General features: G+C 66.1%; 99 protein-coding genes (1 of these 99 only partly in view). 47 read left to right on the forward strand and 52 right to left on the reverse strand.

Annotation, left to right across the window (positions count from 1 at the left end):
* The 4 genes from ODR01_RS14565 to ODR01_RS14580 all read left to right on the forward strand — a co-directional run.
* Positions 1 to 168, forward strand: the 3' portion of a protein-coding gene (locus tag ODR01_RS14565; protein WP_316978404.1) for a dienelactone hydrolase family protein. Its footprint begins 693 nt before the window's first position; 168 of the gene's 861 nt are visible here — the last part of the coding sequence; the start codon falls outside the window, past its left edge; the stop codon is at positions 166 to 168.
* Positions 169 to 450: 282 nt separating this feature from the next.
* Positions 451 to 1,455, forward strand: a complete 1,005-nt coding sequence (gene dctP, locus ODR01_RS14570; RefSeq protein WP_316978405.1) for a TRAP transporter substrate-binding protein DctP — start codon at positions 451 to 453, stop codon at positions 1,453 to 1,455.
* A gap of 67 nt (positions 1,456 to 1,522) precedes the next feature.
* Positions 1,523 to 2,029, forward strand: a complete 507-nt coding sequence (locus tag ODR01_RS14575) for a TRAP transporter small permease (protein ID WP_316978406.1) — start codon at positions 1,523 to 1,525, stop codon at positions 2,027 to 2,029.
* Positions 2,026 to 3,327 carry a TRAP transporter large permease gene (locus ODR01_RS14580; protein WP_316978407.1) on the forward strand — a complete coding sequence of 434 codons (1,302 nt, stop codon included), beginning with the start codon at positions 2,026 to 2,028 and terminating at the stop codon, positions 3,325 to 3,327. Before ODR01_RS14575 ends, ODR01_RS14580 begins: the two co-directional genes overlap by 4 nt.
* A gap of 97 nt (positions 3,328 to 3,424) precedes the next feature.
* Here the strand turns inward: ODR01_RS14580 and ODR01_RS14585 are convergent, their stop codons facing one another.
* Together ODR01_RS14585 and purD are read right to left on the reverse strand one after the other, a co-directional pair.
* A complete protein-coding gene (locus tag ODR01_RS14585; RefSeq protein WP_316978408.1) occupies positions 3,425 to 3,742 on the reverse strand; it encodes a DUF1244 domain-containing protein in 318 nt (105 codons plus the stop codon).
* A gap of 70 nt (positions 3,743 to 3,812) precedes the next feature.
* Positions 3,813 to 5,084 (reverse strand): phosphoribosylamine--glycine ligase, encoded by a 1,272-nt coding sequence (gene purD / locus ODR01_RS14590; protein ID WP_316978409.1) that lies wholly within the window; start codon positions 5,082 to 5,084, stop codon positions 3,813 to 3,815.
* A gap of 61 nt (positions 5,085 to 5,145) precedes the next feature.
* Here purD and xseA point away from each other — a divergent pair, with 61 nt between their 5' ends.
* The 3 genes from xseA (at position 5,146) to ODR01_RS14605 (ending at position 7,651) form a co-directional block, all read left to right on the forward strand.
* Positions 5,146 to 6,588: an exodeoxyribonuclease VII large subunit gene (gene xseA / locus ODR01_RS14595; protein WP_316978410.1), complete on the forward strand. Its 1,443-nt coding sequence runs from the start codon at positions 5,146 to 5,148 to the stop codon at positions 6,586 to 6,588.
* Entirely contained in the window at positions 6,585 to 7,412 is an 828-nt protein-coding gene (locus tag ODR01_RS14600) for a M23 family metallopeptidase (RefSeq protein WP_316978411.1), read from the forward strand. Before xseA ends, ODR01_RS14600 begins: the two co-directional genes overlap by 4 nt.
* 80 nt (positions 7,413 to 7,492) lie before the next feature.
* Positions 7,493 to 7,651 (forward strand): hypothetical protein, encoded by a 159-nt coding sequence (locus tag ODR01_RS14605; protein WP_316978412.1) that lies wholly within the window; start codon positions 7,493 to 7,495, stop codon positions 7,649 to 7,651.
* A gap of 188 nt (positions 7,652 to 7,839) precedes the next feature.
* Here ODR01_RS14605 and ODR01_RS14610 read toward each other — a convergent pair whose 3' ends face one another.
* From ODR01_RS14610 to ODR01_RS14660, 11 genes are all read right to left on the reverse strand, one after another.
* Positions 7,840 to 8,772 carry a lysophospholipid acyltransferase family protein gene (locus ODR01_RS14610; RefSeq protein WP_316978413.1) on the reverse strand — a complete coding sequence of 311 codons (933 nt, stop codon included), beginning with the start codon at positions 8,770 to 8,772 and terminating at the stop codon, positions 7,840 to 7,842.
* Positions 8,736 to 9,731: a tetraacyldisaccharide 4'-kinase gene (lpxK, locus tag ODR01_RS14615; RefSeq protein ID WP_316978414.1), complete on the reverse strand. Its 996-nt coding sequence runs from the start codon at positions 9,729 to 9,731 to the stop codon at positions 8,736 to 8,738. Before lpxK ends, ODR01_RS14610 begins: the two co-directional genes overlap by 37 nt.
* Positions 9,718 to 11,013: a 3-deoxy-D-manno-octulosonic acid transferase gene (locus ODR01_RS14620; protein ID WP_316978415.1), complete on the reverse strand. Its 1,296-nt coding sequence runs from the start codon at positions 11,011 to 11,013 to the stop codon at positions 9,718 to 9,720. The genes lpxK and ODR01_RS14620 overlap by 14 nt, the downstream gene beginning before the upstream one ends.
* Positions 11,010 to 11,729: a lysophospholipid acyltransferase family protein gene (locus ODR01_RS14625; protein ID WP_316978416.1), complete on the reverse strand. Its 720-nt coding sequence runs from the start codon at positions 11,727 to 11,729 to the stop codon at positions 11,010 to 11,012. Before ODR01_RS14625 ends, ODR01_RS14620 begins: the two co-directional genes overlap by 4 nt.
* 25 nt (positions 11,730 to 11,754) lie before the next feature.
* Positions 11,755 to 13,554, reverse strand: coding sequence for a lipid A export permease/ATP-binding protein MsbA (gene msbA, locus ODR01_RS14630; RefSeq protein WP_316978417.1), 1,800 nt, complete (start codon positions 13,552 to 13,554; stop codon positions 11,755 to 11,757).
* Between the two features lie 86 nt (positions 13,555 to 13,640).
* Positions 13,641 to 14,984, reverse strand: a complete 1,344-nt coding sequence (locus tag ODR01_RS14635) for a M16 family metallopeptidase (RefSeq protein ID WP_316978418.1) — start codon at positions 14,982 to 14,984, stop codon at positions 13,641 to 13,643.
* 2 nt (positions 14,985 to 14,986) lie between these two features.
* Positions 14,987 to 16,363 carry a M16 family metallopeptidase gene (locus tag ODR01_RS14640; RefSeq protein ID WP_316978419.1) on the reverse strand — a complete coding sequence of 459 codons (1,377 nt, stop codon included), beginning with the start codon at positions 16,361 to 16,363 and terminating at the stop codon, positions 14,987 to 14,989.
* A gap of 198 nt (positions 16,364 to 16,561) precedes the next feature.
* Entirely contained in the window at positions 16,562 to 17,128 is a 567-nt protein-coding gene (locus tag ODR01_RS14645; protein WP_316978420.1) for a DUF3035 domain-containing protein, read from the reverse strand.
* Positions 17,125 to 17,640 (reverse strand): signal peptidase II, encoded by a 516-nt coding sequence (gene lspA / locus ODR01_RS14650; protein ID WP_316978421.1) that lies wholly within the window; start codon positions 17,638 to 17,640, stop codon positions 17,125 to 17,127. The genes ODR01_RS14645 and lspA overlap by 4 nt, the downstream gene beginning before the upstream one ends.
* Before the next feature lie 28 nt (positions 17,641 to 17,668).
* Positions 17,669 to 20,488 (reverse strand): isoleucine--tRNA ligase, encoded by a 2,820-nt coding sequence (gene ileS / locus ODR01_RS14655; protein WP_316978422.1) that lies wholly within the window; start codon positions 20,486 to 20,488, stop codon positions 17,669 to 17,671.
* A 62-nt stretch (positions 20,489 to 20,550) separates the two neighbouring features.
* Positions 20,551 to 21,492: a bifunctional riboflavin kinase/FAD synthetase gene (locus tag ODR01_RS14660; protein ID WP_316978423.1), complete on the reverse strand. Its 942-nt coding sequence runs from the start codon at positions 21,490 to 21,492 to the stop codon at positions 20,551 to 20,553.
* Between the two features lie 105 nt (positions 21,493 to 21,597).
* Between ODR01_RS14660 and ODR01_RS14665 the strand changes: the two genes are divergently transcribed.
* Complete coding sequence (locus ODR01_RS14665; protein WP_316978424.1) at positions 21,598 to 22,647, forward strand: M23 family metallopeptidase; 1,050 nt, start codon at positions 21,598 to 21,600, stop codon at positions 22,645 to 22,647.
* Positions 22,648 to 22,655: 8 nt separating this feature from the next.
* Here the strand turns inward: ODR01_RS14665 and ODR01_RS14670 are convergent, their stop codons facing one another.
* A complete protein-coding gene (locus ODR01_RS14670; RefSeq protein ID WP_316978425.1) occupies positions 22,656 to 23,057 on the reverse strand; it encodes a hypothetical protein in 402 nt (133 codons plus the stop codon).
* A 348-nt stretch (positions 23,058 to 23,405) separates the two neighbouring features.
* Here ODR01_RS14670 and ODR01_RS14675 point away from each other — a divergent pair, with 348 nt between their 5' ends.
* Positions 23,406 to 23,768 (forward strand): TraR/DksA family transcriptional regulator, encoded by a 363-nt coding sequence (locus tag ODR01_RS14675; protein ID WP_316978426.1) that lies wholly within the window; start codon positions 23,406 to 23,408, stop codon positions 23,766 to 23,768.
* 24 nt (positions 23,769 to 23,792) lie between these two features.
* Here ODR01_RS14675 and ODR01_RS14680 read toward each other — a convergent pair whose 3' ends face one another.
* Positions 23,793 to 25,031 carry a YeeE/YedE family protein gene (locus tag ODR01_RS14680; protein WP_316978427.1) on the reverse strand — a complete coding sequence of 413 codons (1,239 nt, stop codon included), beginning with the start codon at positions 25,029 to 25,031 and terminating at the stop codon, positions 23,793 to 23,795.
* Positions 25,032 to 25,146: 115 nt separating this feature from the next.
* Positions 25,147 to 26,067: a sulfurtransferase gene (locus tag ODR01_RS14685; RefSeq protein ID WP_316978428.1), complete on the reverse strand. Its 921-nt coding sequence runs from the start codon at positions 26,065 to 26,067 to the stop codon at positions 25,147 to 25,149.
* A gap of 266 nt (positions 26,068 to 26,333) precedes the next feature.
* Here ODR01_RS14685 and ODR01_RS14690 point away from each other — a divergent pair, with 266 nt between their 5' ends.
* Together ODR01_RS14690 and ODR01_RS14695 are read left to right on the forward strand one after the other, a co-directional pair.
* Positions 26,334 to 26,615: a hypothetical protein gene (locus ODR01_RS14690; protein WP_316978429.1), complete on the forward strand. Its 282-nt coding sequence runs from the start codon at positions 26,334 to 26,336 to the stop codon at positions 26,613 to 26,615.
* A gap of 149 nt (positions 26,616 to 26,764) precedes the next feature.
* Positions 26,765 to 27,475: a DUF6969 family protein gene (locus ODR01_RS14695; protein ID WP_316978430.1), complete on the forward strand. Its 711-nt coding sequence runs from the start codon at positions 26,765 to 26,767 to the stop codon at positions 27,473 to 27,475.
* A gap of 7 nt (positions 27,476 to 27,482) precedes the next feature.
* On the opposite strand, the gene ODR01_RS14700 is transcribed toward ODR01_RS14695, so the two are convergent.
* From ODR01_RS14700 to cydP, 5 genes are read right to left on the reverse strand one after another with little or no spacing between them, the layout of a single operon-like run.
* On the reverse strand, positions 27,483 to 28,295 hold the full coding sequence (locus tag ODR01_RS14700; protein WP_316978431.1) for a thermonuclease family protein: 813 nt from the start codon (positions 28,293 to 28,295) through the stop codon (positions 27,483 to 27,485).
* 7 nt (positions 28,296 to 28,302) lie between these two features.
* Positions 28,303 to 28,407 carry a cytochrome bd-I oxidase subunit CydX gene (gene cydX / locus ODR01_RS14705; protein ID WP_316978432.1) on the reverse strand — a complete coding sequence of 35 codons (105 nt, stop codon included), beginning with the start codon at positions 28,405 to 28,407 and terminating at the stop codon, positions 28,303 to 28,305.
* Between the two features lie 13 nt (positions 28,408 to 28,420).
* Entirely contained in the window at positions 28,421 to 29,566 is a 1,146-nt protein-coding gene (gene cydB, locus ODR01_RS14710; RefSeq protein WP_316978433.1) for a cytochrome d ubiquinol oxidase subunit II, read from the reverse strand.
* 15 nt (positions 29,567 to 29,581) lie between these two features.
* A complete protein-coding gene (locus ODR01_RS14715; protein WP_316978434.1) occupies positions 29,582 to 31,132 on the reverse strand; it encodes a cytochrome ubiquinol oxidase subunit I in 1,551 nt (516 codons plus the stop codon).
* Positions 31,125 to 31,358 (reverse strand): cytochrome oxidase putative small subunit CydP, encoded by a 234-nt coding sequence (cydP, locus tag ODR01_RS14720; protein ID WP_316978435.1) that lies wholly within the window; start codon positions 31,356 to 31,358, stop codon positions 31,125 to 31,127. Before cydP ends, ODR01_RS14715 begins: the two co-directional genes overlap by 8 nt.
* A 212-nt stretch (positions 31,359 to 31,570) precedes the next feature.
* On the opposite strand from cydP, the gene ODR01_RS14725 reads away from it, so the two are divergent.
* Positions 31,571 to 33,058, forward strand: a complete 1,488-nt coding sequence (locus tag ODR01_RS14725) for an FAD-linked oxidase C-terminal domain-containing protein (protein ID WP_316978436.1) — start codon at positions 31,571 to 31,573, stop codon at positions 33,056 to 33,058.
* A gap of 244 nt (positions 33,059 to 33,302) precedes the next feature.
* Here the strand turns inward: ODR01_RS14725 and ODR01_RS14730 are convergent, their stop codons facing one another.
* A complete protein-coding gene (locus ODR01_RS14730) occupies positions 33,303 to 33,647 on the reverse strand; it encodes a hypothetical protein (RefSeq protein ID WP_316978437.1) in 345 nt (114 codons plus the stop codon).
* 391 nt (positions 33,648 to 34,038) lie between these two features.
* On the opposite strand from ODR01_RS14730, the gene ODR01_RS14735 reads away from it, so the two are divergent.
* The gene (locus ODR01_RS14735) at positions 34,039 to 35,004 is read left to right on the forward strand and encodes a tripartite tricarboxylate transporter substrate binding protein (protein WP_316978438.1); all 966 of its coding nucleotides are present in this window, start codon (positions 34,039 to 34,041) and stop codon (positions 35,002 to 35,004) included.
* A 181-nt stretch (positions 35,005 to 35,185) separates the two neighbouring features.
* The gene (locus ODR01_RS14740) at positions 35,186 to 35,800 is read left to right on the forward strand and encodes an EF-hand domain-containing protein (protein WP_316978439.1); all 615 of its coding nucleotides are present in this window, start codon (positions 35,186 to 35,188) and stop codon (positions 35,798 to 35,800) included.
* Positions 35,801 to 35,929: 129 nt separating this feature from the next.
* Here the strand turns inward: ODR01_RS14740 and ODR01_RS14745 are convergent, their stop codons facing one another.
* Positions 35,930 to 36,946 carry an adenosine deaminase gene (locus ODR01_RS14745; protein WP_316978440.1) on the reverse strand — a complete coding sequence of 339 codons (1,017 nt, stop codon included), beginning with the start codon at positions 36,944 to 36,946 and terminating at the stop codon, positions 35,930 to 35,932.
* 153 nt (positions 36,947 to 37,099) lie between these two features.
* Here ODR01_RS14745 and hpt point away from each other — a divergent pair, with 153 nt between their 5' ends.
* Together hpt and ODR01_RS14755 are read left to right on the forward strand one after the other, a co-directional pair.
* Entirely contained in the window at positions 37,100 to 37,657 is a 558-nt protein-coding gene (hpt, locus tag ODR01_RS14750) for a hypoxanthine phosphoribosyltransferase (protein WP_316978441.1), read from the forward strand.
* A gap of 2 nt (positions 37,658 to 37,659) precedes the next feature.
* Entirely contained in the window at positions 37,660 to 38,547 is an 888-nt protein-coding gene (locus tag ODR01_RS14755; protein WP_316978442.1) for a sugar phosphate isomerase/epimerase family protein, read from the forward strand.
* Here ODR01_RS14755 and ODR01_RS14760 read toward each other — a convergent pair.
* Positions 38,544 to 38,750: a DUF2934 domain-containing protein gene (locus tag ODR01_RS14760; protein ID WP_316978443.1), complete on the reverse strand. Its 207-nt coding sequence runs from the start codon at positions 38,748 to 38,750 to the stop codon at positions 38,544 to 38,546. The two genes, ODR01_RS14755 and ODR01_RS14760, sit on opposite strands and share 4 nt — an antisense overlap.
* 181 nt (positions 38,751 to 38,931) lie before the next feature.
* On the opposite strand from ODR01_RS14760, the gene dapB reads away from it, so the two are divergent.
* Positions 38,932 to 39,750, forward strand: coding sequence for a 4-hydroxy-tetrahydrodipicolinate reductase (dapB, locus tag ODR01_RS14765; RefSeq protein WP_316978444.1), 819 nt, complete (start codon positions 38,932 to 38,934; stop codon positions 39,748 to 39,750).
* 92 nt (positions 39,751 to 39,842) lie between these two features.
* Positions 39,843 to 40,709 carry an aldo/keto reductase gene (locus tag ODR01_RS14770; RefSeq protein WP_316978445.1) on the forward strand — a complete coding sequence of 289 codons (867 nt, stop codon included), beginning with the start codon at positions 39,843 to 39,845 and terminating at the stop codon, positions 40,707 to 40,709.
* A 21-nt stretch (positions 40,710 to 40,730) separates the two neighbouring features.
* On the opposite strand, the gene ODR01_RS14775 is transcribed toward ODR01_RS14770, so the two are convergent.
* Entirely contained in the window at positions 40,731 to 41,246 is a 516-nt protein-coding gene (locus tag ODR01_RS14775; protein ID WP_316978446.1) for a MaoC/PaaZ C-terminal domain-containing protein, read from the reverse strand.
* A 682-nt stretch (positions 41,247 to 41,928) separates the two neighbouring features.
* On the opposite strand from ODR01_RS14775, the gene ODR01_RS14780 reads away from it, so the two are divergent.
* The gene (locus ODR01_RS14780) at positions 41,929 to 42,735 is read left to right on the forward strand and encodes a helix-turn-helix transcriptional regulator (RefSeq protein WP_316978447.1); all 807 of its coding nucleotides are present in this window, start codon (positions 41,929 to 41,931) and stop codon (positions 42,733 to 42,735) included.
* A 245-nt stretch (positions 42,736 to 42,980) separates the two neighbouring features.
* Complete coding sequence (locus ODR01_RS14785; RefSeq protein WP_316978448.1) at positions 42,981 to 43,922, forward strand: helix-turn-helix transcriptional regulator; 942 nt, start codon at positions 42,981 to 42,983, stop codon at positions 43,920 to 43,922.
* A 28-nt stretch (positions 43,923 to 43,950) separates the two neighbouring features.
* Here the strand turns inward: ODR01_RS14785 and ODR01_RS14790 are convergent, their stop codons facing one another.
* Both ODR01_RS14790 and ODR01_RS14795 read right to left on the reverse strand, forming a co-directional pair.
* Positions 43,951 to 45,480, reverse strand: a complete 1,530-nt coding sequence (locus ODR01_RS14790) for a UxaA family hydrolase (RefSeq protein WP_316978449.1) — start codon at positions 45,478 to 45,480, stop codon at positions 43,951 to 43,953.
* Between the two features lie 82 nt (positions 45,481 to 45,562).
* Complete coding sequence (locus ODR01_RS14795; RefSeq protein WP_316978450.1) at positions 45,563 to 46,042, reverse strand: Lrp/AsnC family transcriptional regulator; 480 nt, start codon at positions 46,040 to 46,042, stop codon at positions 45,563 to 45,565.
* Positions 46,043 to 46,178: 136 nt separating this feature from the next.
* On the opposite strand from ODR01_RS14795, the gene ODR01_RS14800 reads away from it, so the two are divergent.
* The 7 genes from ODR01_RS14800 to ODR01_RS14830 all read left to right on the forward strand — a co-directional run bounded on the left by ODR01_RS14800 (position 46,179) and on the right by ODR01_RS14830 (position 54,959).
* On the forward strand, positions 46,179 to 48,596 hold the full coding sequence (locus tag ODR01_RS14800; protein WP_316978451.1) for a transketolase: 2,418 nt from the start codon (positions 46,179 to 46,181) through the stop codon (positions 48,594 to 48,596).
* 117 nt (positions 48,597 to 48,713) lie between these two features.
* A complete protein-coding gene (locus tag ODR01_RS14805) occupies positions 48,714 to 49,673 on the forward strand; it encodes a 2-hydroxyacid dehydrogenase (RefSeq protein ID WP_316978452.1) in 960 nt (319 codons plus the stop codon).
* A 421-nt stretch (positions 49,674 to 50,094) separates the two neighbouring features.
* The gene (locus ODR01_RS14810) at positions 50,095 to 51,219 is read left to right on the forward strand and encodes a TRAP transporter substrate-binding protein (RefSeq protein ID WP_316978453.1); all 1,125 of its coding nucleotides are present in this window, start codon (positions 50,095 to 50,097) and stop codon (positions 51,217 to 51,219) included.
* A 105-nt stretch (positions 51,220 to 51,324) separates the two neighbouring features.
* A complete protein-coding gene (locus ODR01_RS14815) occupies positions 51,325 to 51,999 on the forward strand; it encodes a TRAP transporter small permease subunit (protein ID WP_316978454.1) in 675 nt (224 codons plus the stop codon).
* Entirely contained in the window at positions 51,996 to 53,354 is a 1,359-nt protein-coding gene (locus ODR01_RS14820; protein WP_316978455.1) for a TRAP transporter large permease, read from the forward strand. The genes ODR01_RS14815 and ODR01_RS14820 overlap by 4 nt, the downstream gene beginning before the upstream one ends.
* A gap of 31 nt (positions 53,355 to 53,385) precedes the next feature.
* Positions 53,386 to 54,711 carry an amidase gene (locus ODR01_RS14825; RefSeq protein WP_316978456.1) on the forward strand — a complete coding sequence of 442 codons (1,326 nt, stop codon included), beginning with the start codon at positions 53,386 to 53,388 and terminating at the stop codon, positions 54,709 to 54,711.
* Between the two features lie 17 nt (positions 54,712 to 54,728).
* The gene (locus ODR01_RS14830; protein WP_316978457.1) at positions 54,729 to 54,959 is read left to right on the forward strand and encodes a hypothetical protein; all 231 of its coding nucleotides are present in this window, start codon (positions 54,729 to 54,731) and stop codon (positions 54,957 to 54,959) included.
* 65 nt (positions 54,960 to 55,024) lie between these two features.
* Here ODR01_RS14830 and ODR01_RS14835 read toward each other — a convergent pair whose 3' ends face one another.
* Positions 55,025 to 55,843, reverse strand: a complete 819-nt coding sequence (locus ODR01_RS14835; RefSeq protein WP_316978458.1) for an IclR family transcriptional regulator — start codon at positions 55,841 to 55,843, stop codon at positions 55,025 to 55,027.
* A gap of 278 nt (positions 55,844 to 56,121) precedes the next feature.
* Between ODR01_RS14835 and gcl the strand changes: the two genes are divergently transcribed.
* From gcl to ODR01_RS14850, 3 genes are all read left to right on the forward strand, one after another.
* A complete protein-coding gene (gcl, locus tag ODR01_RS14840) occupies positions 56,122 to 57,903 on the forward strand; it encodes a glyoxylate carboligase (protein WP_316978459.1) in 1,782 nt (593 codons plus the stop codon).
* A 218-nt stretch (positions 57,904 to 58,121) separates the two neighbouring features.
* Positions 58,122 to 59,495 (forward strand): cation:proton antiporter, encoded by a 1,374-nt coding sequence (locus ODR01_RS14845; protein WP_316978460.1) that lies wholly within the window; start codon positions 58,122 to 58,124, stop codon positions 59,493 to 59,495.
* A gap of 52 nt (positions 59,496 to 59,547) precedes the next feature.
* On the forward strand, positions 59,548 to 60,279 hold the full coding sequence (locus tag ODR01_RS14850) for a TerC family protein (RefSeq protein WP_316978461.1): 732 nt from the start codon (positions 59,548 to 59,550) through the stop codon (positions 60,277 to 60,279).
* Positions 60,280 to 60,369: 90 nt separating this feature from the next.
* On the opposite strand, the gene ODR01_RS14855 is transcribed toward ODR01_RS14850, so the two are convergent.
* Entirely contained in the window at positions 60,370 to 61,623 is a 1,254-nt protein-coding gene (locus ODR01_RS14855; protein ID WP_316978462.1) for a DEAD/DEAH box helicase, read from the reverse strand.
* A 362-nt stretch (positions 61,624 to 61,985) separates the two neighbouring features.
* Here ODR01_RS14855 and egtB point away from each other — a divergent pair, with 362 nt between their 5' ends.
* The 3 genes from egtB to ODR01_RS14870 all read left to right on the forward strand — a co-directional run bounded on the left by egtB (position 61,986) and on the right by ODR01_RS14870 (position 65,726).
* Positions 61,986 to 63,251: an ergothioneine biosynthesis protein EgtB gene (gene egtB, locus ODR01_RS14860; protein ID WP_316978463.1), complete on the forward strand. Its 1,266-nt coding sequence runs from the start codon at positions 61,986 to 61,988 to the stop codon at positions 63,249 to 63,251.
* Positions 63,251 to 64,225, forward strand: a complete 975-nt coding sequence (egtD, locus tag ODR01_RS14865; RefSeq protein WP_316978464.1) for an L-histidine N(alpha)-methyltransferase — start codon at positions 63,251 to 63,253, stop codon at positions 64,223 to 64,225. The genes egtB and egtD overlap by 1 nt, the downstream gene beginning before the upstream one ends.
* Before the next feature lie 103 nt (positions 64,226 to 64,328).
* Positions 64,329 to 65,726, forward strand: coding sequence for an FkbM family methyltransferase (locus ODR01_RS14870; RefSeq protein WP_316978465.1), 1,398 nt, complete (start codon positions 64,329 to 64,331; stop codon positions 65,724 to 65,726).
* Between the two features lie 15 nt (positions 65,727 to 65,741).
* Here the strand turns inward: ODR01_RS14870 and ODR01_RS14875 are convergent, their stop codons facing one another.
* A complete protein-coding gene (locus tag ODR01_RS14875) occupies positions 65,742 to 66,797 on the reverse strand; it encodes an HTH-type transcriptional regulator GntR (RefSeq protein ID WP_316978466.1) in 1,056 nt (351 codons plus the stop codon).
* Between the two features lie 143 nt (positions 66,798 to 66,940).
* Between ODR01_RS14875 and larA the strand changes: the two genes are divergently transcribed.
* The gene (gene larA, locus ODR01_RS14880; protein ID WP_316978467.1) at positions 66,941 to 68,209 is read left to right on the forward strand and encodes a nickel-dependent lactate racemase; all 1,269 of its coding nucleotides are present in this window, start codon (positions 66,941 to 66,943) and stop codon (positions 68,207 to 68,209) included.
* A 69-nt stretch (positions 68,210 to 68,278) separates the two neighbouring features.
* Here the strand turns inward: larA and ODR01_RS14885 are convergent, their stop codons facing one another.
* Together ODR01_RS14885 and ODR01_RS14890 are read right to left on the reverse strand one after the other, a co-directional pair.
* Positions 68,279 to 68,878, reverse strand: coding sequence for a 2-hydroxychromene-2-carboxylate isomerase (locus tag ODR01_RS14885; protein WP_316978468.1), 600 nt, complete (start codon positions 68,876 to 68,878; stop codon positions 68,279 to 68,281).
* 49 nt (positions 68,879 to 68,927) lie between these two features.
* On the reverse strand, positions 68,928 to 70,331 hold the full coding sequence (locus tag ODR01_RS14890; RefSeq protein WP_316978469.1) for an aspartate aminotransferase family protein: 1,404 nt from the start codon (positions 70,329 to 70,331) through the stop codon (positions 68,928 to 68,930).
* Between the two features lie 141 nt (positions 70,332 to 70,472).
* Between ODR01_RS14890 and ODR01_RS14895 the strand changes: the two genes are divergently transcribed.
* Positions 70,473 to 71,222 carry an SDR family NAD(P)-dependent oxidoreductase gene (locus ODR01_RS14895; RefSeq protein ID WP_316978470.1) on the forward strand — a complete coding sequence of 250 codons (750 nt, stop codon included), beginning with the start codon at positions 70,473 to 70,475 and terminating at the stop codon, positions 71,220 to 71,222.
* 38 nt (positions 71,223 to 71,260) lie between these two features.
* On the opposite strand, the gene ODR01_RS14900 is transcribed toward ODR01_RS14895, so the two are convergent.
* From ODR01_RS14900 to ODR01_RS14915, 4 genes are all read right to left on the reverse strand, one after another.
* Positions 71,261 to 72,748: a tripartite tricarboxylate transporter permease gene (locus tag ODR01_RS14900; RefSeq protein ID WP_316978471.1), complete on the reverse strand. Its 1,488-nt coding sequence runs from the start codon at positions 72,746 to 72,748 to the stop codon at positions 71,261 to 71,263.
* A gap of 52 nt (positions 72,749 to 72,800) precedes the next feature.
* The gene (locus ODR01_RS14905) at positions 72,801 to 73,262 is read right to left on the reverse strand and encodes a tripartite tricarboxylate transporter TctB family protein (protein WP_316978472.1); all 462 of its coding nucleotides are present in this window, start codon (positions 73,260 to 73,262) and stop codon (positions 72,801 to 72,803) included.
* A gap of 85 nt (positions 73,263 to 73,347) precedes the next feature.
* Positions 73,348 to 74,319 (reverse strand): Bug family tripartite tricarboxylate transporter substrate binding protein, encoded by a 972-nt coding sequence (locus tag ODR01_RS14910; protein ID WP_316978473.1) that lies wholly within the window; start codon positions 74,317 to 74,319, stop codon positions 73,348 to 73,350.
* Positions 74,320 to 74,371: 52 nt separating this feature from the next.
* Positions 74,372 to 75,511 (reverse strand): mandelate racemase/muconate lactonizing enzyme family protein, encoded by a 1,140-nt coding sequence (locus ODR01_RS14915; RefSeq protein WP_316978474.1) that lies wholly within the window; start codon positions 75,509 to 75,511, stop codon positions 74,372 to 74,374.
* A 235-nt stretch (positions 75,512 to 75,746) separates the two neighbouring features.
* On the opposite strand from ODR01_RS14915, the gene ODR01_RS14920 reads away from it, so the two are divergent.
* Positions 75,747 to 76,433 carry a GntR family transcriptional regulator gene (locus tag ODR01_RS14920; RefSeq protein ID WP_316978475.1) on the forward strand — a complete coding sequence of 229 codons (687 nt, stop codon included), beginning with the start codon at positions 75,747 to 75,749 and terminating at the stop codon, positions 76,431 to 76,433.
* Positions 76,434 to 76,565: 132 nt separating this feature from the next.
* Here ODR01_RS14920 and groL read toward each other — a convergent pair whose 3' ends face one another.
* Together groL and ODR01_RS14930 are read right to left on the reverse strand one after the other, a co-directional pair.
* The gene (gene groL, locus ODR01_RS14925; RefSeq protein WP_316978476.1) at positions 76,566 to 78,203 is read right to left on the reverse strand and encodes a chaperonin GroEL; all 1,638 of its coding nucleotides are present in this window, start codon (positions 78,201 to 78,203) and stop codon (positions 76,566 to 76,568) included.
* Between the two features lie 20 nt (positions 78,204 to 78,223).
* Positions 78,224 to 78,538, reverse strand: a complete 315-nt coding sequence (locus ODR01_RS14930) for a co-chaperone GroES (protein ID WP_316978477.1) — start codon at positions 78,536 to 78,538, stop codon at positions 78,224 to 78,226.
* A 256-nt stretch (positions 78,539 to 78,794) separates the two neighbouring features.
* Between ODR01_RS14930 and ODR01_RS14935 the strand changes: the two genes are divergently transcribed.
* Positions 78,795 to 79,082, forward strand: a complete 288-nt coding sequence (locus ODR01_RS14935; RefSeq protein ID WP_394356836.1) for a Usg family protein — start codon at positions 78,795 to 78,797, stop codon at positions 79,080 to 79,082.
* Between the two features lie 11 nt (positions 79,083 to 79,093).
* Here ODR01_RS14935 and ODR01_RS14940 read toward each other — a convergent pair whose 3' ends face one another.
* On the reverse strand, positions 79,094 to 79,843 hold the full coding sequence (locus tag ODR01_RS14940; protein WP_316978478.1) for an SDR family oxidoreductase: 750 nt from the start codon (positions 79,841 to 79,843) through the stop codon (positions 79,094 to 79,096).
* 363 nt (positions 79,844 to 80,206) lie between these two features.
* On the opposite strand from ODR01_RS14940, the gene ODR01_RS14945 reads away from it, so the two are divergent.
* Positions 80,207 to 81,301 (forward strand): TRAP transporter substrate-binding protein, encoded by a 1,095-nt coding sequence (locus ODR01_RS14945; RefSeq protein WP_316978479.1) that lies wholly within the window; start codon positions 80,207 to 80,209, stop codon positions 81,299 to 81,301.
* A gap of 162 nt (positions 81,302 to 81,463) precedes the next feature.
* Here ODR01_RS14945 and ODR01_RS14950 read toward each other — a convergent pair whose 3' ends face one another.
* From ODR01_RS14950 to ODR01_RS14975, 6 genes are read right to left on the reverse strand one after another with little or no spacing between them, the layout of a single operon-like run.
* Positions 81,464 to 81,949, reverse strand: a complete 486-nt coding sequence (locus tag ODR01_RS14950) for a hydrogenase maturation protease (RefSeq protein WP_316978480.1) — start codon at positions 81,947 to 81,949, stop codon at positions 81,464 to 81,466.
* Positions 81,946 to 83,376 (reverse strand): Ni/Fe hydrogenase subunit alpha, encoded by a 1,431-nt coding sequence (locus tag ODR01_RS14955; RefSeq protein ID WP_316978481.1) that lies wholly within the window; start codon positions 83,374 to 83,376, stop codon positions 81,946 to 81,948. Before ODR01_RS14955 ends, ODR01_RS14950 begins: the two co-directional genes overlap by 4 nt.
* 12 nt (positions 83,377 to 83,388) lie before the next feature.
* A complete protein-coding gene (locus ODR01_RS14960; RefSeq protein ID WP_316978482.1) occupies positions 83,389 to 83,919 on the reverse strand; it encodes an NADH-quinone oxidoreductase subunit B family protein in 531 nt (176 codons plus the stop codon).
* Positions 83,916 to 84,626 carry a bidirectional hydrogenase complex protein HoxU gene (gene hoxU / locus ODR01_RS14965; RefSeq protein WP_316978483.1) on the reverse strand — a complete coding sequence of 237 codons (711 nt, stop codon included), beginning with the start codon at positions 84,624 to 84,626 and terminating at the stop codon, positions 83,916 to 83,918. The genes ODR01_RS14960 and hoxU overlap by 4 nt, the downstream gene beginning before the upstream one ends.
* A 51-nt stretch (positions 84,627 to 84,677) precedes the next feature.
* On the reverse strand, positions 84,678 to 87,848 hold the full coding sequence (locus tag ODR01_RS14970) for an FAD-dependent oxidoreductase (RefSeq protein WP_316978484.1): 3,171 nt from the start codon (positions 87,846 to 87,848) through the stop codon (positions 84,678 to 84,680).
* Positions 87,845 to 88,381, reverse strand: a complete 537-nt coding sequence (locus ODR01_RS14975) for an NADH-quinone oxidoreductase subunit NuoE family protein (protein ID WP_316978485.1) — start codon at positions 88,379 to 88,381, stop codon at positions 87,845 to 87,847. Before ODR01_RS14975 ends, ODR01_RS14970 begins: the two co-directional genes overlap by 4 nt.
* Positions 88,382 to 88,980: 599 nt before the next feature.
* On the opposite strand from ODR01_RS14975, the gene ODR01_RS14980 reads away from it, so the two are divergent.
* Together ODR01_RS14980 and ODR01_RS14985 are read left to right on the forward strand one after the other, a co-directional pair.
* Positions 88,981 to 89,613: a LysE family translocator gene (locus tag ODR01_RS14980; RefSeq protein WP_316978486.1), complete on the forward strand. Its 633-nt coding sequence runs from the start codon at positions 88,981 to 88,983 to the stop codon at positions 89,611 to 89,613.
* A gap of 4 nt (positions 89,614 to 89,617) precedes the next feature.
* The gene (locus ODR01_RS14985) at positions 89,618 to 90,307 is read left to right on the forward strand and encodes a DUF2238 domain-containing protein (RefSeq protein ID WP_316978487.1); all 690 of its coding nucleotides are present in this window, start codon (positions 89,618 to 89,620) and stop codon (positions 90,305 to 90,307) included.
* A gap of 79 nt (positions 90,308 to 90,386) precedes the next feature.
* Here ODR01_RS14985 and ODR01_RS14990 read toward each other — a convergent pair whose 3' ends face one another.
* Entirely contained in the window at positions 90,387 to 91,370 is a 984-nt protein-coding gene (locus tag ODR01_RS14990; protein ID WP_316978488.1) for a phosphoribosylaminoimidazolesuccinocarboxamide synthase, read from the reverse strand.
* 552 nt (positions 91,371 to 91,922) lie between these two features.
* Positions 91,923 to 92,222 carry a hypothetical protein gene (locus tag ODR01_RS14995; RefSeq protein WP_316978489.1) on the reverse strand — a complete coding sequence of 100 codons (300 nt, stop codon included), beginning with the start codon at positions 92,220 to 92,222 and terminating at the stop codon, positions 91,923 to 91,925.
* Positions 92,223 to 92,450: 228 nt separating this feature from the next.
* On the opposite strand from ODR01_RS14995, the gene ODR01_RS15000 reads away from it, so the two are divergent.
* From ODR01_RS15000 to ODR01_RS15015, 4 genes are read left to right on the forward strand one after another with little or no spacing between them, the layout of a single operon-like run.
* Entirely contained in the window at positions 92,451 to 93,560 is a 1,110-nt protein-coding gene (locus tag ODR01_RS15000) for an iron ABC transporter substrate-binding protein (RefSeq protein ID WP_316978490.1), read from the forward strand.
* Between the two features lies 1 nt (position 93,561).
* Positions 93,562 to 94,629, forward strand: coding sequence for a FecCD family ABC transporter permease (locus ODR01_RS15005; RefSeq protein ID WP_316978491.1), 1,068 nt, complete (start codon positions 93,562 to 93,564; stop codon positions 94,627 to 94,629).
* Positions 94,626 to 95,381: an ABC transporter ATP-binding protein gene (locus ODR01_RS15010; RefSeq protein WP_316978492.1), complete on the forward strand. Its 756-nt coding sequence runs from the start codon at positions 94,626 to 94,628 to the stop codon at positions 95,379 to 95,381. Before ODR01_RS15005 ends, ODR01_RS15010 begins: the two co-directional genes overlap by 4 nt.
* A 28-nt stretch (positions 95,382 to 95,409) precedes the next feature.
* On the forward strand, positions 95,410 to 96,024 hold the full coding sequence (locus ODR01_RS15015; RefSeq protein ID WP_316978493.1) for an FmdE family protein: 615 nt from the start codon (positions 95,410 to 95,412) through the stop codon (positions 96,022 to 96,024).
* A gap of 50 nt (positions 96,025 to 96,074) precedes the next feature.
* On the opposite strand, the gene aprA is transcribed toward ODR01_RS15015, so the two are convergent.
* Genes aprA through ODR01_RS15030 form a run of 3 tightly spaced genes read right to left on the reverse strand, consistent with a single transcriptional unit; the run spans position 96,075 to position 99,199 of the window.
* Entirely contained in the window at positions 96,075 to 97,910 is a 1,836-nt protein-coding gene (aprA, locus tag ODR01_RS15020) for an adenylyl-sulfate reductase subunit alpha (protein ID WP_316978494.1), read from the reverse strand.
* Entirely contained in the window at positions 97,910 to 98,371 is a 462-nt protein-coding gene (gene aprB / locus ODR01_RS15025) for an adenylyl-sulfate reductase subunit beta (protein ID WP_316978495.1), read from the reverse strand. Before aprB ends, aprA begins: the two co-directional genes overlap by 1 nt.
* A 42-nt stretch (positions 98,372 to 98,413) precedes the next feature.
* Entirely contained in the window at positions 98,414 to 99,199 is a 786-nt protein-coding gene (locus ODR01_RS15030) for a hypothetical protein (RefSeq protein ID WP_316978496.1), read from the reverse strand.
* 383 nt (positions 99,200 to 99,582) lie between these two features.
* On the opposite strand from ODR01_RS15030, the gene sat reads away from it, so the two are divergent.
* The 3 genes from sat (at position 99,583) to ODR01_RS15045 (ending at position 102,657) form a co-directional block, all read left to right on the forward strand.
* Positions 99,583 to 100,755, forward strand: coding sequence for a sulfate adenylyltransferase (gene sat / locus ODR01_RS15035; RefSeq protein WP_316978497.1), 1,173 nt, complete (start codon positions 99,583 to 99,585; stop codon positions 100,753 to 100,755).
* A gap of 29 nt (positions 100,756 to 100,784) precedes the next feature.
* Positions 100,785 to 101,540 carry a metallophosphoesterase gene (locus ODR01_RS15040; RefSeq protein ID WP_316978498.1) on the forward strand — a complete coding sequence of 252 codons (756 nt, stop codon included), beginning with the start codon at positions 100,785 to 100,787 and terminating at the stop codon, positions 101,538 to 101,540.
* A 130-nt stretch (positions 101,541 to 101,670) separates the two neighbouring features.
* The gene (locus ODR01_RS15045) at positions 101,671 to 102,657 is read left to right on the forward strand and encodes an alpha/beta hydrolase (protein ID WP_316978499.1); all 987 of its coding nucleotides are present in this window, start codon (positions 101,671 to 101,673) and stop codon (positions 102,655 to 102,657) included.
* 15 nt (positions 102,658 to 102,672) lie between these two features.
* Here ODR01_RS15045 and ODR01_RS15050 read toward each other — a convergent pair whose 3' ends face one another.
* Both ODR01_RS15050 and ODR01_RS15055 read right to left on the reverse strand, forming a co-directional pair.
* Positions 102,673 to 103,128, reverse strand: a complete 456-nt coding sequence (locus ODR01_RS15050; RefSeq protein WP_316978500.1) for a hypothetical protein — start codon at positions 103,126 to 103,128, stop codon at positions 102,673 to 102,675.
* A gap of 165 nt (positions 103,129 to 103,293) precedes the next feature.
* The gene (locus ODR01_RS15055) at positions 103,294 to 103,950 is read right to left on the reverse strand and encodes an aspartate/glutamate racemase family protein (protein WP_316978501.1); all 657 of its coding nucleotides are present in this window, start codon (positions 103,948 to 103,950) and stop codon (positions 103,294 to 103,296) included.
* Between the last annotated feature and the right edge of the window lie 148 nt (positions 103,951 to 104,098).

Consider the following 104,098-nt stretch of genomic DNA (forward strand, 5'->3'; position numbering starts at 1 on the left):
TACGAGGAGGCGCTGAAGAAGGCCGGTGTCAATTACCAGGTGTTCGTCTATGACGGCGTCAACCACGCCTTCAACAACGACACCAACACCGCCCGCTACGACGCCGCGGCGGCCAAGCTGGCCTGGGAAAGGACCGTCGGCTTCCTCAAGCAAAGCCTGGTGGCCTAGGCTCGGCGCGTCCTCGGCCCGTTGAAGTCGTGGATGCCCGGAACCCGTCCGGGCAGGACGGTTATTTTTTGTCGTCATGGCCGCACTTGTTGCGGCCACCCATGCCTTTCGCGCAAAAAATGCAATTTTCTATCGCCATATGGCGGAAAAGGCATTGATTCTTTCCCCTGCGTCGGACAAAACCACAGACTTGAAAAAGGACGCGACCCCCGGACGTCCGGCTCTCCCGACGTCGAAGGCCCGCCCGCCGAGTAACGCGCCCGCAACCCGGAGGAAAGATCGATGCGTATTCTGAAGTCCCTCGCCGTCACCGTAACGGCCATCACCGTCGCGGCATCCGCGTGGGCGGCCGACTACAAGCCGGAATACACCGTCTCCACGGTGCTGCCGGCGCCGTTCCCGTGGGGCATCGCCGCCGAGAAGTGGGTCGAGTTGGTCAAGGAGCGCACCCAGGGCCGCATCAACCTCAAGATCTACTCCAACAGCCAACTGGTGCAGGGCGACCAGACCAAGGAATTCACCGCCCTTCGTCAGGGCATCATCGACATGGCGCTGGGCTCGACCATCAACTGGTCGCCGCAGGTCAAGGAACTCAACCTCTTCTCGCTGCCTTTCCTGATGCCCGACACCAAGGCGCTCGACGCGCTGACCCGGGGCGCGGTGGCCGACAGGATTTTCGCGGCGATCCGCGACAAGGGCGCCGAGCCCATCGGCTGGGCCGAGAACGGCTTCCGCCAGGTGACCAATTCCAAGCACGAGATCCGCACGCCGGCCGACCTCAAGGGCTTGAAGATCCGCGTCGTCGGCTCGCCGCTCTATAACGACATTTTCTCGGCGCTCGGCGCCAACCCCACCCAGATGAGCTGGGCCGACGCCAAGCCGGCGCTGACCACCAAGGCGGTGGACGGCCAGGAAAACCCGATCACGGTGTTCAAAATCGCTAAGATCGAGACCGTCGGCCAGTTGTTCATGACCCGCTGGGACTACGTCGCCGATCCGCTGATCTTCGCGGTTAACCCGCGCGTCTGGAAGGAATTCTCGGCCGCCGACCAGAAGATCCTCAAGGACGCCGCCGCCGAGGCCGGCAAGGTCGGCATCGCCGCCTCGCGCGAGGGTGACGACGTCGCCGCCAAGGAAGCCATCGCCTCGGGCGTCAAGATCACCACCCTGACCGCGGCCGAGCGCAAGGCCTTCGTAGACGCCACCCGCGGCGTCTACGCCGACTGGTCGAAGAAGATCGGCGAGGACCTCGTCAAGCTGGCCGAGCAGGCCGTCGCCAAACGCTGACCGTCGGCCGGCCGCCGTCCCGCGCGGGGGCGGCGGCCGGACCGGCTGCCGAAACCAAGAGAAGCCCGTGACCGACCTTCAAGATACCGGCAGCCCGGATCGCCCGGCTGCCCGTCCGCGCCCACCCAAGATCGATGAGATCCTCGGTGCCACCGCCATGGCGATCATCTGCGTCATCAGCATCGCCAATGTCGTCGTGCGTTATGCCACCGACATCTCCTTCGCCTTCACCGAAGAGTTCTCGGTCTTCCTGCTGGTCTTCATGACGATGATCGGTACCGCGCTGGCATTTGCCACCGACGATCACATCCGCATCACCTTCTTTGTTCAGCGCATGGGCCCGAAGGCGCGCCGGATCGCCGGCCTGCTGTCGCTGGCGGCGACGGTGCTGGTCTTCTCGCTCGTCCTGTGGTTCGGGGCGCTGTTCGCCTTCGATCAGTGGGAATTCGAGGAAACCTCGGCTGGCCTCGGTTACCCGACCTGGATCTACAGCGTGTGGCTGCCGATCCTGGCCGGCGTCGTCATCCTGCGCGTCATCCAGCGGGCCGTGCGGATGCGAAAGGACCGGCCATGATCGCCGCCAACCTGGCCCTGCTAGGCTCCTTCGCCGCCCTTCTCTGTCTGGGCACGCCCATCGCCGTGGCCCTGGGTCTGGCCGGCGTCGTCGGCATCCTGACCGGGCTCGACGCCTATGCCTTGGCCACCATCGGCACCAACACCTACAACGGTATCGCCAAGTATCCGCTGATCGCGGTGCCGCTGTTCATCCTGACCGGCATGATCTTCGAGCGCTCGGGCGTGGCGGCCAAGCTGGTGCGCTTCGCCGGCGCCATCGTCGGGCCGCGGCGCGGTGGGCTCGCCGTCGTCGCCGTGCTGGTGTGCATGCTGATGGGCGGCATGTCGGGGTCGGGGCCGGCCGACGCCGCGGCCGTCGCCACCGTGATGATCCCCAGCATGGCCAAGGCCGGCTATCCACGCGCCTTCTCGGCCAGCGTTATCGCCGCCTCGGCCTCGACCGCCATCCTGATCCCGCCGTCCATCGCGCTGATCATCTATTCGATCATGGTACCGGGGATGGACCTGCGTGCCCTCTTCGCGGCCGGCCTGGTGCCGGGACTGCTGGCCGGCCTGGCGATTGCCGTGCCCACCGTCTGGCTGTCGCGCCGCCACGACTTCGGGGCGCGCGAGGAAAAGAGCCGGCCGGACTTCTGGCCCAGCTTCATGGGCGCCGTGCCCGGCCTGCTGGCTCCGGTCATCATCCTGGGCGGCCTGCGTAGCGGGCTGTTTACCCCGACCGAGGCGGCGGTGGTCGCCGTCTTCTACGGCCTCATCGTCGGCGTCTTCATTTACCGCACCATGGGCTGGCGGGACATTTACGCCACCATGGCCGATGCCGCCAAGACCTCGGCGGTGATCATGATCATCGTCTCGCTGGCCGGCATCTTCGCCTGGGCCGGCAGCACGCTGGGCGCCTTCGACATGGCGGCCAAGGCGCTGTTCGCGCTATCGGACAACGGCTACGTCATCATGGCCATCGTCATGGTCGTGCTGCTGCTGGCAGGCATGGTGTTGGACGGCATCTCGATCTACCTGATCTTCCTGCCGCTGCTTATCCCCCTGATGAAGACCTTCGCCTGGAACCCCACTTGGTTCGGCGTCCTGATGGCCATGAACATCGCCATCGGCCAGTTCACGCCCCCCGTTGCCGTCAACCTGATGGTCAGCACCCAGATCGGCGGCGTCACCATGGAATCCTCGATCCGCTGGGCGATCTGGTTCGTCGCCTCGATGGCCCTGGCGATGGTGTTCGTCATCATGGTGCCGGGGATCGCGCTGTGGCTGCCCGAGGCGCTCGGCTACGCCACCAACTGAAACCATCCTTCGACACGCCGGCTTCGCCGGCTGCTCAGAATGAGGACCGATAGAGAACCTCACCCTGAGCCGGGCCCACAGGGCCCGAGTCGAAGGGTCAGCGGTGGCCGCTGATGTCGGCGTGCAACGGCTTGGTTTCCTCGAAGCGGCGCTTCTGATCGGCCGTCGCTTCCTTCTGATGCTTGGCCTGCCACTCGGCATAGGGCATGCCATAGACGATCTCGCGCGCCTCGCCCTCGGTCATGGCCAGCCCCCGCTCCTCGGCCGCCGCCCGGTACCATTTGGACAGGCAATTGCGGCAGAAGCCGGCCAGGTTCATCAGGTCGATATTCTGAACGTCGGTGCGCTTCCTTAAGTGCGCGACCAAGCCGCGAAAGGCGGCGGCCTCAAGCTCGGTGCGGGTCTTATCGTCCATCGCCTTCCTCCTCGCGGTGATGCCCCTCATATGGGGTGCGGCCACGGAACCGGAAGACGCAAGAGCGGTCTCAGCGCTTGAGCGCGCGCCAGCCGATGTCGCGCCGGCAGAAGCCGTCCGGCCAGTCGATCGCATCCACCGCCTTGTAGGCCCGCTTCTGGGCCTCGGCCACCGTCTTGCCCCGCGCGGTGACGTTGAGCACCCGTCCGCCGTTGGCGATGATGGTGTCGTCGGCCGCCTTGGTACCGGCGTGAAAGACGGTGACGCCCTCCACGGCATTGGCCGCCGCCAGCCCCCGGATTTCCGAGCCTTTTTCATAGACCCCCGGGTATCCCTTGGCCGCCATCACCACGGTCAGGGCGGCATCGGAATGCCAGTCGAGAGTCACCTTGTCCAGGCTGCCATCCGCACAGGCCAACAGCGCCTCCAGCAGGTCCGACTTGAGGCGCAGCATCAGTGGCTGGCATTCGGGATCGCCGAAGCGGACGTTGTATTCGAGAAGCTTGGGGACCCCCTTGTCGATCATCAGCCCGGCGAACAGCACGCCCTTGTAGGCGCACCCTTCCGCCGCCATGCCTTCGATGGTCGGCGTGATGATGGTGTTCATGACGGTTTTGGCGATGGCCGCCGTCACCACCGGGGCCGGCGAATAGGCGCCCATGCCCCCGGTGTTCGGCCCCTCGTCGCCGTCGTAGGCCGCCTTGTGGTCCTGGGCGGAGACCAACGGCACGGCGCGCACGCCATCGACCAGGGCGAAGAAGCTGGCCTCCTCGCCGGTCAGGAATTCCTCGACGATGACCTCGTCACCGGCCCCGCCGAAGGCCCGCTCGACCATGATGTGGTCGACCGCCGCATAGGCTTCCAGCTCGTTGCGGCACAGGATGACGCCCTTGCCGGCGGCCAGCCCGTCGGCCTTGACCACGATCGGCGCCCCCTTGCGGCGGATGTATTCCTTGGCCGCGGCCGGCTCGTCGAAGCGCTGGAATTCCGCCGTCGGGATGGCGTACTTCTCGCACAGGTCCTTCATGAAGCCCTTGGAGCCTTCCAACGCGGCCGCGTTGGCGCGCGGCCCGAAGGCCCTGATCCCGGCCGCTTCCAGGCGGTCGACCAGTCCGGCCACCAGGGGGCCTTCGGGTCCGACCACCACCAGGCTGATCTTGTTCTCGGCGGCGAAACGCACGATGCCGTCGATGTCCATGGCATCCAAGGGGACGCACTTGGCGATCGCCGCGATGCCCGCGTTGCCCGGCGCGCAGTAAAGCTTCCCGCAGCGTGGCGATTTGGCGATGGCCCAGCACAAAGCATGTTCGCGGCCACCCGAGCCGACCACCAGGATTTTCATGGGCCGTCCCTCCGGTTTCGGTGTTATTGCCGCTTCGGCGGCGATCATGGATACTGCCGCCATGAGTGAAACCCTACCTGACGCCGGGGCCGACCACAACCTGCCGATTTTCACGGTGAGCGAGATTTCGCAGGCCCTGAAAACGGTGGTTGAGGAAACCTTCTCGTGGGTGCGCGTGAGGGGCGAAATCTCGGGCTTCAAGCGGGCCACTTCCGGGCATCTCTATCTCTGCCTCAAGGATGCCGAGGCGGTGATCGACGCGGTGTGCTGGAAGGGCACGGCGGGCCGCCTCGGCCTCAGTCCCGAGGACGGCATGGAGGTGATCGCGGTGGGCCGGCTCACCACCTATCCCGGCCGCTCGAAGTACCAGCTCGTCATCGAGGGCCTGGAGCTGGCCGGCGAGGGCGCACTCCTGAAGCTGCTGGAGGATCGCAAGCGGCGGCTGGCCGCCGAGGGCTTGTTCGACCCGGCGCGCAAGCGGCCGCTGCCCTTCCTGCCTTCCGTGATCGGCGTCGTCACGTCGCCGACCGGCGCCGTCATCCGTGACATTCTGCATCGCCTGGCCGACCGCTTCCCGCGCCGCGTCATCGTCTGGCCGGTGCGGGTGCAGGGCGATGGCGCGGCGGCCGAGATCGCCGCCGCCATCGCCGGCTTCAACGCGCTGCCCGAAGGCGGCCCGGTGCCCCGTCCCGACTTGCTGATCGTGGCGCGCGGCGGCGGCAGCCTGGAGGACCTGTGGGCCTTCAACGAGGAAATCGTCGCCCGTGTCGCGGCGGAAAGCGCCATTCCGCTAATCTCGGCGGTGGGGCATGAGACCGACTTCACGCTGATCGACTTGGCCGCCGATCTGCGCGCCCCCACTCCGACGGCGGCGGCCGAGATGGCGGTGCCCGTGCGCCTGGAGCTGATGGCCCAGGTGGGCGACGACGGCACCCGCCTGATCGGCGCCGTCGGCCGCCTGCTGGCCGATCGCCGGCAGCGCCTCGAAGGGCTGGCCCGCGGCCTTCCCAACCTGCGCCGCGTGCTGGAGAGCGCCTCGCAGCGCCTGGACGACTGGGCCGAGCGGCTGGGCAACAGCCTCAGGGCCGGCCTAGAGCGGCGGCGCACGCGCCTCGAGCACGTCGCGGCGCGCATCCCTTCCCCGCAGCGCGAGATCGCGGTGGCCGGCCAGCGGCTGACCCGCGAAGCCCAGACCCTGGCACGACTTGCCGCCACCTTCACCCGCGAGCGCCAAACCCGCCTCGCCCACGCGACCGCCCTGCTCGAAAGCTTCTCCTATGCCCGCGTGCTGGAGCGCGGCTTCGCGCTGGTCCTCACCGCCGATGGAGCCGCGGTTTCCTCGGTGACGGCGCTCTCGGCGGGCATGGACCTGACGCTGCGCCTGCATGACGGCGCCGCCGGGGTCACCGTCAGCAAGGCGCCGGCCGGCGGCCAGGGACGGACGGCCACCAGGACCCGGCGCAGCACCGCCGCCAACGACGATCGCCAGAGAAAACTTCTATGATCCGCCCCACCTTTCTTTTCGCCGCCGCCCTCCTGCTGGCCGTCCCCGGGCTTTCCGCCGCCGCCGAGGTGCGCTTCGACGGCAACCTCGCCCAGGGCGGGCTCGCCATCGGCCACGCCGATCCCGGATCGTCCGTCACCGTCAACGGGCGGGCGGTCCGCGTCTCGGCGGATGGCGAATTCCTGCTGGGGTTCGATCGCGACGCGCCGGCCAGCGTCGAGATTTCCATTATCGATGCGGCCGGCGCCCGCCAAGCCCGCACCCTTGCCGTGGCCCGCCGCGACTTCCCGGTGCAGCGCATCGACGGCCTGCCCCCCGAGCAGGTGACCCCCGATCCGAAAACCCTCAAGCGCATCAACGAGGAGGCGGCCCTGGTCGCCGCCGCCAAGGCCCGGGATTCGGCTACTCCCTTCTTCCGCTCGGGCTTCGTCTGGCCGGTCGCCGGCCGCGTTTCCGGCGTCTACGGCAGCCAGCGTATCCTCAATGGAGAGCCGCGCGCCCCGCACGGCGGCGTCGACATCGCCGCGCCGAAGGGTGCCCCGGTGATGGCGACCGCCGACGGCACCGTGTCGCTGGTCCAAAACAACCTCTTCTTCACCGGCAAAACGGTGATGATCGACCACGGCTTCGGGCTCGCCTCGGTCTATGCCCACCTCGATACCGTTTCGGTGCACCCGGGCCAGACCGTCGCCAAGGGCGCCCCCATCGGCACGGTCGGCGCCAGCGGGCGGGCCACCGGTCCCCATCTGCACTGGGGCGTCAGCCTGTTCGAGGTGCGCCTCGACCCCGCCCTGCTGGCAACGCCCGTCCTGGCCGGGCAATGAGGGGGAATCCGCTTGCTTGAAATGGCCCGGCCGGGTCCCCATGATAATAAGATGCATTCTTATATCATGGGAGTGATGTCATGCTGAGCTTTCGGAAACTGATTCTCCCATTGGCCGCCGTGGCGGCGTTCTCGCTTCCCGGCATCGCCGCCGCGGAATGTTCGTCCAGCCACGGCAAGACCGTATCGATCGAACAGCCGACCCCAACCCCTCCCGCCACCCAGAGCGGCAAGGGCTGAGGAAAAGTTCTTCTCATTCCTTCAAGGGAAAACGGCCGGAGCCCCTCCGGCCGTTTTTCTTTTGCGCTGACGCATCCTTCGACTCGCACCGCTTACGCGGCGCGGCTCAGGATGAGAAAGTTACATATTCGACCTCATCCTGAGCAGGGCCCAAAGGGCCCGTGTCGAAGGATGGCCATTTACGCCCGTCAGTCCGGCCAGCGGTTGTGCAGCCACAGCCATTGTTCGGGGGTTTCCCTGACCCACGCCTCGACGATCTCATTCACCCGGGTCATGGTGGCCAGGATGTCGGCATGGCGATCGCCGGTGTCGGGCAGATCAAGTGGAGGCAGGACCTCGACCTGGAAACGTGCCCCCTTGAGCCGCCGGACACGTCCCGGCACCACCGGACAGCCGAACCTGAGGGCCAATTCGGCCAGCGCCGGGGCGGTCATGGCGGGACGCCCCATGAAGGGGACGGCAATGCCGTTGTTCATCTTCTGGTCGACCATGATGGCAAGGTGATTGCCGTCCTTCAGCGACTTCAGGAGCATCCTCACCCCCGCCATTCCTTTGGGAATCAGGGCGCCTTTCGCCGCCGAGCGGCCCTGCCGGTACAGCCATTCGACCAAGCGGTTGTTGGCCGCCCGGTAGACGCGATCGAGCGGCATGCCGCGCTGCGTGACCCCCAGCGAGATGATTTCCCAGTTGCCGATGTGCGCCGAGAAGAAGATGCCGGGAAGCCCGTCGTCGCGCAGTTGATCGACGTGCTCGACGCCGATCACCTCGACGCGGCCGCCCTTCTCGTATAAACGGAACTCCTCCAGGTGGGGGAACTCGGCGGCAAGCCGCCCCAGGTTGTCCCACATGCCGCGCACGATGGCGCCTATCTCGGCTTGCGGCTTGTCAGGATAGACACGCGAAAGATTGCGCACCGCGCGGTCCGACAGCGACAGCCGAGGCCCCACCGTCCGACCCAGCCAGCCACCGATGGCGGAGGCCACGTCCAGCGGCAGAACGCGGAAGAATGCATAGACCAGGAAGGTGCCGAACGCCTCGATCGGATGGACGACGAAACGGCGAATGAGGGGCATCAGGGTGGGCGTCATCGAGCGGAATTGGCTATCATCGGTTCGAGACATGTTTCCAGAACCGCCTCGTCCTCCCATTCGACCCCGATTGTCAAGACCCGAACGTCCGCCGCCGCCCCGGCGGGCAGGCGCGCTGCATCCTTGGCGGTGGTCACCAGCAGGCCGGCCGTCACCCGGGCGCGCTCGCGAAGAGACACGAGATCGGCCGCCGAATAGGGGTGATGGTCGGCAAAGGCAACCTCGCCCTGCATCCGGCAACCGGCGGCCCTGAGCGTGCCGAAGAACTTCCCGGGATCGCCGATGCCGGCGAAGGCGACCACCGGCTTGCCAGCCAGTTCGGCCAGTTCCGGGCCGGGCACGGCGCGGGCACGCAGGATCGGCAGCGCACGCCTGACGGCCGCGATGGCCTGGGCGGCCCCGCTCTCGTCCACCCCCATCAACACCACTGCGTCGGCGCGGGCCAGCCCGGAGGCCAGGCTTTCGCGCAGCGGCCCGGCCGGCAGGCAGCGCCCGTTGCCGAAGCCCCGCCTTCCGTCGACGACGACGAAGGAGACGTCCTTGGCTACCGACGGGTTCTGGAAGCCGTCGTCCATGACGATGGCCCCGGCCCCGGCGGCAACGGCGGCCCGCGCCCCGGCCGCGCGGTCGCACGAGACCCATGTCGGTGCCTGGCGGGCCAGCAGCAGCGGCTCGTCGCCGACCTCGGCATAGCCGTGACGGTTGGGTTCGACCCGAACCGGGCCGGCCAGGCGGCCGCCATAGCCCCGCGACAGGAAATGCGGGGCGACACCGCGTGCCGCCAGCCGGGTCGCCACATCAATGGCCACCGGTGTCTTTCCGGCGCCGCCGACCACCAGGTTGCCGACGCACAGCACCGGCACCCCGGCCCGCCATGGCCGCACGGTGCCAGCACGGAGCGCCGCGATAGCCTGATAGGCCCGGGCCGCCGGCTCCAGCAACGCAGTCGCAATGCCGCCTTGCGGCTGCCACCAGAAATCAGGCGCGCGCATGGCCATCCTTTCCTGCGGGCAGCCCCTCCAGGAAGGGCGCCAACTCACCGACGATGCGCTCCAGCACTCGGGCTTCGGCCTTGGCGAATGCCGAAGCGGCGGCCCCCTGGCCGCGCCGCGCCTCGCCGTCAGTCAAAAGCCGCCCCAGCACGGCCACCAGCGCCGCCTCGTCGGCCACCTCCTCGGCGCCGCCGCTTTCCTTCAAGCGGGCCGCGATCTCGCGGAAGTTGCCCATGTGCGGGCCGAACAGCACCGCGCAATCGAGGCACGCCGCCTCCAGCGGGTTCTGGCCGCCGAGGGGCACCAACGACTTGCCGATGAAGGCGACCCCGGCCAGCCGATAGAACAGCCCCAGTTCGCCGATGGTGTCGGCGACGTAGACGTCGGTGGCGGCGGTGATCGCGCCGCCGGCCGAGCGCCTGGCAACGACGAGCCCCTCGGCGGCGAGCTCCTGGGCGATGCCCGGCCCACGATCGGGATGGCGCGGCACGATGAGGGTCAAAAGCCCGGGGTGGCTCAGCGCCAACTGCCGGTGCACGCGGCCACACAGCGCTTCTTCGCCGGCATGCGTGCTGGCCGCCACCCACACCGGGCGGCCGGCGACCTGGGCCTTAAGATCGGCCAGCGTCGCCGGATCGGCCGGCAGTGGCGGTGCCGCCAGCTTGAGATTGCCTGGAGCGGCCACCGCGGGGGCCCCCAGTTCGCCCAGCCGCTCGGCGTCCATCTGCGACTGGCCCAGGCACAACTTGAAGCCGCCCAGAATCTTCCCGATGGTCTTGCGATGGCGCCGCCAGCGGACGAACGAGCGATCCGACACCCGGCCGTTGACCAGCACGATGGGAACCCCCCGCTTGGCGGTCTCGCCGATCAGGTTGGGCCAGAATTCCGATTCCGCCCACAGGGCGAGGTCCGGCTGCCAATGGTCGAGAAAGGCGCGAACGTAGGCGACGCGATCGACGGGTACGAACTGATGCAGCGCACCTTCCGGCAGCCGCTTGGCCATCAGTCGGGCCGAGGTGACGGTACCGGTGGTCAGCAGAACTGCGCTGTCCGGGCGCATTGCCCGCACCCGCTCGATCAACGGCAGCACGGAAATCGCTTCGCCGACGCTGGCTGCGTGCATCCATACCACCGGCCCGGCAGGACGCGGCCGCCCCGCCCGGCCCAGACGCTCGCCGAAACGCTCGGGATCTTCCTTGCCCCGCGCCATGCGCCGGTCGAGATAGAAACGGATGGCCGGCCCGCCCAGCGTCGTTGCCCAACGGTAGAGCGAAAGCATCATGGCGCCGCCTCTTCGGTCCCCGTCGGCGCCGGCTCGATGGGGGAGGCGCCGACCAGGCCGTCGGCTTCCGCCGTAATGGCGTTGAGCGCCGTCTCGACGCGGGCGCGTGCCGCCTCGATTGCGGCATCGTCGGCGTCGCGTTCGACCGTGATCGGCTCGCCCCACACCAGAACGCCGCGGGCGAACGGCCAGGCGACGACAAAGCGGTCCCAGCTTCCCAGAACCTTGCGCCGGTCGACCGCGAAGGTCGCCGGAACGACGGGAACGCCGGCCAGCCTGGCCACCGAGACAATGCCGTCGCTGGCCCGCATGCGCGGGCCGCGCGGGCCGTCCGGCGTGATGCCGACGCATTCGCCCGCCTGCAAGGCCTTGAGCATGGCCCGCAGGGCCCCGGCGCCGCCCCGCTTGCTCGATCCGGCGATGGCGTGGATGCCGAAGTGGCCGACGGTGCGCGCAATGATCTGGCCGTCGCGGTGCTGGGAAATCAGCATGTGGATGGCCACCCGGCGGTTCCAGCAATAGGGCATCATCAGAAGCCGCCCATGCCAGAAGCAGAGGATGAAAGGCTCGCCCCGTTCCCATAAGGCCTGGGGGACGTCGCCCCTCACCACCGACCACCGGCCGGTCGCGTGGACGAAACGGATGTATTGGGCGCCCAGCCAGCACAGCATCCGGCGGACGGCGTCGCTTCCGAGTATGCGCTTGTGGCCCTGCACCCCGCCCGCCTTTCCGCGCCGGCCGCTACGCCGACGCGGCGACGGCGGCGTCCTCGCCGTTCTGGTCGGCGAACTGCAGCGCATAGAGCCGGGCGTACATGCCTTCGCGCGCCAGCAGTTCGGCGTGCGAGCCGGCCTCGATGATGCGCCCATCGTCGATCACGTAAATCAGGTCGGCGTCGACCACGGTGGACAATCGGTGCGCGATGACCAGCGTCGTGCGGCCGCGCATCAGAAGGCCCAGGGCCGCCTGCACCTGGCGCTCCGATTCGGTGTCCAGCGCCGAGGTCGCCTCGTCGAGCAGCAGGATGGGCGCGTTCTTCAGCATGGCTCGGGCGATGGCCAGGCGCTGGCGCTGGCCGCCCGACAGTTTGACGCCCTGCTCGCCGACCATCGTGTCGTAGCCTTCGGGCAGCGCCGTGATGAAATCGTGCGCGGCGGCGTGGCGCGCCGCTTGCACAATGTCTTCCTCGCTGGCGCCGGCCCGGCCATAGGCGATGTTGGCGCGCACCGTATCGTCGAACAGCATGACCTCCTGGCTGACCAGGGCGATGGCGGCGTGCAGCGAGGCAAAGGTGACGTCGCGCACGTCGACGCCGTCGATCATAACTCGGCCGTCGTTGACGTCGTAGAAGCGGGGGATGAGGTTGAGAATGGTCGACTTGCCCGCCCCCGACGGCCCGACCAGGGCCACCGTCTTGCCGGCTGGCACCTCGATGGAAACGCCGTTCAGCGCCGGCGAGCGGGGGCCATAGGAAAACCGCACGCCCTCCAGGCGAATACCACCGCCGGCCATGGCCAACAGCTTGGCGTCGGGCCTCTCGCGAATCTCGGGCTCGATATCCAGAAGGTCGAACAGGCGCTGGGCGCCGGCCAGGCCCTGCTGGATGCTCATGTTGACGTTGGCCAGCCGCTTCATCGGTTCATAGGCCATGACCAGCGCGGCGACGAACGAGAAGAAGGAGCCGGGGTCCTTGCCCTCGTCGATCACCTGCTGGCCGCCGTAAACGATGACGACGGCGATGGCGAGCCCGCCCAGCGTTTCCATGATCGGGCTGGAGAACGCGCGGATGCGTTCAGCCCGCACCTGGAGGCCGCGGATAGTTTCGACGATGCGGCCGATCCGCGACTTCTCGTAATCCTCCATGCCATAGGCCTTGACCACGCGGATGCCCTGGAAGGTCTGTTCCAGCAACGTCATGAACAGGCCGGTCTCCTCCTGGGTGTTGGCGGTCACCTTGCGGATGCGCCGGCCCAGGCGGGCGATGGGATAGATGGCCACCGGGAAGGCAAAGAAGGAAATGAGGGCCAGTTCCCAGTTCTGATAGAACATGACAAAGACCAGCCCGATCAATGTCAGGACGTCCTTGCCGACGCTGGTGATGGCGTTCGAGACCGCCGTGCGCATCTGGTTGATGTCGTTGGTGAAACGCGAGATGAGCGCGCCGGTCTGGTTGGCGTGAAAGAACGCCAGGTCCATGCACGCCAAGTGGGCGTAAAGCCGGTTCTGCAGGTCGGCGATGATGGAAAGGCCGACGCCGGCCATGATCGCCGCCTGCACGTAAGTGGCGATGCCCTTGACCAGGAAGGCCCCCACCACGGCGCCAGCCACCAGCCACAGGACGTTGGCATTGCGCGCGACGAACACCTCGTTGACCATCGGTTGCATCAGCCACGCCTGAAAGGCGGTCGATGCCGACATCACGGCCATGAACACCACGGCCAGCGCGAAGCGGCCGAGATAGGGCCGCATGTGCTCGCGGGCCAGCCGGCGCATGAGCGCGTAGGTCGACTGATGTCGCGGGTTTTCGACGGCTGTGTTCAAGGTCCCGGAATCCATCGTGGAAAGCGGCGGGACCATAGCACGACGCGGCTGGCCGGGCCAACGACTACCCGTCGCCGGGAAAGGACTCAGCCGCCGGTCCCGATGCCGGCCGGCTGGCCCACCACCACGAAGCGCAGGCCGGCGGGATCGAGCAGGCTGCGGGCCAGCCGTCGGGCGTCCTCCAGCGTGACCGCCTCGATCATCGCGTTGCGCTTGTCCAGGTAGTCGATGCCCAGGTCGTCGAGCTGGATGGCGGTCAGGATGCCGCTGATGCGATCGCTCGAGGAAAACTGCAACGGGAATGAGCCGGTCAGGTACAGCTTGGCGTCGTCCAGTTCCTTGGCCGTCGGCCCCTCGGTGGCCATCCGCCGCCATTCGTCCTGGATCACCTTGACGGTGTCGGCGGCGCGGTCGTTGCGCGTGCCCGCCCCGCCCATCACCAGTCCCGCGAAGTCCATCGGCACCAGGGCCGAGTAGACCGAATAGGCGAGGCCCCGCTTGTCGCGCACCTCGGTATACAGACGCGACGTGAAGCCGCCGCCGCCGAGAATGTGGTTGAGCACATAGGCCACGTAATAATCCGGGTCGTCGCGCATCAGCCCTCGCTGGGCGAAGACGATGGTGCTTTGCGGGAAGGCCTTCTTGACGACCGAGACCGTGCCGCTGGCGCGGGGCGTCGCCGCCGCCACCTGCCATGGCGCCGCGCGTTCGGGAAGCTTCCCGAACGCCTGATCGAGCGCCGAGGCCAGTTCCCGGGGCGAGATGTCGCCGACGGCGCCGATCACCAGATTGTCGCGGGCCAGCCGGCCGACGCTGAAGCCACGCAGATCCGCCGCCGTGATGGCGTTGATACTGTCCTCGGTGCCCTCCGACGGCCGGCCGTAGGGATGGCCGGGAAACAGCTCGGCGAAAAGGGCCTTGTAGGCGAGGCTGTTGGGATCTTCGGTCTGGTGGCGCAGGTTGGAAAGAATCTGGCCGCGGATGCGCTCCACCGGCTCGGTATCGAATCGCGGCTCGGTCAGCGCCAGACGCAGCAGGTCGAAGGCGGCGTCACGGTTCTCGGTCAGGGTCGCCAGGCGCCCGCCGAAGGTGTCGCGCCCGGCTTCGAAGCGCAGCGTGATGGCCAGATCCTCGAGCTTGGTCTGGAAGGCCATGCTGTCCAGGGGGCCGGCCCCCTCGTCGAGTAGGCCGGAAACCATGTCGGCCAACCCCTCCTTGCCGGCCGGATCGAGCGCCGAGCCGCCGCGGAAGGCGAAATTGACCGAGATGATGGGATTGGTGTGATCCTCGATCAGCCACGCCTCGATGCCGCCCGCGCTGGTCACCCGCTGGATGTCGATGGCCGAAGCCGGCCGCGGCCCGACGGCCAGCAGGCCGACGATGAGGAAAAGCAGCCGGCCGATCCGGCGGATATGCCTTGCGCCCGTCATGATCAGACCTTTCCGTCCGCGGCATTGGCCGGCAGCAGTTCGGACGTCACCGAACGGCCGGGATCGAGCACGGCCCGCAACGCGGCGTTGACCTCTTCGGTGGTCACCGCACGGATGCGCTCCGGCCATTCCTCGACGTCCTCGACCTTGAGCCCGATGGCCAGCGCCGCCCCCAGCACCCTGGCGCCGCCACCCAGCGAATCGCGGGCATAGATGGCGCCGGCGATGATGCGATCCTTGGCCCGCTGCACCTCCTCGGCGGTGATCCCCGTCTTCACGGCCTCGGCCAGCAGGGCGTCGACCGCCGTTTCGGTTTCGGCCAGGGTCACCCCCGGCCGCGGGCTGACGTACAGGCCGAAACGGCCCGGGCCGACGGCGCGCCCGCTGTAGGACACGCCGGCCGAAACGGCCTTCTGTCCTTCGACCACGAAGTGCCGGTAGAAGCGGCTGGTGGCGCCGCTGCCCAGAACGTCGGCCAGCACCTCCAGGGCGTAGATCTGTCTGGCGTCGCCGAAGAAATAGCTGGGCGCCAGGTAGACGCGGCTCCATTCCGGCTGGCGGACGCGGTCATCCTTGAAGACGACACGGCGCGGCGCCCGCTGTTCGGGCTCCTGCGGGCGCAGCCGCTGGATGTCGGGACCGCGCGGGATGACGCCATAATACTTCTCGGCCAACGGCTTGAGTTCGGCGGCAGTGATGTCGCCGGCCACCACCAGGATCGCATTGTTCGGCGCGTACCATTTCCGATAGAAGGCCATGATGCCGCCGACCGACAGGGAGCGGATCTCTTGTTCCCAGCCGATGACCGGCCGCCGGTACGGATAATTGAGGAACAGCGAGGCATCGACGTATTCGCCGAGCAGGGCGCCGGGGTCGCTCTCGGTGCGCATGCGCCGCTCCTCGAGGATCACTTGGCGCTCCGGTTCCACCTGCTCGGGGTTGAGGATCAGGTGGGTCATGCGGTCGGCTTCCATGCGCATGACCAGTTCGAGCCGGTCCTTCGCTACCGTCTGGTGATAGGCGGTGTAGTCCGACGCCGTGAAGGCGTTCTCGCGGCCCCCGTTGCGCGCCACGGTCTGCGAGAAAACGCCGGCGGGAAGGGTCTCGGTCCCCTTGAACATCAGGTGTTCCAGGAAGTGGGCGCTGCCCGATTCGCCGTCCGCCTCGTCGGCCGCGCCCACCCTGTACCAGACCATGTGGGTGACGACCGGCATCCGATGGTTGGGGACGACCACCACCTGCATGCCGTTGGCGAGCGTGAAGGTTTCGGGATTGAAGACGGCGGCCCCGGCGAACGGCCCGGCCAGCCCCGTGGCCACGAAGGCCGCCGCAGCCAGCGCGGCACGCAGTCCCGATCCCAGGCGCGAAAACGGCTTCATCGAATTCCTTTCGTGCGGCGTTGACGGCAATGGCTTGGATATGGGGTCTGATCCCCCGACGGCAAGCGCCCGGCCATCCTTCCTGCCTTCGCCGAAGCGAAGCCGCTTCGGCTTCGCGCAGGCAGGCGACACGGCCTCCTTATCCCGACCCGCGCCGCTTGAGCGGCGCGGGTCGAAAGATGGGCCGTGGCCGTCGCCTCAGAAAATACCTTCGAGAAGGCTGCGCTTCTTGCGGGAAATAATCGGCACGTCGCCCTTGTTGAGAGGCTGGCCCAGGGCCTTGGCCTCCTGGATGCGCTTGGTTTCCTTGCCGGGATCGACCGCCTCCCCGTAAGGCTCGGGGTCGCGCCAGAAGATCAGCTTATCGGTAAACGTGCGGCTCTCGGCGGCCAGCACCGAGGTCTCGCGGTCGACCTCGACGCGAATGTTGGGATCGGCTTCGTTGGCCCGAAGGTCGCGCAGCAAGGCCATCACGGCGACCTCGTCGGGTCCGACCCGCGAAACCGGCTGCCTGGGCGCCGCCCGGGTACCGGTCAACGCGCTCTGCGCCTCGTCGCGCGGCATCACCAGATTCGGGCGGTCGCTGCCCGGTTCGGGGGGCCTGAGGCCATAATTGGGCGGCAGGCTCAGCGGCGCGCGCGAATAGACGGCAAACTCGTCGGGCGACCTCTTGTTGAGGCCGAGCATGCCCCGCGTCTGCTCGCAGCCCCCCAACCCAATGGCCGCACAAACGGCAACAATTGTCCACAGTGTTCGGCTCATCATGGTTCGCTCGCTTGGTTCGTCGCCTTATTTTTAGGCTTTTCCGGCCGGCTAAACAAGGCATCCGCCAGCAATAGAACGGCGCCGATGGTAATGCCCGAGTCGGCGACGTTGAAGGCCGGCCAATGGTAACCGGCGACGTGGAAATCCAGAAAGTCGGCAACCGCGCCGAAACGCACGCGATCGACCGCATTGCCGAGCGCGCCGCCGACGATGAGGCCGATGGCGATGCCGACGAGCCGGCTCTCGGCCCGCCACATCCAGACCACCAGCACGGCGGCGATCACCAGCGCCAAGCCCGTGAAGATCCAGGCATTGTAGGCACTGTCCTGATTGAACATGCCGAAGCTGACACCGCGATTCCACCCCATCACCAGGTTGAAGAAGGGGGTCACCGGCAGAACGCGGGGCGGCCGCATGACGGATTCGAGAATCCACCACTTGGTCGCCTGATCGAGCCCAAAGACCAGAAGCACCATGCCAATCCCCAGCCGGACTACGCTCTTGGATCGCATGGCGTCCTCCCGTTTCCGCTTTCGCCGGTCAGGTCAGCGGCTCCGGATGCTTGTGCACGGCGTCGGCACAGCGGCCGCAGACGTCAGGGTAGGTGGAATCGGCACCCACGTCGTCCAGGACCTTCCAGCAGCGCGCGCATTTCTTGCCATCGGCCGGGCCCGGGACCACACCGACGCCGGCGACGTCGCTCAACCGGAAGGCTTCCGCCGGCGCCTCGCCTTCACGCAATGCGGCGCTCGACGTGATGGCGATCTCGGCGAGATCGACGCCGGCCATGGCCTGAACGTGCGCCGCCGTCGCGAAGACATCGACGTGGGCTTCGAGGCTGGAGCCGATGCGCTTGGCGGCGCGTTCCAGTTCCAGCGCGCCGGTCACCACGCGCCTCAAGTCGCGCACCGTCGTCCACTTGGCGGCCAGCGCATCGTCGCGCCACACCGCTGGGATGGTGGGGAACTGGCGCAGATGGACGCTCTCGTCCGTGCCGGGATGGCGCATCAGCCAGGCTTCTTCTGCGGTGAAGCAGATGAAGGGGGCCAGCCACGCGGTCAGGCAGTTGAACAGTTCGTCCAGCACGGTGCGCGCCGCCCGCCGGGTCACCGAATCGGCGGCGTCGCAATAAAGCGAGTCCTTGCGGACGTCGAAATAGAAGGCCGACAGGTCTACGGCGCAGAAGTTGTGCAATTCGCCGAAGAACGGATGGTACTGGAAGTCGGCGCACGCTTGGCGCAGTTGACCGTCCATTTCCCACAGGCGGTGCAGGATCCAGCGCTCCAGCTCGGGCATCTGATCGACCGGCAGGCGCTCGGCCTCGGTAAAGCCGTTCAGGTTGCCCAAGAGATAGCGCAGCGTATTGCGCAGCCGCCGGTAGATGTCGGCATTGCGTTTCAGGATCTCGGGGCCGATGCGCAGGTCTTCGGAATAGTCCGACCCCACCACCCACAGGCGCAGGATGTCGGCACCGTGTTCCTTCATCACGTCCTGCGGCAGAATGGTGTTGCCGAGCGATTTCGACATCTTCTGGCCGTCCTCGGCCATGACGAAGCCGTGGGTCAACACCGCCTCGTAGGGCGCCTGGCCGGTGGTGCCGCAGGATTCCAAAAGCGAGGAATGGAACCAGCCGCGATGCTGGTCGGAACCTTCCAGATAGAGGGACGCCGGCCATTTGAGGTCGGGCCGCGCCTTCAGCACGAAGGCGTGGGTACAGCCGGAATCGAACCACACGTCCAGGATGTCGGTCACCTGCTCGTAGTCCCTGGCGTCGTACTCGGGAGCCAGGAAACGGGCCGGGTCGGCCGTGAACCAGGCGTCCACGCCCTCCTTCTCGACGGCGGCGACGATACGGTCCAGGACCTTCTGGTCGCGCAGCGGCTCGCCGGTGATGCGATTGACGAATACCGTCAACGGCACGCCCCAGGCGCGCTGGCGCGACACGCACCAGTCGGGCCGCGAATCGATCATGCCGTAAAGCCGCGTCTTGCCGGCCGCCGGCACGAAACGGGTCGTCTCGATGGCCTTGAGCGCGGTATCCCGAAGCCCGGTGTTCTCCATGCTGATGAACCACTGGGCGGTGTTGCGGAAGATCAGCGGCGCCTTGGAACGCCAGGAATGCGGATAGCTGTGCACCAGCGTGCCCGAGGCCAGCAGCGCGCCCATCCCTTTCAGCACCTCGACGACCTCGGCATTCACGTCGAACACATGCTTGCCGGCGAACATCGGCACGTGGGCGAAGAAGCGGCCGTCGCCGTCCACCGTCTCGGGCACCGGCACGCCGTTCTTCATGCCCAGTTCCCAGTCGTCGGCGCCATGGCCGGGCGCGATATGCACGAAGCCGGTGCCGGTGTCGATCTCGACGAAATGGGCGGGCAGCGCCGGCACCTCGAACTCGTAGCCGTGACCATGCAATGGGTGATGGCAGACGGTGCCGGCCAGCTCGCCCCCCTTGAGCCTACGCACGATGGCATGCTCGGCGATGCCGGCCGCCTTGGCGATCTCGGGCACCAGCGCCTCGGCGAAGATCATGCGCTCGCCGACCTTGGCCAAGCTCTTTTCCGTCACCGCCTTGACCTCGACCACCACGTAGTCGATGCCTTCCCCATAGGCGACCGCGCGGTTGCCGGGGATGGTCCACGGCGTGGTGGTCCAGATCACGATGGCGGCGCCGTCCAGTCCCTGGGCGGCGGTTTTCGCGATGGGGAAGCGCACATAGATGGTGGTCGACGTGTGGTCGTAGTACTCGACCTCGGCCTCGGCCAGCGCGGTCTTCTCCTCGACCGACCACAACACCGGCTTGGCACCTTTGTAAAGCGCCCCGCTCATCAGGAACTTGCCGAACTCGCGCACGATGGTGGCCTCGGCGTCGAAGGCCATGGTGGTGTAGGGATGATCCCAGTCGCCGACCCCGCCCAGGCGCTTGAACTCCTCCTTCTGGACCTCGATCCAGCGGGCGGCGAATTCGCGGCATTCCTGGCGGAACTTGACCACCGGCACCTGGTCCTTGTCCTGGCCGGCCGCCCGGTACTTCTCCTCGATCTTCCATTCGATGGGCAGGCCATGGCAGTCCCAGCCGGGGACGTAATTGGCGTCGTAGCCCAGCATCTGGCGCGAGCGCACAATCACGTCCTTGAGGATCTTGTTGAGCGCCGTTCCCATGTGGATGTTGCCGTTGGCGTAGGGCGGGCCGTCGTGCAGCACAAACTTTTCGCGGTCCTTGCCCTGCTCGCGATGGCGGCCGTAAATGTCCATCTTCTCCCAGCGGGCCAGAAACTCGGGCTCGTGCTCGGGCAGCCCCGCTTTCATCGGGAAGTCGGTCTTCGGCAGAAAGATGGTCGGCTTGTAATTCACGCTCATGGGATGGCTCGCTGATTGCCGCGCCCCGACGGGGGCCGCGTTACGTGGCGTTATAAAGCATTTTACGGCCGCGCCAAGATCCTGCGGGCCCGTTCGCTGTCCTCGGCGATCTGCTTCTTCAGTTGCTCAAGGCCGTCGAACTTCTGTTCCGGCCGCAAAAAGTCGACGAGGGCGACCCGCACACGCCGCCCGTAAAGATCGCCGGAAAAATCGAAGATATGCGCCTCAAGGCCGATGTCGGCGCCGGCGAAAGTCGGCCGGTAGCCGAGGTTGGCGACGCCGTCGTGCCAGACCGTCCTGCCGTTGTCCTCGATACCGATGCGGGTCGCATAGACGCCGGTGGCCGGGCGCAGGAATTCGCCGAGCCTGATGTTGATCGTGGGGTAGCCCAGCGTGCGCCCCCGGCGGTCGCCGACCACCACCCGCCCCTCGATCTCGAACGGCCGCCCCAGCACATGGGTGGCACCGCTGGGATCGCCGTTAATCAGGCATTCGCGGGCCCGGGTCGAGGAAAAGCCCTCGCCCTCGCCGTCCTTCAACTGCGGCACGCAGGTGAAGCCGAACCCTTCGCTCTTGCCCATGTGGAGCAGGAACTCGGGCGTCCCGGTGCGGCCATGCCCGAAAGCGAAATCGTAACCGCACACCACATGATGGGCCGCCAATCCATCGACGATCACGTCATGGACGAACGCCTCGGCCGGCATCTGCGAAAAGGCGCGGTTGAAGCGCAGCACGACCAGATGATCGACACCCAGGGCCGCGATCTCGCGCGCCTTGGCGCGCAGGGGCGTCAGGCGGAAGGGCGGTGTGTCCGGCTTGAACACGGTGCGCGGGTGCGGCTCGAAGGTCATGACCGCCCACGGCCGGCCCGCCGTGTGGGCGATGCGGCCGGCCTCGCCGATCACCGCCTGATGGCCGCGGTGCACGCCGTCGAAGTTGCCGACGGCGATGACGGCGCCCCGGGCCTGCTCGGGCAAGCGGTCGAAATGGCGAAAGATGCGCATGGCCGCTGAAAGTGTCAGCGCCCCCCGCCCGGGTCAAGGGGGAAGCACCGGGAAGGCAGCTTCATCCCATTTCCAGGGGCGACCGATCCGGGCTAGTCTCCGGCGATGCGCGACCGCACACCCCCTTTCCGGCGCCAAGTCCTCGGCGGGTTGATCCTGCTGGCGACGGCCTTCGGCGCCGGACCGTCGGCGGCGGCAGACCCGGCGCTGGCGCTTGCCCTGCCGATCGATTGCGTTCCCGGCGAAACCTGCTGGATCGTCAACTACGTCGATCACGACCCCGGCCCCGGGGTTCGCGACTACGCCTGCGGCCAGGCCACTTATAATGGCGCCGGGGGCAACGCCCACAACGGCACCGATTTCGCCATCCGAGACGGCCGGGCGATGCGCGAAGGCGTCGCCGTGCTGGCGGCGGCCGACGGCGTCGTCACTGCGGCGCGCGACGGCGAGGCCGATGCCGACCTCAAGGCCTCCGCGCCGCCCGTTTCGGGCGGCAAGGAATGCGGCAACGGCGTCGTCCTCGACCACGGCAACGGCTGGGAAACCCAATACTGCCACCTGCGCCGGGGAAGCGTGGCGGTGGCGCCGCGCCGAAAGGTGCGGGCCGGCGAGCGGCTGGGCCTGGTCGGCCTTTCCGGCTTCACCCAGTTCCCCCACCTGCACATGACGGTCCGGCACGCCGGCAAGACCATCGATCCCTTCGTCGGGACCATCCGTTCATCAGGGTGCGGCCTGGGCGAGGCCCCGCTGTGGAGGCCGCCGACACTGGCCGCGCTGCCTTACACCCTCAACGTCGTCTACCACGCCGGATTCGCAGATGAAAAACCGGCGGCTGCTAAGGCCCGCGACGGCGGCTATGCGGACTCCGCGTTGGCCCGCAGCATTCCCGCCCTCGTGTTGTGGGCCGATCTGTTCAACGTACGGACCGGCCATCGCATCGTGCTGAGCATCCGCGGGCCGGACGGGCAGACGGTCAGCGAATCCACATACCCCGTGGAGAAGGACCAGGCCCGCCTGTTCATCTTCGCCGGCAAGCCTTTGAAAGGCAGCCAATGGCCGGCCGGCGACTATGAAGGGGTAATTCGTTTGGAGGGGGGCGACGGCGCTCCCGCCGCCCGACCCTCCGAGATGACGGTGCGCGCGACCTTGCGCTGAGGGCATTGTCACGCCCGCGGCGGGCGGCGCGACGTCAGTTTCGGGCGGCTCGGCATGACCAGGCGGCCGCGCCGCGGCGCTTCGGCGACGGCGGACCGTCGTTTCGGGGGCGGGGTGTCGGAGGGGATGAAGTCCTCGGCGCGGAACAGCGCCGCGCCGGCCTGGCGGGCTTCGATGGCGCGCAGCGTGCGGCGCACCGTCGGGTGGCGGTCGGGTACCGGGTGGCCGGCCAGCAGGTGGACGCGCGCGATAGCCTTGAGGTTGCGCGCGATCTGGACGGCCGGCAGGCGCGGCTCGCACCAGCGGGCGAACACCGCGACCGTCCACGGATGGGCCGGCAGGGCCTTCAGGCCCCGGCCGCGGCACCATTCCGCGAAGTCCGTCCAGGCACGTTCGGCACGCCGAAACATGCCGCTCCTCCTCTCCGCTCGCCCACCGCTACCGCCCCCGGGCGGTTGCTATTCGCGCACGAACAGTTCAGACTAAAGCCTGCGTGCCTTTGGATGCACCTGAAATGGTCATGGCACACCCGGTATCGCCGAAGCCGGGTGGAAAATGTGTGGTTCGGGGAATGGTACGGGTGGTCCCGAAAATGGCCGCCTCCACAGCCGGAACAAGGGTGGCTGCACGCGATTGATCGCATGGCCTCCTGACATTCCCCTCGTCCGACCCTCTTTGATGCGAGTGACCGATGGTCCCGTCGGGGAGATGGTGCGGCGAGTTGGCCGACAAACAGCGAGGATAATACTGGGAAGACCATGAGCGACAGAACCGACATCGACATCAAGAAGCTGAAGGCCTGGATGCAGGCGCGCCGGCGCGAGTTGGTCAAGCGAAGCGCCGCCGACCAGGATTCCCTGAAACCGGTCGAGGTCGATCAGACCACCACCGGCCGGCTGTCGCGCATGGACGCCCTCCAATCCCAGGCCATGGACATCGAGATCGAGCGGCGCCGCCAACGGGAGCTCCAGCGCATCGACGCGGCGCTGCAGCGGATCAATGAGGGAACGTACGGCGACTGCGTCGCCTGCGGGGAAGAGATCGCCGCCAAGCGCCTGGAAAACGACCCGACGACGCCGGTTTGCATCAATTGCGCCCAGGATCTCCCCGCCAACGGCTGACCCGCCGGCGGGGATGGGCGAGGATCAGCAGCCGGTCAGGCGGGCCCGTTCGACGGCAAGCCCGAATAGGGGCCGAAGCCGGGTGCCCAGCACCGATCCCGCCATCGCCGCCACGAACCACACCCAGCCGTGCAGGCTGGCCGAGGCGATGCCGCTGAAATAGGCGCCGATGTTGCACCCGAAGGCGAGCCTCGCCCCATAGCCCATCAGCAGGCCGCCGATGATGGCGGCCAATACCGAGCGTACGGGCAGCCGCCACGGGGCCGAGGGCGCGAAGCGTCCGGCCAGGCCGGCCGCCAGCAGGGCGCCGGCGACGATCCCGAAGTTCATCACCGAAGTGGTGTTGGCAAATACGCTGCCGGCCAGGGCGTTCTTGTGGAACGGCCAGGTCCAGAATTCCCATGCGGCGACGTCGACACCCAGCCCCGAGGCAATCTTGGCGCCCCACAGGGTCAGCCCGTAGGTGATGCCCCACGGATGGCCGGCCACACCCAGGGTCAGGAAATTGAGCCCGGCCAGGGCAAGCGCCCCCCACACCAGGGGCCACGGCCCAGCGATCAGGCGTGCCAGGCCGCGGCGATCCGTCTGCCCCTCGGGGAGAAGCCGCCCGTGACGGCGGCGCTCCAATACCACGGTCAGCCCGGCGATGGCGGCGAAGGCCGCCAGCTGCAGGGCGATGGCACCTTCGAGCCCAAAGGTGTCCAGCAGCGAGATCGTCGGCAGCGCCGGCTGTTCGAACCACCACGGCACGTGCGCGGTGGCGATCACCGAGCCGGCGATGAAGGCGGCGAGCGTGATCCACATGCGGGTGTTGCCGCCGCCGGCCGTGAAGAGCGTGCCCGAAGCGCAGCCGCCACCCAGTTGCATGCCGGCGCCGAACATAAAGGCGCCGACCAGCAGCGACACCCCGACCGGGGCCACGGCGCCGGCCACCGGCTGGCCGAACAGGCTGCCGGTCGCCAGGACCGGCAGGAACAATAGGGTGGCCACCGCCAGCATCAGCATCTGGGCCCTGAGGCCGGCGCCCTGGCGGTCGGCGATGAAGACGCGCCACGCCGAAGTGAAGCCGAAGGCGGCATGATAGAGAACGAGGCCGAGCGCGCCGCCGATCAGAAGGAGGGCGGCCATTTGCCCGGAAACGCCCCGCAGTAAGAGAAGAGCCCCCACCAGCAGGCCGCCGGCGGCGACCGCCACCGTCCGCGCGTCGGCGCCGACGCCGATCGCCGACGGGCGCAACCTCAAGGCCTGAACAAGCGTGTTCATGAACGTAACTCCTGGAATATCAACCTGTCAGATGGTCCGGGGCGACGGGGAAAAACAGGGACGCACGCCATTGTGATGAAGGCGGGCGTCCCCGTCGGGTGAACGGGCGTCGGGGTCACGAGCCCGACCCCTTCTCGACCGGCAGGTCGGCCTGTCCGGCCCACTCGCTCATCGAACCGTCGTAAAGGCGCGTCTTGGTGTTGCCCAGCAGCTCGTGCGAGGCGAACCAGCCGAGTGACGCCCAATGGCCGGTATTGCAGAAGGTGATCTGCTCGGTCTCGCCGCTGACCTTCTTGGTCTTCCACAGCTCGGCCAAGCGGCCGAGCCCGGCAAAGCGGCCGCTGGGCGAGTCGAAGAACTCGTCCTGCGGAATGCTGACGGCGCCGGGGATGGTGCCGGCCCGCGCCACGACGTCGGTCTTGGCCTGGCCCGCGAACTGCTCGGCCGGGCGGTTGTCGACCAGGGCAGCCGAGCCATCGAGGGCCTTCTTGACGTCGTCCTTGCTGGCCAGCAGCTCGGGCCTGAAATCGGCTTTGAATGCCACCGCCCGGGGCGAGGCGGCACCCTTTTCCACGGGACGCGCCGGATCGGCGGTCCAGCCCTTGTACCCGCCGTCGAGAATGGAGACGGCGTCGTGACCCAGCACCTTGAAGGTCCAGTAGACCCGGGTGGCGCTGCCGTAATCGAGCGCGCTGACCCCGCCCGGCACGATGACGACGTGCGAGCCGTTGCCGATGCCCAGCCCGCCGATCAGCTTTTCCAGATCGGGCAGAGGTGGCAGCATGCCGGGCACGCCGTTTTGCGCGGTGCGCCAGCCGCCCGTGCCGTAATCGCTGTAGACGGCGCCGGGGATGTGGCCGGCCTCGAAAACCTCGCGCGAGCCGCCGTCGATCTTGTTGCGGATGTCGAGGACCACCAGGTTGGGGGTCTTGAGGCTGGCCTGCAGCCACGCCGCATCGACCAGCGGCGCGGCCGACGCCGCCGACACTCCAAGAACCACCCACGCCAAAAACGCACCGATCAATCGCCTGTCCATGTCCACACCTTATTTACATTATAATCATGTTGTTTAATTATTTTATACATGTTGATAATGGATATCAATATAAAAATACGCGCTCAGATGCTCCGTGGGGCTTGCCTTATGGCAGCATCACACCAGCTACCCAGCAGACCGGCCGCCATCACGCCGTTTTGAAGGGGCGTGATTGGCCGGTCCTCCGGAAATCTGCGACTGTCATTCATTCGCAATGAACCGAACGATCCCCGAAACAACCGATCCACCCACAGGAGAGACTCATCATGTTCAGGAAATCCGTTGCCGCCCTTGGTGTCGCCGCCCTGACCGGAGCCGGAACCCTCGTCGCCCTGCCGCAGGCACAGGCGAAAGTTTTGCCGCAGGCGCAGGCGAAGTCGTCGACCCCGGTGGCCGGCGTTCAGCTGGCCGCCTGCGGCCCGGCCAATCCCTGCGCGGCCAAGGCCAACCCGTGCGCGGCCAAGGCCGGCACCAACCCCTGCGCCGCCAAGAACGCCGCCAATCCCTGTGCGGCCAAGCCGGCCAACCCGTGCGCCGCCAAGAAATAGGGAGAGTCCGGCCCCCGACTCGACCTGCTTGAAGCACGGAGACCGCGGGCGGCAGCGTCGCCCGCGGTTTCCGCTGGCAAAGGGTGGCACGGCGCCGTGCCACCCCCGACATAAGGACAAGGAACAGGCGCCGCGAAAGGACAGCGACGATGCGCGATGTGACCGACCATCCCCGCGACCGGCTTGAACGGATGGCCGAAGCCGGCCTTGATATCCTCGAATGCTATCGGGTGCTGGGCAAGTCCGACGCCAACGTGGTGGGCGAGATCCTGCGCGGCCAGGACACCTTCTACGAATGGGACCACTACCCGAAGGGCGACGTCTACGACTGGGAAACCCACGCCCAGTACTACTATCACGCCCACCCTGTCGAAGAGCGGGAGGGCGAGCACGGCCATTTTCACTGCTTCCTGCGCCCCAAGGGCATGCCGGCGGGGATGAAGCCGGCCGCCGGCGCCGCGCCGTCCGGCGACCCCGACGACTCGCCTTGCCATCTGGTGGCGATTTCCATGGACCGGGCCGGCTATCCCGTCCGGCTGTTCACAACCAACCGCTGGGTCACCGGCGAAACCTGGTACGCCGCCCCCGACGTCGCCCGCCTGCTCGACCGCTTCCGCATGGACCTCGCCTATCCGTCGTGGCCGGTCAACATCTGGATCACCGCCATGGTGCAACTGTTCCTGCCGCAGATCGAGACGCTGCTCGTCCAGCGCGACGCCGCCATCGCCGACTGGCAGGACCGCCACCCCGGCACCGACGTCTTCGAGCACCGGGCACTGGAAGTCACCTCGATGATCGATATCTCGGTCGAGGACCAGATCGCGGCGGTGAACGCCGCCCTCAAGGCCGCCGCCGCCTGATTTCCCGTCACCGCCCCGACAGCACCTCGATCTGCTCGGGGTGGGTCGCCTCGATCAGCGGGCCGTTCCAGGTCTTGATCCAGCCGCGCACGCGGATTTGCGTCCCCTCCAGCGCCAGCGGATCGAGCCCGGCGGCGACGAAGGACGCCAGGATGTCGGCATCGATCGTCACCGTGAAATCGTCGCGCCAGTCCTGGGCGAAGTTGAGGAACACGCGGTCGCGCACGCGCGCCGCCCGCAGCACGCCGGCCTCGACGATCTGAAAGGTTCCCTCGTCGCGCTTGACCGTTTCGGCGGTACGCAGCCGATAGAAAGGATGGCCCCAGATTCCCCGCCCTTGGCGGCGCGCCACCTCTTCGCGGGCGTACATCTCGGCGGCCAGCGCCCGGTTGTCGGGGAAGGTGTAGACCCGGGCCAAGCCACGGCTCAGCATCTCGCCCTGCACCCAGGTGTCGGCGCCGACGAACAGATGGGCCAGTGCGCGGCGGTAGCGGTCCATGCGGGCGCCGCCATAGGCGAGGCGCACGGTACGCCCCCGGGTCAGTTCGGCAAGTGCCTGGCGGGCGGTTTCGGCCAGCGGCCATTCGACGAAGCCGGGGCGGCCCAAGGGTAATTTTGGCGCCTGGAGGCCGACCAGACGGACCTGGCGGCCGTCACCCAGCCGCAGCGTGTCGCCGTCGATCACCTCGATGACGGCGGCCGAACCTCCCGCTTCCAGCCGCCCCTCGATGTCGGCGGCGCCAGTCCCGCCGGCCACCATCGTCCATCCCGGCGCGACGGCCAGGAACAGGACCAGGCGCAGCCGGGGCAGGCACGGCATCGGCCGGTTATTTGCCGCCGGTGTCGTCGGCGTCGAGTTCCATCCACATGGCGTTGAGGATGGCCAGCACGACGATGAACCCCAGTCCCAGAACCCACGCGAAATACCACATAGCCTTGGCCTCCTCAGTAGGTTCCGCTCGGGTTGCCTTCGACGTATTCGGCCGTCACCTTGCCCCGCAACACCCGGAATACCCACGACGTGTAGGCAAGGATGATCGGCATGAAAACGAGCGTCGCGACCAGCATGATAAATAGGGTGAGGTGACTGGAAGACGAGTCCCACACCGTCAGGCTGCTGCCCGGGTCGGTACTGGACGGAAGCAGGAACGGGAACATGCTGACGCCCACCGTGCCGACGACGCCGGCAACGCCGGCAGCACTGGCCACGAACGCCGCCCCCGGGCGGCGCATTTTCAGCAGCAGCACGGCGCCGACGGCGCCAACGATGCCGAGGCCCGGCACCACCATCGTCAACGGCCACGCGGCGTAGTTGGCGAGCCAGCCGCCGGTCCTGACCACCACCTCCTTGCCCAGGGGGTTGGAGGGCCCGTCGTTGATCGAGGCCGCCGCGAAGGCGTAGCCGTCGATGCCATAGGCGATCCACGCCCCGGCGGCGACGAAGAGGGCCACCATGAGCGGTGCCGCCAGCATCGCCGCAAACGCCCCGCGCGCCGCGATGACCCCTTCGGTCTTGAGCGCGATGAAAATGCCGCCGTGCATGACGAGCATGGCGACGCTGATCACCCCGCAAAGCAGGGCGAACGGGTTGAGCAAGTCGAAGAAGCCGCCGGTGTAGGTGACCCTGAGCGTCTCGTCGAAGGCGAACGGCACCCCCTGCAGTACGTTGCCCACCGCCACCCCGAAGATGAGAGATGGCACGAAGCCCCCGACGGTGAGCGCGCCGTCCCAGGCGTTGCGCCAGCGGGGCGACGGCAGCTTGCCCCGGAATTTGAAGCCGACGGGGCGCAGGATGAGGGCCACCAGCACCAGGAACATGGCAATGTAGAAGCCCGAAAAGCTGACCGCGTAGAGCGGCGGCCAGGCGGCGAAGATGGCGCCGCCACCCAGGATGAACCACACCTGGTTTCCCTCCCACACCGGGCCCAGGCAGTTGATGAGCACGCGCCGTTCGGTGTCGGTGCGCCCGACCACCGGCAGCAGCGCCGCCACGCCGAGGTCGAAGCCGTCCATGATGGCAAAGCCGATCAAGAGCACGCCCAGCAGCACCCACCAGATGACGCGCAGCGTTTCGTAATCGAGGAACGTCATAGCTGCCTCCCTTCCCTATGCCGCCAACTCGGGCTTGGACGTCGGATGCTCGCCGTAGGGCCCGATGCGCGCGTACTTGACCATCAGGAAGACGTCGACGACGGCCAGCGCCGAATAGAACACGATGAAGCCGACGAGGCTCAGCGACACCATGCCGGCCGATACCCCGGAAACCCCGGCGAAGGTCGGCAGCACGCCCTCGATCGCCCACGGCTGGCGCCCGTACTCGGCGACGATCCAGCCGAGTTCCGAGGAAATCCACGGCAGCGGCAGGCTGAGGACGGCGAGCTTGAGGTACCAGCGGTAACGGTCGAGCCGCCGCCGCGCCGACAGGTAAAAGGCGAAGGCGAAGAAGGCGATGAAGTAGAAGCCCAAGCCCACCATGATCCGGAACGACCAGAACAGCGGCGCCACATTGGGCACCGTGTCCCACGCCGCCGCCCGGATCTGTTCGTCGGTGGCCTTCGCCGGGTCTTCGGCGTGGCGCTTGAGCAGCAGGCCGTATCCCAGGGTATCCGAAGTAGCTTCGAGAAGGTCGCGAGCCTGAGTGTTGTTCGGATCGGCCCTGAGTTCGCGCAGGGCGGTATAGGCCATGATGCCGGTGCGCACCTTGCCTTCGGCCCTCTGCACCAGTTCGTTGATGCCGGGAACCTCCTTGCTGATCGAGCGCGTCGCAATCAGCCCCAGCATCCAGGGGATCTTGACCTCGTAATGGGTGGTGCGGGCCTCGCGGTCGGGCAGGCCGAAGACGGTGAAGGCCGCCGGCGCCTCCTCGGTTTCCCACATGCCCTCGATGGCGGCGATCTTCATCTTCTGGTGCTCGGTCGCTGTGTAGCCGCTCTCGTCGCCCAGGACGACGACGGAAAGCGCCGAGGCCAGGCCGAAGCTGGCGGCCACCGTCATCGAGCGCTTGGCGAAGGCCAGGTCGCGCCCGCGCAGGACGTAGAAGGCGCTGATCGCCATCACGAAGATGGCGCCCGTCACGTAGCCGGCACCCACCGTGTGGACGAATTTCGACTGCGCCACCGGGTTGAAGAAGACGTCGTAGAAGTCGGTCAGCTCCATGCGCATGGTCTGGTAGTTGAAATGCGCCCCCACCGGATTCTGCATCCAGGCGTTGGCGATGAGAATCCACAGCGCCGAGAGGTTGGAGCCGATAGCGACCAGCCAGGTCACGGTCAGGTGCCCAAGCTTCGAGAGTTTGTCCCAGCCGAAGAAGAAAAGCCCGACGAAGGTGGCCTCCAGGAAAAACGCCATCAGCCCCTCGACGGCCAGCGGCACGCCGAAGATGTCGCCGACGTACTGCGAGTAGTAGGCCCAGTTGGTGCCGAACTGGAATTCCATGGTGATGCCGGTGGCCACCCCCATGGCGAAATTGATGCCGAACAGCAGGCCCCAGAACTTGGTCATGTCGCGCCAGACGGGGCGCCCGGTCATCACATAGACGCTTTCCATGATGGCGACGATGAGGCTGAGCCCCAGCGTCAGCGGCACGAACAGGAAGTGGTAAAGGGCGGTCAGCGCGAACTGCAGGCGCGACAACTCGACCACGTCGAGGTCAAACATGATGGACGGTCCTCCGCGAATCGGTCGAATGGCAGAACAGGGTCGGCGACGGGCCGGCGGGGACGACGGGGGAAGCGGCACCGAGGATGGCCCGCTCCATCGTTTCGGGAGTCACCTCTGGGCGATGGGCCGGGCCGAAAAAGGCAATGTAGAGGGCAGCCAGCGCCAGCACCTTGACGACCAGCACGACCGCAATCTCGCGCGCCAGCGGGTGGCGCAACCGCATCCTTCGATGGACCATTTCCTCGACGGCCCCCTAAGCAGTGGGGCTCCCGTGTTCTCCCCCGGCCCATGGCGGGCCGGCCTCCCCCAGCATAATCCTTTGGATCGCCAATTCCAGCCCTTTGGGATGCAAATAATCGCCACCCGCAGGATGACCGCCGCCGCCCAGTCGTGCTATGCTGGCCGTCTCCGCCTGTTCGCAAGGAACGCCCGATCATGAAGATGCCCATCCCCGATTCCACCGTCATCGCCAAGCGCGACGAGATCATCGCGGCGATCAAGGCGATCGTGCCGGGCGATGGCGTGATCGTGGATGAGGACGCGCTGCGCGTCTATGAATGCGACGGGCTGACCGCGTATCACCAGTTGCCCCTCATCGTGGTACTGCCCGAGACCGTCGGCCAAGTCTCGAAGATCCTCAAATACTGCCACGATGCCGGGGTCAAGGTGGTGCCGCGCGGGGCTGGCACCTCGCTTTCCGGCGGCGCCCTGCCGGTGGCCGACGGCATCACGCTGGCCATGGGCAAGTTCAACAAGATCCTCGAGATCGACTGGGACAACCGCTGCGTCGTCACCCAGCCCGGCGTCACCAACCTGGCCCTGACCGGCGCCGTGCAGCACAAGGGCTTCTACTACGCGCCCGATCCGTCCAGCCAGATTGCCTGTTCGATCGGCGGCAACGTCGCCGAGAATGCCGGCGGCGTGCATTGCCTGAAGTACGGGTTGACCACCAACAACCTGCTCGGCGTCGAGATGGTGCTGATGAACGGCGAAGTGGTCCGCCTGGGCGGCCGCCACATGGACTCCGAGGCGTACGACCTGCTGGGCATCGCTACCGGCTCGGAGGGCCTCCTGGGCGTCATCACCGAAGTCACGGTGCGCATCCTCCAGAAGCCGGAAATCGCCCGCGCGCTGCTCATCGGCTTTCCCTCCAACGAATCGGCCGGCGACTGCGTCGCCGCCATCATCTCGGCCGGCATCATCCCTGGCGGCATGGAGATGATGGACCGCCTGGCCACCAAGGCCAGTGAGGATTTCGTCCATGCCGGCTATCCGCTCGACGTCGAGGCCATTCTGATCGTCGAACTGGACGGCCCGGGGGCCGAGGTCGCCCACCTGATCGAGCGCGTGCGCTCCATCGCCGAGGACTGCGGCGCCGTCTCCGTCAGGGTCAGCGAGAGCGAGGCCGAGCGGCTGAAATTCTGGGCCGGCCGCAAGGCGGCCTTCCCGGCGGTGGGCCGCCTGGCCCCCGACTACTACTGTATGGATGGCACCATCCCGCGCCACCGGCTGGCCGAGGTGCTGTCCGCCATCCGCCAGATGACCGGCCGCTATGGGCTCGACGTCGCCAATGTCTTTCACGCCGGTGACGGCAACCTGCACCCGCTGATTCTCTACGACGCCAACAATCCCGGCGAGTTGGAGAAAGCCGAAGCCTTCGGCGCCGACATCCTGACCTTGTGCGTCGAGGTGGGCGGCGTCCTGACCGGTGAGCACGGGGTGGGGGTCGAGAAGCGCGACCTGATGGGCACCATGTTCGACGAGGCCGACCTCGCCCACCAGGAACGCTTGAAGTGCGCCTTCGACCCGGGCGGCCTGCTCAATCCTGGCAAGGTCTTCCCGACGCTGCACAACTGCGCCGAGTTGGGCCGCGTCCACGTCAAGGGCGGCCAGACCCGATTCCCGGACATCCCGAGGTTCTAGGGCCCCCTCTCCCCTTCCTCCCGTCACGCCCGATCACCGCATCTTTTTGCTGGCACCTGCCTGCGCGAAACCGAAGCGGCTTCGCTTCGGCGAAGGCAGGCCCACGTCTTCATAAACGCCGGAAGCAAAGACGTAGATGGCCGAATCAAGCCCGGCCATAACGACTTAAGGGAGCGTAAGGAGACAGGCGCCCGCCCCAAGTACGGGTATGCCGATGAATGGGAACCGGACGGAGTATCGCCCGTTATTCGTCGAACTCGGATTCGCCCCCTTCCTCGAAATGAGGCTCGCCGATCTCGCGCTCGCCTTCGGCATCGGCCTCCGCATCCTCTTCCTCGACGACGGGCTCGCTGCGGCCTGCCTTGGTTTTCTTCGGCGGCTTGACGCCAGCGGCCACGGCTTTTTCGGCGACCTCGCGGTCGGCCGCTTCCTTTTCCAGACGGAGCGCCCTGAGGCGCACCGTCTTGGCCGCCGTCACCCGCTTGGCTTTCTCGTAGTCGCTGAGCCCCTTGGCTTCCCCCGCCTTCGGCTTGGCGAACTGCGCGTGGGCGCGGCGGCGGGCTTCTTCGGCCTTGTGTCCCGATTTCATGTGGCGGTCCTCCGGTTCAGGCAGGATGACGGGGCGCGATGGCGCGCCGATGACGGTGAAACAGCGGCGGGCGCCCCTAGGGGTCGTCCTGCCGCCGAAAGCGGTTCTGCCGCCGGCACACCGGCTAGCAAGGCAGACGGGAACTGGCGGCACCGGGCTCCCGGAACCGGCCCCTGCCGGTTCGGCCCCAGCCGATCGCCACTCGATTGTAGCCGATCACGGACGGCGGAGATACCGGGAATGACGAATCGCCCGTTCGCCCCCGCGACCGCCGGCCCGCTTAAGGGTATTTGCCGATACCCGACGGCGCCGGGCCGGCCCTATAGTCGAAGGTGTCGACGCCCTCCGCGGGATCGCGGGGTGCCAAAGACATAATCCAATGGGAGGAACTATGACGTCTTTCAAGAAAATCACAATAACGGCGGCGGCCGCGGTACTCGCCGCAACTTTCGCGCTGGCAGTTCCCGCTGCGGCGGAATTCCCGGACAAGCCGGTGAGCTACATCATCCCCTTCAAGCCTGGTGGCGAATCCGACGTCACGGCCCGCTTCCAGCAGCCATTCTTCAAAAAGATGTTCGGCCAGGACCTGGTGATTTCCTACAAGGACGGCGGCGGCGGCGCGGTGGCCTGGGCCCAGATCAACGGCATGGCCGGCAATGGCTACGTCGTCATGGGCACCAATCTGCCCCACATCGTCCTGCAGCCGGCGCAGAAGGATGTCGGATACAAGACCGAGGAGTTGGTCAACATCCACATGTTCCACTACACGCCGAGCGCCATCGTGGTGAAGGACGACAGCGAGTTCAAGACGCTCAAGGACTTCATCGACTACGCCAAGGCCAATCCCGGCAAGATCACCATGTCGGGCACCGGCAAGGGCACCACCTCCCATCTCGTCTCCGTCACCTTCGACAAGATGGCAGGCGTCAAGACCACTTATGTGGCGTTCTCCGGCACTGCACCGGCGGCAACCGCGCTGCTCGGCGGACAGGTCTCGGCCCAGTGGGGATACCCCACTGTCCCCGCCCAGTATCCCGGCACCCGCATGCTGGCGGTGGCCATGGACAAGCGCCATTCCGGCTTCCCCAACGTGCCGACCTTCAAGGAACTGGGTTTCGACCTGGTCGACGGCACCTATCGCGGCATCGCCGTGCCGAAATCGACGCCCGAGCCCGTCCGCAAGAAGCTGGGTGAGATGTTCGAGGCCATCAACCATGATCCGGCCTTTATCAAGCAGATGGAAGACGCCGGCTTCGCCATGCTCAACGCCCCCTACGGCCCCGAGCTGGACAAGTTCATGGCCAAGGCCAGGAAGGACATCCTGACCTCGGCCAAGGAGGCCGGCATCCTTCAGTAGACGCCGTCCCTTCCTCGGTAAGCTTCAGACGCCCGCGCCGGCCTTCGGCGCGGGCGTTCGCTTTTCCGGGGCAAGGCAAATTTGGAGCGCCAGGTTTCGGCGCCCCCGCCGTGTAACCTTCCTGGATGGCGGTTTTGCCGGGCGTACGGGATCGCGCCCAGCGTCCAAGGAGGTTTCAACAATGATTTCCGGTACCAGTTCCTACTTCGATGGCTCGGCGGCTTCGTTGCTGGCGCAGCTTTTCCAACGGATGGACACCGACGGCGACGCCGCCGTGACCGAAAGCGAATTCCTGTCGGCGATGGACGGGGCGTCGAGCGCCTCGACGACGGCGGCGGAGGTGTTCGCCGGCCTCGACACCGACGGCGACGGCACCTTGAGTCAACTGGAATTCGTGTCGGCCGCGCAACAGCTCGACCCGGCGGACATGGCGGTGCTGCTGTCCGCCCAGGAGGATCGCTTCACACCGCCGGAAGACCTGTTCGCCAAAATGGATGCCAATGGTGACGGCGCCATCGACGAAGAGGAATTCCTGGCCGCCGCCGAGGAAGCGGGCAGCGGCATCTCGGACGACCAGCTGAAAGAAGTGTTTACCGAACTCGACGCCAACGGCGACGGGTCGGTCGACGAGGAGGAATTCGCAGCGGCCGCGAGCGAGGCCGCCCCGCCGCCCCAGGCCGGCGGCGCCTCGTCGGAAGAGGAGGACGAGGATTACGATTCGCTGGATACCAACCAGGACGGCGTCGTTTCCCTGGCCGAACTTCTGGCGGCAGGCATCGGTACGGAGGGGGCCTGAGCACCGAGACGTCAGGTGTGACGGGCAGTGGGGCCGTTCCCGACACCACCCATCCCCGTTGGGGAACGGCCCATCCGGCCGCGCCGCCACCCCCCGGTGGGCGCGGCCGGTTTTTTGGCCGCTAAAGCCTCACCCCGCCGCGGCGTAGGCCTCGACCTCGGCGATACGCTTCGCCTTGGCCCCGGCATCCAGCCATGAGGCAGCAAACGAGGCCCGGGCCAGCCCGGCCAATTCGGCACGGCTCAAGTCGAAGGCCTTCTGCACCGCCCGGTAGTTGGCGTTCACGTAGCCGCCGAAATAGGCGGGATCGTCGGAATTGATCGTCACCAGGACGCCGGCCGCCATCAGTTCGCGCAGCGGGTGGCGGGAAAGGTCGGGGGTGACCCTGAGATACTGGTTGGACAGCGGGCAGACGGTGAGCGGCACCTGTGATCGGGCGAGACGTTCCACCAGGGCGGCATCGTCGATCGAGCGCACCCCATGGTCGATGCGCAGGGCGCCGAGATCGTCCAGCGCCGCCGTGACGTAAGCGGCCGGCCCTTCTTCGCCGGCGTGCGCCACCCCCTTGAAGCCGAGCGCGCGGGCGCGCTGGAAAACCTCGGCGAACTTGGCGGGCGGATTGCCGGCCTCGGCCGAATCCAGCCCGACGCCGGCAATATGCCGGCGGAACGGCAGCGCGGCATCGAGCGTCGCCATGGCGTCGGCGGCATCGAGATCACGCAGGAAGCAAAGGATGAGCCGCGAGGTCAGGCCCCGCTCGCGTTCCGCCTCGGCCAGCGCCGCTACGATGCCATCGACGACAGCCGCCATCGGCACCCCCCGTTTGGTGTGGGTCTGCGGATCGAAGAAGATCTCGGCATGGCGCACGCCGTCGGCGGCGGCGCGCGCCAGATAGGCGCGGGTCAGATCGAAGAAGTCCCGCTCGGTCACCAGCACCTGCGCGGCCTGGTAATAGAGGTTGAGGAAGTCCTGAAGGTCTTTGAAGCGATAGGCGGCGCGCAACGCCTCGATGGAGGCGTAGGGCAGTTTCAGCCCATTTCGTTCGGCCAAGGCGAAGACCATCTCGGGCTCCAGCGTGCCCTCGATATGCAGATGAAGCTCGGCCTTCGGCAGGCCGTCGATGAAGTGCTCGATGGTGCCTGACACGGTTCTCTCCCTTTTCGGCGGGAGCCGCGGTGCGGCAAAATCCGACTGCGGCTGGTCAAGCTCCTTTTCTTATGCCATTCAAGGGGCCGGGTCGAGGGCCGGGTTGCGCTGGCAGGTCTTTCGGCCCGTGTCCATGAAAGGAAGAAGGCAGGAATGACCATGGCCGATATGCCCGTGCTGTTCGATGAAGCCGCCATTGCCCAACGAGTCGACGAACTGGCCGCCGACATCGCCCGGCGTCTGCCCAAGGATTTGCTGATCGTCGGCCTGCTCAAGGGCAGCTTCGTCTTCGTCGCCGACCTGGTACGGGCGCTGCATCGACGGGGCTTGGCACCGCAAGTGGAATTCATGCGACTCAGCAGCTATGGCCTGGGCACGACCAGCGGCGGTGAGGTCCATCTGCTGGGCGACGTGCCCGGCGACGTTTCCGGGCGCGCCGTCCTTCTGGTCGACGACATCGTCGATACCGGCCAGTCGCTGACCTACGCCATGGCGCTGCTCGACCAGCGGGAGGTTGGGCGGATTTCGACCTGCGCGCTGATCGACAAGCCGAGCCGGCGGCGGGTCACGGTGCGCCTCGATTTCAAGGGATTCACCATCGGCGACCTGTTCATCGCCGGCTATGGAATCGATTATGCCGAGCGCTACCGCGAGTTGCCCTTTATCGTGACGGTATCCACGCCCGCCACCGCGCCGGACAAGGAGGCATGACCATGGCGGCCAATCCGCTCGGCACACACGTGCAGGTGTGGGAAGGCGGCTGGACGCCCGAGGCGGTGCGCCGCGCCGCCGCCGGCGCCGCCGCCGCCGGTTACGCGTTCCTGGAATTGCCGGTGCGCGCCCCGCAAACGGTGGACGCCGACGCCATCGCCCGCATTCTCGCCGCCGCCGAACTTACCTGCACGGCGTCCTTCATCCATACGCCCGCCACCGACATCGCCGGCGACGACGCCGACGTCGCGGCCAAGGGCGAGGCCCTGATGATCGAGGCGCTGGCCAAGGCGCGCGACCTCGGTTCGAGCCGTCTGGTCGGCGCCTGGCATTCGTCGCTGGCCAAGCACGACAGGCCGCGCGGCGCCGCCGGCCGGCAGCGGGCCATCGACATCCTGGCCCGTGTCGCCGGCCGCGCCAGGGACATGGGCCTTGTCATGTGCTGCGAGGCGCTCAACCGCTACGAGAGCAATTTCGTCAACACCGCCGCCCAGGCCTTGGCCCTGATCGAGGCCATCGGGGCGGACAACCTCACCGTCCACCTCGACACCTTTCACATGAACATCGAGGAGGCCGACCCGGCAGCGGCCATTCGCGCCTGCGGGCGGCGCCTCGGCTACCTGCACGTGGCGGAAAACGACCGCGGCTATCTCGGCACCGGCAGCATCGATTTCGGCGCCATCTTCCGGGCCCTGGCCGATATCGGCTACGGCGGGCCGATCGCGCTCGAGGTCTTCTCTTCGGCGGTAGTCAACGCCGAGCATTCAGCGCGTCTCGCCATCTGGCGCCAGACATGGTCCGACAGCGTCGACATGGCCAGCCACGCCCACGCCTTCCTCACCAATCAGTTGGAAACGGCGGCGCGCCGGTCGCCGGGATCGGTGCCCTAATGCTTTCTGGCCTGGGTCCGCTTGGCCGGCGCCCGTTTGGCCTCCCCCCCTTTCTTCGCCGCGGCGGTGCCCGCCAACTCGGCTTCGGCGCGTAGCCAGTGATCGAAATCCTTGCCCGCCGGTTTGCCCTCGGCTTCCCAGATGTGGTACGCGCGCAGACCGATTTCGGCTTCGCTGACAGTCAGCTTAGTGCTCTTGGCCATGGCCATATCTCCTAAAAAAAGCCCTGTTGGGACGAGCTCCGCCACCCCGCCGTCGGGATCGGACGCGCGAAGTGGATCGCCTTATGAGATAGTACCGCTTCCTCGCGGTTGCATCCCCGGAATCGAATGATCAGAATGAGGGGACCGGGAAAGCGGCGAACGGCGAGAAAAGGCATCGGCAATGGGTGAAATCAGGGTGTGTCTGGCGGGCGCGACCGGTCAGATCGGGCGGCGGCTGGTCCCGGCCATCCTTGAGGCCGCGGACCTCAAGCTGGTCTCGGCGGTGGCGCGGCGGGCGGCGGGGAACGACCTTGGCGAGGCGCTCGGCGGTCCCTCCCTGGGCATCGCCCTCCAGGGCAGCGTTGAAGAGGCGCTGGCCCGCACCCCTGCCGACGTGCTGATCGATTACACCCATCCGACGGCGGTGCTGGCCCACGTGCGGGCGGCGCTCGCCGGCGGCGTAGCCGTCGTCGTCGGCACGTCGGGGCTCAAGGCCGCCGACTACCCCGAAATTGCCGTCGCCGCGGCGACCGCCGGCGTCGGCGTCGCCACCGGCAACTTCTCGCTCACCGCGGCGCTGCTCCAGCACCTGGCCAAAATCGCCGCCCGCCACGTGCCCCAGTGGGAGATCGTCGAATACAACAAGGCCGTCAAGCCCGACGTGCCGAGCGGCACCGCCGGAGAACTGGCCGAAATGCTGGGTGCGATCCGCCATCCGCAAGCGGCCGTGGCCGATACCCATCCCATCGGCCCCCATGACGAGGCCCGCGGCGCCGTCATCGCCGGAACCCGCGTGCACTCGGTACGGCTCGCCGGCTTCGCCTCGGCCTGCGAGGTCGTCTTCGGCATGCCTGGCGAACGCCTGAGCCTTCGCCAGGACTGCGCCGAAAGCGCCGAGCCCTTCGTCTTCGGAACCCTTTTCGCAGCCCGGCGGGTGGCCACTCAACCGGGGCTGCACCGCGGACTGGATTCCCTGTTGTTCGAGCCGCAAAGGGCCTGAACAACCTGCCGACCGCCGCGGCGACGATGCGGGATGGGCCGCGGACACCTATCTATGACGCCAGAGCCAGGATCTTGGTACAGGAGGCGGACATGACAATCGGGATGCGCGCATTCGGATCCACCGGGTACCTGAGTTCGGAGGTGATCTTCGGGGGAGCGGCCTTGTGGTCGGAAAGCCAAAGCACCGCCGACCGGGTGCTCGACCTGTTGCTGGAGTACGGCATCAACCACATCGACACCGCGCCTCGCTATGGCGACGCCGAGTTGCGCATCGGGCCGTGGATGGCGCGTCACCGTAAAAACTTCTTTCTCGCCACCAAGACCGGCGAGCGCGATTACGCCGGCGCGCGCGACGATATCCATCGTTCTCTCGAGCGCCTGCAAACCGATCATGTAGACCTGTTGCAACTCCACTCCCTCACCCATCCCGACGAGTGGGAACAGGCGCTCTCGCCGGGCGGCGCGCTGGAGGCGGCGATCGAGGCCCGCGAACAGGGGCTGACCCGCTTCATCGGCGTGACCGGCCATGGTTGGACGGTGGCGGCGATGCATCGCCGGGCGCTCGAACGCTTCGCCTTCGATTCGGTCCTGATGCCGTGGAACTGGTTCGCCGCGAACCACCCCACGTACGGCCGCGACTTCGAAGCGACGGCGGCGCTGTGCGCCGAGCGGGGCGTCGCCGTGCAGACCATCAAGTCGTGCGCGCGGGGCGCCTGGGCAGCCGGCCAGTCGCGGACCCGCACCACCTGGTACCAGCCCCTCGACCAGGAAGCCGACATTCGCACCGCCGTCGCCTGGGTGCTGGGCAGGCCCGACATCTTCCTGATTTCCACCGGGGATACGCATGTCCTGCCCATGATCCTCAAGGCGGCGGCGGAACGGCCGCCGGTCCCCGACGCGGCAGCCATGGAGGCCTTCGGCGCCAACGCCGGTCTGACGTCGATCTTCGGGCTTTAAGCGGCGCCTCGCCGCCCGAGCCTAGATGTCGTAGGCCGGGCCGCGGCCACGGCGATAGACCAGCACGGTGCGCTTGAAGCTCATCACCGTCTCGCCCTTCTGGTTGAGGCCTTCCGTCAGCACGGTGACGATGCCTTGGTCGGGGCGGGAGCGCGACTCGCGCTTGGCCAGCACGCGGGTGGTGGCATAAAGCGTGTCGCCGGCGAACACCGGCCGGGTCAGCTTGACCTCGTCCCAGCCGAGGTTGGCCACCACGTGCTTGCTGATCGAGTTGACCGTCATTCCGGTCACCACCGCAAAGGTCAGCGTACTGTCGACCAGCGGCTTGCCCCATTCCGTCTGCGCCGAGTAGTGGGCGTCGAAATGCAGCGGCGCCGTGTTCATCGTCAGCAGCGTGAACCAGTAGTTGTCGGTTTCGGTGATGGTCCGGCCCGGCCGGTGCTCGATCTCCGTCCCCTCGACGAAGTCCTCGTAATAGAGCCCGAAATCCTCGCGAAATGCCTTGTCGCCGACCTTGCGATAGACATTGACATCCATGGCAGACTCCCCTCGTCCGGTGATGGAAGGTTCGCCCTCATCATAGCTGGACGGACGGACGGTGCGCGCCGCATCCCGGCCAAGCCCGACCTGTCAAATCTGCCACTCCGTCACTCCTGCCAGTTATTGTGCCTCCGTAAAAATCACAAATGATAATCATCCGCAATATCCAATCGGGAACACCGGGGGGCGGCGACAGATAAATCAGGGAATTGCTTGCGGGGGGGTGTTTTTATGTGGCTCTACATGAGTTTAGGGATTGGCTTGCGTGAGACGCCGGGGAGCGTCGGCTTTCGTGCTTCCGTCCATCCCGTGGCTGGCGGTGCACCTTTGCAACTGGTCCACCAGTCCACCGATCGCGACGATGGAACGCGCGGAGGCATCCGTAGTCTCGGTATCGTGGCCTCGTCCCGCCAGCGGCCACCGGCCAAACCGAGCCGCGAGGTCCCGTCACCCCAGTGGACGGGTCCGGTGATCGACCTTACCGCGGAACCGGCGCCAGTCCAGCGCGGGCAGCTGATCGATATCCTGGTCTAGCGACCCCCATTGGCCCCCTCGCCCCGCAACGATGTCCGCGAATTCGGCGGCCGGTGCCATGGTTGACAGCTTTTCCGCCATGGGCGACCCTGGACGGCGAAGTTGGCCTTGAGTCTCGCCGGGCTGGCGGGGGGTGTTGGCGGCCATGCAGCTATCCCTTCTCTCGCAAGTCATCCAGGCTGAAAACCTGGAGGCGGCCTGGAGCGCCGTCGTCGAGTTGGCCCGAGGCGTCGGCGTCGCCGCCATCGTCAAGACGAAATACCGGCCGATCGGACAAACGAACGCCAACGGCGGGGCCCGGTTGGAACTGGCGCGGCTTTATCTCGATCCCGAGCTGACTTCGCGGTGCGCCGACATCCCGGCGGTTTCGACGTCTTCCCCGCCGCCGGCCGTCCTTTGGCTGGTCGCGCCGGCCGCGGGCGAAGTCGTGGCCCCGCCCCGCGACCTCAACGGACTTCCGGTGACGGTGCATGATTCGGCGGACGCCAGCGACCCTTTTGTCGAACGGTTCGCCCGCGCGCTGCAGGACCATCACGGCATCCTCTTCAAGACGATCCTGACCGTGCCGGGAACCCCGACCGAGGCGGACACCGTTGCCGAATTCCTGAATTTCTTCGCCACCGAACCGCTGAGCCCGGACGTCGTCTCGCTGCTGGGTAGCGTCGCCGGCGCCTACGCCGGGCGGGCCGCCGTTCTGGCGTCCAAGGAGGAGAACGGCCGAGCCGTCAGCCTGCGCCCGCAGGAGATCGAATGCATCCGCTGGGCCGTCGCCGGAAAATCCATCCAGGACATCGCCGACATCACCGGTCTTTCCTACCGCAGCGTCCGCTATCAAATCGATCAGGCGCGCGAACGGTATGGGTATACGAGCAACCTCCAGACGTATGTCCGCGCCTCCGTCGATTACGGGCTCGACCCGCTCATCTGCCCGCCGCCCAAAAGCCGGGCCTGACGGAGCGAGCGGTCCCGCAGGGCCTTTGATCACGATTGCGGCATATCTGCCAGTAAAGGCTCGCCGTAGCGGCGCCGACGGTGTAGAATGACTATGTTTACGATGAAGCGGTTTTCTTTGCAGGTGCGCTGTTTCCGGTGATTGAGTCCGCCACAAAGACACGAATCTACGACCGCTTCATGCGGACGAACGCTCCCGCCGCCCTGTTTCAGACATGGGCCGACGTCAGGATGCGACTTGGGCTCATGGCCATCGGGTCCGTCGTCGTGAGCACCGCAGACCCCCTTACATGCCAGACGGAGCCGACGGATGGCTCGTGGCTCGACATCGCGCCGCAGGCGTCGTCGGGAACGGCGGCCGCCATCAAGGACTTCGTCGAAAGCTTCACCTCGCTCTGCCCCGGCTTGGCCGGGCCGGGCGCCGACTTCCCGTGCGCGGGCGGGATGCACTCGGGAATTCCGTTCCGGATGTCGCGCCACGACAGGGCTGGAAGCGGCTGCGATGGCTGTGCGCGCATTTTTGGCGCTGATGGCGCCAACGGGATCAACGATCTCCTCGTCATTCCCCGGTTGTCGGGAAGCTCTGCCCCGGGTCGCGCCTTGATCTTCCTGTCGGGGACCGTCCTCGATGCCGACGAGGTCCGCTTCCTTCATGCCTCGGCCGGCCTCTATTTCACGCAGCAGGCCCTTTGGGAAAGCGGACGGCGCCACGAGCCAGACGTCGCGCTCAAGTCGCGCGAGATCGAGTGCATTCGTTGGGCGGTGACCGGCCGCACGCTTTCAGAAATCGCCGCCGTCATGGGGCTTTCCTATCGCACGGTACGTTTCCACCTCGATTCGGCGCGCTCTCGTTACGGCTTCTCCACCAACCAGCAACTTTTCGTGCAGGCCGCCAAAGACTATGGCCTCGATCCCAACGGTACGCCGCAAACGATCCGGCAGGAGAGCCCCGTCGTCGCGGTCCCGCAGCTCCGCCGCATGCAGCCGCTGTGGGAAGACCGGCGGGGCGCCTTCGACCGGCGGAGCGGCGACCGCCGACAGGCCGATGTCGCGCCGCTGCCGTTCGCCGACCGACGCGCCGCCAAGGACCGCCGGGCCAGTGACGAACGCCGGGCCGTCGCCGAATCATCGCAATCGTCCACCGAGGCGATATTGACCCCGGAAGAAATTCGCGCCCTTCTGAACTGAAAAGATCGGCTTTAAGCGCGCAGATGTTTTACATGCCGGGGCCGTACTGCCACGGTGAAAACTCGCTGTCGCCGAGGCCCAATTCCTCGCTCTTCGACTTCTTGCCGGAGGCGACGGCCAGGATCTCCCGGAAAATGCGCTCGCCCATCTCGGCCACCGTTGCCTCGCCGTCGGCGATGACCCCGCAGTTGATGTCCATGTCGCCGGTGAGCCGCGTGAACATCGGCGTGTTGGTGGCCAGCTTGATGACCGGCGAGGGCTTGCACCCCCAGCCCGAGCCGCGGCCGGTGGTGAAGCAGTTGATGGTGGCGCCACCGGCGTTGATACCGGTGACCGAGTGGGGATCGTAGCCGGGTGTATCCATGAAGACGAACCCCTTGGACGTGACCGGCTCGGCGTATTCGACCACCTCGACCATGTTGGTGGTACCGCCCTTCGACACCGCGCCCAGGGATTTTTCGAGGATGGTGGTAAGCCCGCCTTCCTTGTTGCCGGGCGAGGGGTTGTTGTCCATCTCGCCGCCCCGCTTGGCGGTGTAGTCTTCCCACCAGTGGATGCGCTCGACCAGCTTTTCACCGACGGTGCGCGACACGGCGCGGCGCGTCAGCAGATGTTCGGCGCCGTAAACCTCGGGCGTCTCGCCCAGCACGGCGGTGCCGCCGTGGCGCACCAGAAGATCGGCCGCCGCCCCCAAGGCCGGGTTGGCGGTGATGCCGGAATAGCCGTCGGAGCCGCCGCACTGCAGCCCCAGCATCAGGCGGTCGGCCGACACCGTCTGCCGCCGGGCCTTGTCGGCCTCGGGCAGCATCTCGCGCACCAGCTCGACGCCGCGGCGGATGGTTTCCATCGAGCCGCCGGCATCCTGGATGTTGATGAAGCGGCTCATCCGGGTGTCCTTGAGCCCGTAGCGCTCGACGATGCTGTCCACCAGGTTGCTCTCGCAGCCCAGCCCGACCAGCACGAAACCGGCGACGTTGGGATTGGTGGCGTAACCGATGGTGCAGCGTTGCAGGATGTGGACGTCCTCGGTATCGACGCCGCGCCCGCAGCCGCCGCCGTGGGTCACCGGAAAGACGCCGTCGACGTGAGGAAAGGCCGAGAGCGCGTCGCCGCGGAAGGCGTCGGCGATGCGGTTGGTCACCGTGGCCGAGCAGTTGACCGTGCTGATCACCGCGATGTAGTTGCGCGTGCCCACCCGGCCGTCGGCCCGCACATAGCCTTCGAAGGTGGCACGCTCGGCCGGCGGAACCATCCCGGGGTCGCGGCAGTCGGACCCGAAGGCGTAGTCGCGATCGAAGCTGCCCATGCCGAGGTTGTGCAGATGGACGTGCTCGCCGGGCTTGATGGCGGCGGTGGCGAACCCGATGATCTGGCCGTACTTGCGGACCGGCTCGCCCTTGGCGATGGCCGCTGTCGCCACCTTGTGGCCGGCCCCCACCGGCTGGACAAGGGTCACACCCTCGCTCTCCAGGACGGAACCGGCGGCCAACGCCTCGCGGGCCACCACCACGTTGTCCGTGGGGGCCAGGCGGATGATCGGGGTCTTATGAGCGCTCATGGTCTTTTTTCCTTCGGCCGAATGTGAGCGAAAGATAAGCGCGGGGGCGGCCCTGCGCCAATGGTTTAGTGCGGCGCCGTCGTCACGGGTTGCCGGGCAACGGCAGGGCGGTGCGGTACTTCACCTGGTTCAGCGCGAAGCTGGATCGGATGTTGGCGACGCCGGCGATGCGCGTCAGGTGGTCGAGCAGAAAGCGCCGGAAAGTCGCCACGTCGGCCGCCACCACCCGCAGCAGATAGTCGGAGTCCCCCGTCATCAGATAGCACTCCATGACTTCCGGCAGGGCCCGTACCGCGCGTTCGAAGGCCTCCAGCCCCGTCTCCACCTGCTTTTCCAGGGTGACGCTGACGAACACGCTGACCGGCATGCCGGCGACGACCGGGTCGAGCAGGGTGGCGTAGCGCGCGATCACTCCCGATTCCTCCAGCTCGCGGACGCGGCGCAGGCAGGCCGAGGCGGACAATCCGACGGTCCGCGCCAGATCGGCGTTGGAGATGCGGGCATCCTCCTGGAGACGCTCCAGGATGCGGCGGTCGATTGCGTCTAGATGACGATTTTGCAACGATTGCGCCTTTCTATCGGGATTATTAGACAAGATATTGCGAGCATATGCCACTTTCCGGCAATCTTCGCAACCATCGGCGTTACCGGCCGTGCTATCATCCGCCGATCGATCACTGCCGCCACGGAAGACGCCTATGACTGTCGGAACCGCTCCTGCCCTCACCGCCATCGCCGGCGGCAAGCCGCTACGCCGTCCCGCCGACGCGACGCCGGCAGTCGGCCCCGATACCCTCGCCGTGCTGCGGGAGATGGAGCGCAAGGCCCTGTGGCTGTCGTGCTGGATGATCCATCACGCCAACCATGTGCGTCCCTCGCGGGACGGCCTCAAGGTCGGCGGCCATCAGGCCTCCTGCGCCTCGTCGGCCACCGCGCTCACCGCCCTTTACCTCAACGTGCTGAGGCCCGAGGACCGGGTGGCGGTCAAGCCCCACGCGGCGCCGGTGTTCCACGCCCTGCAATATCTGTTGGGCCGCGAGCCGCTGGATCATCTGGTCAATTTCCGGGCCCTCGGCGGCGCCCAGTCCTATCCGTCGCGCACCAAGGACGCCGACGACGTCGACTTCTCGACCGGCTCGGTCGGCCTTGGCGTCGGGGCGACGCTGTTCGCCGCGCTGGTGCAGGATTACGTCCGCCTGCACGGCTGGCTTCCCGCCGCACGGCCGGACGGCCGGATGATCGCCGTCATGGGCGACGCCGAACTCGACGAGGGCAACGTCTTCGAGGCGCTTCTCGAAGGCTGGAAGCACGATGTCCGGAACCTGTGGTGGATCATCGACTACAACCGCCAGAGCCTGGACGGCGTGACCAACGATTTCCTGTTCAGGAAGATCCGGGACTTCTTCCGCACCGTCGGCTGGAAGGTGATCATCCTGAAGTATGGCAAGCGGCTGGAGGCCGCCTTCGAGGGGCCGGCCGGAGAGGCGCTGAAGAAATGGATCGACGACTGCCCCAACCCGCTCTACTCGGCGCTCTGCTTCAAGGGCGGCGCCGCGTGGCGCCAGCATCTGGCCCACGACTTGGGCGGCACCAGCGGATTTCGAACCTTCCTCGATGGCCATGACGACGCCTCGCTCCACGCGCTCATGACCAATCTGGCCGGCCACGACATGGAATCGATGCTGGAGGCCTTCCACGCGGTCAAATCCGACGCCCCCCATTGTTTCGTCGCCTATACCATCAAGGGCATGGGCCTGCCGCTGGCCGGCCACAAGGACAACCATTCGGGACTGATGACGCCCGACCAGATGGAAGCCTTCCGGGCCGCCATGGGCATCGAGCCCGGCCGCGAATGGGACCGCTTCGCCGGGCTCTCCTACGACGAGGCGGCCCTGCGGACCTTCCTGGAAGACACGCCCCTGGCCCGCACCAAGCCGGCCGCGCTGCCGCCCGCCATCGCCGTCGCCCCCATCTCCGCGCCGGCGGCCGAGACGATGTCGACCCAGGAAGCCTTCGGGCGCATCATGACCGATCTCGGCAAGCGCGACGACGAGTTGGGCCGGCGCGTCGTCACCACGTCGCCCGACGTCACGGTGTCGACGAACCTGGGTGGCTGGGTGAACCACAAGCGCCTGTTCAGCCGCGAGCGCCAGCAGGACGTCTTCCGCCTGGAGGGCGTGCCCTCGCCGCAGCGCTGGGGCAAGCGGCCGGAAGGCCAGCACATCGAGTTGGGCATCGCCGAGAACAACCTGTTCCTGCTGCTTTCCGCCCTGGGACTTTCCGACCGCTTGTTCGGCGAGCGGCTGCTGCCGGTGGGCGCGCTCTACGATCCCTTCATCGCCCGCGGCCTCGATGCGCTCACCTACGGCTGCTACGCCGATGCCCGCTTCATGGTGGTCGGCACGCCGTCGGGCATCTCGCTGGCCCCCGAGGGGGGCGCGCACCAGTCCGTCACCACGCCGCTGATCGGCCTCGGCCAGCCGGGACTGACCGCCTTCGAACCGGCCTTCGCCGACGAACTGGCCGCCGTCATGGAATGGGGCTTCGCCCACATGCAGGCGGAAAAGGGCGGCTCGGTCTACCTGCGCCTCAGTACCCGGCCCGTCCATCAGCCGGCGCGCCCGATGACGGAGGATCTTCGCGACGCCGTGCTGTCGGGCGGCTACTGGCTCCGCGAACCCGCCCCCGGCGCCGAACTGGCCGTCGTCTATACCGGCGTCGTGGCGCCCGAGGCGCTGGCAGCCTTCGAACAGATCCAGGAGGACATTCCCGGTGCCGGGCTGCTGGCCGTCACCTCGGCCGACCGCCTGCATGCCGGCTGGCGGGCCGCTCAGCGCGCCCGTGCCCAGGGGATGGGCGGCGATCCGGCCCGCGTCGAGACCCTGCTCGGCCGACTGGCTTCCGACGCCGCGCTGATTTCCGTGATCGACGGCCATCCGGCGACGCTGGCCTGGATCGGCGGCGTCGGCCGTTACCGCGCCTATCCGTTGGGGGTCGAGCGTTTCGGGCAGTCCGGCGACATCCCCGACCTCTATCGGACGCACGGTATCGATGCCGCCGCCATCCTGGATGCCGCCGCCGCAGCCTGCCTGGAGCGCCTGCGCGGTTCCGCCTGAAGGCATCGACCGCTATTTTGTGAATTAAACGGATTCCAGATTGCTCCGCCGGCCGTTATTGGGTGAAATGGCGACCGGCACGCGTGTGCGGTGGCAGTCTTCCCGGGGGGTCCGATCATGAAACCTGTCGTTCTCGTCACCCGCAAGTTGCCCGATGCCGTCGAGGCGCGGCTTCGCCGCGATTACGAGGCCCGCCTCAACCCCACCGACACCCTCTATTCGGCCGAGCAGATCATCGAACGGGCCCAAGGCGCCGACGCCATCCTGCCCTGTCACACCGAGAAGTTCACCGCCGAGGTGATCGCCCGCCTGCCCAAGAGCGTGCGCGCCATCGCCAACTTCTCGGTCGGCTATGACCACGTCGATGTCGCGGCCGCCAAGGCGCGCGGCCTCGTCGTCACCAACACCCCCGACGTGCTGTCCGACGCCACCGCCGAACTGACCCTGATGTTGATGCTGGGCGCCGCGCGCCGCGCCAGCGAGGGCGAACGGCTGGTGCGCACCCGCCAGTGGAAGGACTGGAGCCCCAGCTTCATGGTCGGCACCCAGATGACCGGCAAGCGGTTGGGCATCCTGGGCATGGGCCGGGTCGGGCGGGTCACCGCCAGACGGGCCCGCGGCTTCGAGATGGAAATCCATTACAACGACCTCCACCGGCTTCCCGCGGAGCTCGAAGAGGGGGCCATCTTCCATCCCGCGCCTGAGGACCTGATGCCCCATTGCGATTTCCTGGCCATTCATTGCGTGGCCAGCCCTGAGACCCACAAGCTGGTCAACGCCAAGCTGATTTCGCGGCTGCCGAAAGGCGCCATCGTGGTCAACGCCAGCCGCGGCAGCGTCGTCGACGACGACGCCCTGATCGCCGCGCTGAAATCCGGCCATCTGGCGGCGGCTGGCCTCGACGTCTACAACGACGAGCCCGACATCAAGCCAGGTTATCGCGAGCTGACCAATGCCTTCCTGATGCCGCACATCGGCAGCGCCACCCGCGAGACCCGGGACGCCATGGGCTTCAGGGCGCTCGACAATCTGGACGCCATCTTCGCCGGCCGCCAACCCAAGGACCGGGTGGCTTAAGAAGGGTCGCAAGCCCGCCTGTCGAGTCGCGCCGCCGGTCGTTATGTGCGCTATGGTTGTTTTTCATTGCATAGAATACCGCCGGCCGGTTTCGCCATGCCCGCCCCGTACGCGCCTTGCGGTGTAAATTCCTGAGGCACATTGCCCTCAGAAAGATTGTGATAATGCTGCGCTCTCTCAAATTACGAAAATCTTATAAAATCGGTTGAAGAACGCCGAAAAATACCGGACTGTAGGGTGTGTTGAATGATCGTACGACGCATTCTCGCAATCGTCGATTGTCCAACATCCGGTCCCGGAGGATGGAAAATCGGAGGCAACGGACAGGCCGCAAGGCGAAATCAACAAATCAAAAAACCACTCTCAGGGCGCGGTTTTCCCAATGGCTTCACGCAACTCTCACAGACGGGGAGGTGAGACGATGGAAAAGACCAAAGAGAACGTAACGCGCCGTAAGTTTCTGAAAGCGGGCGCCGTCGTGGCGGGCGGCGCCGCGGCGACGGTTGCGATGCCGAACGTGTCCCGTGCCCAGACGGTCACCCTCAAGATGCAGGGTGCCTGGGGCGCGAACGACATTTTCAACGAGATGGCCGCCGATTACGTCAAGCGGGTCAACGACCTGGCGGGCGGTCGCATGAAGATCGACTATCTGGTCGAAGGCGCGGTCGTCAAGGCGTTCCAGGTCATGGACGCCGTGCATCGCGGCGTGCTCGACGCCGGCCATCAGGTGACGGTGTACTGGTACGGCAAGAACAAGGTCGCCTCGCTGTTCGGCACCGGCCCCGTGTGGGGCCAGAACGCCCACCACATCCTGGGTTGGATCCACTATGGCGGCGGCAAGGAACTCTATGCCGAAGTCATCAAAACCCTCGGCCTCAACGTGGTCGGCTTCTTCGCCATGCCGATGCCGACCCAGCCCCTCGGCTGGTTCAAAAAGGCGGTGACGACCGGTGCCGACATGAACGGCCTCAAGTACCGCACGGTGGGCTTGGCCGCCGACGTCTTCCAGGAAATGGGCGTCCGAGTGACCCAGCTTCCCGGCGGCGAAATCGTGCCGGCCCTGGAAAAGGGCGTCATTGACGCCTTCGAGTACAACAACCCCACCTCGGACATGCGCTTCGGCGCCGCCGACGTCGCCAAGAACTACATGATGGGCAGCTACCATCAGGCGGCGGAGTTCTTCGAGATCCTGTTCAACAAGGACAAGTTCGACGCGCTGGCGCCCGAGCAGCAGAAGATCCTCGAGTACGCGGCCGAGGCGGCCTCGACCAACAACTTCTCGAAGGCGCTCGACAACTACTCGCGTGACCTTCAGGAGCTGAAGAAGAAGGGTGTCGCGATCAAGCGGACACCGAAGGGCGTCTTCGAGGACCAGCTCAAGGCCTGGGATAAGGTAACGGCCAAGCTGATGGAAGATCCGCTGTTCAAGAAGGTGGCGGAATCCCAGAAGGCATGGTCGCACCGGGTCGCCTACTACGAACTGTTGAACGCGGCGGACTACAAAGCCGCCTTCGACCACCACTTCCCCGGCGAGCTTGGCTTCTAGAAGCCAAGGGTTCGCCGGTGTCCAAAGCTGGCAATGGGATGGAGGGTGACGCCGCCCGGCGTCACCCCACCCTTGTCATCGGAACCCCCCATCAAGAGCCATTCCATGAAACACATCCTTGATTTCATCGAGGGCATCAGCGTGTGGACCGGCAAGAGCTTCGCCTGGTGCATCCTGATCCTCGCCCTGGCCACCACCTACGAGGTGTTCGTGCGCTATGTGCTGCGCGACCCCACGGCGTGGGCCTTCGATATTAGTTATATGATGTACGGCGCGCTGTTCATGATGGCCGGCGCCTATACCCTTTCCCGCGACGCCCACGTCCGGGGCGACGTCATTTTCCGCCTGTGGCCGCCGCGCATGCAGGCGGCCATCGAAATAACCCTGCTCTTCCTCTTCCTGTTTCCCGGCATGGCCGCGCTGGTCTATGCCGGCACCGACTACGCCATGGATTCCTGGCGCTGGAAGGAAGCCAGCATCAACAGCCCGATCGGCATTCCCGTCTATCCGCTGAAGACTCTGCTGCCGATCGCCGCGGCGGCGGTGTTCCTGCAGGGCATCGTCGAGGTGGGGCGCTGCATCCGGTGCCTTAGGACCGGGCAGTGGCCGCCACGCGCCCACGACGTCGAGGAAACGGAAACGGCGATCCTCCAGCAGGTCGAGCACGAACGCAAGCGCATGGCCGAAATGGCGGCATTGCGGGGGATTTCGGTGGAGGAACTGGAAGCCGAACTGGCCAGCCAGGAGGTCGTCGCCCACAAGGAGGGAGACCCCCGATGACCGATCCCCAGGTCGCCATTTTCATGCTGGGGATTTTCGTCCTCGTCATCCTGTTGGGCTTCCCCATCGCCTTCACCCTGCTGGCCATGGGCTTCGGCTTCGGCTACTTCGCCTACGCCACCCCCGATCAGTGGGACCACATCTTCCGCAACCGAATTTTCGACCTGATGGTCAATCAGACCTATTCGGTCATGATCAACGACGTGCTGGTGGCGGTGCCGTTGTTCCTGTTCATGGGCTACGTGGTCGAACGGGCCAACATCGTGGACCGACTGTTCTACAGCCTGAACATCGCCACCCGGCACATCCCGGCCTCGATGGCGGTGGCTGCGCTGTTGACCTGCGCCATCTTCGCCACGGCGACAGGCATCGTCGGCGCCGTCGTCACCCTGATGGGCCTGCTGGCATTCCCGGCCCTGCTCAAGGCCGGCTACGACGAACGCTTTTCGGCGGGCATCATCTGCGCCGGCGGCTGCCTGGGCATCCTCATCCCGCCCAGCATCATGCTGATCGTCTATGGGGCGACGGCCGCCGTTTCGGTGGTCAAGCTCTACGCCGCGGCCATGGCGCCTGGATTCATGCTGGCCGGACTCTACGTCCTTTACGCGATCGGCCGGGCGCTGATCAATCCGAGCCTCGCCCCCAAGCCACCCAAGGAAGAGACCGAGATGCCGATGGGTCAGCTGATCACCATGCTGCTGACCTCGTTCGTGCCGCTGGCCATCCTCATCCTGGCGGTGCTGGGCGCCATCCTGTTCGGGCTGGCCACGCCGACCGAGGCGGCGGCCGTCGGGGCCACGGGCAGCCTGGTGCTGGCCCTCGCCTATGGCGCGCTGAACTGGAAGATGCTGAAGGAATCGGTCTATCTCACCATGCGCACGTCGGCCATGGTGTGCTGGCTGTTCGTCGGCTCGTGGACCTTCTCGTCGGTGTTCTCGTACCTCGGCGGCCACGACGTCATCCAGCAGTTCGTCATCGGGCTCGATCTGTCGCCGCTGATGTTCCTGATTCTCGCCCAGGTAATCATCTTCCTGCTGGGCTGGCCGCTGGAATGGAGCGAGATCATCATCATCTTCGTTCCGATCTTCCTGCCGATGCTGGGGCACTTCAACGTCGACCCGCTGTTCTTCGGCATCCTGGTGGCGCTCAACCTGCAGACCTCGTTCCTGACGCCGCCGATGGCGATGGCCGCCTATTACCTGAAGGGCGTGGCGCCGCCGCACGTGCAGCTCATGAGCATCTTCCGCGGCTGCATGCCTTTCCTGTTCATGGTGTTGCTCGCCATGATCATCCTATACAACTTCCCGCAGATCGCGACCGGCCTGCCGGATTACCTGTACGGACCAGGCCGGTAGCGGGATCGAACCAAGCGGGAGAAGACATGGAATGACGCTCACCCAAATGACCGCCATCCAGGCAGCAGCCGCCATCCGCAACGGCGAGCTGACGTCCGAGGATCTGGTCCGCGCCTGCCTGGCGCGGATCGACGAGGTCGAGAAAACCGTCGGCGCCTGGACCTACCTCGACCCTGACCACGCGATCCGCCAGGCCCAGGCGGCCGACCTCGCCCGCAAGGAAGGCAGGGCATTGGGGCCGCTGCACGGGGTTCCGGTCGGCGTCAAGGACATCTTCGACACCGACGACATGCCGACCGAGGATGGCACCGTGCTGCACGCCGGCCGCCAGCCGCTGGAGGACAGCGCGGTGGTCGCCCTGCTGCGCGAAGCCGGCGCCGTCGTCATGGGCAAGACGGTGACCACCGAACTCGCCGTCTATTCGCCCGGCAAGACCCGCAACCCGCACAACCCCGAGCACACGCCCGGCGGCTCGTCCAGCGGATCGGCCGCCGCCGTCGCCGCCCACATGGTGCCGCTGGCCGTCGGTAGCCAGACCAACGGCTCGGTCATCCGCCCGGCATCGTTCTGCGGCGTCGTCGGCTACAAGCCCAGCTTTGGGCTGATCTCGCGCCACCGGGTGCTGCGCCAGTCGCCGCCGCTCGATTCCGTCGGCGTCTTCGCCCGCACGGTGGAGGACGCGGCGCTGCTGGCCGAACCGCTGATGGCCTACGATCCCCGCGATCCCGCCATGCGTCCGCGCGCCCGTCCCACCCTGGCGGCGACGGCCAGCTCCGAACCGCCGGTCGAGCCGGACATCGCCTTCGTCAAATCGCCGGTCTGGAACAAGGCCGACGACGACACACGGGAAGCCTTCGAGGAGCTGTGCGGGCATCTGGGCGAGCGGGTCCGCGAAGTCGATCTGCCGGATGTCTTCGCGCGCGCCCACGATTGGCACCGCGACATCATGGAGGCGGACCTCGCCAAGAACTTCCGCATCGACGAGGACAAGGGCCGGGACAGGATCAGCCCCGTCCTGCGCGAGATGATGGACCGCGGCAAGACGGTGAGCGCGGTGGCCTACAACGAGGCCATCGAACATAGGGCCGTGCTCGAAGGTCTGCTCGAGCCCATTTTCAAGCAGTACGACGCCATCCTGACGCCAGCCACCGTCGGCACCGCGCCGAAGGGCCTGGACAGCACGGGAAGCCCGATGTTTTGCACGCTGTGGACCTATTGCGGCCTGCCCGCCGTCAGTCTGCCGCTGCTCAGCGGATCGAACGGCATGCCGATGGGCGTGCAACTGGTCGGCCCGAAGGGCGACGACGCCCGGCTCCTGAGGACAGCCCGCTGGCTGGCCGAAAGCCTGGGCGAGTAAAGGAAGGAGTTCAGTTCATGCCAAGAAAAGCCCTGTTCGTGGTGGCCGCCGCCCTGGCGGTAGGCCTGGCCATCGCCTTCCTCGGCAACCTCGCCATTCGGATCGCCGAGATCCCCCTGATGATCATCATCTTCGGGGTCCTGGCGATGATGGTGTGGGATTTCATCGACACCGTGCGGACCAACCTTCGCGCCAGCGACGCGGCCAGCAAGGCCAATGGCCGGACCAACGGGTCGTCCAGGAACTGAGCGGAGACGACGAAGCCGGCCGGAAATTCCGGCCGGCTTTCCTTCGAAACAACCGTCAGGAGGGATCAGGCAGAAACCGGCGCCGCCATCAGGCCGCCCAGTTCGCTGGTGATCAGGCGCGCGGCGCGGCGCACCCGCGCCCCCAGTTCGCCCGCCCGCTCCTCGGAAATGCGGGGCGTCGGCCCGAGCAGCGAAATGGCCGCCACCGCCTCGCCCCGCTCGTCGAAGATGGGGGCGGCGACGCAGCGCACGCCGAAGGCATGTTCCTCGTTATCGAAGGCGTATCCGCGCTCGCGCACCTCGACCAGCGCCACCCGCAACTCGGACGGCGAAACGATGGTGTTGGGCGTGAGACGGCGCAGGCCGTGCTTGTGCAGGATGCGGGTCACCTCGCGCTCCGACATGGTGGACAGCAGCGCCTTGCCGACCCCCGAGCCATGCAACGGCACCCGCGACCCGGGCCGCGAGGAGGCGCGCATCATCTCGTGGCTTTCGACGTGCGCCAGGAACACCGCCTCGCCGTTCGATTCGACGGCCAGGTTGACCGTCTCTCCCGATTCCTCCATGAGCTGGCGCATGAACGGCAGCGCCGAACGGATGAGGTCGCGCCGGGGCAGGAAGGCGCTGCCGACCGTGAACGCCTGCACCCCGATGCACCACCGGCGATTGGAGTTGTCGAACTGCACGAAACGGCGCCGCTCCAGGGTCGTCAACAGGCGGTGCGCCGTCGACGGCGGCAGCCCGGCCCGCTGGGCCAGGTCGGAAAGCTGCAGGCCGTCGTCCATCTCGCCGATGTACTCCAGCAACGCCAGCGCCTTGTCGAGAGACTTGACGTACCCGGCGCTGGGTTGGCCGTTCGTCCGCCCGCTACTCTTCCTTGCCATGATCCACGATTCCTCTTTGCAACGCCGGAAGGCGTCCGTCCCTCGAATCTGCTGCGGAAGACCTGGCCGAACCCCTGCCGAATTCGCTCATTCCGCCGTTTCCGAAAAAATTTGGAAACCATTTTGAAAAAAGTGTTACCATATAGATTGCTGTTTTTCAACGGCTTTTTTGCATACGTACCATATTACGAAATCAAATCCAATTTCGATTGCGCCAAACGGAAGTGCAATCCAATATCTCTCGCAGTTCACTTCTCGCCCCCGCCGGAGGCCCGACAATGCCCAAGATGACCGCCATGGAAGCCGTCGTTCACATCCTCCGCAGCGAGGGCGTATCCACCGTATTCGGAATTCCCGGCGCCGCCATCCTGCCCCTCTATGACGCCCTGCGCGGCTCCGGCATCAACCACGTGCTCGCCCGCCACGAGGAAGGGGCCAGCCACATGGCCGAGGGCTACAACCGGGCCAGCGGCAAGATCGGTGTCTGCATGGGGACCTCGGGTCCGGCCGGCACCGACATGGTGACCGGCCTCTATTCGGCGCAGGCCGACAGCATTCCGATCCTCTGCATCACGGGCCAAGCGCCGCGTGCCGAACTGCACCGCGAGTATTTCCAGGCGGTCGACATCGCCGCCATCACCAAGCCGGTCACCAAGTGGTCGGTGACGGTCATGGAAGCCGCCCAGATCCCGTGGGTGTTCCGCCAGGCCTTCCAGATCATGCGCTCTGGCCGTCCGGGGCCGGTCCATATCGACCTTCCGATCGACATCCAGAAGGAGACCATCGAGTACGATCCCGAGGTCGATCATCCGCTGGAGGTCTTCAAGCCGGTCCCGCAGCGCAAGCAGATCGAGAAGGCGCTGGAAATGATGATGGCCGCCAAGCGGCCGGTCATCGTCGCCGGTGGCGGCGTCGTTTCCGGCGATGCGTCGGAGGAATTGGTCAAGTTCGCCGAGCTGCTCAACTGCCCGGTCACGCCGACCCTGATGGGCTGGACGTCCATCCCCGACGACCACCCGCTGAACACCGGCATGATCGGCACCCAGACGCAGCGGCGCTGCGGCAACGCCTCGTTCCTCGAAAGCGATTTCGTGCTCGGCATCGGCAACCGCTGGGCCAGCCGCCACACCGGGGCGCTGGAGGCCTATCGCGGCAAGCGCACGTTCGTCCATGTCGACATCGAGCCGACCCAGATCGGCCGTGTGTTCTGCCCCGACCTCGGCATCGTCGGCGACGCCAAGGCGACGCTTCAGATGTTCATCGACGTCGCCCGCGAGATGGACGCCGTCGGCCACCTCAAGCGTCCCAACCACTGGGTGGCCCGCGTCCAGGAACGGCGGCGTACCATGCGCCGGCGCACCGACTTCGACAACGTGCCGATCAAGCCCCAGCGGGTGTTCCACGAGATCAACGAGATCTTCCCGCGCAATACCCGCTTCGTCACCGCCATCGGCCTTTATCAGATCGCCTCGGCGCAGTTCCAGCGCGTCTACGAGCCGCGCAAATACCTGATCTGCGGCCAGGCCGGACCGTTGGGCTGGGAAGTCCCGGCGACCATCGGCGCCAAGCTGGCCGACCCCGAGATCGAGGCGGTCACCGTGGTCGGCGACTACTCCTTCCAGTTCCTGATCGAGGAACTGGCGGTGGCCGCCCAGTTCAAGGTGCCGTTCGTCATCATCCTCTTCAACAACGCCTACCTCGGCCTGATCCGCATGGCGTCGAAGCCCTACGACATGGATTTCCAGATCCAGCTCAGCTTCGACAACATCAACAACCCCGAGAACGAGGGCTACGGCGTCGACTTCGTCAAGGTGGCGGAAGGCTTCGGCTGCCGCGCCACCCGGGTCAAGGAGCCCGGCAAGATCCGCGAGGCCATCGAGTGGGCCCGCGAGGAATCGAAGAAGATGTCGGTGCCGGTCGTGGTCGAGGTCATCACCGAACGCAAGACCGATATCGCCATGGGCCCGGCGTTGGACCAGATCAAGGAATTCGAGGAGGTCATCGACCTGCCGACCGAGATGGACCTGTCGCTGCCCATGCTCGACGAGGAATCCAACTAACCTTCAGTGCCCGACCTGGCGGCCCAAGCGACGCGGCCGCCCGTGATACTCCCTCACTTTAGCGTTCCTGCACTGAAACTAAGGCGTGAGCCCAGCTCACGCCTTCTTTTTTGCGCCGCCTCGCCGGCTTTGTCGCTTTTTCGCTCGCACGCTCATGCGCGAGCCGGCCTAGCACCCAATATCATGGACGACGCATCGCAAAAGGGAGCTGTCCGTCCGTGCACGTTTCCGCCGACCTCATCTCGCTGGCCGCCGTCATCCTGGTCGCCCTGGTCTGCGGCCTGGTGCTGACCCGGCTGCGCCAGCCGGCGCTGGTCGGCTATCTGTTGTCGGGAATCGTGCTCGGCCCGTCGGGGTTCGGCCTGGTCGAGATCCGCGACGCCATCGGCTTCCTGGCCGACTTGGGCGTGCTGCTGCTGCTGTTTCTGGTTGGCATGGAACTGAGCCTGCGCAGCTTCCGCGCCATCTGGGGCGTCGCACTGGCCGCCGCCGCGCTGCAGATCCTTTGCGCCACCGCCGTCATGGGCCTCTTCGCGGCGGCCCTGGGATTCCCGCTGGCGGTGGCCGTGCTGATGGGCTTCGTGGTTGCCGTCAGCAGCACCGCGGTGGCCGTCAAGATGCTGGAACAGCTCAACATCCTGCGCACCCAGGTCGGCCAGATCACGGTCGGCATCCTCATCGCGCAGGACCTGGCGATCGTGCCGATGATGCTGATCCTGGGCCTGTTCGCCGGCACCGGCGACATCGCGCTCGGCCTTGGCAAGATCGCGCTCTCCCTCTTCCTGCTGGCGGCGTTGGTCTGGTACCTGAGCCGCCGGGAGCGGGTGCGCCTGCCGCTTGCCGGCGTGCTGGTCGCCTCGCCCGAGTTGAGGCCGTTGTACGGCCTGACGCTCTGCTTCGGGGCGGCGACGCTGACCGGCCTGATCGGCCTGTCGGCGGCCTACGGAGCCTTCCTGGCCGGCCTGGTGGTCGGCAACAGCACGGCGCGCAACATCCTTCTGCGCAGCGTACGCTCGATCCAGGACATCCTGATCATGGTCTTTTTCCTGTCGATCGGGCTGCTCATCGATCTCGACTACGTATGGGCCAACATCGGCACCGTGCTGCTTATCCTGTTCATCATCACCGTCGTCAAGACCGGCTTCAACATCGGCGTCCTCATCCTGCTGCGCGAACCCTGGCAGCACGCCTTCATCGCCGGCGTCCTGCTGGCCCAGATCGGCGAATTCTCGTTCCTGCTGGGCGGCATCGGACGCGACAGCGGGCTGATCGACGCCGCCGGTTTTCAGCTGATCGTCACCATCACGGCCTTCACCCTCATCGTCACGCCGTTATGGCTGGCGACGGCCAGGCGGCTGTTGCGCATCGCCGTCGCCGGCGCCGTCACCATCGAGGAAATGACGGCGCGCCTGCGAGCCGGCGGCATCAAGGCCATGTGGTCGGCCTGCAAGGCCCGGCCGGTGCCCTCGCCCCTGGCATCGCGCGTCTTCGGGCGCCCGCACCGCCGCTCGGTGCGCGCCCCCCGCGAGCCGGCCGCCGAAGCGCCCTTGTCCGCCGCCGAGCCGGCGGTCGATCCGCCGCTGGCGGAATGACCTCCTGCCGCGCGCCTAACGAACTCCAACCCCCACACCTATGGACACACTCATGCTCGATTGGATCTTCGACGTCGACATCTGGGCCAGCCTGCTGACCCTGACCGCGCTGGAAATCGTGCTCGGCATCGACAATGTCATTTTCATCTCGGTGGTCACCGCACGCCTGCCGGTCGAGCGGCAGAAGACCGCCCAACGGCTGGGCCTGGCGCTGGCCCTGTTCGGCCGAGTGGTCCTGCTGGCCAGCCTGGTATGGATCATCGGCCTGACCCAGCCGCTGTTCGTGGTCGGCGATTTCGCCGTTTCCTGGCGCGACATCATCCTTATCGCCGGCGGCCTGTTCCTGCTGGCCAAGGGCACCATGGAGATCCACGATACCGTCGAAGGCAGCGGCCACGAGGGCCCGGCGAAAAAGCCCCAGAGCTACGCCGCCGCCATCGGCCAGATCCTGGTCCTGGACATCGTGTTTTCCATCGATTCGGTAATCACCGCGGTGGGCATGAGCGACCACCTGCCGGTGATGATCGCCGCCGTCGTCATCGCCATCCTGGTCATGCTGCTGGCGGCCGGCCCGGTCAGCACCTTCATTCAGCACCACCCGACGTCCAAGATGCTGGCCCTAAGCTTCCTGCTGCTGGTCGGCATGGCGCTGGTCGCCGACGGCCTGCACTATCACGTGCCGCGCGGCTATCTATACTTCGCCATTGCCTTCTCGGCCGGCGTCGAGGCGCTCAATCTTTGGTCGAGCAACCGACGCAAGAAGCCGTCGCAGACGGAAAGCTAAGTCGGTGGCCCCAAAACGGCAGCGGGGGAGCCGACTCCCAAGCGTCAGCTCCCCCGCCCCCGAAAACTATCGGTCGCTATGGTGTGTGGTTCAGGCCGCGCGGTGGGCCCGGCCGTCGTCGAACCGGCGGCGGCGCGTCTGGGGCGCCGTCGCGGCGGCCCGGGAGGCGTTGGATGCCGCCGGCCGCGCACTTGGCGCCGCGGTGGCGCGAACCGGTTGGCCGGCAGCCACCTTGATCGGCGTCTTGGTCAGTTTCTCGATGTCGCGCAGATAAGCCCGCTCGCTGGGGTCGCAGAACGACAGCGCGATGCCGCCGGCGCCGGCCCGCGCCGTCCGTCCGATGCGGTGCACATAGCTTTCCGGCTCGTTCGGCAGTTCGTAGTTGATGACATGGCTGACGTCATCGACGTCCAGCCCCCGCGCCGCGATGTCGGTGGCGACCAGAACGCGGGCGTCGCCGCTGCGGAAACGCTCGAGCGCCCGCTGGCGCGCCGACTGCGACTTGTTGCCGTGAATGGCCTCGGCCTCGACACCCGTCAGACCCAGCTGCTTGGCGACCTTGTTGGCGCCGTGCTTGGTACGGGTGAAGACGATGACGCGCGACATTTCAGGCGCCTTGAGCAGCTGGCCCAACAGGTCGCGCTTGGCAGCGGTGTCGACGAAGAAGACGCTCTGCTCGACGCGATCGGCCGTCATCGTGCGCGGCGATACCTCGACACGGGTGGGATTGTGCAGGATCTCGCCGGCCAGCTTGGCGACGTCGTTGGGCATGGTGGCCGAGAACAGCAGCGATTGGCGGACCTTGGGCAGGAACGCCACGATCTTACGGACGTCGCGCACGAAGCCCATGTCGAGCATGCGGTCGGCCTCGTCGAGCACCAGGGTCGCCGCCTTGTCGAGGCGGATCTGGCGCTGGTTGACGAGGTCGAGCAGACGGCCCGGGGTTGCGACCAGGATGTGGACGCCACGGGCCATCGCCTTGATCTGGGCGTTGGCCTTGACGCCGCCCATGATCACCGTGTGGCGCAGACCGAGATGCCGGCCATAGGTGGCCAAGCTGTCGCCGATCTGCAGCGCCAATTCGCGGGTCGGCGCCAGGATCAGCGCCAGCGCCGAATGGGGCGCCACCGGCGCCTTGGCCTCGGCCAGACGCTGAAGGATCGGCAACGCGAACGCCGCCGTCTTGCCGGTGCCGGTCTGGGCGATGCCCAAGATGTCGCGGCCGGCCAGCAGCAGTGGAATGGCTTGGGTTTGAATGGGGGTGGGGGTGGTGTAATTCTCGGCGACCAGAACGCGCCGCAACGGCTCGGCAACGCCGAGTTCGGTAAAAGTCAGAGTCGTCATTAAGGGTTCATTCCTTATGCGCCGGGGCAGCGCGCCCATCGCGGGTACGCAGACGCCTCCTGGCGCGTTGGCCGATTTTCCACGCGCACTTGGAAAACGGAAATTTTCGGAAATTGTCTTGAGACTGGGGTATCCCGGTTGCCGGGAGCCCTTTACGCGATCGCAAGCAATTGCAGGGCTGTAAATGCGCCCGCCGATCCCGGAAGTCAAGGAATACCGCGAAATAAAATTTCAGAGCCGTGATTTGGCCGCCCAAATGGTCACGCCCTAGTGTTCGCCGGAAACGTTGAAATTCGCGGAACATATGCCCAGTTGGTTGAGTTCTCCCACGGCCCCGTCACCATCGCGAAGGAAAGGGACAGATGCCCAAACCAGAAGCGAAGAGACATCCCGAGAGAACCGGCCTCGCCGCCCGCTACCAGGATGTCCGCCGCGCCAGCGAGCGGCTGGTCGCGCCCTTGAGCCCCGAAGACGCCGCCGTCCAGTCAATGCCCGACGCCAGCCCGGCCAAGTGGCATCTGGCCCACATCACCTGGTTCTTCGAAGTCATGGTGCTGGCCCGTTGGGCGCCAGGCTACCGCCCCTATCGGCCGGAATGGCATTACCTTTTCAATTCCTATTACGAGGCGTTGGGTGAGCGCCATCCGAGGCCCGAACGCGGCATGCTGACCCGTCCCTCGCTCGACGAGGTCAAGGAATACCGGCGCTTCGTCGATGCCGCCATGCTCGATCTGCTGAACGGCCCTGTCGATGCCGAGCTTGAAGACCTGGTCGTGATCGGCCTCAATCACGAACAGCAGCATCAGGAGCTCATCCTCACCGATATCCTCGATCTTTTGTCGCGCAACCCGCTGCGGCCGGCCTATGTGGCGCCGGTGCCCCACCTCGCCGGCGCCGCCGGTGGGAACGCCGGGTGGATCGAACATCCCGGTGGGCGCGTCGAGATCGGCCATGCCGGTCCCGGCTTCGCCTTCGACAACGAGGGGTCGCGCTTCGAAACGCTGCTCCGGCCTTTCCGCGTCGCCGACCGCCCGGTGACCAACGGCGAATGGATAGCCTTCATGGCCGACGGCGCCTACCTTCGGCCCGAACTGTGGCTGGCCGACGGCTGGGCGACGGTGAAAATCCGCGGCTGGCGGGCGCCCCGCTATTGGCGGGAAGACGACGACGGATGGGCGTGCCTGACCCTGCACGGGCCGATCACCCCCGATCCGGCGGCGCCCGTCTGCCACGTCAGCTACTACGAGGCCGACGCCTACGCCCGCTGGGCCAGCAGGCGGCTGCCCACCGAGGCGGAATGGGAAACGCTGGCGGCGAAGCATGACCCCGCCGCCGGCCAGTTCGTCGAGGACGGGCGGCTGGTGCCGGCCCCGGCTGGCGACGGCGGGCCCGGCTTCTTCGGCGGAGTCTGGGAATGGACGGCATCGCCCTACAGCCCGTATCCCGGCTTCAAGCCGGCCATCGGGGCGCTCGGCGAATACAACGGCAAGTTCATGTGCAGCCAGATGGTGCTGAGAGGCGGCTCCTGCGTCACCCCGCGCGGCCATGTGCGCGCCACCTACCGCAACTTCTTCTATCCGCACCAGCGCTGGCAGTTCATGGGTCTCCGGCTGGCGGAGGACGGCTGATGTTCGACGCCACGCCGGAAGGCCAAGTCGACGCGGGCCGGCTTCGCCCCCCTCCGCAACCGCCGTCCGGCATGCGCGACGAGGTGCTGGCCGGGCTGCTGGCGACCCCCAAGACCCTGTCGCCGAAGTACTTCTACGACGAGCGCGGCTCGCGCCTGTTCGAACGCATCTGCCGGCTGCCGGAATACTATCCGACCGTCACCGAGACGGGGATCTTAAGCGACTGTCGCGCCGAGATCGCCGAGACGCTGGGGCGGCGGGCGGCCATCGTGGAGTACGGCAGCGGCTCCAGCGAAAAGATCCGCATCCTGCTCGACGCGCTCGCCGACCCGGCCGCCTACGTCCCGGTCGATATCTCGCGTCGCCACCTCGAGCAGTCAGCGGCACGTCTGGCCAGGGCCTATCCCGGCCTGCCCATTTATCCGCTGGCCGCCGATTTCACGCAGGCCTTCAGCCTGCCCGACCTGCCGGGACGGCCGGTCGGCTTTTTCCCCGGCTCGACCATCGGCAATTTCACCCCCCGACAGGCGGCGGCCTTCCTGAAAACGGCGGGCAGGACGCTGGGGCCGGGCTCGACCTTCGTAGTCGGCTTCGACCTCATCAAGGACCACGCGGTGCTGGAGAGAGCCTACAACGATTCCCAAGGGGTGACGGCGGCCTTCAATCTCAACGCGCTCACCCACCTCAACCGCGAGCTGGGCTGCGATTTCCCGCTCGACGCCTTCGCCCATTGCGCCTGGTTCAATCCGAAGGAAAGCCGCATCGAGATGCACTTGAAGGCCCGTCGTCCCCTGACGGTCAGAATCGCCGGGGCGGCCGTCCGCTTTCGCGAGGGCGAAACCATCCATACCGAAAACAGCTACAAGTACACGCCGGCCCGCTTCAGGGCGCTGGCAGCCGGCGCCGGCTGGACCGTGCGCCGCCTGTGGACCGACGGCCGCCCGTGGTTCGCGGTGGCCGCGCTGTCGCGCTAGAGGTGGCGGCGCTGCGGTGGCGACCGGGCGCCTAGTCCTAAACCGGGCTGCGTGGTAGCGTGAAAAGGCAATGCACTGTTACCCGCCAGAGGCCAACCAACAAATGATCCCCGACGCCACCTACCCGCTTAGCGACGGCGTGAAAATCGTTGCCCCGGATTCCCCGCACCTGATCACACCGTATGTCTTGCGCGAGCAACAGGACTGGTTCGAGGACGAGATTAAGTTCCTGCGGCGCGTCATCGAGCCAGGTTGGCAAGCCATCGACATCGGCGCCAATCACGGGGTCTATACGCTGGTCATCGCCAATCTGGCGGGGCCGGCCGGCCACGTGTGGGCGTTCGAGCCGGCATCCAGCACCGCCCGACTGCTGGCCGCAGGCGTCACCGTCAACGGCTTTTCCAATGTCACCCTTGAACAAAGCGCCGTCTCCGACTTCTCTGGAACCGCCGAACTGTCGCTCAGCGACAATTCCGAGTTGAACAAACTGGCGGACGGCGCGGCGCCGGACGGCGCCGTTGAAACGGTTTCCGTCGTCACTCTTGACCAATCCAGATTGCAGCACGGCTGGCGGGGCATCGACTTCATCAAGCTCGACGCCGAGGGCCAGGAAATGAATGTGCTTCGGGGCGGCCGCGATTTCCTGGCGTCTGAATCCCCCTTGATCCAGTACGAAATCAAGGACGGGCACGGCTGGCACCTGGACTTGGCCAAGGAGTTTCTGGCGCTGGGCTACCATTCATACCGGCTTGTCCCGGGTTTGGATGCCTTGGTTCCTGTCGTCAGCGGTGAGCAGCCCGACAGCTATTTGTTGAACCTCTTTTGCTGCAAGCCCGACCGCGCCGCCCAACTCGCCGCTCGCGGCTTGCTGGTCGACAGCGCCGAGATCGCCATGGACCCTGCCGCCGCGACCGGCGCCGACTGGCGCTCGATGCTCACCCGACACCCCTATGGTGCGATTCTCAGCGCCAAGTGGGATCGCTTTCCCATTGTCGGCCGATGCGCCGACGTCATCGCATCGCTGGCGTTATACGTCCTTGCGCAGGACAGCTCGTTGCCGATGGCGGTTCGCCTTGCCGCCCTGAAGACGGCCTTCGAGAATTTCCAGCGCTATGCCGCCGAGCCGACGGCATTTCTCCGCGCCAGCAGCTTGGCCCGCATCGCCAGGGAGTACGGTGCCAGGGACGTTGCCATCACGTCGCTCCGGCAGCTCTGCGCCGCCATTTTCGAACGGCGCCAGGTCGATCCGGCCGAACCGTTTCTGGCGCCGGGAAGGCGCTCCGAGGCGTGGCCCATCCCGGACCCCAAAAGGTCCGGAGACTGGCTGGCAACCGCAGCTCTTGAGGAACTGGAGTTGAATGAGTTCTATTCGTCCTACTACTCGGGAAAGTCCCGGATTGGACGCCTGGAAATCATCTGCAATTCCGGGTTCGCCGACGACGAAATGAAACGCCGGCGCGACCTCGTTTATCAGCGGTTCGGCATCCAGCCCGCCACGTAGAACGCCGACAGCGCGTCAGGCGCTCTCGCGCCTGAGCAGGGTAAAGCCGACGTCGACGCGGGTTTCGGCGACCGCCTGGCCGGCCAGCCGGGCCACCAGCATCTCGGCGGCCCTTCGGCCGATCTCGTGGCGCGGCGTCAGGATGGTGGTGAGGCGCGGCATCACTTCGCCTGAGAATTCCAGGCCGTTGAACCCGGCGATCGCCAGCGACCCCGGCACCGCGATGCCGCGGCGCTGACATTCCAGCAGGCCGCCCACCGCCATGTCGTCGTTGGCGAAGAAGACGGCATCGATGTCGGGGGCCTCGCCCAAAAGCTGCGACACCGCGTCGCCGCCGGCCCGTACGGCCGACGGCCGATCGAGCGACAGCGCCGGCCCGCCTTCCTGCCCGGCGGCGGCGAGCGCGGTACGCAACCCCTCCAGCCGCTTGGCGGCGCGCACATCGCGCTCCATCTGCGGGCCGACGAAGGCGATGCGCCGATAGCCTTGGCCGATCAGATACTCGCCCATCGCCCGACCGGCGGCGACATGCGACAGCCCGACGTTCATGTCGATGGGGGCCTCGCCCCACTCGACGATCTCGACCACCGGGATACCGGCGGCAGCCAGCATGCGGCGCGTCCGCTCGCTGTGCTCCAGTCCGGTGATGATGACGCCGTCGGGCGACCAGCTGAGAAAGGTCGAGACCAAAGCCTCCTCGGCGGCCAGCGAATACTGCGTGTTGCCGAGGAGGATCTGCAGGTCGTGGCGCTGGAGCACGCTCGATATCCCCTCGACGATGTCGGGGAAGACGGCGTTGGAGAGCGACGGGATGATCACCGGCACCGTACGGGTGCGCGACGACGCCAAGCCGCCGGCCAGCCGGTTGGGCACGTAGCCCAGGTCGGCCACCGCCTGCTCGATGCGCTCGCGCAACTTCGCCGACACGCTGTCGGGCGCCCGGAGTGCGCGCGACACCGTCATCGTGCCGACGCCGGCGCGCTCGGCCACGTCCTTGACCGTCACCCGGTTCTTGCGGTTGCGACTGCGGTTGCGCCCGGTCCGCGGCCGGACGGCCTCGTCCCTCGTCATCGTCCCCCTCACCTTCGCCGACCTTATGATAGCGTTACCGGAAAGTCCGCACCAGACGGTGCCGAGCAGCGTTGGCTCGAACGAACACGCCATGCTAGGGTGACAGCCTTGACGGTAGCGCTACCGGCGGAAGGCGTTCGGCTATGGCCAAGGTCACCATCCCCTTCGACGGCAAGCCCCTCTCCTTCGAGGTCCCCGATGCCAATCTGATCGAGGTGCTGAGCCCACGCGAAAGCCTGGCCGTCGCCGACATCGACGGCGAGATCGCCCGCGCGCTCGCCGCCCCCATCGGCCAGCCGCCGCTGGAAGCCTGGGTGAAACCGACCGACACGGTCTTGCTGGTCACCGACGACGTCACCCGGCTGACGCCGGCCGATCGCATCATCCCGCCGATCCTCGATCACCTCAACGCCGCCGGAGTGGCGGACGGCAAGATCACCTGCATGATCGCCTTGGGCACCCACCGCTACATGACCGAGGCGGAGCTTGGGACCAAGGTGGGCGAGGCCGTTTACCGGCGCATCCGCGTGGTCAATCACGAATGGAAGGACCCCGAACAGTTGGTCGATCTCGGCATCTCCGAGCACGGCACACCGCTGGTCGTCAACAGGGCGGCCGTCGAGGCCGACGTCATCATCGGCATTGGTGCCGTCGTGCCGCACCACATTCCCGGCTTCTCCGGGTCCTCCAAGATCATTCAGCCGGGCATCTGCGGCTTCGAAACCACCGCCGAGACCCATCTGCTGTCATGCTCGGAGCGGGATTCGCTTTTGGGGCTGGAAGACAACCCGGTGCGCCGCGATCTCGACTCCATGGCCGACCGGGTCGGCATGAGGACCATCTTCAACGTGGTGATGAACTCGGCGGGCGGCGTGGTCGGCGCCTTCTTCGGCGAAATGCGGCCGACGTTCCGAAAGGCCGTCGCATTGGCTCGCGAGATCTATGGCATCCCCTACCACGAGACGCCAGACATCGTGATCGCCAACTCCTGCCCCTGCGACATCGATTTCTGGCAGTCGCATAAGGCACAATACCCGGCGCAGCGCATGGTGAAGAGAGGCGGGGTCATCATCGTCTGCACGCCAGCCCCGGAAGGCATCAGCCCGGTGCACACCGACCTTCTCGACTTCACGGCCTGGCCGGCCGAGGAGATCAAGGCGGCCTACCGCAAGGGCGTCCTCAAGGACGGCGTGGCCACCGCGCTGGCCGTCGCCTGGGCGCTGGTGCGCGAGAAGGCCACCATCATCACCTATTCGCCTGGCATCCCGGCGGAGCACAAGAAGAAACTGGGGCACATCCACGCGCCGTCCGTGAGGCAGGCGCTGGAGCGGGCGTTCAGCTTGGCCGGGCCGCGGGCGCGCGTCACCGTGCTGACGCACGCCGCCGACATGCTGCCGATCAAAGCCTTCTAAGGGCGCCGGGCGCTGCCGGATTCAATAAGAAACCTCATGCTTGGCCTGTCGACGCATGGAATGCCGGCCTCAACCCTGCTTGACGGCCCGCTCCAGAAAGTCGAGGCGGTCCTGGCCCCAGAACATCTCACCCTTGTAGATGTAGGTCGGTGCGCCGAACACGCCGCGGTCCATGGCCTCCTGGGTGTCGGCCTCGAAGGTCTTCTTCACCGCCTCTCCCTCGGCCGCCGCGATGAGGGCACGGCCGTCGAAGCCCTGGGCGGCGGCGATGGCCTCCAGCGTGGCGGCGTCGTCGATGTTGCGCTCCTCGACCCACACGGCGCGCAGGATGGCGTGGGCCAGCGTGCCGTAATCCTGGTTGCGCTCGCGCGCCGCGATGACCATGCCGGCGGCCGGCCAGCCCTTGACCGGGAAGAACTTCGGCTGGACGTTGATCGGAATGCCGAGGTAGGTGCGCCAGCGGGCCAGTTCGACCAACCGGTAGGCCTGGCGCTGCGGGGACCGCTTGGGTAGCGGAAGCCCGCCGGAAACCGAAAACACCTTGCCCAGGTCCACCGGCTTGTGGACGACGGTGGCGCCGTTGCGCGCCGCGATCTCGCTCAGGCGCTGGAAGCCGAGAAAGGTCCACGGCGAGGTGATGGAAAAGAAATGCTCGATCATCTTGGTCATCGAAGCCCCCTCTCGTTGGCGTTTGTTCCGCTGTCTCACCTTGCCGCGCTCAGACGGCGGGCATGCCGCCGGCGACCCATCGTTCCGTATCCTGCATCGCCCGCCCGAAGGCGTCCAGCATCTCGTCGATTTCGGCCTCTGAAATGATCAGCGGCGGAGAAAAAGCAATTGCGTCGGCCATGCTGCGCGTGATCAGGCCATAGGCCTGGGCACGCTCGATCAGGTACAGGCCGACCCGCTGCTTGGGGTCGAAAAAGGCGCGCGCCGGCTTGTCCTTGACCAGTTGCACGGCGCCGACCAGACCGACGCCGCGCACCTCGCCGACCAGCGGACTGCCGGCAAAGGCGCGCAGCCCCTTCTGGAAGTGGGGCGCGACGGCGCGCACATGGCCCAGGATGTCGCGCTCCTCGTAGATCTTCAGCGTCTCCAGCGCCACTGCCGCGCTCAACGGATGGCCGGCGTAGGTGAAGCCGTGGCCGAGCATGCCGTAACGCTCGCTGGAGCCAAGCAGGACGTCATAGATCGCCTGCGATACCAGCACGGCGGCGATCGGCGCGCAACCCGCCGACAGCGCCTTGGCGGTGGTCAGGATGTCGGGCGTGATGCCATAGGTATCGCACCCCCACAGGTTGCCGGTGCGCCCGAAGCCGCAGATCACCTCGTCGGCGACGAGAAGCACGTCGTGGCGCTTCAGCACCGCCTGGATCTTCTCGAAATAGGTGGCCGGCGGCACCACCACGCCGCCCGCCCCGATCACCGGCTCGGCGAAGAAGGCGGCGACCGTGTCGGGGCCTTCGGCGAGGATGAGCTTCTCCAGGTCTTCGGCGCAGCGGCTGGCGAACGCCTCCTCGCTCTCGCCCGGCGTGCCTTCGCGGTAATGGTGCGGCCGCGTGGTGTGCAGGAAGCCCGGCACCGGCAGGTCGAAGCCGCCGTGCACGAAGGGCAGGCCGCTGAGGCTTCCGGCGGCGATGGTGACGCCGTGATAGGCCCCGGTGCGGGCGACGATCTTCTTCTTGGCGGGGCGGCCCAGCAGGTTGTTGACCTGCCAGATCAGCTTGATGGCGGTGTCGTTGGCTTCCGAGCCCGAGTTGCAGAACATCGCCCGGGCCAGCGGCGCCGGCGCCAGGCCGACCAGCCGTTCGGCCAGTTCGGCGACGACGTCGGGCACCCGGCCCGAAAAGGTGTGGTAGGCAGGCAGCCGCTCCATCTGACGGTGCGCCGCCTCGGCCAGCCGCCGTTCGCTGAAGCCCAGCGAGGCGTACCACAGTCCGGCCATGCCCTCGATGTAGCCGTTGCCGGCCTCGTCGAATACCCTGACCCCCTCGCCGCGGCAGATGACCAGCGGCCCCGCCTCGCGATGGCGCGCAAGATCGGTGAACCCGTGCAGGTGATAGGCGATGTCCCTTGCCGCCGTGGAATTGGGAAGCGGGGCGTCGGGAGAGGGTATCGGCATGGCAGGCTCCGTGCGATGAGACGCCCTAGTATGGTCGCCGCCGCAACGCCATCAACCGGGATTTCGTTCCCGTTGGATGAAATGTTCGCGACAAATCGGCTAGTATGGCGACCCGGAACGGGCGGACAGGAGTGACAACCCATGACTTTCGAGCAGCAGACGGCCGTCGTCGTCGGGGCGGCGCGCGGCATCGGGCGGGCGGTGGCCGAGCGGCTGGCCGCACGCGGCGCCGCCGTGGCCGGCTACGACCGCGATGCCGGCGCATTGGCGGAAGCCGGCACCGCTTTCGCCAAAAAAGGCCTGGTTCTGGAATGCCAGGATGTCGACATCACGGATGAGGCCGCCGTCGCCGCCGCCATCGAGCGGACGCGAGCCCATCACTCGGGCATTCACATCCTGGTCAACTGCGCCGGCATCACCGGCAAGACCGGCATCCCGGCCCACCAGGTCGAAGCCGCCAACTTCGAAGCGGTCTTGCGCATCAACCTGACCGGAGCCTTTCTGCTGACCAAGGCGGTGGTGCCCGTCATGCTCGAACAGGGCTACGGGCGCATCCTTCACGTGGCCTCCATCTCGGGCAAGGACGGCAACGCCGGGATGCTGGCCTATTCAGCCTCGAAGGCGGGGCTCATCGGGCTGGTGAAAAGCGCCGGCAAGGACTACGCCGAAACCGGCATCACCATCAACGCGCTGGCCCCGGCCGTCATCCTGACCGACATGGTGGCGGCCATGCCCGCCCATCAGGTCAAGTACATGACCGACAAGATCCCGATGAAGCGGACCGGCAAACTGGAAGAGGCGGCGGCGATGATCGAATGGATCGTTTCCCCGGAATGCAGCTTCACCACTGGCTTCTGCTTCGACCTGTCGGGAGGACGGGCCACCTACTAGCCGTGAAAGGGGCGGCCCCCGCCGGGACCGCCCGCAGGTTACGCCTTATCCCGCTTGTGGAACCATGTGCGGATGAACGGGTAGAAAAGGACGAACGCCGTCAGCAGGAAAATGCACAAGGACAGCGGCCGCTGGAACAGGAAGCTGTAGTCGCCGTGGTTGATCAACAAACCACGGCGCAGATTGGTTTCGGCCATCGGCCCGAGGATGAGTGCCAGCACGGCCGGCGCTACCGAGATATCCAGCTTCTCCATGATGTAGCCGACCACGCCGAAGGCCAGGCACATCCAGATGTCGAACATGCTGTTCTGGATCGAGAATGCGCCGATGAAGGTCATCGGAACGATCATGGTCACCAGCAGGACCGGCGGCACCCGCAGAACCTGGATGAAGAGCCTGGCACCGTACCGCCCGAGCACGAACATGATGACGGTGGTCAGCAGCATCTCGATCATGAACCCGTAGATGATGTCCGGATTGTCGCGGAACAGCCCGGGTCCGGGTTGCATGCCGTGGACCAGCAGGCCGCCCAGGATCACTGCCGACACCGCGTTGCCGGGAATGCCCAGCGTCACGGCGGGAATAAGAGCCGTCGAGGTGTCGGCGTTGTTGGCGCACTCCGGCGCGGCGACGCCCTCGGGCATCCCTGTGCCGAACTTTTCCGGGGTGGGCGACGTGCGCTTGGCTTCGTTCCACGCCATGATGGACGCGATGTTGCCGCCGGCACCGGGGATGATGCCGATGACGCATCCGATGATCGACGAGCGGAGCCAAACCTTCCAGAACCTCAGCCAGTCCCGGAAGCGGGTATTCGTCTCTTTTAGTTCCAGGATGGCACCGCTTGCCCCCGTCTTGATGGCCTGCTCCGCCATGATCAGAGCGGGCGGCACCGCGTAAAGGCCGGTCAACAGCACCACCATGTCGAAGCCGCTGACCAGATGCATGGAGTCGAAGGTGTAGCGTTCGTAGCCGGTCAGCGGATCGATGCCGACGACGCCGACGAATAGGCCGAAGCAGGTACTGAGCAGGCCCTTGATCGCCGAGCCGCCCAACAGGACCGAGATGCTTGCCAGCCCGAAGGTCGCCAGGGCGAAATACTCGGCCGGACCAAAATTCAGGGCGAATTTGGAGAGCGGCGGGGCCAGCCCCATCAAGACGAAGGCGCTGACCACGCCGCCCAGGGCCGAGGACACCAGGGAAATGCGCAACGCGTAGGCGGCCTCGCCCTTTTGCGCCATCGGGTAGCCGTCGAAGGTCGTCGCAATGGCCGCCGGCGTTCCCGGGATGCGCAGCAGAATGGATGGAATCGCCCCGCCGTACATGCCGCCCTGGTAGATGCCGGCGATCATGCCGAGACCGGTCAGCGGCTCGAGGGAAAAGGTCACCGGGATGAGCACCGCGACACCCATGGTCGCCGTCAGGCCGGGCAGCGCGCCGATGATGATTCCGCCCATGACGCCGAGCACCATGGCGAGAAGGACGTCCAAGGTCAGGACGTGGGGCAATGCCGAAAGGAAGGCTTCCATGACGAGTTCCCTGCTGAGTCAATGGTCCGCGATCAACAAGCCGATGGGCGCGTCAGTAGGCCTGGAAAAATTCGATCGGCAGCGGGCGCTGAAAAATGACGACGAAAATGACGTAGACGAATCCGACAAAACCGATAATGGCCCCGGCGATCGCCGCCGGCCTGCGGAAGCCCAGACATAGGGTCGATCCCGCCATGAACAGGATGGTCGACGTAAAATAACCGAGGATATCGATCAGGCCGACGTAGGCGACAAGACAGAGCACGAACAACAGCAGGTTGCGGGGGTTTTCGGTAAACGGCGGCGCCACTTCCCGGAGTTTTTCGGAACCCGCGGCCGAACGCGAAAAAAAGGTCGAACCACCCCACGCCAGGGTCAGAATCGCCGCCAGGCCAAGGATCAATTCCGGGAACAGCGCCGCCTCGGCCGGCATCGAGGGAACGTGGCTCCACGCCGCGACACAAAGCAGAAAGACGGTCAGAGCGGCCACCCGCTCCCTGGATTTCAGCAACATGATGCACCCGCAATCATTTCACGAACGGCGCCCCGGAAAAGGACGGGTGGCGCCGTGGGCGCCACCCTAGATGCTGGGCGAAACGTTACTTCTTCTTCCAGGGATCTTCTTTCCACATGGCCTGCAACTGGGTGTCCATGTTGCGCAGATAGGCCTCGTATTCGGTGCTCGCCATGTAGTCGAGGGGAATATTCATCTTCTTCACAGCGGCGCGGAAATCGGGGTCCTTCATGGCTTGGGAAATGGCCGAGAGGATCTTGTCGAGACGGTCCTTCGGAATGCCGGCGGGGCCGCCCATGCCGCGCTGCGACGACATGCTGACGTCATAGCCCTGCTCCTTGAAGGTGAGCACATCGGGCGCCAACTCCGAGCGCTGCTTGGACATGACGCCGAGGACGCGGATCGTCCCTTCCTTCAAATAGTCGAGGGTTTCGCTGATGTTGAAGGCGCCAACGGCGATGTGGCCGCCCAACGTCGCCGCCCGTACCGGCGCGCCACTGGCGAACGGCACGTGGGTCAGTTTGATGCCGGTCGTCTTTTCGAAGAGCACCATGGCGAAGTGATCGTCGCTGCCGACCCCCGAGGTGCCGACCGTCACGGCGCCAGGATTCTTTTTGGCGTAGTCGACCAGGTCGGCCAGTGTCTTGAATGGGCTGTTGGCGTTCACGGCGAAGGCGCAACTGTCGTCGACCAGATTGGCCATCAGGGCAAAGCTGTCCAGATTGAAGGCGGCCTTGCGCTCGATCGGAATGGCGACGACGAACGGCACGTTGATCATGCCGATGGTGTAGCCGTCGGGCTTGGCCTTGGCGATGGCGGTAAGGCCGATTTCGGTGCCGGCGCCCGGCTTGTTGATGATGGTGATCGAGGCGCCGCCGAGATACTTCTCGACAAAGGGCGAAAAGGTCCTGGCCAGGATGTCGGTTCCGCCGCCGGGCTCGGCGGCGACGATCATGCTGATCGGGCGCTCCGGGTATTCGGCTTTGGCCGCGCCACTGGCGAGGACGCCCATTGCCAGCCCCGCCGCCGTTGCGAACAAGAGTTTACGATTCGGCATTTTGCACTCCCTATTTGCATCGATGTTGGCGCGGAAACTCCGCCGCACACGCTCAGCGGGCGTCCCGCATTTCACGCCACGGAATCGTGGCGAACCTGGCGACCGTCTTTTCGGCAAAGCCGAAGCCGAGGCCCGGTTTCTGGGAAAGGACCATCCGTCCGTCCCGGATTTCCAGGGGTTCGTCCAGCAGCCACTGGAGATTGACGATCCGATCGTCGGTGAAAACCTCGACATACATGCCGTTGGGGACCGAAGCGATCAGCGGAGCATGGAAGTCGTGCCAGGCGTGAGTGCAGACGGGCACGCCGCACGCCGCCGCGAAGGCCGCGATACGCTTCCATTCGGTGATGCCGCCGCAAGCGAAGACGTCGGGCTGGGCGATCTGCATCGCCTCGTGGCGAATCCATTCGCGGAACCGCCAGCGGCCGACTTCGATCTCGCCGCTGGCGATCGGAATAGAAGTCTGCCTTGCCAGGCGGGCATGGTTGTCGATGTCGTCGGGGCCGAAGGGCTCTTCGATCCAGAACGGATCGAATGGCTCGACGGCCCGCAGAAACCCCAGCGCGCCTGGCACATCGGTCCAGCCGTTGTTGGCGTCCATCATCAGCCGGACGTCGGGGCCGATCGCCTCGCGGGCAGCAGCGACCCGCGCCCGGTCTTCGGAAAGGGCGGCCCGGCCAACCTTCATCTTGACCGCCTTGAAGCCAGCGGCGACATATCCACCCAGTTCCTTGGCCAGATGCGTGGGCTCGTCGGCGCCATAGTAATATCCGCCGCTGGCGTAGATCGGCACGGTGTCCCGGAAAAAGGCGCCGAGCAGTTTCCAAAGAGGCAATCCGACCGCCCGGGCGTTGTGGTCCCAAAGTGCGATGTCTAGCGCGCTGAGCGCGCGGATGGTGGCGCCCGCCCGTCCCTGCAACAGCGATTCCTGGTACATCTCCTGCCACAGGGCTTCGGTCGCGTAGGGATCCTGGCCGATCAGCTTGCGGGCCAGCAGATGTTCGACGGCGGCAAAAGCGATTTCCCCGCCGCGATCGCCGCAATATGCCGCGCCGATGCCTTCGTGACCATCGTCGCACTGGATGCGGACCAGGAGGTATTGCCGCGAGGCAACTCGCCGGGTCGCGAACACCGCCGCGTTCTTGAGCGGACAATCGGTCAGGGCACACACTACGGACTTAATCGCAACCATTTCTTTTCCTATCCACCCGTCGTCGAGACGGCCTTCTGTTCGTTCGCGCCGGCGGAACGGTTCGGTGCCGAGCGACTAAACATACTAATATATTAGTATGTGAAGTGCAACGGCCTTGTTGAAGGCCAGCCGTTTTGCCAGAATGCGCCGGTCAGAGCTCTGGCGCGAAGGAAGAGGCCCGCGACTCATGAAAGACAGCTCCGCTGCGGCAAAAGCCAAGGAAGAGAAATCCGCGATGCCTGCTCCCGCCCCGCTCGTTCTCGACAGAACCCGGCTGGCCACCGTGCAGGTCTACGAACGCATCCGCGACGACATCGTCTCGTTGCGCCTCAAGCCCGGCGAGGCCCTTTCCGTCAACGATCTGGCGGCACAGTTCGGGACCAGCCGCTCGCCGGTTCGCGAGGCGATCATCCGACTGGCGAACGAGGGGCTGGTCGAAATTTTCCCGCAGTCGGGAACGCGCGTCTCGCCGATCCGCATGAGCGACGTGCGCGAGGTGTATTTCGTGCGGCGCGCCGTCGAGGCCGCCCTCGTGCACCACCTCGCCCGCGAGCATACCCTCGACCAGGTCAAGGTCCTGCGCGGCATCCTGAGCCAGCAGAAGGAGTGCGTCGGCCGCGAAGACGTCCCCGGCTTTTATAAGCTGGACGAGCTCTTCCACCACACCATCGCCGACTTCGCCGGCTACCCGGGCGTCTGGCGCCTGATGCACGTCCAGAAATTCCAGATGGACCGGCTGCGCCATTTCGTGCTGCCGATGCCGTCCCGTTCGAAAAAAATCGTCAAGGAGCACAAGGCCATCATCGACGCCATCGCCAAGGGCGATCCAACGGGCGCCGGCGAGGCGATGGGCCATCACCTGCAACAGGTGTTCGTGATCCAGGAAGTGCTGCGCACCAGCCATCCCGAATACTTCGAATAGCCGCCAAGTATTTTGGGGACACCATACTTAATTAAGCTTAATTAAGTATGGTGTCCCCAAAATAGGGGCGGCCCCGACGGGACCGCCCCCTAGCTTGTCCGGCCCGAAGGCCGGCGTTGGCGCCTGCTTCGCCTAGAAGTCCATGTCGCCCATGCCGCCCGGGGCACCGCCCGGCAGCGGCTTCTTGGGTTCCGGCTTCTCGGCAACCATGGCCTCGGTGGTGATCAGGAGACCGGCCACCGACGCCGCGTCCTGCAGGGCCGAGCGCACCACCTTGGTGGGATCGATGATGCCGGCCTTGAGCATGTCGCGGTACTCGCCGGTCTGGGCGTCGAAGCCCAGGTTCCGATCCTGCTTTTCGAGCAACTTGCCGACAACGATGGAGCCGTCGACCCCGGCGTTGACGGCGATCTGGCGGGCCGGCGTCTGAAGGGCGCGGCGCACGATGTCGACGCCGACCTTCTGGTCCTCGTTGTCGATCTTGACCTTGGAGAGAACCTCGGAGGCATAGAGAAGCGCCACGCCGCCACCGGCGACGATGCCTTCCTCGACCGCGGCGCGGGTGGCGTGCAGGGCGTCGTCGACGCGGTCCTTGCGCTCCTTCACCTCGACCTCGGTGGCGCCACCGACGCGGATCACCGCGACGCCGCCGGCCAGTTTGGCCAGCCGCTCCTGCAGCTTCTCGCGGTCGTAATCCGAGGTGGTGTCCTCGATCTGCTTGCGGATCTCGCTGCAGCGACCGGCGATCTCGGCCTTGGCCCCCGCCCCTTCGATGATGGTGGTATCCTCCTTGGCGATGACCACCCGCTTGGCGCGGCCCAGCATGTCGATGGTCACGTTCTCCAGCTTGATGCCGACGTCTTCCGAGATGACTTGGCCAGCGGTCAGGATGGCAATGTCGCCCAGCATGGCCTTGCGGCGGTCGCCGAAGCCGGGGGCCTTGACGGCGGCAACCTTCAGCCCGCCGCGCAGCCGGTTGACAACCAGGGTGGCCAGGGCCTCGCCCTCGATGTCCTCGGCGACGATCAGCAGCGGGCGGCCGCTCTGCACCACCTTTTCCAGTACCGGCAGCAGGGGCTGCAGGCCCGACAGCTTCTTCTCGTGGATCAGGATGTAGGCGTCTTCCAGTTCGACCTGCATCTTCTCGGCGTTGGTCACGAAATAGGGCGACACGTAGCCGCGGTCGAACTGCATGCCCTCGACCACGTCAAGCTCGGTCTGCAGGCTTTTGGCTTCCTCGACCGTGATGACGCCCTCCTTGCCAACCTTCTCCATGGCCTGGGCGAGGAAGCTGCCGATCTCGGAATCGCCGTTGGCGGAAATGGTGCCGACCTGGGCGATCTCGTCGTTGGACGCGATCTTGCGCGAGCGTTTCCTGATGTCCTCGACCACCGCCTCGACGGCCAGGTCGACGCCGCGCTTCAAGTCCATCGGGTTCATGCCGGCAGCCACCGCCTTGGCGCCTTCGCGCACAATGGCCTGGGCCAGAACCGTCGCCGTGGTGGTGCCGTCGCCAACCAGGTCGGCGGTCTTGCTGGCGACCGCGCGCACCATCTGGGCGCCCATGTTCTCGAACTTGTCGGCCAACTCGATTTCCTTGGCCACCGTCACGCCGTCCTTGGTAATGCGCGGCGCGCCGAACGACTTCTCGAGCACCACGTTGCGGCCCTTCGGGCCCAGCGTCACCTTCACGGCATCGGCCAGGATGTCGACGCCCTTGAGCATCTTGTCGCGGGCGTTTCCGGCAAATCTGATTTCCTTGGCAGGCATATCTGATCTCCCCTCTTCGCCTAGGCGGCCTTCCGGGCCGACTTCGATTCCTCAAGAATGCCGAGGACGTCGGATTCCTTCATGATGACCAGGTCCTCGCCGTCGATCTTCACCTCGGTGCCGGACCACTTCCCGAAGACGATATGATCCCCCGCCTTGATTTCCATCGGCAGGATCTCGCCCTTCTCGGTGCGGGCGCCGGGCCCGACGGCGATCACTTCGCCCTTCATCGGCTTTTCCTTGGCGGTATCGGGAATGATGATGCCCCCCGCCGTCTTCTCGTCCACGTCGATGCGCCGCACGAGAATGCGGTCCTGGAGCGGAACGAACTTCATCGGTAAACCTCCTCCAATCGTCAGACAAAGGTCGCAACTATTGACGCCAGCGACCCGCGACGACCGACCGCGCGGGCCCTGCAAAAATGCCGATTTATTTTGCCGACGCGGCCTGTCAAGGGGAGTGTCGAAAAAATGTCAGCACTCGCCACAATCCGCTGCTAACTATTTGATTAGACTATATATTTATCGGCCGTCCCTTGACCTTTGGGGCCCGCGGACCAACACTCTTAAAGAGGGTTCCTCAGGAACGGAGATGTCGACCATGCGAGATCTCGATCTTCGACCCACCGCCGTTTCCTTCGATCTCTACTGTCAGGCCACGGCAGAAATCATCTACCGCCTGCCCGACCATCTGGACCTTCTGCAAAGCTTCGTCTGGCAGCACCTGGACATGGCGCCGGACTTTCCCGTGCTGCGCCGCTTCCTCGACTACTGGGAGGAAAACCTCGACGGCCCCATCCATTCGGTGCGGGTGGAGCGCCACCGCCTGATCGACCCCCGCCAGGTCCGCCATGCCAGCCATCTGATGCGGCTGCAATAACCGGCGTCCCTTCAAACGTAGATCATCTTGCGGGTCATGCCGCCGTCGATCACCAGGTTGGCGCCGGTGACGAACCCGGCCCCGGCCAGGTAGAGAACCGCGTCCGCCACATCCTCGGGCGAACCCACGCGGCCCGCCGGATGCTGGGCGTGATCCTCGGTGGAAAGCCGGATCGGGCCGCCGGGCCGGGTCGCTGAGACGTCGATCCAGCCGGGACTGACACAATTGACCCTGACCTCGGGCCCCAGGCTGACGGCAAGCGCATGGCTCAAGGCCACGATGCCGCCCTTGGAGGCGGCATAGGCCTCGGTATCGGCCTCCGACATCAGGGCGCGGGTCGAGGCGATATTGACGATGGCTCCCCGGGCCACCTTGAGCGCGGTTGCCGCATGCTTGGCAAACAGGAAAACACCGGTCAGGTTGGTGCCGATCACCCGCTGCCAGTCATCGAGGGAAAGCTCGGCCAGCGGCTTGCGGCAGTTGACGCCGGCGTTGTTCACCAGCAGGTCGAGGCCGCCGAAATGCCGGACCGCCGCCACGATGGCCGTCTCGACGTCGGCCTCGATCGCCACGTCGGCCCGGATGAAGATCGCGTCGCCTTGGCCGCCCCGCCCGATCTCGCGCGCCGCCACCTGGCCGGCCTCAACATCGACATCGACGACGGCCACGGCGTAACCGGCCCCGGCCAGCCGGCCGGCCACCGCGCGCCCGATCCCGCGGGCGCCGCCCGTGACCAGGGCGGCCTTCCTGTCTCCTGTCACGACCACCTCCATCGTCCCGCCGCCCGCGAAGCCGGCGGTTCCGCCGTGTCATGAATGTTACATATCTGAAACCATTTTAAACACGTCTGCCATAGCTCTGTGACAAATAGCGCTTATCCTTCGCGACGTACTCAGGATATAGGCACGCCATCCAATGACCCGCGCCCTGCCTTACCAGCCCGCCATGCGACGCCCGGCCGTACGCCGTCCGGCCAGCAGCCTTCGACGGGCCAGGCGCCCCCTTCGGTTCATCCCCTGGCGCGTTTCCCCGCTGGCGCGCAAGCCCGCTGATCCGTTAAACTTCCCCCCGCCCGCCCGGCCAGGGAGGGCCGATCGCGTACTCCATTGAGATAGGGGGAGAAGGTGAAACGTCGTCAGTTCCTGAAGGCCGCGGCCGCCGTCGGGACGGTAGCGGGTGCCACATCGCAATTTCCGGCTCCGGCCATCGCCAAGAACGCCATCGAATGGCGCATGGTCACGCCATGGCCCCGCAACACGCCCGGCGTCGGCGTCAACGCGCAGCGGCTGGCCGACAAGATCACCGAGATGAGCGGCGGCCGCCTGGGCGTCAAGCTGTTCGCCGCCGGCGAACTGGTCCCCGCCTTCGAATGCTTCGATGCCGTGCAGACCGGCACCGCCGACATGGCGCACGGCTCGCCCTATTTCTGGCAGGGCAAAAGCCAGGCCATGCACTTTTTCACCGGCGTGCCGTTCGGCGTCACCGCCTGGGAAATGAGCGCCTGGATTCATTTCGCCGGCGGCCAGGCCTTGTGGGACGAGCTTTACGGCAAGTTCGGCCTGAAACCCTTCTACGCGGGCAGCAGTGGCGTGCAGGCCGGCGGCTGGTTCCGCAAGGAGATCAAGAGCCTGGATGACTTGAAGGGCCTGAAGATGCGGATCGCCGGCCTGGGCGGCGCGGTGATGCGCAAGCTGGGAACCCAGGTGGTGCTGACGCCTCCGGGCGAGATCTTCCCGGCCATGCAGTCCGGCGTGGTCGACGCCGCCGAGTGGGTCGGCCCGTGGAACGACCTGGCCTTCGGGCTTCATAAGATCGCCAAGCATTATTACGCGCCCTCCTTCCATGAAGGCTCGGCGGCGCTGGAATGCATCGTCGACAAGGCCAAGTTCGAGGCGCTGCCGGTCGATCTTCAGAAGATCATCGAATACGCCGCGGCCGCCTCGGCCGAGGAGTCGCTGGCCGACTTCACGGCGCACAACGCCCGCTTCCTGCAAACGCTGGTCAAGGAGCACGGCGTGCAGCTCCACACCTGGCCCGAGGACGTGGTCAAGGCGCTGGGCAAGGCCGCCAAGGAAGTGCTGGCCGAACTGGCCGCCACCGACGAGATGGTCGGCAAGGTCAGCAAGTCCTACATGGCCTACCTTGCCGAAGCGCGCGAATGGAGCCGGTGGAGCGACCAGCTCTACCTCGCCATGCGCGAGACGGCGTTCGGGGCATAGGGGCGGAAGCGCCTCCTTCGACCGTCTTCACGGGAAAAAAGGCCGGCGGGGCTTTCGCCCAACCGGCCTTTATTTCTTTTTGCTTTTCTTGGACGTTTTCTTATTATTTATTATTATTTTTATTATTTTACGCTCGCTTCTTCTTCTTTTGTTTTCTTCTTCTTATGGGGCTTCCGCGCCGCCGGGCCGGCCTTCGCGAAACAGGCCGGCAACGGTGCTGAGAATTTCGGGAACGGCGGCGGCGACATCGGGCGACAGTCCCTCGCCGAAGGCGAAGGTCTCGGCGCCGACGGCGACGACATGCATCTCGGGCGCCCGGCCATACAGCTTGGCCGCCCAGGTCGCCAGGGTCGAGGGGTCGTAGGCGTGGATCATCGGCTCGCCGCTTGCCGTCGAGGGCTCGACCCGCCGCACGCGGACGGCGCCCGGGGCATCGCCGCGCGAGGCGTCGACCAGCACCACCCGTTCGGCCTCGGAGAAGGCCTCGGCCAGTTCGGGAACCAATTGGGGAACGGCGACCACCCGCACTTCCTTGGCCGCCGCCCCCATCAGGGCCTCGGCCTCATCGAGGAAGCGCCGCGCGACGACGGGACCGACCCCGTCGTCGCTCCGCAAGGGATTGCCGTATCCGACCAACAGGTACCTCACATCGCGGACGTCCGGCTGACCTGATCGAGGACCTCGCCCGTGGGCGACACCAGGTCGATCTGCATGGGCATCTGGCCCAGGGCGTGCGTCGAGCAGCTGAGACATGGGTCGTAGGCCCTGACCACCGCCTCGACGCGGTTCAACATGCCCTCCTTGAGGTTGTTGCCGTCAACGAAGGCCTGACTCACCTGCTTGATGCTTTTGTTCATCGCCAGGTTGTTGTTGCCGGTGGCGATGATCAGGTTGGCCCAGGTGACGAGGCCGTTGTCGTCGATCTTGTAGTGATGGATCAGGGTGCCGCGCGGCGCCTCGCAGATGCCGACGCCCTCGTTGCAGTTGGGACCCGCCTCGGCACGCACCCGGGTGTCCAGGATGTCCGGCTCGTTCAGCAGTTCTTCCAGCTTCTCCAGCGAGAAGATGATCTCGATGAGCCGGGCGTAATGGAACAGGAACGAGCTTTTGGCGACGGCGCCGTAGGCCTTGCGGAAGGCCTTGAGCTCCTTGTCCGCCTTCGGCGTGCCGCAACGCTCGATCACGTTGAGGCGCCCCAGCGGCCCCACCCGATAGAGCCCGTCGGGATAGCCGATCGGCTTGTAGTAGGGCATCTTGAGGTAGGACCACGGCACCACCGCTTCGCCGATGAACTTGGCGTAGTCCTCGGCCGCCACGTGATCGGCCGCGATCTTGCCCTTGGCGTCCTTGAAGCGTAGGCCGCCGTCATAGAAATCGAGCGCCCCCTCACGGTCGACCGTACCCATGTGGAGCGAATCGAAGTTGCCGAAGCTCTCGATCTCGGCAGCGAAGTTGCCGACCACCGACTTGAGCACGGAGAGCGCGTTCTCGGCGATCTTCATCGCCTCGGGGATGCCCATCAGGATGCGGGTGCGCACCTCGGGGTCGAGCGGGGCATTGACGCCGCCCGGCACGATCCACGACGGATGAACGCGCTCGCGGGCCAGCCATTCGATGACCTGCTGGCCGAACTTGCGCAACGCGATGCCCTGCTTGGCCAGTTCCGGGCTCTTGTCGATGAGGCCCATGATGTTGCGGGTCGCCGGGTCGTGGTCCATGCCCAGCAACAGGTCCGGCGCCGACAGGTGGAAGAAGCTCAGCGCGTGGGACTGGATCATCTGGCCCAGATGGACAACGTAGCGCAGCTTGGCGCCGGTCCGGGGAATACGCACCGCCATCAGGGCGTCGCATGCCTTGGCCGAGGCCAGCAGGTGGCTGATCGGGCAGATGCCGCAGATGCGGGCCATCAGCGAGGGCATCTCGTAGAACGGCCGGCCTTCGCAGAACTTTTCGAAGCCGCGCACCTGGGTGACGTGCAGGCGGGCGTCCTCGACCTTGCCGGCGTCGTCGAGATGGATGGTGATCTTGGCGTGGCCCTCGATACGGGTCACGGGATCGATGATGATCTCACGCATGGCGGCTTCCTCTCAACCGAACTTGTAGCGGAGGCTCGGCTCCGGCATGCGGCCGGCGCACAGTTCGGCCACGCAGTTCAAAATCGTGCTCGCGGAGGGCGGGCAGCCCGGAATGAAGACGTCGACCTTGATGACGTCGTGGAGCGGCCGCGAGATCGGCAGCAGTTGCGGCACCACCTGATTGGGGATCTGGGCGTCGGTCGCCGCGTTCTCCAGGTAGGCGCGCTCCAGGATGGCCGGCACCCCGCACTGGTTGCGCATCGAGGGCACGTTGCTGGTCACGGCACAGTCGCCCAGCGACACCACGATGCGCGAACGCTCGCGGATGATGCGCACCTTTTCCAGGTCCTCGACGCTGCTGACCGCGCCCTCGACGAGGGTGACGTCAACGTTCTCGGGGAATTCCTTGATGTCGACCAGCGGCCCGTAGACGATCTCGGCCAATTCGGCCACCTTGAGGATGCCCTCGTCGATGTCCAGAAGCGACATGTGACAGCCCGAGCAGCCGTCGAGCCAGGTGGTCGCCAGTCTTACCTTCTTCATCGGGATCCTCCACGCGCCGTCGCCAGGCGGGAAACCCCCTGGGTGCGCTTGACCATTTCCTCGACCGCCTTGCCCTTGACGACCAGCGCGCCGGTCGGGCAGGCCTCGACGCACTTGCCGCAACGGGTGCACGACTCGGCTTCGCCCCACGGCTCGTTGAGATCGGCGGCGACCATCGACTTGACGCCGCGCGAGACGATGTTCCAGGTATTCGCCCCCTCGATCTCGGCGCACACCCGGACGCACCGCGAGCACAGGATGCAGCGGTTGTGGTCGAGCACGAAGCGCGGATGCGAGGCGTCCACCGGCAGCCGCGGATAGCGGTACGGATAGGACGAATGGGTGACGCCGAGGCGGCTCGCCATATCCTGCAGCTCGCAATGGCCGTTCGACACGCAGACGGCGCACACGTGATTGCGCTCGGAGAGCAGCAGCTCGATGATCATCCGCCGGTATTTGCTGAGCCGCTCGGACACCGTGTTGATGACCATGCCTTCCTGCACCGGCGTGGTGCAGGCCGGCAGCGGCCGGGCGCCTCCGGCGATCTCGACCATGCACAGCCGGCAGGCCCCGACCCCCGACAGTCCCTGGAAATGGCACAGCGACGGAATGAACTTTCCGTTGGCCTTGGCCGCGTCCAGCACGCTCTCGCCTTCGGTCGCGTTGACGTATTCGCCGTCGATCTTGAGCTTCACTTGCTTGGGCACGTCAGCCCTCCTTCCGCTCGATCAATTCCATTGTGTCGGCCATCCTCAGCCTCACTCGGCCGCAATGCCGACGCATTCGCCCTTGGCGTCGCACCTGAGGCAGCGCTCGGCCTCATGGCGGACCTGCTCGGGCGAGAAGCCCAGCATGACCTCGTCGAAGGTGCTCTTGCGCTGCAACGGCGTCAGCAGCGGCGAGGTGTTGCGGTCGCCGGCAGCCGGCTCGGCCGGCGGCACCTGGCCGTAGGTGAAGGCCTGGAACAGGCGGGCGAAGCGATGCTCGCCGGTCAGCTTGAGGTCGATCATCTCGGCCGCCCGCTTGCCGTGCGACATGGCGTTCGACACGTTCGACGCCCCGGTCACCACGTCGCCGCCGGCGAACACGTTGAGCAGGTTTGTTTCCGAGGAATGGCGGTCGACCTTGATGGTGCCGTCGCGCTTGAGCTCGAGCTGCGAGCCGCCGGTGAACACGGTGTCGACCCGCTCGCCGATGGCCAGGATGATGGTGTCGCACGACATGCGCATGACCTCGTCGGTCGGCACCGGCCGCCGACGGCCGGTCACGCCGAACTCGCCCAGCGTGGTCTTCTGCACCTCGATCGCCTTCACGCCGCCCTGGCCGTCGGAGATGATGCGGTGCGGGGCGCATAGGTAGACGAACTTGACGCCTTCCTCGTAAGCCTCGTCGACCTCCTCGGGGATGGCCGGCATGTCCTGGCGCTGACGACGGTAGACGACGGTGACGTCGGCCCCCATGCGGGCCGCCGTGCGCGCCGAATCGATGGCCGCATTGCCGCCGCCGACGACGACCACCTTCTGGCCGATGCGGACGTCCTTGGCGTGGGCGATGGCGTCCAGGAAGTGCAATGCGTGGTGCACGCCCTGGCACTGCACGCCCGGCAGATCGATGGGCGAGGCCTCCCAGGTGCCGAGCGCCAGGAACACCGAGTCGAACTCCTTGGAGAGCGACTGCGGGGTCTTGTCGACGCCGATGCGGGTGTTGCAGACGAACGACACCCCCAGCTTCTTGATGAAGTTCACCTCGCGGGCGACCACCGCCTTGGGCAGGCGGTATTCGGGCAACGCGAAGCGCAGCATGCCGCCCGGTTCCGAATTCTCGTCGAACACCGTCACCTTGTGGCCGAGGAGCGCCAGATAGAAGGCCGCCGCGAGGCCGGTCGGCCCGGCCCCCACCACCGCCACCTTCTTGCCCGAGTCGGGCAGCCGGCGGTCGAGCAGGCGCTTCATGACGTTGGTCTCGATTTCGGTACCATAGGCGTTATCGGCGATGAAGCGATGCACCTCACGCATGTTCACGGCATCGTCGATGCCGGCCCGCCGGCAGCGGTCGTCGCACGGATGCTGGCAGACGCGCCCCGTGGAACCCGGCAGCGGGTTGTCGAGAATGACCGACTCGAAGGCGTCCTCCAGCCGGTTCTCCTTATAAAGCTGGATGAAGCGCGGGATGTTCATGTGCAGCGGGCAGCTGTTCTCGCATGGGCTCAGGAACAGGTCCTCGCAGACGCCGGCGGCGCATTTGCGCTCGTGGATGTGGTCCTCGAACTCGTCGCGGAAATAGCGCAGCGTGGTCAGCACCGGATTGGGGGCCGTCTGGCCCAGGCCGCACAGCGAGACGTCGCGGATCATCGGCCCCAGGTCTTCCAGCATGTCGAGGTCGGCCGACGTGGCCTGGCCCTTAGTCACCTTGTTGAGGATGCGCAGCGACTGGTCGAGCCCGACGCGGCAGGGCACGCACTTGCCGCACGATTCCGAATGAGTGAACTCGATGAAATAGCGGGCGACGTCGACCATGCAGTTGTCTTCGTCCATCACCACCATGCCACCCGAGCCCATGATGGCGCCCAGTTGCGCCAGGGCCTCGTAGTCGACCGGGGTATCGAACATGTCGACCGGCAGGCAGCCGCCCGATGGCCCACCCGTCTGCAGGGCCTTGACGTTCTTGCCGGTGCCGGTGCCGCCGCCCATGTCGTAGACGAAGGACTTGAGCGGGGTGCCCAGCGGCGCTTCGACAAGGCCGGTATTCTTGACCTTGCCGACCAGCGAGAAGACCTTGGTGCCGGGGCTGCGGTCGGTGCCGATCTGGGTGAACCAGGCGCCACCGTTATTCACGATGACCGGCACGTTGAACCAGGTTTCGACGTTGTTGATGTTGGTGGGCTTGCCCCACAGGCCCTTCTCGGCCGGATAGGGCGGCCGCGGGCGCGGGCGGCCGGCCCGGCCTTCGAGGGAGGCGATCATCGCCGTCTCCTCGCCGCACACGAAGGCGCCGGCCCCTTCGACCAGCGACAGGTGGAAGGAAAAGCCGCTGCCCAGGATGTTCTCGCCCAGCAGGCCATAGGCGTGGGCCTGGGCGATGGCCTTCTCCAGCCGATGCACGGCCAGCGGATATTCGGCCCGCACGTAAACGATGCCGTCGGTGGCGCCCATCGTGTAGGCGCCGATGATCATGCCTTCGAGCAGGGAATGAGGGTCGGACTCGATCTCGTTGCGGTTCATGTAGGCGCCGGGATCGCCCTCGTCGGCGTTGCAGATGACGTATTTCTCGCCGGCCCCGGCCTTGCGCATGAAGTCCCACTTGGTGGCGACCAGGAAGCCGGCGCCGCCGCGGCCGCGCAGCTTGGCGGTCTTCAACTCCTCGATCACCCGCTCGGGCTCGCCGTTGCGAAGGGTGCGAAGCAGCGCCCGGTAGCCGCCGATGGCGATGTATTCCTCGATATCCTCGGGATCGATCAGGCCGCAGTTGCGCAGCACGATCTTCTTCTGGCCCTTGTAGAAATCGATCTCGTTCCACTTCGGGATCTCGGGGAAGCCTTCGCCGTAGTCGACGACGCCGGTCAGATGGTCCCACGATTCGATCTTGCACAGCGCCCGGGCGGTGGCAACGGTTCCGGCATGGATGTCGGCGACGATGGCATCGGCGTCGCGCGCCTTGACCCGGTTCAGAATGACCAGCGGCTTGCCGGGAATGGCGATGTTGACCAGCGTTTCCTCGGCGCAGAAGCCGAAGCAGCCGACGCGGGCTATCTGGATGTCGACGCCGCGCGCCTCGATGGCGCTGGCGAAGGCCTGATAGACGTCCTCGGCGCCGTTGCCGATGCCGCAGGTGCCAAGGCCGACGGCGATGCGCGGGCGGGCCGGCTTGAACTTGGCAAGGCCCTTCTGACGGACCGCGTTGAGGGTTTCCAAATCCTGGATCTTCATCATTTCGTTCCCTTTTGATCGACGCGGTCGATCACCTTGCGCAGCTCACGCTCGTTCATGCGGCCGAAGATCTCGCGATCGACCTCGACCACCGGCGCCAGCGCGCACTGGCCGAAGCAGGCCACCGTGCGGACCGTGAATTTCTTGTCGGGCGTGGTCAGCGACAGTTTGTCGGCGCCGCCGTTGGGGTCCTCGCGGATGCCCAGGATGAGCTTGGCGTTGTTCAGCAGATCGCGCGACCCGCGGGTGTGGCAGGCCGTGCCGCGGCAGATGCACACCGTGTGGTCGCCCTGGGGGTCCAGGTTGAAGAAGGAATAGAAGGTCGCCACGCTGTAGATGCGCGACAGCGGCTCCCCGGTCTTGCGGGCCACCCACCGGAGCGCGTCGGCCGACAGGTATTTGTGCCGGTTGCGCTCCTGCACCCGTTCGAGAATGCTGAGGATTCCGCCGGGTTTCCCAGCGTATTCGGCAATGACCCCGTCGATGAAAGCCTGGTCTTCGACTTCGGTCTGCGGTCTTTCCTTGACATCCAGCATAATCGGCTCCGGTTACGCGAACTGTTGGCCGCCCCAGGGGCGGGAGAAACGGGCGCCGCCACGACGAAACATTGTTGCGCGGCAACCCGGATACCAAGGCTCCGGGCGCCAAACGCGCCCGTCATGGACCATCCCCTCGCGGGAAGCGGCACCGCGGCGATGTCGTGCAGGCACAAAGGCACATTCTCCGGAAGCGGTCCCGGAAAACGCATCGGACTTCCCGGCGGCCGAACCGGCCGCATCACTCCCAGTACGGCTGGAGATGCGAATCATTATTAAGTTATTGATCTCCAAGCCTTTTTATGACGCGATTATTCCTGGCAAATGTCCCTCGGTCCACGGAAAAACGATATTCCCACAAAAAATTGATGGTTAATTTCACGATGCGGGAGGGCAACGTAATGTCCTTTCCCGACGCTGCCGCCGCACTCTTTCGACCGCGCAATAAAATTTCAAAATAGCCGAAAACGGTCCCCGATTCGCCGGCCCGTTCCCTTCCCCGCGCCCCGGAAGGAGGGCAGGTCCCGTCTTGCCAGCCGCCGGGAAACGGCCTACATGGCAGGGACCGGCCACCACTGCCGGGGGAGGGGAGACACGTCATGATTTCCGGCCACGACCTGATGATCTTCCTGGGCGCCAGCATCCTGCTCAACCTGTCGCCCGGCCCCGACACCCTCTACGTGCTGACCCGCACGCTGGCCCAGGGGCGCCGCATCGGCTTCCTGTCGTCCTTCGGCGTCTGCACAGGGGCGCTGGTGCACGTCGCCGCCGCCGCGTTGGGCCTTTCCGTGGTGCTGGCCACTTCGGCCGTCGCCTTTACCGTGGTGAAGGTGGCGGGCGCCGCCTACCTGGTCTACCTCGGCGCTCGCATGCTGCTGTCCAGGGACGGCATCGCCGTTGAGGCCGGCCGCCCGGTCGCCCCGGCCAGCGGCTGGAAAGTGTTCCGCCAAGGCATCCTGATCGACGTGCTCAACCCCAAGGCAGCACTGTTCTTCATGGCCTTCCTGCCGCAGTTCGTGGTTCCCGGCACCGGGCACGCCACGGCGCAGTTCTTCGCGCTCGGCCTCATCGTCATCGCCATCGCCCTGGTGTGGGAGGGCATCCTGGTGCTGTTCGCCACCCTGCTGAGCGCGAGGCTGCGCGCCAACCAGGCAGTGTCGCGCTGGCTGAACCGCACCCTGGGCGGCGTCTTCGTCGCCCTCGGCATCCGCCTGGCGCTCGAGCGGAATTGAGACGATGGCCGAGCGGCCCGCCGCTTCGCCCGTCCATCCGGGCGCGCCCGTCGCCGGCCCGTCGGTGGCCGAGCCGATCCTGCTGCTGGGGCTGGGGGCGGTGGCGCTCGTCCTTTCGGGAATCGGCCCCCACGATCGTCTGACCTGGATTCTCGAGGTGGCGCCCGTCCTCGTCGCGGCGCCGCTGCTCATCGCCACCTTTCGCGGCTTCCGGCTGACGCCCCTGCTCTATCGCCTGATCCTGCTCCACGCGCTTATTCTGATGCTCGGCGGCCACTACACCTATGCCGAGGTGCCGCTGGGCTTCTGGGTCCAGGACCTGTTCGACCTTGGCCGCAACCACTACGACCGGCTGGGCCATCTGGCCCAGGGCTTCATCCCGGCCATCCTGGCGCGCGAGATCCTGCTGCGCCGCACGCCGCTGACACCCGGGCGTTGGCTGTTCGTCCTCGTCACCTCGGTGTGCCTGGCGTTCTCGGCGACCTATGAGCTCATAGAGTGGGGCGCCGCGGTGGCGCTCGGCCAGTCGGCCGACGCCTTCCTGGGCACCCAGGGCGATCCCTGGGACACCCAGTGGGACATGTTCATCGCCCTGATCGGCGCCGTGACGGCGCAGGCCACATTGGCCGGCCTGCACGACCGCCAGCTCGCCCGCCTCAACAAATTTCCGAAAATTTCGGTGACAGTGCACTAAATTCGCGGCAACACCTGCTCCCCCCTGAAACGGGAAATGCCGTCGAATTTAGTGCACTGTCACCGAAATAAGACCGCCCTCAGAAGTACTGCGGGAAGGCCTTTTTCAGGTTGGCCTCGACGCGGGCGCGTACCGGCTTGTCCAGCGGCTGGCGCTCGAACTTCTGGCCCGTCACCGTTTCATAAAGCCGGATGTACTTGTCGCTGAACTCGACGATGGTGTCGGCCGGGATCTCGGGGATGGGGTCTTTGTAGGGATCGCAGCGCGCCGCGATCCACAGGCGCAGGAATTCCTTGTCGAGCGACTCGGGCTCCTGGCCGGCGGCGAGACGCTCCTTGTAGGTCTCCATCCGCCAGTAGCGGCTGGAATCCGGCGTGTGCACCTCGTCGGCCAGCGTGATGACGCCTTTGTCATCCACCCCGAACTCATACTTGGTGTCGACCAGGATGAGGCCGTTCTTGGCGGCGATCTCGCGTCCCCTCGCGAAGAGGGCCAGGCTGACTTCGGCCAACTCGTCCCACTGGGCCTGGGTCAGCAGGCCCTGGGCGACGATCTCGGCGGCCGTAATCGGCTTGTCGTGCGCCCCGTCCATGCCCTTGGTGGTGGGGGTGAGCAGGGTTTTCGGCAGCTTCTGGTTCTTGGCCATGCCGTCGGGCAGCGTATGCCCGTAAACCACCCGTTCGCCCTTGTTGTACATGGTCCAGATGGCAGTGTCGGTGGCCCCGGTCAGGTAGTCCCGCACCACCATTTCGACCGGCAGCATGGAAAGCCGGCGCCCGACCACGACGTTGGGATCGGGATAGTCGACGACATGGTTGGGGCAGATGTCGGCGGTCTTTTCGAACCAGAAGCGGGCCGTCTGATTGAGCACCTGGCCCTTGTAGGGCACGGCGGCCAGCACGGTGTCGAAGGCCGACTGGCGGTCGGTGGCAATCATGATGCGCCGGCCGTCCGGCAGATCGTACGATTCGCGCACCTTGCCGCGCGTGAAACTGGGCAGTTGCGGGAAAAAGGCCTCGGTCAGGCGGGCGTCGAGAAGCTTCTGGATGTCGGGTGCGGTCATCGGATCTTCCACTGTCGTCCAAGGGGCTTTGCCACGAAGGCGCGGAGTATAGGCAGGCCAGCCGGAAAATTCAGCCGAAATCGCGAAATTATCCACATCCTGTGGATCTTTCCCCTCTTGGATACCAGGGATTCCGCGGCTTAGAGTTGCCCCTCTTGATTTCGCCTCGGGAAAGGAGTTCTATCCGCGCCTTGCGGGCCCCGGCCGGATCAGAAAGACGGCTAGCCGCGAAGGTCGTGAGTGGGGGAAAGCGCCGTGAAGGCGCCGGGCCTGATCGCCGGAGAATCGCGGTCTCTCGCCCGAAAAATCGCTCTTAGAGGACTGTATGGAATCAAAGAAATCCATTGTGCGGTCGGCGTATGCGCTTCGCATCGCGGCCTTCGTTACGCTGTGGATTATGGTGTACGGCTGGGTTTCCCTGGCCCCCTGACATCCCATCTGAACTTCGAAAATCTTGCGTAACGCGCCATCCCTCCCGTCCCTTTGGGGGCGGGAGCGGGGCGTTTTCGGCGGATCCGACCCGGGATACCATGAAGGGCCGATGGACGCCGCCTAGTCGACGATGTGGTAGACCGGCGCCTTCTCCATGGCCCACTTGCCGGATTGGCGGTCGTAGCGCGACAGCGTGAAGCAGTGCCAGTCGGCGTCGTCCAGCTTCGGGTGGTCGGCCCGGTAGCAATACCCCGGCCACCGCGTTTCCTGCCGGAACATCGTGTGCTGCGTCACGCACTCCGAGGCCAGGACCCGGTGGTGCAGTTCCCACGCCCGCCGGAACTGATGAAGGTCTTCGGCCCCGAGATGACTGAGGTCCTCCTTCAGCATGCCCAGCAGCTCCAGGCCGCGCATCAGCATCGGCTCGTTGGTGGTGTAGTGCGAGCTGATGCCGCCGACGTACCCGCGTCGACCCGAGTCTGGCTCAGAAGTTATGATGCCACCCAGCCGCGATAAATCCGCATTGACGGCTCATCCGGACGGTTGACCTATCCGACGGCTCTTGGTATGACGAGCCGGTAATACGAATCTAAAAATAATCATACGATATCCCCCGCCCGTTTCGGGGGCCGTCGAGCGGAGGAAACCATGTCCTGTCCGGTACGGCTGGCTGTCGTTGCGGCTTTCGCCCTTCTGTCCGTTCAATCCCCGGCATCGGCCCGTGACATCGTCGATTCCACCGGCCGTACGGTCGCTGTCCCCGACGAGGTGTCGCGCGTCATCTGTTCCGGAGCCGGCTCCCTGCGCCTGCTCACCTACCTCGGGGCGCAGGACAAGGTAGTCGCCGTTGATGACATGGAAACCCGTCGCCAGCAGTTCGACGCCCGTCCCTACGCAATGGCCAACCCGCAGTTCAAGTCGCTGCCCGTGTTCGGTGAATTCCGCGGCTTCGACCGGCCGGAACAGATCCTTGCCCTCGATCCGCAACCGGAGGTCATCCTGAAGGCGACCGTCACCGGCACCGGGATCGACCCCGTCGACCTTGAGAAAAAAACTGGAATCCCGGTCATCACGATCGATTTCGGCGACCTTGGGAAGCGGCGGGACCGACTTTACGCGGCGTTGCGCATCATGGCTCAGGTGGTCGACCGCAAGGCGCGGGCGGACGAGGTGATTTCATTCCTCGACCAGCGGATTGCCGATCTCAAGCAGCGTTCCGATATCGGCGCTGGTGGAGGTTCCCCGACCGTTTACATCGGCGGCGTCGCCTACAAGGGGCCGCATGGCTTCCAGGCCACCGAACCAACCTATCCCCCGTTCGACTTCGTCGGTTTGCGCAACGTCGCCAACAGCGGCGGCGGCATGGCCAAGGATCTGGCACATACCGACGTCGCCAAGGAAATGATCGTCAAATGGAACCCCGAATTCCTGTTCCTGGACCTCGCCACGCTGCAATTGGGCGACATCGGAGGCGGGTTGTCCGAACTCAGGACAGATCCCTCGTACCGTTCCCTGACGGCGGTCAAGGAGGGTCGCGTCTATGGACTGCTGCCCTATAACTGGTATTCGCAGAATTTCGGGTCGATCCTCGCCAACGCCTATTTCATCGGCAAGCTGGTTTGGCCTCAGGGCTTCCAGGACATCGTCCCCGCCTCCGAGGCCGACGCAATTTACACCTTCCTCGTCGGCAAGCCGGCCTTCAAGGCAATGAACGCCTCCTTCCGGAATCTGGCTTACACTCCAGTTCCCCTGCAATGAAATGAACGTCGCGAACGGACAGATCCCGGCCGACTACGCGGCCTACATTCGCAGCAAGATGGTCTTCATGGTCGCTCTTTCGGCTGGGCTCGTCGCCGCCATCATCCTGTCGATCGCGCTGGGAGCCGCCAACCTGCCGGTCGGCGCCGTGGCGAAAAGCCTGCTCGGCATGGAGGTGCCGCGCAAGATCGACATCATCGTCTGGAACATCCGCCTGCCGCAATCGCTGGCGGCCATCGCCGCCGGCATCGGACTGGCCGTCGCCGGTGCGTCCATGCAGTCGATCCTGCGCAACCCTCTGGGTTCCCCCTTCACGCTGGGCATGTCGCACGCGGCGGCTTTCGGGGCCGCGCTCAGCATCACCCTCTTCGGGTCTGGGAAGATGACGTCGACCACGGTCGGCGCGGTCGCCATCACCAACCCCTATCTGACCACCGCTTCGGCCTTCGCCTTTTGCCTGCTGGCGGCGATGGTCATCGTCGCCGTGTCGCGCCTGCGCGGGGCCTCCCCGGAAGTCATGGTCCTGACCGGCGTCGCCCTTGGCGCCCTGTTCACGGCGGGCACCATGTTCCTGCAATATTTTGCCGACGACACCCAGTTGGCCGCGATGGTGTTCTGGACCTTCGGCGACACCGCCCGCGCCTCGTGGTCGGAGGTCGGCCTGCTGGCGGCAGTGGCGACGGCCGCCACCGTGTTCTTCCTCGCCAACGCATGGAATTACAACGCCATCGATGCCGGCGATGAAACGGCCAAGAGCCTCGGCGTGCGGGTCGAACGGGTCCGCATGGCCGGTATGCTGGTGGCATCGGTCGTCACCGCCACCGTCATCTCGTTTCTTGGCATCATCGGCTTCGTCGGCCTCGTGGTGCCGCATCTGGTGCGGCGCGTGATCGGTTCGGACCATCGCTATCTCCTGCCGGCGACGGTGGCCGGCGGAGCGCTGCTGATGGTCGCCGCCGATACCGTGGCCCGTCTCCTCCTGGCCCCCCACGTCCTGCCGGTGTCCGTGTTGACCGCCTTTCTGGGGGCGCCGGTGTTCTTGTGGCTGATCATCGGAGGCCGCCGGTGATTCTCGACGTTCAAGGCGTGACCTTTTCCTTCAACAGCCATCCGGTGTTGTCCGACATCCGCTTCGCGATCTCCGCAGGATCGTTGGTTGCCGTCCTGGGTCCCAACGGTGTCGGCAAGACCACCCTTCTTAAATGCATCAACGCCATCCTGAAGCCGCGATCCGGGATTGTGCTGGTGGACGGCACCCAGGTATCACGGCTGGCGCCCGGCGACATCGCCGCACGGATGGGGTACGTCGCCCAGCGCAGCGAGACCAATCGGATGACGGTGTTCGACGCCATCCTGATGGGACGCAAGCCCTATATCCGTTGGCAAGTTGGCGGTCACGATCTCGCCCTGGTCGAAGCCGTGATCCACAGGCTCGGCCTTGGCCCCTTGTCTTTGCGGCACATTGATCAGTTGAGCGGCGGCGAACTGCAAAAGGTGGCGATCGCCCGGGCCCTGGTCCAGGAGCCAAGGGTTCTGCTGCTCGACGAGCCGACCAGCAGCCTCGACCTGCGCAACCAGATCGAAATCCTGCGCCTCCTGCGCCAGATTGTGGCCGACAAGAACATCGCCGCGATCATGACCATCCACGACCTGAACACCGCCCTGCGCTTCGCCGATCGCTTCCTCTTTCTCAAAGGGGGCTCCGTGCTTGCCGCCTGCGAGCGCGCCGAAGTGACCTCGGCCATCATCGAAGAAACCTACGGCATTGCCGTCGCCACCTTGGACCACGAAGGCATCCCGGTGGTCGTTCCCGCCGCCTGATCCGCCCAGACACGACAAGGAGCTGCCCATGTCCAATAACGCCCTGACCGACCGCCAGATCCAGGAGGCCATCTCCTTCCACGGTCACAGTTGCCCGGGTCTCGCCTATGGCCTGCGGGTGGCCGAATACGCGTTGCGCGAATTCGGCCATTCCGGCGACGAGGAAATCGTCGCCATCACCGAGACCGACATGTGCGCGGTCGACGCCATCCAGTCCCTGGTCGGCTGCAGCTTCGGCAAGGGAAACCTGCTGTACCACGACACGGGCAAGGTTGCCTTCACCTTCTACCGACGTTCCGACGGCAAAAGCCGGCGTGTCGTGCGCAAACCCGAGCGCACCACCGCGGCCGGTGAAGAGAACAAGACCCTGATGCGCAAAAAGGCCGACCAGGGCTTGACCGAAGCGGAGGCCAAGCGTCTGGCGATCCTGCGCGAGATGCGCATGAAGGAGATCATGACGGCAGATTTCGAAGACCTGTTCAGCGTCAAGGAGTCCGCCCTCGCGCTGCCGCGCCACGCCCGCATCGTCGACACCCTGGTCTGCGAGCGGTGCGGTGAGCCGGTCATGGAGACGCGGACCCGTCGTTCCGGCGGCGCGGTGCTGTGCATCCCCTGCTTCGAGGCGGAGGACCGCCGCGCCTGAGGGAGGCTGGCAACTCCTTTACCCGCTCGGATCGGCGCGCCGGCTTCCGCTCAATCGACGATGTGGTAGACCGGCGCCTTCTCCATGGCCCACTTGCCGGAATCGCGGTCGTATTGGGACAGCGTGAAGCAGTGCCAGTCGGCGTCGTCCAGCTTCGGATGATCGGCCCGGTAGTAATACCCCGGCCACCGCGTTTCCTGCCGGAACATCGTGTGCTGCGTCACGCACTCCGAGGCCAGGACCCGGTGGTGAAGCTCCCACGCCCGCTGGAGCTGGTGGAGGTCCTCGGCCCCGAGATGGGCCATGTCCTCCTTCAGCATGCCCAGCAGTTCCAGGCCGCGCGTCAGCATCGGCTCGTTGGTGGTGTAGTGGGAGCTGATGCCGCCGACGTATTCGTCCATGATCTTCTCGAGGCGCTGCAGGCCATGAAGCGGCAGCAGATAGCTCGGCGAAACGGTTCCCGCGACGATTTCGACGCGGCCGAGCTTGTAGTTCTCCAGCGGCTGGAAGATCGCCTTCCTTAAGTCCTCGCACTCCGCATCGTTGTATTGCGGCTGCTCGCTGCCCAGGTCGTTCACGTAATTGACCGCCGCCTTGCCGGCGATCCGGCCTTCGGTGAAGGACCCGGAAGAGAACTTGTGGGCGGTGCCGCCGATGGTGTCGCCGGCGCCGAACAGCCCCTCGACGGTCATCATCCGGTTGTATCCCCACTGGTACTCCGCGGGCGCGTAGTCCTCGGGGCCGCTCGCCCAGGCGCCGGAGCAGGTGGCGTGAGAGCCCATGACGTAGGGCTCGGACGTGGTCAGCTCGGGATTGATATGCTTGGGATCGATGTTCTGCGACGCCCAGACGACCGCCTGGCCGATCGTCATGCCGAGGAAGTTCTCCCAGCCGACGGTCTCCTTGTGCGGGTCCTGGAAGGCCTCCTTCGTCACCATGCGGATGGGGCCGCCGCCGGCCTTGACCTCCTCCAGGAAGGCGTGGTTGCGAAGGCAGGTCGGCACCGGATGCCTGTCGACGTAGTCGCCGACCAGGGCCTTGATCGAGTCGCGCCACTTGGCCTCGTAGTCCTCGCCATAGGCGTTCTGGGTGTAGGTCTTGAGGTGCAGGAAGTAGGCGCCGACCGGACCGTAGCCGTCCTTGAAGCGGGTAAGGACGATGCGGTTCTCCATCTGCGTCATCTTGGCGCCGACGAGGATCGGCAACGCATAGGCAGACGCGCTGCTCCACGGCGCATACCACGTCCGTCCCATGCCTTCACCAGCCGCCCGCGGCTTGAAGATGTGCGACGCGCCGCCGGCCGACACGATGACGGCCTTGGCGCGGAAGACGTGGAAATCCCCGGTACGGACGTTGAAGCCGACAGCCCCGGCAACCCGGTTGGGCTTCGTCTTGTCCATCAGGAGGTGGGTCACCATGATCCGGTTGTAGACTTGGGTGGCGGCCTTGCGGGCGGCCTCGGCGACGATCGGCTTGTAGCTTTCGCCGTGGATCATGATCTGCCACTTGCCTTCGCGCTGGTAGCGCCCGGTCTTGGGGTCGCGCATGATCGGCAGGCCCCATTCCTCGAACTTGTGCACCGTGGCGTCGACGTGGCGGGCGATATCGTAGCCCAGGTCCTCGCGCACCAACCCCATGAGGTCGTTCCGGGCGTATCGGACATGGTCCTCGGGCTGGTTCTCGCCCCACTGCATGCCCATGTAGCAGTTGATCGCATAGAGGCCTTGCGCGACGGCGCCGCTGCGCTCGATGTTCGCCTTCTCGACGCAGACAACCTTGAGGTCGCGCCCCCAGTACCTGGATTCGTACGTGGCCCCGCAGCCGGCCATGCCGCCGCCGATGACCAGGATATCCGAATCCACAAAAACCGTTTTCCTGCGAGCCATCAGACCACTCCCTGCTTGAGCCTGTCCGGAGTCAGCGCGGGCAGCTTGCCGATGTTGAGCGCTTCCGGTTCATGCGCGAGTTCCTGGGCCTTGAAGGCCGCCTGGCTTGGCGCCGCGTAATCGGACGGCGATTTGATCGAGCCCCAAGGCGTGGTCCGGATCGGCGAAACGAAATTCTTTTCGCGGCCATCCCGGAATTTGATCTTCCAGGAAATGGTGCCCTTTTCCTCTTCGCGCAGCGCCCTGACGCTGTGGCCCATAGGGGCGAAGTCCGAATAGCCGCGACAGTCGATCGCATGCTGCGGACAGGACTTCACGCAGGAGTAGCACTCCCAGCACATGTTGGGCTCGATGTTGTAGGCGCGCCGGTAGGTGGTATCGATGTGCATGATGTCGGAGGGGCAGATGTCGACGCAATATCCGCAGCCGTCGCACCGGGTCATGTAAACGAATGTCGGCATGTAATCCGTTACCTCCCGTATCGAAGGTCTATGAAGGGTCGATCAATAGTGTTGGGGCTCGGTGCGAGCACTGCCGAAGGTTTCGGGTTTGTCGGCGGGGGCCGGCAGGTTGCTCCGCGAACCGTTCGCGTCTTCCACCCGCTTCTGGAAGGCCGCCGCGGGCTTGAAGAACATGTGGGAGAATTTGGACCATGGAATGGATGCGAAGAGCACCGTCGTGGCGATGAGGTAGAGACCGAGGAACACGCTTGTCCCCGCGCTGCCCGCCGCCTGCAACGCCGCCCAGATCAGGCCCAGGGTCACGCTGGCAAGCAGCGAAAGGATGAAGATGTCGGCCTGCACGACGCGGAAACGCGAGTGCCCTTCGGCGGCGACGTCGACCCGCAGGAAGAACCAGAACCAATAGCCGCCGGCGCAGACCATCAGGCCCCCGATGCCCCACAGTTGCGGCAGGATGGCGGGCGTCGGGGTCGCGGGTGTCGGGTAGCCGAACACCATGATGACGGTGGTGATGACGTAGGCGATGAAGCCGTACATCGTCAGGAGGTGGGCGATGCGGCGCCGCGCGGTACACAATTCACCGGCCGACAGGACCTCCACGGCCACGGTCTGGATCGCCAGGGACACCATTTCCCCGCCACCGACTTGCCGCGCCCCTTTATTCTGTGCCTTCCGCCAATTGGCGAAAAAGTACTGGGCGCTCTTCTTGTGAAGGGTGTCGTACACCGTGCCGCCCACGACCAGAAGGGCCATGACGACGACATACGTCTGCATGACGATGGGTGATATGGACGCGGAAAGCTCGGCGAAGGGATTGCTGGTGAACATCAAGTCACCCCAATGTCAGTCCGTGACGATCGATGCATGAAGGGAGGGTATCGGCGATACGGCCGGAATCCAGGCCCAAGCCCATGGGCACGGCGCGGCAAACCACGCAACCGGAGACACTCAGGACTTGCAGCCGATGCCTCGGTTTCCGACCCGTCCATGGAGGCCTTTCAGACGAATGTCGTCTCCCCCTGATGAAGCCGCCGGCATGGAAAGCCGATCCATATTTGAAAATATGATAAGTTTAATATACTAGGCGGTCACGACATTTTTTCGAAGGCCCGAGGCTTTCTACACGCTTAAAGCGGCGCGCCTTCCGACAGTCTGCAACCGATCTGATCAGGGCCCGCAAGCACCCATAATAGTCAGGGAGACGTCCTAAAATGCCGACATTGGTTCCCCCGCATGGAGGCGGTCCGCTCAGGCCGATGCTGCTGCCCAGAACGGAGCGCGCCGACGAGATCGAGCGGGCCGAAAAGCTCACGAAAGTCCCCTTGGCCAGCCGGGAGGTTTCGGACCTGTTCATGTTGGCAATGGGCGCCTACACGCCGCTCGACGGATTCATGGGGGAGGAAGACTGGCGAGCCTGCTGTACCGACATGGTAACGGGCGACGGGATATTCTGGCCGATCCCCATCACGCTCTCATGCCACGAGGACCTCGCCGACGGCATCGCGATCGGCGAGAAGATCGCGCTGGTCGACGGGACGTCCGGCGAGATTCTGGCCATTCAGACCGTGAGCGAAAAGTATGCCATCGACCGGGAACTGGAATGTCGGGAGGTGTTCCGCACCACGGATGCCGCCCATCCCGGCGTCAGGAAGGTCATGGAACAGCCGGCGGTCAACCTGGCCGGGCCCGTTACGGCGCTGTCCGAGGGCCACTTTCCGGAAACCTACAAGGGCCTTTACCTGCGGCCAGCCGAAACCCGGGCGATGTTCGAAGCCAACGGCTGGTCGAAAGTCGCCGCCTTCCAGACCCGCAACCCCATGCATCGCAGCCATGAATATCTGGCCAAGGTCGCCATCGAAATTTGCGATGGCTTGCTCATCCACCAGGTGCTCGGCGCGCTGAAGCCAGGCGATATTCCGGCGGACGTCCGGGTCAAGGCCATCGACGCGCTGATCAGGAACTATTTCGTGCCCGGCACCGTGATCCAGGCCGGCTATCCCATCGAGATGCGCTACGCCGGCCCACGAGAAGCCTTGCTGCACGCGGTGTTTCGCCAGAATTTCGGCTGCACGCACCTGGTGGTCGGTCGCGATCATGCCGGTGTCGGAAACTATTACGGACCGTTCGACGCGCATCACATTTTCGATACGCTTCCCGCCGGCAGCATGGAAATCCGGCCGCTCAAGATCGACGTCACGTTCTTCTGCTACAAATGCCAGGGCATGGCGACGGGCAAGACGTGCCCGCACGGCGAGGAGGATCGGCTGGCGATCTCCGGCACCCGGCTGCGCGAGATGTTTTCCCGCCGGGAAACCATTCCGGAGGAATTCAGCCGCCGCGAGGTAGTCGAGGTGTTGCAGGCCTATTACGACAGTCTCGGCTGACCCATAGGACCGGACGAGGGAAAGACTGGATGCTCATCGCCCAGATCAGCGATACCCACATCCTGGCGCGGTCGTCGGAGCAGGCCGCAAGCGCCAGTCGCGCCGAGGCCTTGCGGCGATGCATCGCCGACATCAACCGCCAGGGGGTGGACGTGGTGGTCCACACGGGCGACACCGTGCACAACGGCACGGCTGACGAGTATGCGTACCTGCGCGAGATCCTGGCCGACCTGGACGCGCCGCTGTTCCTGATTCCCGGCAATCGCGACCGGCGTGACGCGCTGCGCGACGCGCTTGACCATCTCTCCTATCTGCCCAGGAACGGCGATCATCTTCATTACGTCATCGAAGACTATCCGGTCCGCTTGGTCGCCATGGATTCGGTTGCCGAAGGAGAACGGAAAGGCGCCTTCTGCGCCCGGCGGCTCGCCTGGCTGGAGGAGACGCTCGCCCTGGCACCCGACAGGCCGACGATTCTTTTCATCCACCACCCGCCTTTCGACATCGCTCGGCGCTTTGTCGGCGGTTACCGGCACCCCCGGGAAGCCGAGGATCTGGCGGCGGTGGTCAACCGCCATCCACAGGTCGGGCAACTCCTTTGCGGGCACGTCCATTTTTTGCACCGCGAACCGTGGGGCGGCACGACCGCCGCCACCATGCCCAGCGTCGCGGTGGACCTGCGCAAGGAGGTTGACGCCGCGATCGAAGCCGCACCCCTCTATCTCCTGCATGTTGCCTCGACGGACGGCGGCCTGGTCAGCCACACGCGGATCGTGACCCCCTGATCGCCGTCCCCGAAGCGAAGGATCGAGATGCGCCAGATGCATCAGGCCGACCCGACGGGGTTGCTTCATGCCGGGAGGAACGCGATATTTCGGGTATTCCGTCCTTGCCGCCCGAATCCAAGGAGCGACCATGGCGCCTCATCCGCATCCGCAAACCGTCCCGTTGTCGCCGCGTAGCCTGATGGACCCGCAGATGGCGGCGGCCATGGACAAGATGGCCGAAATCGCCGCCAGCGTCGGCCCGGTGCCGGCCAAGCCGACTCCCGAGGAGGTGCGCCTTCGCACGCTGATCGAGCGCCGGTTCTGGAACGAGGAACCGGTCGCCGTCTCCGCTGTCGAGGACATCGAACTGCCCGGCCTTTTCCGCCCGGTCCGGGTGCGCCGCTACCGGCCTTCGCTGGCTCCGGCCCTTCCGGCCATCGTCTATTTCCATGGCGGCGGCTGGGTAAAGGGCAGCCCCGATACCCATGATCGGGCCGGGCGCGTGCTGGCCCGCGAGAGCGGCGCCATGGTGTTTGCCGTCGACTATGCGCTGGCGCCCGAACACCCATTCCCCGAACCCCTGGACGAATCGGTGGCGGTCATCGAGGCGCTGGCCAACACCGCCGTGCGCTGGGGCATCGACGCCAGGCGCATGGCGCTCGCCGGCGACTCGGCCGGCGGCAACCTGGCCCTTGCGGCGGCGCTGGACCTTCGATTGAGCCGCCCGGACCTGATCCGGGCGCTGCTGCTGTTCTATGGCGTCTATGGCGCCACCCTCGACACCGGCTCCTATCGCGAATTCGGCGATGGCCGCTTCGGTCTGTCGCGCGACGACATGGCCGCCTACTGGGCAGCCTATGCGCCCACCAAGCGCGATCGCACCGACCCGCGCGCCGCGCCCCTGCTGGCCGATCTGGCCGGCCTGCCAGCGGTCCATCTGGTGGCCGCCGGGCTCGACGTGCTGCTGGACGATACGCTGGCCCTGGTCCGGCGACTGGACGCGGCGGGCGTGCCCTTCGAACTCAAACGCGTCGAAGGGGTCGGGCACGGCTTCATCGGGCTGGGCCGCATGGTGGATGCCGCCGATGCCGCCATCGCCGGGGCCGCGGCGTTCGCCCGCCGGCACCTTGCCTAGGCACCGCCGGCGGGATCAGGCCTTGCGGTTCTTGGGTGGACGGCAGCCCATGACCGGATACGGCAACCGGGCGGCCGCGGCCCCGGCCGACTGCTCGGTTCCCGGCAGCACATAGACCCGCCGGATGGCGGCGTTGCCCAGCGCGCGATTGACCGGATCGAGCAGGCGGGCCTCGACCGGCTGAATGTCCATGCCGGCGTGGCCGTCCATGGAAATCGGCTCGCGGAACAGTTCGATCAGGACGGCATCCCGGATGCGGGGCACGTGGAAGCACACATTCTCGGCTTCCGATACGCCGACCTCGACGATCACGGTCACCGCCTTCAGGCCTGGCTTCTTGGCGCCCGACCGGGCGATCGGCGCCATGAACGAGCGGAATTGGACGAGAGCGGACTGAGACGGGATGCCGGCGAGTTCGCCGGCGGCGGCCGGACCGGAAAAACCCGAGACCAACGCCAAAAACGCCGTCATGGCGACGGCGGCAAGGCCCCTATTCCCAACACACAACAACATAGACCCGAGTCTCTCATGTCCCCGTGTCTCCCAGTTGCCGCCCCCCCGAGCAAGGGTCCCTAATACCCTCTGGCGGCCGGAAATGAAATGGGGGAAATCCCGATGGCGGGGGATAACTACCGTTCATGCCTTCAGGTAGGGTGCCAATCCTTCGACGCACAGCGGCGGGCTTTCGAGGACCGGAATCGGCAGTACGGCGCCCAATTCCGCCGCCAGATGGGCCATCGAGGCCTGGGCCAGGACGATGACGTCGACCGACCCGGCCAACCGCCCGGCGGCTTCCTTCACCGCGGCGTCGTGACCGGCCTTGTCGCCCTCGCGCAGGGCGAAGTAGGCGACGTTGTCGACCGCCGTGGTGATGGCGACCTCGCGGCCCTTTGCCGCCGCATGCTCCCGGATCAAGCCCTCGCTGGGAGCCACCGTCGTCTTGCTCGTACACAGAAGGCCGATGCGCACCCCCAGTTCAACCGCTCGCGCCATCATCGGATCGTCGATCTTGATGACCGGAATGTCCACCAACCGGCGCACCGTGTCGACCGCCGGCGAGGTCGACGAGCAGGTGAACAGAATCACCTCGGCCCCCGCTTCCTGGGCCAGCGCGACCTGCTGGGCGATGCGCCGCACGATGCCGGGCACCATGCCGCCGTGGCGGCGGGCGTCCTGGATCAGGCTTTCGTCGACCACGTGAAAGCTTTCCAGGTCCGGGTAGCGTTTCCCCAACAACGTTTTGAACATGCCGACCACGAACGGTGCCGTGTGCAGAACTGCCAGACGCTTCATCGTCTTCCCTTTCCCCGACAAGGTATCCGCCGGGACGCGGTCCCCGCGTCCCGGCGACGGCCCATCCGTTTAGTGGATGTCGTCCTGTTCGGCGAAGGCCTTGCGCAGGTCGGCGACCGAGAAGCCGGGCTTCTGGGCGGCCCCGATG

It is taken from the genome of Shumkonia mesophila (assembly GCF_026163695.1).
Classification (GTDB): Bacteria; Pseudomonadota; Alphaproteobacteria; order Rhodospirillales; family Shumkoniaceae; genus Shumkonia; species Shumkonia mesophila.

What these genes read in the sequence shown, in the direction of transcription:
- ODR01_RS14775 (WP_316978446.1), bottom strand. Translation starts at nt 41,246, where the DNA reads ATGGATGTCAATGTCTATCGCAAGGTCGGCGACAAGGCATTTCGCGAG.
- cydP (WP_316978435.1), bottom strand. Translation starts at nt 31,358, where the DNA reads ATGCGGTTGCGCCACCCGCTGGCGCGCGAGATTGCGGTCGTGCTGGTC.
- ODR01_RS15015 (WP_316978493.1), top strand. Translation starts at nt 95,410, where the DNA reads ATGTCCAATAACGCCCTGACCGACCGCCAGATCCAGGAGGCCATCTCC.
- ODR01_RS14735 (WP_316978438.1), top strand. Translation starts at nt 34,039, where the DNA reads ATGACGTCTTTCAAGAAAATCACAATAACGGCGGCGGCCGCGGTACTC.
- ODR01_RS14685 (WP_316978428.1), bottom strand. Translation starts at nt 26,067, where the DNA reads ATGGACAGGCGATTGATCGGTGCGTTTTTGGCGTGGGTGGTTCTTGGA.
- sat (WP_316978497.1), top strand. Translation starts at nt 99,583, where the DNA reads ATGCCGACATTGGTTCCCCCGCATGGAGGCGGTCCGCTCAGGCCGATG.
- ODR01_RS15030 (WP_316978496.1), bottom strand. Translation starts at nt 99,199, where the DNA reads ATGTTCACCAGCAATCCCTTCGCCGAGCTTTCCGCGTCCATATCACCC.
- ODR01_RS14680 (WP_316978427.1), bottom strand. Translation starts at nt 25,031, where the DNA reads ATGAACACGCTTGTTCAGGCCTTGAGGTTGCGCCCGTCGGCGATCGGC.
- ODR01_RS14995 (WP_316978489.1), bottom strand. Translation starts at nt 92,222, where the DNA reads ATGCTGATGCGCGGCCTGGAGCTGCTGGGCATGCTGAAGGAGGACCTC.
- ODR01_RS14695 (WP_316978430.1), top strand. Translation starts at nt 26,765, where the DNA reads ATGCGCGATGTGACCGACCATCCCCGCGACCGGCTTGAACGGATGGCC.
- ODR01_RS14690 (WP_316978429.1), top strand. Translation starts at nt 26,334, where the DNA reads ATGTTCAGGAAATCCGTTGCCGCCCTTGGTGTCGCCGCCCTGACCGGA.
- ODR01_RS14585 (WP_316978408.1), bottom strand. Translation starts at nt 3,742, where the DNA reads ATGGACGATAAGACCCGCACCGAGCTTGAGGCCGCCGCCTTTCGCGGC.
- ODR01_RS14700 (WP_316978431.1), bottom strand. Translation starts at nt 28,295, where the DNA reads ATGCCGTGCCTGCCCCGGCTGCGCCTGGTCCTGTTCCTGGCCGTCGCG.
- ODR01_RS14805 (WP_316978452.1), top strand. Translation starts at nt 48,714, where the DNA reads ATGAAACCTGTCGTTCTCGTCACCCGCAAGTTGCCCGATGCCGTCGAG.
- ODR01_RS14920 (WP_316978475.1), top strand. Translation starts at nt 75,747, where the DNA reads ATGCCTGCTCCCGCCCCGCTCGTTCTCGACAGAACCCGGCTGGCCACC.
- ODR01_RS14955 (WP_316978481.1), bottom strand. Translation starts at nt 83,376, where the DNA reads ATGCGTGAGATCATCATCGATCCCGTGACCCGTATCGAGGGCCACGCC.
- ODR01_RS14780 (WP_316978447.1), top strand. Translation starts at nt 41,929, where the DNA reads ATGCAGCTATCCCTTCTCTCGCAAGTCATCCAGGCTGAAAACCTGGAG.
- ODR01_RS15040 (WP_316978498.1), top strand. Translation starts at nt 100,785, where the DNA reads ATGCTCATCGCCCAGATCAGCGATACCCACATCCTGGCGCGGTCGTCG.
- ODR01_RS15050 (WP_316978500.1), bottom strand. Translation starts at nt 103,128, where the DNA reads ATGACGGCGTTTTTGGCGTTGGTCTCGGGTTTTTCCGGTCCGGCCGCC.
- lpxK (WP_316978414.1), bottom strand. Translation starts at nt 9,731, where the DNA reads ATGCGCGCGCCTGATTTCTGGTGGCAGCCGCAAGGCGGCATTGCGACT.
- ODR01_RS14640 (WP_316978419.1), bottom strand. Translation starts at nt 16,363, where the DNA reads ATGAAGCCGTTTTCGCGCCTGGGATCGGGACTGCGTGCCGCGCTGGCT.
- ODR01_RS14785 (WP_316978448.1), top strand. Translation starts at nt 42,981, where the DNA reads ATGGCCATCGGGTCCGTCGTCGTGAGCACCGCAGACCCCCTTACATGC.
- groL (WP_316978476.1), bottom strand. Translation starts at nt 78,203, where the DNA reads ATGCCTGCCAAGGAAATCAGATTTGCCGGAAACGCCCGCGACAAGATG.
- ODR01_RS14895 (WP_316978470.1), top strand. Translation starts at nt 70,473, where the DNA reads ATGACTTTCGAGCAGCAGACGGCCGTCGTCGTCGGGGCGGCGCGCGGC.
- ODR01_RS14790 (WP_316978449.1), bottom strand. Translation starts at nt 45,480, where the DNA reads ATGAGCGCTCATAAGACCCCGATCATCCGCCTGGCCCCCACGGACAAC.
- egtD (WP_316978464.1), top strand. Translation starts at nt 63,251, where the DNA reads ATGTTCGACGCCACGCCGGAAGGCCAAGTCGACGCGGGCCGGCTTCGC.
- ODR01_RS14665 (WP_316978424.1), top strand. Translation starts at nt 21,598, where the DNA reads ATGCGCGACCGCACACCCCCTTTCCGGCGCCAAGTCCTCGGCGGGTTG.
- ODR01_RS14855 (WP_316978462.1), bottom strand. Translation starts at nt 61,623, where the DNA reads ATGACGACTCTGACTTTTACCGAACTCGGCGTTGCCGAGCCGTTGCGG.
- ODR01_RS14730 (WP_316978437.1), bottom strand. Translation starts at nt 33,647, where the DNA reads ATGAAATCGGGACACAAGGCCGAAGAAGCCCGCCGCCGCGCCCACGCG.
- ODR01_RS14935 (WP_394356836.1), top strand. Translation starts at nt 78,795, where the DNA reads ATGTCGACCATGCGAGATCTCGATCTTCGACCCACCGCCGTTTCCTTC.
- ODR01_RS14580 (WP_316978407.1), top strand. Translation starts at nt 2,026, where the DNA reads ATGATCGCCGCCAACCTGGCCCTGCTAGGCTCCTTCGCCGCCCTTCTC.
- ODR01_RS14885 (WP_316978468.1), bottom strand. Translation starts at nt 68,878, where the DNA reads ATGACCAAGATGATCGAGCATTTCTTTTCCATCACCTCGCCGTGGACC.
- aprA (WP_316978494.1), bottom strand. Translation starts at nt 97,910, where the DNA reads ATGGCTCGCAGGAAAACGGTTTTTGTGGATTCGGATATCCTGGTCATC.
- purD (WP_316978409.1), bottom strand. Translation starts at nt 5,084, where the DNA reads ATGAAAATCCTGGTGGTCGGCTCGGGTGGCCGCGAACATGCTTTGTGC.
- gcl (WP_316978459.1), top strand. Translation starts at nt 56,122, where the DNA reads ATGCCCAAGATGACCGCCATGGAAGCCGTCGTTCACATCCTCCGCAGC.
- ODR01_RS14905 (WP_316978472.1), bottom strand. Translation starts at nt 73,262, where the DNA reads ATGTTGCTGAAATCCAGGGAGCGGGTGGCCGCTCTGACCGTCTTTCTG.
- ODR01_RS14725 (WP_316978436.1), top strand. Translation starts at nt 31,571, where the DNA reads ATGAAGATGCCCATCCCCGATTCCACCGTCATCGCCAAGCGCGACGAG.
- ODR01_RS14910 (WP_316978473.1), bottom strand. Translation starts at nt 74,319, where the DNA reads ATGCCGAATCGTAAACTCTTGTTCGCAACGGCGGCGGGGCTGGCAATG.
- ODR01_RS14900 (WP_316978471.1), bottom strand. Translation starts at nt 72,748, where the DNA reads ATGGAAGCCTTCCTTTCGGCATTGCCCCACGTCCTGACCTTGGACGTC.
- ODR01_RS14890 (WP_316978469.1), bottom strand. Translation starts at nt 70,331, where the DNA reads ATGCCGATACCCTCTCCCGACGCCCCGCTTCCCAATTCCACGGCGGCA.
- ODR01_RS14635 (WP_316978418.1), bottom strand. Translation starts at nt 14,984, where the DNA reads ATGACGGGCGCAAGGCATATCCGCCGGATCGGCCGGCTGCTTTTCCTC.
- hpt (WP_316978441.1), top strand. Translation starts at nt 37,100, where the DNA reads ATGACCATGGCCGATATGCCCGTGCTGTTCGATGAAGCCGCCATTGCC.
- ODR01_RS14755 (WP_316978442.1), top strand. Translation starts at nt 37,660, where the DNA reads ATGGCGGCCAATCCGCTCGGCACACACGTGCAGGTGTGGGAAGGCGGC.
- ODR01_RS14605 (WP_316978412.1), top strand. Translation starts at nt 7,493, where the DNA reads ATGCTGAGCTTTCGGAAACTGATTCTCCCATTGGCCGCCGTGGCGGCG.
- ODR01_RS14990 (WP_316978488.1), bottom strand. Translation starts at nt 91,370, where the DNA reads ATGACCGCACCCGACATCCAGAAGCTTCTCGACGCCCGCCTGACCGAG.
- ODR01_RS14960 (WP_316978482.1), bottom strand. Translation starts at nt 83,919, where the DNA reads ATGAAGAAGGTAAGACTGGCGACCACCTGGCTCGACGGCTGCTCGGGC.
- ODR01_RS14870 (WP_316978465.1), top strand. Translation starts at nt 64,329, where the DNA reads ATGATCCCCGACGCCACCTACCCGCTTAGCGACGGCGTGAAAATCGTT.
- ODR01_RS14875 (WP_316978466.1), bottom strand. Translation starts at nt 66,797, where the DNA reads ATGACGAGGGACGAGGCCGTCCGGCCGCGGACCGGGCGCAACCGCAGT.
- xseA (WP_316978410.1), top strand. Translation starts at nt 5,146, where the DNA reads ATGAGTGAAACCCTACCTGACGCCGGGGCCGACCACAACCTGCCGATT.
- ODR01_RS14980 (WP_316978486.1), top strand. Translation starts at nt 88,981, where the DNA reads ATGATTTCCGGCCACGACCTGATGATCTTCCTGGGCGCCAGCATCCTG.
- dapB (WP_316978444.1), top strand. Translation starts at nt 38,932, where the DNA reads ATGGGTGAAATCAGGGTGTGTCTGGCGGGCGCGACCGGTCAGATCGGG.
- ODR01_RS15005 (WP_316978491.1), top strand. Translation starts at nt 93,562, where the DNA reads ATGAACGTCGCGAACGGACAGATCCCGGCCGACTACGCGGCCTACATT.
- ODR01_RS14660 (WP_316978423.1), bottom strand. Translation starts at nt 21,492, where the DNA reads ATGCGCATCTTTCGCCATTTCGACCGCTTGCCCGAGCAGGCCCGGGGC.
- ODR01_RS14645 (WP_316978420.1), bottom strand. Translation starts at nt 17,128, where the DNA reads ATGATGAGCCGAACACTGTGGACAATTGTTGCCGTTTGTGCGGCCATT.
- cydX (WP_316978432.1), bottom strand. Translation starts at nt 28,407, where the DNA reads ATGTGGTATTTCGCGTGGGTTCTGGGACTGGGGTTCATCGTCGTGCTG.
- ODR01_RS14620 (WP_316978415.1), bottom strand. Translation starts at nt 11,013, where the DNA reads ATGATGCTTTCGCTCTACCGTTGGGCAACGACGCTGGGCGGGCCGGCC.
- ODR01_RS14600 (WP_316978411.1), top strand. Translation starts at nt 6,585, where the DNA reads ATGATCCGCCCCACCTTTCTTTTCGCCGCCGCCCTCCTGCTGGCCGTC.
- ODR01_RS14815 (WP_316978454.1), top strand. Translation starts at nt 51,325, where the DNA reads ATGAAACACATCCTTGATTTCATCGAGGGCATCAGCGTGTGGACCGGC.
- larA (WP_316978467.1), top strand. Translation starts at nt 66,941, where the DNA reads ATGGCCAAGGTCACCATCCCCTTCGACGGCAAGCCCCTCTCCTTCGAG.
- ODR01_RS14770 (WP_316978445.1), top strand. Translation starts at nt 39,843, where the DNA reads ATGACAATCGGGATGCGCGCATTCGGATCCACCGGGTACCTGAGTTCG.
- ODR01_RS14760 (WP_316978443.1), bottom strand. Translation starts at nt 38,750, where the DNA reads ATGGCCAAGAGCACTAAGCTGACTGTCAGCGAAGCCGAAATCGGTCTG.
- ODR01_RS14970 (WP_316978484.1), bottom strand. Translation starts at nt 87,848, where the DNA reads ATGATGAAGATCCAGGATTTGGAAACCCTCAACGCGGTCCGTCAGAAG.
- lspA (WP_316978421.1), bottom strand. Translation starts at nt 17,640, where the DNA reads ATGCGATCCAAGAGCGTAGTCCGGCTGGGGATTGGCATGGTGCTTCTG.
- cydB (WP_316978433.1), bottom strand. Translation starts at nt 29,566, where the DNA reads ATGACGTTCCTCGATTACGAAACGCTGCGCGTCATCTGGTGGGTGCTG.
- ODR01_RS14675 (WP_316978426.1), top strand. Translation starts at nt 23,406, where the DNA reads ATGAGCGACAGAACCGACATCGACATCAAGAAGCTGAAGGCCTGGATG.
- ODR01_RS14985 (WP_316978487.1), top strand. Translation starts at nt 89,618, where the DNA reads ATGGCCGAGCGGCCCGCCGCTTCGCCCGTCCATCCGGGCGCGCCCGTC.
- ODR01_RS14715 (WP_316978434.1), bottom strand. Translation starts at nt 31,132, where the DNA reads ATGTTTGACCTCGACGTGGTCGAGTTGTCGCGCCTGCAGTTCGCGCTG.
- ODR01_RS14610 (WP_316978413.1), bottom strand. Translation starts at nt 8,772, where the DNA reads ATGTCTCGAACCGATGATAGCCAATTCCGCTCGATGACGCCCACCCTG.
- ODR01_RS14975 (WP_316978485.1), bottom strand. Translation starts at nt 88,381, where the DNA reads ATGCTGGATGTCAAGGAAAGACCGCAGACCGAAGTCGAAGACCAGGCT.
- ODR01_RS14915 (WP_316978474.1), bottom strand. Translation starts at nt 75,511, where the DNA reads ATGGTTGCGATTAAGTCCGTAGTGTGTGCCCTGACCGATTGTCCGCTC.
- ODR01_RS14930 (WP_316978477.1), bottom strand. Translation starts at nt 78,538, where the DNA reads ATGAAGTTCGTTCCGCTCCAGGACCGCATTCTCGTGCGGCGCATCGAC.
- ODR01_RS14800 (WP_316978451.1), top strand. Translation starts at nt 46,179, where the DNA reads ATGACTGTCGGAACCGCTCCTGCCCTCACCGCCATCGCCGGCGGCAAG.
- aprB (WP_316978495.1), bottom strand. Translation starts at nt 98,371, where the DNA reads ATGCCGACATTCGTTTACATGACCCGGTGCGACGGCTGCGGATATTGC.
- ODR01_RS14670 (WP_316978425.1), bottom strand. Translation starts at nt 23,057, where the DNA reads ATGTTTCGGCGTGCCGAACGTGCCTGGACGGACTTCGCGGAATGGTGC.
- dctP (WP_316978405.1), top strand. Translation starts at nt 451, where the DNA reads ATGCGTATTCTGAAGTCCCTCGCCGTCACCGTAACGGCCATCACCGTC.
- ODR01_RS14810 (WP_316978453.1), top strand. Translation starts at nt 50,095, where the DNA reads ATGGAAAAGACCAAAGAGAACGTAACGCGCCGTAAGTTTCTGAAAGCG.
- ODR01_RS14740 (WP_316978439.1), top strand. Translation starts at nt 35,186, where the DNA reads ATGATTTCCGGTACCAGTTCCTACTTCGATGGCTCGGCGGCTTCGTTG.
- ileS (WP_316978422.1), bottom strand. Translation starts at nt 20,488, where the DNA reads ATGAGCGTGAATTACAAGCCGACCATCTTTCTGCCGAAGACCGACTTC.
- ODR01_RS15055 (WP_316978501.1), bottom strand. Translation starts at nt 103,950, where the DNA reads ATGAAGCGTCTGGCAGTTCTGCACACGGCACCGTTCGTGGTCGGCATG.
- ODR01_RS14825 (WP_316978456.1), top strand. Translation starts at nt 53,386, where the DNA reads ATGACGCTCACCCAAATGACCGCCATCCAGGCAGCAGCCGCCATCCGC.
- ODR01_RS14850 (WP_316978461.1), top strand. Translation starts at nt 59,548, where the DNA reads ATGCTCGATTGGATCTTCGACGTCGACATCTGGGCCAGCCTGCTGACC.
- ODR01_RS15000 (WP_316978490.1), top strand. Translation starts at nt 92,451, where the DNA reads ATGTCCTGTCCGGTACGGCTGGCTGTCGTTGCGGCTTTCGCCCTTCTG.
- ODR01_RS14830 (WP_316978457.1), top strand. Translation starts at nt 54,729, where the DNA reads ATGCCAAGAAAAGCCCTGTTCGTGGTGGCCGCCGCCCTGGCGGTAGGC.
- egtB (WP_316978463.1), top strand. Translation starts at nt 61,986, where the DNA reads ATGCCCAAACCAGAAGCGAAGAGACATCCCGAGAGAACCGGCCTCGCC.
- ODR01_RS14835 (WP_316978458.1), bottom strand. Translation starts at nt 55,843, where the DNA reads ATGGCAAGGAAGAGTAGCGGGCGGACGAACGGCCAACCCAGCGCCGGG.
- ODR01_RS14820 (WP_316978455.1), top strand. Translation starts at nt 51,996, where the DNA reads ATGACCGATCCCCAGGTCGCCATTTTCATGCTGGGGATTTTCGTCCTC.
- ODR01_RS15045 (WP_316978499.1), top strand. Translation starts at nt 101,671, where the DNA reads ATGGCGCCTCATCCGCATCCGCAAACCGTCCCGTTGTCGCCGCGTAGC.